Below are 111,407 nucleotides of genomic sequence, written 5' to 3'. Positions count from 1 at the left end.
GCCTGCCGGTGATGGTCTGGCTGTACGGCGGCGCCTACTGGATGGGGTCGTCCGACTGGCCCGAGTACGACGGCACCCTCCTGGCCCGCGACGGCGTGGTGGTGGTGACGCTCAACTACCGGGTCGGCATGGAGGGCTTCGGCCAGGTGCCGGGCGCCCCGGCGAACCGGGGCCTGCTCGACCAGGTGGCGGCGCTGCGGTGGGTGCGTGACAACATCGCGGCGTTCGGCGGCGACCCGGGCAACGTGACGGTCTTCGGCGAGTCGGCGGGGGCCGGGTCGGTGGCGTGCCTGATGGCGATGCCGTCGGCCGCGGGGCTGTTCCGGCGGGCGATCGCGCAGAGCGTCCCGGGGGTGTTCCTCTCCCCCGCGCTGGCCGCCCGGGTGACCGACGCGATCATGGCGCGGGCGGGCGGCGGTTCCCCGCACGACGTGCCGCCGGAGCGGATGGTGGCCGCGGCGGCGGCGTTCACGCAGGAGGAGCTGACCGGCCGCCACGACCGGTGGGGGCTGCTGGCGAGCGCGGCGATCGCGTTCGCGCCGGTGGTCGACGGCGAGGTGCTGCCGGAGCTGCCGTGGCAGGCCCTGCGCGGCGGGGCGTCCCGTGACGTGCAGCTGATCACCGGCTACAACCGCGACGAGTTCCTCACCTTCCACGCGGCGAGCCCGAAGCGGACGGTCAATCTGGCGGGGGCGCTGGAGCGGCTGGCCCCGCCGGGCGCCGAGGCGGTCTACCGGAAGGCGGCGCCGGACGGCGACGAGCAGGCGTACGTCATGCTGATGTCCGACTGGTTGTTCCGGATGCCGACCACGCTGCTGGCCGAGGCGCATCGGGGCCCGGCCTGGCTCTACGAGCTGACCTGGGCGCCGACCTCCTTCCTCGGCGCCTGCCACGGCCTGGACGTGCCGCTGGTGTTCGGCACGACGAACGGCCAGCTGGGCGGCATGATGATCGGCGGCTCGCCGGACGCGGAGCGGATGTCGGAGCAGTTCCGCACCGCGTGGGTGCGCTTCGCCGCGACCGGCGATCCGGGCTGGCCCCGTTACGAGGCGGGCAGGGCGACGACCCACCTGTTCGACGTCGAACCGTCCGACGCGGACGACCCGCAGGCGGTCTCGCGGGCGCTGTGGGCCGGGCAGGGCGTCACGACGCTCGACTGATCAGGGTCCTGGCGCAACGGGTGAAGCACTCTGATCTATCGCGATATATCGTACTAACTGGGAACATCGGGGCCCTCTCGCCGGGTTTCCGGTAGGGAGGACGCTTTCCAGGGGAGTGTGAGCATGACGGGTTTCCGGACAGTACGGCGCGTCCTGGCGGGTGGCGCGGTCCTGGCGGCGGCGGGCTGGGCGCTGCGCCAGGTGCCTGCCGAGCTGGGCGTCCGGCCGCTGACCTCGGGGCCGGCCCGGGCCGACAGGATGCGGCGTTCGCCGCAGTTCCGCGACGGCACCTTCTTCAACCCGATGCCTGAACGGGTCACGCTGATGGCGGGGCCGCCCGTGGGCATGCTGGCCGAGCTGGCCAAGGACAAGGACCTGCGCCGCCCGTCCGGCCCCATCCCGGTGCGGGTGCCGCCGTCGGACCCGCCCCCGGCGGGCGGGCTGCGCGCGGTCTGGTACGGGCACGCGTCCACGCTGGTGGAGATCGAGGGCAGGCGGGTGCTGTTCGACCCGGTGTGGAGCCGGCGGCCGTCACCCTCGCAGCTGGTCGGCCCGGTGCGGCACCACCCGGTGCCGGTGCCGCTGGGCGGGCTGCCGCGGGTCGACGCCGTGGTGATCTCGCACGACCACTACGACCATCTCGACCGGGCCACGGTGCGCGCCCTCACCCGGGGCCAGCACGCGCCGTTCCTGGTCCCGCTGGGCATCGGCGCCCACCTGGAGCGCTGGGGCGTGCCCGCGTACCGGATCATCGAGCTCGACTGGGACGAGGAGGCGGAGGTGGCCGGGCTGCGGTTCACCGCCACGGCCGCCCGCCACTTCTCCGGCCGGTCGTTCACCCGCAACGACACGCTGTGGGGCTCGTGGGTGGTGGCCGGCGCCGCCAACCGGGTCTTCTACGCGGGCGACTCCGGCTACTTCGAGGGCTACAAGGGCATCGGCGCCGCCCACGGGCCGTTCGATCTGACGATCATGCCGATCGGCGCCTACAGCCCGTCCTGGCCCGACATCCACATGAACCCGGAGGAGGCGGTCAACGCCACCATCGACCTGGGCGGGAAGCTGTTGCTGCCGGTCCACTGGGCGACGTTCACGCTGGCGCTGCACCCGTGGGCCGAGCCGGTCGACCGGATGTGGCGCGAGGCCAAGGCGCGTGACGTGCGGTTCGTGGTGCCCAGGCCCGGCGAGCTCGTGGACACCGGGGACGTCCCCGCGTTCGACACCTGGTGGGAGACTCTGGGCTCGGCCCGTACAGTCGGAGGATGAGCAACCTGGAGGCCGATCCCCGCGAGATCCTGTGCGGTCCCGGAGGCGGGGACGGCGACGGCGGCGAGGTGCTGGAAGGACGCGCGGTGCCGCTCGGCGGCCCGCGCGCGATGACCGTCACGCGGACTCTCCCGCACGTGCGCCGGCGCATGATCGGCGCCTGGTGCTTCGTCGACGCCTACGGTCCCGAGCAGGCGGAGATGCGGGTCGCGCCGCATCCGCACACCGGTCTGCAGACCGTGAGCTGGCTGGTGGCCGGCGAGGTGCTGCACCGCGACAGCCTGGGCAGCCTGCGGGCGATCCGGCCCGGCAGCCTCAACCTCATGACGGCCGGGCGCGGCATCTCCCACTCCGAGGAGTCGCGGCTCGGCCTGCTGCACGGGGTGCAGCTGTGGGTGGCGCTGCCGGGGCCGCACCGGCGGGTGGCGCCGGGCTTCGAGCACCACGCCACGCTGCCCGTGCTGTCCGGGGCCGGTTACACGGCCACCGTGTTCATGGGCGCGCTGGGCGGGGTCCGCTCGCCCGCGACCGCCTATAGCCCGCTCGTGGGCGCGGAGATCCTGGTCGCCGGGGACGCCGAGATCCCGCTCGACCCCGCGTACGAGCACGGGCTGCTGCCGCTCGACGGGGACGTCGCGCCGCTGCGGCCAGGCCCGCTGCGCTACGTGCCGCCCGGCCGCGACGGCGTGCGCCTGAGCGGGAACGGGCGGGTGCTGCTCATCGGCGGCGAGCCGTTCGCCGAGGAGATCGTGATGTGGTGGAACTTCGTCGGCCGCGATCATGACGAGATCGCCGCGTTCCGCAAGGAGTGGATGGAGGGTGACGGGTTCGGCGAGGTCCGCGGCTACGACGGCGCGCCGCTGCCCGCCCCGGTGCTGCCGGCCACCCGGCTGAAGGCGCGCGGCCGCGTGCGCTGACCCGGTGATCGAACCGCGCATGCGGAAAGAAGGCGGGCGGAAGGCACCCTTTCAGTAGCATGTCCGCCATGCATCCGCCCCCTCCGCAGCCCCCGTGGAACCAGCCGCCCCCGCCCGCTCCGCCGCCGGGGCAGGCGTTGCTGGTCCTCGACATGAAGCGGCACTGGCTCGGCTTCATGCTGTCGATGATCACGCCCATGATCGTGATCAACGGCCGGCCGTCGGCGGGCCGGTGGGGGCTCAACACGATCCCGCTGCCTCCGGGCCAGCATCACCTCCACGTCCACCTGCCCTACGTCATGCCGGCCCGGATCGGCCCAGCGGACCTGACGATCTGGCTGCAGCCCGGGATGTCGCTGCCGGTCGAGTACCGCGCCCCCATGTGGGCCTACGCCCGGGGCTCACTCGGCCCGGCGCCGCAGCCGTGGAGCGGGATGGGCTGCATGCTCGCGCTGCTCACGATCCCGACCGGCTTCGTGCTCCTGCTGGCGTTCCTGGTCATCGGGTCGGCGTTCTCGCTCTTCTGACAGAACACGGGAAAAGGCCCGCTCGGGTGAGCGGGCCTTTCTCGTCACGGTCGTGACATCAGACGTTGATCTGGTGCCAGGGGCCGCGCTTGACGACGTTGTTGCTGTACTTGCCGATCTGGCTGACGCGGATGCGAACCTTGTCCACGTTGTGCTTCCAGAACGTGAAGTGCTTCACCTGGCCGGCGTTGCACAGCTTGTAGGACTTGGCGTAGTCCCACTTCCAGTACGGCTGGTACAGGTGGTGGACCTTGATCTGCACGTACGCGCACTTACCGCCCTGCTGCAGGGTGCGGAAGTCGAGGTCGTACAGCTTGCCCTTGATCCGGACGTCGTTCTTGCTGTGCGCCGGGTTCCAGTGTGTCTTGAGCGTGCCCTTGGCCTTGGCCTTGAAGTTGCTGGAGTAGTAGGAGCCCCAGTTCTTCACGGGCGGGTCGGCGATCAGCGGCTGCGGGTCGGCCGAGGCGGGGGAACCCATGACCACGGCGGTGGCCGCGGACGCGGCGGCCAGCGTGAGAACGGTGCGAAGCGAGCGGCGCATGTCTTCTCCTTGAGGGATGAGAACTCCCGGGGACCGTCCCCGGGGGCCCCGTGTGCTGTCGGGGTGTGCACCACAGTGATAAGCCCGACCGCCTGCCGCGCACTTGCCGCCGCTATTCTGTCCGCCTTCATACCGCTTTATCCGTGGTTGCAAGCGGAGATCCCCCACGGTTTCCGAGCCGTCCCACCGCCGGAGGCGAGGAAAGCGCGGTCAGTAGACCGAGATGTGAGGGTGGTCGTAGTGGTTGGCGGTGGTGCCGCCGCGATCGGTCATCACGCGCCAGGCGCCCGTCCGGACGTGCCAGATCCGCTGCCGGTAGATGATGTACATGATGCCGAACCGCCTGGCGTTCTTGATGGCCCACGCGGCGATCTCATGGCCCCGCTGCACCTCGGCGGGTGAGGGGAAGGCGCCGCCCCGGCTGAGCATGAAGTCGCAGGCGCGGCCGAGAGGATGCTGGCCGCCGTCCTGGATGGGCCGGTAGCAGCCGATCCCCGGCCCGGTGCCGAAGCGTTTCTCGATCAGATTCCGGACCAGGCGCATCCGCGGGGTGATGTTGTCGGCCCCGTCGGGGAGCTGCGGCACGAACGTGCCGTCGGAGCGGCGGCCGGGCACCTCGTGGAGCTGGTCGATCTTGTCGCGGATCTTCCCGATCGTCCGCTCCGCCTTCTTGCGCCGGCCGTCGAGGTCCTGCACGGAGGCGGCCAGCTCGTCCCGCCGGGCCTCGGCCTCCTGCTGGGCCTGCCGGTGGCGGTCCCGGACCTGGGCGAAGCCGGCGAGCGTGGCCTGCTGCTCATCGATGAGGTGCTGGGTGAGCGCCAGCCGGCGGATCTGCACCCCCCGGTCCTCGATGCCGGTCAGCAGCGCCATGTTCTCGGAGCCGCCGTTCATGTACTGGCTGACGGCCATGGCGCGCAGCTCGGTGGCCTGCCGGTCGAACACCGCCTGGGCCTCGGCCAGCTTCTCACTGGCGGCCTTCTCGGCCTTCTCCGCCTGCTGCTGGTCGCGGCGGCCGTGGTAGTAGTCCTCGATGAGCTTGTCGGACTCCTTCTGGAGATCGGCCAGCTCCTTCTCCAGCTGCTTGACCGTGGGCTTCGGGTCCGCGAGCGCGGACGGCGGGAGCGCCGGGGTCAGGGCGGCACAGAGGACGGTCGTGAGGACTGTCGTGCCGAGAACTCGGAGGGAGGCGCGCCGCCTTCCGGCGGGGGACGCAACCGCCACGCTTCTCCTTCGCCGCATGGTGCAGGACGCGTCTCCGGTCCTGAACCGCACGGCCCGGGCGTGCCCACTTTCGAGGCACGATAGTAGGGGATCTCTCGCTCACCCGTGACCGTTCATGATTTATCCGTATCGGCCCCGGCTTGGTCAGGCGGCGGCCCGGGACGCGGAAAGCAGGTCGTGCACGGCGCGGGCCGCGCCTCGTCCGGCCCGGTTGGCGCCGATCGTGCTCGCCGACGGCCCGTACCCGACCAGGTGCAGCCGCGGCTCGCGGACCGCCCGGGTGCCGTCGACCTTGATGCCGCCGCCGGGCTCCCGCAGCCGCAGCGGCGCCAGGTGGTCCAGGGCCGACCGGAAGCCGGTGGCCCAGATGATCACGTCGGCCGGCTCGTACCGGCCGTCCGGCCAGACGACGCCGTCGGGGGTGATCCGCTCGAACATCGGCAGGCGGCGCAGCGCTCCCGCCTCCATGGCCTGCCGGACGACGGCGGTGGCGCCGAGGCCGGTCACGCTGACGACGCTGCGCGGCGGCAGCCCGGCGCGGACCCGCGCCTCCACCATGGCCACCGCGTCCCGCCTGGCCTGCTCGCCGAAGTCGTCGGTCCGCAGGTCGGGCGGCCTTCTGGTCACCCAGAACGTCTCCTCGGCGACCCCGGCCAGCTCCGCCAGCACGTGCGCGGCCGAATGGCCGCCGCCCACCACGACCACCCGCCGCCCGGCGAACCCGTCGGGACCCCGGTAGGAGGCGTAGTGCAGCTGCCGGCCGCGGAACTCCGCGGCGCCCGGGTAGTAGGGCCAGTACGGGCGCGTCCAGGTGCCGGTGGCGTTGACGACGGCGCGGGCGGCCCACCGGTGGGTGTCCTCCCCTGTGATCAGGAGGCGGTCGCCGGGGCCCGGCTCGACCCTGGTCACCTTGACGGGCCGGCGCACGTCCAGGCCGAGCCGCCGCTCGTAGTCGGCGTAGTAGGCGGGCACGACGGACGCGGCGGGCCGGTCGTCGCCGTCATCGCCGTCATCGCCGCCGTCGCCGCCGTCGCCGTCCGCCTCGCGGCGGATGCCCGGCAGGTCGAAGACGCCGTGCACCTTGTCCATGGTGAGCGTGGGCGAGCGGTGCCGCCACGCGCCGCCGGGGCCGTCGCCGGAGTCCAGGACCAGCGGGTCGTGGCCGAACCGGCGCAGGAAGTAGGCGCTGGACAGCCCTGCCTGCCCGGCGCCGATCACCACCACGTCGATTTCGTCCATATTTGTGCAAACCGCCGGCGTCGCCGGGCTCTTCCCCGCTGGTCACGAGCGCGCCCTCAGAGGGCCGCCTCCAGGACCGGGCGGCCCCGCACTCCCGGCTCGGCGGTGAACACGGCGCCGGCGTGCGGCTCCTCGACGCGGTCGGCGTCGATCGCGGAGGTGGTGATGAACAGCCGGTCCAGGTCGTCGCCGCCGAACGTCACCGCGGTGACCTTGCGTACCGGAAGCTCGACCACGGCGTCGAGGGCGCCGTCGGGGCCGTAGCGGTGGACGGCCCCGCCGTCCCAGAGCGCGACCCACACGCCGCCCTCGGCGTCGACGGTCAGCCCGTCGGGCTGCCCCCGTTCGACGACGGCGAACGGGCGGCGGCCGGTCAGCCCGCGCCCGGGGTCGTAGTCGAGGACGTCCACCCGCCCGGTCGTGGTGTCGGCGTAGTAGGCGCGGTCTCCGGCGGGGCTGAAGTCGAGGCCGTTGGAGATGCTCACCTCGGGCAGCACCACGGTCAGCGTCCCGTCGGGCGCGGCCACGTACAGCGAGCCCTTGCCCGGACTCTGGTCCCAGGCCATCGAGCCGATGTAGAAGCGGCCGTCGGGGTCGCAGCCGCCCTCGTTCATCCGCACCGACGTGTCGTGCCACGCCTCGCCCAGGGAGCGCAGCGGCGCGTCGAGGTCATCGGTGCCGGCCAGCAGCAGCTCCCGCTCGGCGGCGACCAGGAACCCGCCGCCCGCGCGCGGCCTGACGACGGCGGCCAGCGAGCCGACGTGCCTGCGCCGCACGCCGCCCCGGCCGTCGAGCGCGAGCAGGTCGCCGGCCAGCATGTCGACCCAGCGCAGGCCGCCCCAGCGCGGGTGCCACACGGGCCCCTCCCCGTGGTGGGCGACGGGATCGGTCACGGGACTCGCGATGATCGCCATGCGGGCAGGGTAACATGGTGAATGACTGTTCATGAACGTACGTTCATAAGGAGTGACATGGCTATCGTCAACGCTCACCAGGCCGAGGCGTGGAACGGCTACGAGGGCTCTCACTGGGCGTCCCACCACGACCGCTACGACGCCATGAACGGCGGCTTCAACGAGCACCTGCTGCGGCGGGTGCGCGCCGGCGACCGGGTGCTCGACGTCGGGTGCGGCACCGGCCAGGTCACGCGGCTGGCGGCGGGCCTGGGCGCCGCGGCGACCGGGATCGACCTGTCGGCGCCGATGCTCGCCAAGGCCCGCGAGCTGGCCGCCGCCGAAGGGGTGGGCAACGTGACCTTCACCCAGGGCGACGCCCAGGTGCACGATCTCGGCGCGGGCGCGTACGACCTGGCGATCAGCCGGTTCGGCATCATGTTCTTCGCCGATCCGGTGGCCGCCTTCCGCAACATCGGCGAGGCGCTGGCGCCGGGCGGGCGGGTCGCGTTCCTCAGCCTGCGCGACATCCCGGCGCTGGGCGCGGTGTTCGCCGCCATGGCCGCCCACCTGCCGCCGCCGCCCGAGTCGCCCGACGGCACCTCCCCTGCCTCGTTCGCCGACCCGGCCCGCGTCGAGGAGGTGTTCACCGCGGCGGGGTTCGCGGACGTGGCGGTGACGCCGGTGGAGTCCGACCAGCTGTGGGGGCGCGACGCGGCGGACGCCGCCGCGTTCCTCGCCGCATGGGGGCCCGTCCGCTACCGGCTCTCCCTCGCGGAACCGGCCGCCGCCGAGCGTGCCGTGGCCGCGCTGGAGCCCGCCCTGCGCCCGCACGAGCAGGCGGACGGCGTACGGATCCGCGGCCGGGCCAACCTGATCACGGCGGTACGTGCGTGAGCCCGCGCAAGGCGGCGGCCGTCCCCGACAGCGAGTCGTTGCCCGCGCATCTCGTCGCGGCGGCCGAGCGGCTGATCGCCCGGCAGGGGGCGGCGGGGCTGACCGTGCGGGCCATCGCCAAGGAGGCGCGGGTGGCCGACGGGGTCCTCTACAACCACTTCGCCGACAAGGAGGAGCTGATCGCGCGGGCGCTGCGGGCGCACGTCCGCACGGTCCGGGGCGGGCTCCCGCCGCTGCCCCGGCCCGGCGAGGGTGACCTGGAGACGGGTCTGCGGGCGTACGTGGAGCACGGGGTGGCCCTGCACCTGGCGATCCTGCCCGCGTTCGCCGGCCTCGTGGCCCGGCCGGGCGTCCTGGCCCGGCTCGCGGGGCTCGACGAGGACGACCATCAGGATGACGGCGGGCTGCGCGTAAGACTGACGGATTTCCTGCGCGCCGAACAGGCCGCCGGGAGGGTCGCGGCGGACGCCGATCCCGAGGCCGCGGCCACCATGGTGGTGGGCGCCTGTCATGAGCTCGTCCTGCCCCCTCTGTTGTCCGGCGTCCCGGTGGAGGAGATCCGGGTCCCGCCGGGGTTCGCCGGTCGCGTGGTGGCCACGTGCCTGCACGGCCTCGTCCCGCGGTGACCGGGCGTTTGGTTCCTGGCATCCGTGGCAGGTGGTGATTTATCGGTTCAAAGGGGACGAATGTCGTGGATGAGTCCCGGCACCGTCCTGACGCTCCCGTCCGAGAGAGGACGCCATGCCCGTCACCGGCCACGGAAGCCTGCTGTTCATCGGGAACGCCACCACCCTGATCCGCTACAACGGGTTCAACCTGCTCACCGACCCGAACTTCCTGCACCGGGGCCAGCGCGCCTACCTCGGCTACGGGCTGACGTCCAAGCGCCTGACCGAGCCCGCGCTGAGCATCGACGAGCTGCCGCCGCTGGACGCGGTGGTGCTGTCGCACCTGCACGGCGACCACTGGGACCGGGTCGCCCGCAGGCGCCTGGACCGGGACACGGAGATCGTCACCACCCGGCACGCGGCGTCGCGGCTGAGCCGGCAGGGGTTCACCCGGACGGTGGGCATCGGCACGTGGCAGCAGCACGAGCTGCGCGGCCCCGGCGGGTCGGTGACGATCACCGCGCTGCCGGCCCGCCACGCGCCCGGCCCGGTCGAGGCGCTGCTGCCGCCGGTGATGGGCAGCATGCTGGAGTTCTCCGACCCTGACGGACTGCCCGACCTGCGGCTGCTCATCAGCGGCGACACGATCATGGACCGGCGGCTGGAGGCGATCCCGCGCCGCTTCCCCGACATCGACGTCGCCGTGATCCACCTGGGCGGCACCAAGCTGCTCGGCCTGACGGTGACGATGGACGGCGAGCAGGGCGCCCGCTACGCCGACCTGGTCGACGCCCCCGCCGTGGTGCCGGTCCACTTCGACGACTACAAGGCGTTCGCCTCGCCGCTGAGCGACTTCACGGAGCACATCGAGGCCTGCGGCCTCGGCGATCGCGTGATCTACCTGAAGCGCGGCCAGCGCTGCGACCTGACGGGGCGCCGCTCCAGCATCTGACCTGTTGCCGCGCCGCGCGGAATGTGGTTCACTGCACTCATGAGAGAGCAGTGCTCTCGGATTGGAGCGGTGAACATGGAATGGCTCGACGTCCCCGGCGGCAGGATCGCCTACCGGGTCACCGGCGAGGGTCCGCTGGTGGTGCTGGTCCACGGCATGGGCGACACCCACCGGACCTTCCGCCACCTCGTCCCGCGGCTGACCGGCTACCGGGTCGCCGCCATGGACGTGCGCGGCTACGGCGCGTCCGACATCGGCTGGCCGGAGTACGGGGCCGACGCGATCGGCTCCGACGTGCTGGCCCTGGTCCGCCGGCTGGGCGGCCCCGCGACGCTCATCGGCCACTCGATCGGCTGCTCGGCCGCGGTCTGGGCGGCGGCCGAGTCACCGGAGTCGGTCACGGGCCTCGGGCTGATCGGCACCGCCTCGGGGGACGTGCCGATCAAGTCGTGGATGCGGGCGGCGTCGTGGCTCGTGTCCCGCGACGCCGCCCTGTGGGGGCTTTTCGTACGCTCCGGCTATCCGGCCTCACGCCCCGCCGACTTCGCCGCGTACCTGGCCGAGGTCAAGGCGAGCCTGCGCGGGCCCGGCCGGATGGCGGCGCTGCGCGCCCAGATCGCGCTCGCCCTGTCGGGGGTGGAGAACCGGTACGCGGCGGTCACCCAGCCGTCGCTGGTGGTGATGGGCGCCGAGGACGCCGACTTCCCCGACCCTGCGGCGGACGCCGCCCGCACCGCAGCCAAGCTCGGCGGCCCGGCCGAGGTGCGGATGATCTCCGGCGCCGGTCACTATCCGCACGCCCAGCTGCCGGAGGCGACCGCCGAGGCCCTGCTGCCCTTCCTGGCGTCGGTCACCGCCGCCCACCGGGACCTGCCGGTCACTTGACGCCGCCGAAGGCGACGGCGGTCGTGGCGGCGATCACCGTCGACAGCACCACCACCAGCAGGACGGTCCCGAGCGGGTTGGGCCGTTGCGGCAGGGCGGGGCGTTCGGCGCGGATCCTCGCCTGCGGGGTGGGCGTGGCCACGGTGGGGGTCGGCGTGGGTGTCGGGGTGGGGGTCACCACGTGCCGGACTCTCTGCTGGGCAGGGGTCGGGACGGGGCGATCCGGCGCCCGGCCGGCGACGCGGCACCTGCCGATGTGAACGTGGGAGCCGGGGGTGTCGACGCACACCGCGTCCTCGTACAGGCGCACGTCCGGCACCGACACGACGGGGCTGGGCCTGGGCCTGCCCCGCACCCTGCCGGTGCCGACGGACACCCCGGGTGGCCGCACCCGGGACCGCGCGTTCCGTGACAGCCGCCGGGCGAGCCGTTCCGCCCGCTCCCCCACCTCGGTGGCGCCGGGCACCCGCCCGGTACGCGCCGCCCGGGTGCCCGGCACCCCGGCGCCCGGCCGGGTGACGGGCACGCGGGTGCCGCGCCGAGGGCGCGCGGCGAGCTCCGCCGCGTCGGGCAGGCGGGGGCCGAGGGTCGCCGATGAGCTCCCACCACGGCGGGAACTCACCGCCACCACCGACGCCCCGCCGGAGCCGGTCCCGGAAGCCCGCGCGACCCCACGATCGCCCGGCCCGCCCCGCAACCCCGCGGAGCCCGGGTCGGCCGACCCGCGCCGCCACCCCGCGGAGCCCTGCGTGGCCGGCCCACGCCGCCACTCCCCCGATCCCTGCGTGGCGGACCCGCGCCACTCCGCGGAGCCCTGCGCGGCCGACCCGCGCCACTCCGCTGATCCAGGGGTGACCGCGCCGCCCCGCCATCCCTCCGACCCCTGGGCTGCCTGGCCGTGGGCGGGTCGCGTGGCCGGGGGGTGGGGGTTCGTCCCGGGCGAGCCCGCTGTCGGAGACGAAGGTTCCGGGCCGGGGAGGCAGGCGGAGAGGGTGACCAGGGTCAGCGCCAGGAGGAGCGGCGACAGGAGGCGGGGCATGTCAGACGCCTCCGGCGATGCGGGCGAACTCGTGCAGCGCCGCGGTGAAGGCGTCCGGGGTCACCGCCAGCGGGCCGTCGAAGGCGCGGGTGATGTCCCAGGTCAGGTAGGCGCCGAAGCCCAGCAGGGCGGCCATCGCGGCCAGCGGCGCGAGCGTGATCCCGCGCGGCCGGGCGCCCGCGAGGAACGGGAAGAGGATCACCGACAGCCCCGTCAGGACCGTGAGGGCCAGGAGCCCGGCCGGCGGGGTGGCGGCGGCGTCGGCGGCACGCTGGGCGCGGGCCGCGCCGATGGTGCCGAGCTGGTCGAGCAGGGCCGCCCTGGCCTCCCGTTCGTCCTCGTCGTCCGACGTCAGCTCGGTGATCCGGGAACGCAGCTCGTCGAGCCGGACGCCGCCCATCGGGTCGAGCCGCCCGCGCGCCATCAGCGGCCACTCGTCCTCCACCACGAACGTCACGTACTCCCGCAACCCGGTGCGGACAGGCCCCACCATGACGGCCGGCAGGTCGGCGGCGGCCCAGTAGGCGTCGACGACGGCGCGGCTCTCGGCCTGCGTGTTCTGCCTGGCCGCGTCGGCCGTGGTCCACGGGACGATCACGGCGATCGCGAAGACCAGCAGGAACAGCGCCGACAGCATGGCCCCCGCGTGCCCGGCGGAGGGCCCGCCGGCGTCGCGGTCGTCGGTGCCCTTGCCCGCCAACCGGAACGTGAAGGCGGCGGCTCCCACCAGACCCACCGCCGCCAGGACCGCAAGCACGTACGCCACCATGACGATCTCCTCGTTACTGACTGTGAGTTGACCATCACAGTAAGCGATCTGATGCCGATAGCCAAGGAATCGCCGGGTCCGGCTGGACGGATCGCCGTCCAGCCGCGCGGCATCGCGCCATCCGTCCAGCGGGGCAACGGCCGCCGGCCGCCAGGCTTCACGATGGGGCACGTGAACCTACTCAACGGCCGCAAATTCGTGATGGTGAGCTCGACCGCGAGCAAGGTGGACCCCGACGGGCCCACGGAGTTCGAGTACTGGGAGGAGGACGGCGTCGTGTGGGGCAGCTACACCGGTGACACCGTGACGGTCGGCCGCTTCGTCGGCACCCGGGAGGACGACCGCATCTCGATCCAGTACGTGCACGCGTTCGTGACGGGCGGGGTCGCGGCCGGGCGCAGCGACAGCCGGATGGAGAAGGAGCCGGACGGCAGGTTCCGGCTGGTGGAGGAGTTCAAGTACGCGGGCGACGACACGCCGCACGTGAGCGTGTGCACCGAGGTCGTCGCCTGAGCCGTCAGGTGTCTTCCTTGCGCAGCGCCGCCCTGCCCTCGGCGGCCTGCACGAAGCGCATCTTGCCCAGCGGCACGTCGCCCGGCGTCTCGGGGGCGGGCCGCCGGGCGGTGCGGGCCTTCTCGCGGTCGCTCGGCAGCACGTAGGGGCGCTTGAGCACCTCGTCCAGGATGAACACGGTCTCGGTGGCCTTCACCGCCGGGATGTTGGCCAGCCGGTCGGTCACCATGGCGTGCACCTCGGCCACGTCGGCCATCCTGACCAGGATCATCGCGTCGTGCTGCCCGGTGGTGATCGCGCAGTACTCGACCTCCGGCATGCGTGCCAGCTCGGCCCTGAACTGCTTCCACATCTGCTGCCGCACGGTGACGAAGATGAGGGCGGTGATGCCCAGCCCGGTCTTGACCGGGTCCACCTCGGCGGTGAAACGCCTGATGGCGCCCTCGGCGCGAAGGGCCTCGAAGCGCGTGTAGGCGTTCGCGCGGGAGATGCCCACCCGTTCGGCCAGGGCCGCCACCGAGATCCTGCCGTTCTCGCGCAGGATCTCGAGGATCTTCATATGGATGGTGTCCAGTTCCAGACCGATGCCGATCCGTCCAGGGTGAGGGCCACCCATGCCACCATTTCTGGAAATTTCAGTCATTGTTACCTCTCCCCTATTTATATCCGTCTCAAGGACTGCACAGAACCTGGACAGATTGCCGGACAATCCTCGGCATTCCTGTTCCAACCGTCCACTTGGAGGACATCACATGGCGACCCGCTCGCAGACGGCGGCAGTGCTGCTCGCCGGTGCGCTCGCCCTCGCCGCCTGCGGAAGCGGTGGCGAGCAGGCTCCCGCCGCGCAGGGCGGCGGCGCAGGCAAGACCCTGGTCATTGACACGTCCTTCGACCTGAAGACGGCCGACCCGGGACGCACCTACGAGCCGACCGGCCTCATCGTGGGCAAGGCCACGTACGAGACGTTGCTCACGTTCGACGGGTCGGACGTGACCAAGCCCGTCCCCGCGCTCGCCGAGTCGTATGAGCTGTCCGACGACGGCAAGGTGCTGACGCTCAAGCTCAAACAGGGCGCCACGTTCGCCGACGGCTCCCCCATCACGGCCGACGACGTGGTCTTCTCGCTCACCCGCGTGCGTGACATGAAGGGCACCCCGTCGTTCCTGCTGGACGGCGTGGAGATCGAGAAGACCGACGACACGACGATCACGATGACGTCGGAGAAGGCCAACGCGGCGCTGCCGTACATCCTGCCGAACCCCGCGCTGGGCATCCTCAACAGCGACGTGGTCAAGGAGAACGGCGGGACCGCCGACGCCCAGGACAAGGCCGAGCAGTACCTGAACGCCAACTCGGCGGGCTCCGGCCCGTACCAGATCGAGTCGTTCAACGTCAGCAGCCAGGTCGTGCTCAAGGCGAACCCGAAGTACCACGGCGACAAGCCCGCGTACGAGAAGGTCGTCATCCGCAACGTCGAGTCGGCCACGCAGAAGCTGAACGTGCAGCGCGGCGACAGCCAGATGGCGCTGAACCTGTCCGGCGACCAGGTCACGAACATGCCCGACACCCTGCAGGTCAAGAAGACCGCCTCGGCGAACGTCTTCTTCCTGCTGGCCAACCAGGACCCGGGCGTCAGCAAGGTGACGACGAACGCCAAGTTCGTCGAGGCGGTGCGCAAGGGCGTCGACTACTCCGGTCTGCTGGAGCTGGCCGGCGAGGGCTCGACCAGGGCGCCGGGCGTGATCCCGTCGCAGCTCCTCGGCGCGCTCCCCGCCGAGGAGGCGGTCCAGCGGGACGTCGAGGGCGCGAAGGCGGCGCTCGCCGAGAGCGGGCTGTCCAACCCGACGGTCAAGCTGGAGTTCCCGACCGAGCTGACCGTGAACGGCCTGTCCTTCCAGCCGCTGGCCGAGCGCGTCCAGGCCAACCTCAAGGAGGTCGGCATCACGGTGGACCTCCAGCCCGCCCCGGTGACGACGGCGCTGGACAACTACCGCAACGGCAAGGAGGAGATGGGCCTGTGGTACTGGGGCCCTGACTACCCCGACCCGAACGACTACCTGGCGTTCCTGCCCGGCCAGACCGTCGGCGAGCGCGCCGGGTGGAAGGCCGGCGCCGCCAAGGAGCTGGAGGACCTCGGCGCGAAGGCGGCCGCCGCGATCGGCGACGAGGCCCGTACGGAGGCCTACCACGAGGTGCAGCGCAAGCTGAACGAGTCCGGGCCGTTCATCCCGCTCATCCAGCCGAGCCAGAACATCGTCGCGGCCACCTCGGTCACCGGCGTGGAGTACCACCCCGTGTGGCAGGTCGACGTCGCCGACCTGGGCGCGCAGTAGCAGTGCCCGCGAGCGTGGAGAAGGGCGCGGCGGTCTCCCCGCCGCGCCCCCGGCGGCCGGCGCTGCCGCCGCTGGCCCGGTTCCTGATCCGCCGGGTGCTGATGGCCATCCTGCTCGCGTGGGGGGTCACCCTGGTGACGTTCGTGCTGACGAACCTCGTGCCGGGTGACCCCGTGGCGGCGAACCTGGGCCAGCGGGCGCTGGGCGACCCGGCGATCGTGGCGCAGTGGCGGGCCGAGCACGGCCTGGACAAGCCGCTGTGGGAGCAGTACGGCCTGTATCTGCAGGGCCTGGTCCAGGGCGACCTGGGCGACAGCCAGCAGAGTCACCGGCCGGTGAGCCAGGACCTGGCCGAGGCGGTGCCGGCCACGCTGGAGCTGGCCGGCGTGGCGATCCTCATCTCGCTGGTGCTCGGGGTGGCCTTCGGCGTGATCGCCGCGCTGCGCCGGGACCGGCTCTCCGACCACGTGCTGCGGCTGCTGAGCCTGATCGGCATCTCGGTGCCGACGTTCTGGCTGGCGCTGGTGGCGTTCTACGTGTTCTTCTACCGGCTGCAGATCACGCCGGGCAGCGGCCGGGTGGACCCGGCGCTCGGCGCGCCTCCCCCGGTGACCGGGCTGCACACGGTGGACGCGCTGCTGGCCGGCCAGTGGGACGTGTTCGGCTCCGCCGTCGGCCACCTGATCACGCCCGCGCTGGTGCTGGCCCTCTACACGATCGGCCTGCTGACCCGGTTCACCCGGTCGGCGGTGCTGGAGGTGCTCGGCCAGGACTACGTGCGCGCCGCCCGGGCCAAGGGCCTGCCGGGACGGGTGATCCTGTTCCGGTACGTGCTGCGCTCGGCTCTGGTGCCGGTCATCACCGTGGCGGGCCTGGCGTTCGGCAGCCTGCTGTCCGGCACTGTCCTGGTGGAGGCGATCTTCGCCTGGCCGGGCATCGGCCAGTACGCCTACAAGAGCGCCACCACGCTCGACCTGCCCGCGGTGATGGGCGTCGGCCTGGTGGTGGGCGTGGTCTACCTGGTCATCAACCTGATCGTGGACGTCCTGTACGGCGTGATCGACCCCCGAGTGAGGCTGCAATGAGGCGGGATCCCCTGGCCCGCAAGGGACTGACGGCCCGGCTGCCGCAGGCCTGGCCGCAGCCGCTCGCCGTGGCCGGCGTGGTGATCGCGGCGGCCTGGCTGGTGATCGCGGTGGCGGCGCCCTGGCTGGCGCCGCACGACCCGCTCGCCCAGGAGCTGCCGCGGCTGGCCCCGCCGGGGCCCGGTCACTGGTTCGGCACCGACCAGCTCGGGCGCGACATCCTGTCCAGGGTCATGCACGGGGCGCGGGTGTCGATCCCGCTGACCGTGGTGCTGGTGGCGCTGTCGTTGCTGATCGGCGGCCTCCTCGGCGCCTGCGCCGGATATTTCGGCCGATGGGTGGACGAAACGATCATGCGGCTGGCGGACCTGGTGTTCGCGTTCCCGACGGTGATCCTCGCCATGGTGGTGGCCGCGGCGCTGGGCGCCAGCCTCACCAACGCGGTGCTGGCCGTCCTGGTGGTGGCCTGGCCCGCGTACGCGCGCGTCACCCGCGGGCTCGTGCTGGGCGTGCGGGAGCGGGAGTTCGTGCTGAGCGGGCGGCTGCTCGGCTTCTCGGCGTGGCGCTCGCTCCGGGTGGACGTGCTGCCGAACGTGACCGGCCCCATCCTGGTGCTGGCCACGCTCGACATCGGCACCGCGCTGCTGCTGCTGTCCGGCCTGTCGTTCCTCGGGCTGGGCGCCAAGCCGCCGTCGCCCGAGTGGGGCGCCATGGTGTCGTCGGGTGTGGAGGTGTTCGACAGCTGGTGGGTCGCCACCTTCCCGGGCCTGGCGATCCTGACCGTGGTGCTGGCGTTCAACTTCCTCGGCGACACGCTCCGCGACGCCCTGGATCCCCGTACCGCCCGCGCGATCAAGGAGCGTGCCCTGTGACGCTGGCGATCACGGACCTGAAGGTGACGATCGGCGGGAAGGACATCCTGCGCGGCGTGGACCTGACCCTGGAGCGCGGCCGGGTGCACGGGCTGGCCGGCGAGAGCGGCTCCGGCAAGACCATGACCGGGCTGGCCGTGCTCGGCCTCCTGCCGCACGGCTCCCGCGTCACCGGCGGCATCGCGCTGGAAGGACGCGACCTGCTCACGCTGCCGCCCAAGGAGCTGAACAAGGTGCGCGGAGGCGAGGTCGCCATGGTCTTCCAGGACCCGGCCACCAGCCTGCACCCGATGCTGACGGTCGGCAGGCAGCTGACCGAGCACATGCGCCACCACCTCGGCCTGGGCAAGTCTGAAGCCCGGGACCGGGCGGTCGAACTGCTGCGCAAGGTACGCATCCCCGGCGCGGAGGAGGCCTACCGGCGCTACCCGCACCAGTTCTCCGGCGGCATGCGGCAGCGCATCGCCATCGCCGTGGCGCTGGCCTGCTCGCCCAAGGTGCTCATCGCCGACGAGCCGACGACCGCGCTGGACGTGACCGTGCAGGCGGGCGTGCTGCGGCTGCTGCGCGGGCTCTGCGACGAACTGGGCCTGGCGGTGCTGCTGGTCACGCACGACCTGGGCGTGATGTCGGCGGTCGCCGACGAGGTGAGCGTGATGAAGGACGGCCTGGTCGTGGAGACCGGGCCGCGCGGCCGGGTGCTGCGCGAGCCGGAACACCCGTACACGCGCACGCTGCTGGCGTCCCTGCCCGACGCGGAGGTCTCATGAGCCTGCTGAAGATCGACGACCTGGTCGTCGAGCACCGCACCCCCGGACGGCCCGTGGTCAGGGCCGTCGCGGGGGCCAGCCTGGAGGTCAACGCGGGCGAGGTGGTGGGCCTGGTCGGCGAGTCCGGCTGCGGCAAGTCCACGCTGGCGCGCGCCGCGTGCGGGCTCAACCGGCCCGCCTCCGGGTCGATCACCTTCGAGGGGACGCCGGTGACGCCGCTCGGCCTGCGCCGCAGGACGATGACCGGGGTCCAGATGGTGTTCCAGGACCCGTACGCGTCCCTGAACCCGCGCCGGAGGGTCGGCGACCAGATCGCCGACGGGCTGCGGGTGGCGGGCGACACCGGGAACAGCCCTGCCGACCTGCTGGAACGGGTGGGCCTGCCGCGTGAGTTCGCCACCCGGCACCCGCACGAGTTCTCCGGCGGGCAGCGGCAGCGGATCGCCATCGCGCGGGCGCTGGCCGCCCGGCCGCGGCTGCTCATCGGCGACGAGCCGATCTCGGCGCTGGACGCCTCCGCCCAGTCCCAGGTGGCCACGCTCATGCGGGACCTGGCCGTCGGCTCGGGGGCCGGGCTGCTGTTCATCAGCCACGACCTGTCGGTGGTGCGGCTGATCGCCGACCGGATCGCGGTCATGTACCTGGGGCGGATCGTCGAGGTGGGAGACACGGCCGAGGTGTGGGCGGACCCGCGGCACCCGTACACGCGGGCGCTGCTCGGCGCGATCCCCAAGCCCGACGGGATGGGGGTGCTGCCGGCCGAACTGCCTGGCGACGTCCCCGACCCGGCCGAGCCGCCGCAGGGGTGCCGGTTCCACCCTCGGTGCCCGCTCGTGATGGACGTCTGCCGGGTCAAGGAGCCGGAGTTCGGGCCGGTCGCCTGCTGGCTCCACGAGCCGTCATGACCCCGCCACCCCCGCGCCCCCCGCAGGACCCACCACCCGCAGGGGGTTTCCCACCCGAGCGTGAGCCCGCGCCCGCACGGGAGTCCGAGCCCACGCGAGACCTCGCGCTCTCAGCGGATCCCGCTGCCTCAGGAGACTTCGCCCCATCGCCGGACCTCGCGTCCGCGCCGGACCTAGCGTCCGCGCCGGACCTCGACTCCTCGCCGGACCTCGACTCCTCGTCGGATCTCGGCTCCTGGGCGGGCCTTGAACGGTCCGGCCTCGGCTCCTCGCTCGACCTCGTCTCCCCGTGGGAGCCGGGGTCGTTGGACCGGGTGGGGGCCGTGCGGGAGGAGATGTCGGCGGCCGGGATCGACGCGCTGGTGTTGCGGCCTTCGCCGGACTTCCGGTTCCTCGGCGGGCGGGGTGACGGGTTTCTGGTGGTGACGGCCGAGGATGCGGTGGAGACCGCGGACCCGCTTCCGTACCTGCCGCCGGGGGTGCGGCGGGTGGGGGTGGATCCGGAGATGCGGGTGCGGGAGCTGTTCGGGCTGGCCGTCGAGGCGGAGCTGGTCCCGGCGGCTCAGGTGTTCGCGCCGCTGCGGCTGCGCAAGGAGCCGTACGAGGTCACGCTGCTCGAACGGGCGGCGCTGGCCGCGGAGTCGGTGCTCGGCCACGCCCGGGAGCTGTCCTGGTTCGGCGTCACCGAGCGGGCCATGGCGACCCGGCTGCGCGTGCTCGCGCTGGAGGCGGGATGCGAGGAGGTGCTGTCGGCGCGGGTCACGGCCGGGCCGGGCACCGCCGTCCCCGGGAGGCCGCCGTCCGACCGGGTGATCAATCCGGGTGACGCGCTGCTGGTGTCGCTGAGCGGGCGCTGGGAGGGCTACTGCGCCGAGGTGGCGCGGGTGTACGCGGTGGCGGAGCCGCCGGAGGACTTCGACGCCGTGTACTCGGTCCTGATGGCGGCGCACCAGGCCGGAATGGCGGCGGCCCGGCCGTCGGCCCCGGCGTCGGCGGTGGCGGCGGCCGTGGCGCAGGCCGTCGACGACAGCGGCTACGGCCGGTACGCCGCGCCCGCCGCGGGCCGGGGCGTGGGGCTGGACGTCGACGAGGCGCCCTGGCTGCGCGCGGACGACGACACGCCCCTGGAGCCGGGGACGGTGTTCTGCCTGGAGCCCGCGATCTACGTCCCGGACCTGTTCGGGGCCCGCGTGGCGGATCTGGTGACCTGCACGGACGCCGGCCCGTGCGCCCTCACCACCGCCCCCGCCTTCCTCCCCGTACTCGAACGCTGACGTCCCCTCCGTAAGAGGGGCGCCGGGATGTATGGGCCCCGACGGAGGGGTAGGTCCGGTGAGTGGATCAGTTCGTGCTGTTCGCGATAGTCGTCCTGGGCGCTCTGATGATGGTGCCGCTCGGTGATCGGCTGGGGCTGCCGCCGCCGGTGCTGATGACGCTGCTGGGGATCGTCCTCGCGCTGGTGCCGTTCGTCCCGAACGTGAACATCCCGCCAGGGCTGGTGCTGCCGTTGCTGTTGCCTCCGCTGCTGTACGCGGCGGTGCAGCGGACCTCGTGGCGGCAGTTCGCGGCCAACTGGCGGCCGATCTTCCTGCTGGCCGTGGCGCTGGTGTTCGTGACCACGGCCGCGGTGGCCGCGGTGCTGCACGCGCTCGTCCCCGGTCTGCCGCTGGCCGCGGCGGCGGCGCTGGGCGCGCTGGTGGCGCCGCCCGACCCGGTGGCGGCCACGGCGGTGGCGGGCCGGCTGGGCCTGCCGCGCCGGCTGGTGTCGCTGCTGGAGGGCGAGGGCCTGTTCAACGACGTGACCGCGATCGTGCTCTACCACGTGGCCATCGCCGCCGTGGTGACCGGCACGTTCTCGGTGCCGGAGGCGATCGGCGAGTTCGTGCTGTCGGCGGCGGTGGCCGTCGCGGTCGGGTTCGCGCTGGGCTGGCTCGGCGACAAGCTCATGACGTACCTGGGCGAACCGACGCTCCAGGTGGCGCTGTCGCTGCTGATCCCATTCGTCGGCTACGCGCTGGCGGACGAGCTGCGCGGCTCCGGCGTGCTGGCGGTGCTCACCACCGCCTTCTACCTGGGCGAGCGGATGACGGACGCCGACGACGTGTCCGGCCGGTTCATCGCCGGCACGTTCTGGCGGGTGGTGGACACGCTGGTGACCGCGGTGGCGTTCGGGCTGATCGGGCTGGAGCTGCGCAACCTCTTCGGCACGGTCGGCGGGCGGCTGGGCGAGGTGCTCGGGTGGAGCGCCGTCGTGGTGGTGGTCGTGGTCGGGATGCGGCTGGCGTGGCTGCTGCCCGCCGCGTGGCTGGCGGGCAAGGCGCACGCGCTGCGCGGGGACGACACGGAGGTGCCGCTCGGCTGGCGGGAGACCGTGGTGATGTGGTGGTCGGGGATGCGCGGCGTGGCGTCGGTGGCGCTGGCGCTGGCCATCCCGATGGAGACGGCCGACGGGTCGCCGTTCCCGGAGCGTCCTGTGCTGGTGTTCATCGCCTTCTCCGTCATCCTGGTCACGCTGGTGGTGCAGGGCCTGACGCTGCCGTGGCTGGTGAACCGGCTCGGCGTCAAGGCCGACACGGCCGCCGAACGCGCCCTGGAGGCCCGGCTGGCGGTCAGGGCGGCCACCGCGGCCAGGCGGCGGCTGAAGGAGATCGACGCCGAGGAGGGGCTGCCCGGCGAGGTGGTGGACGCGCTCGACTGGCGGGCGACGGATCTGCGCATGCGGCTGAGTCCCGAGGCCGGCGACGAGGCGCGGCGCGAGGCGTACGAGCAGCGCGCGAAGCGGATCGACCTGGTCAGGCGCGTGCAGGCGGAGATGATGTCGGCGGCGCGTCAGGAGGTGCTCGACGCGCGCCGCGACCCGTCCGCCGACCCCGAGGTGCTCAACCGGTTGCTGCGCCGGCTCGACGTGCGCAGCCTGCGCTGACCCCGTCACTCGGGGGCCCGGCCAAGACGCGGGCGTCGTCTTGGTGTGCCCCGACGAATCCACGCGGGGGCGCGGTGGCATAGCGTCGCGGTGACGTCCGACGCGCAGGGAGGGCCGACAGTCTTGGTCGCCATCAGGGAGCTCCACGCCATCGAGGAGTTCGAGCAGGTCATCACGCTGTTCGATGACATCTGGCACTTCGAGCCGGCCCGCCGGCCGGTCTCCGCCGAGCTGATGCTGGCCCTGGCGCACGCGGGCAACTACGTGTGCGGCGCCTTCGACGGCGATCGGCTGGTGGGCGCGTCGGTGGGGTTCTTCGGCGCGGGCGCCGCGCTGCACTCGCACATCACGGGCGTGCTGCGCTCCCCCGGCACCGGGCTCGCGCTCAAGCTGCACCAGCGGCGGTGGGCGCTGGAGCGCGGGCTGGATCGGATCACCTGGACGTTCGACCCGCTGGTGCGCCGCAACGCGCACTTCAACCTGGCCAAGCTGGGCGCCCGGCCCGAGGAGTACCTGCCGGCCTTCTACGGGGTCATGGACGACGGGCTCAACCAGGGCGACGAGGGAGACCGGGTGCTCGCGGTCTGGCGGATCGGCGACCCGCGCGTGGCGGAGCTCGCCGAAGGGAGGCCCGTGACCGTCCGGGTGCCGCCGGACGCGGTGGTGGCGCTCGCCGACGAGGGCGGGCGCCCGGTGCCCGGCCGCGCCGACGCCGCGACCGTCCTGGTCGCCGTCCCCGCGGACATCGAGCGCCTGCGCGCTACCGACCCGGGCGCGGCGAAGGCCTGGCGGCATGCCGTACGGGAGACGCTCGGCGACATGCTGGCCGAAGGGCGCAAGATCACAGGATTTCACGACAAGTCGTACTACGTAGTGGAGAGCATGTGAAGATCACTGGAGTCGAGCTGCGCCGGGTCGCGATGCCGCTGGTGTCCCCGTTCCGCACCTCGTTCGGCACCGAGACGGCCCGCGACGTGCTCCTGGTGCGGGTCGTCACCCCCGACGCCGAGGGCTGGGGCGAGTGCGTGGCCATGTCGGAGCCGCTCTACTCCTCCGAGCACGTCGACGGCGCGGCCGAGGTGATCCGCCGCTTCCTGCTGCCGAGGCTGCCCGCGAACGTGGACGCGCAGTCGGCCGGCCGGGCCATGGAGCCGGTCAAGGGGCACCGGATGGCCAAGGCCGCGCTGGAGACGGCCGTGCTGGACGCGCAGCTCCGGGCGTCGGGCGAGTCGTTCGGCCGGTTCCTCGGGGCGTCGCGCGACCGGGTGCCGTGCGGGGTGTCGGTGGGCATCATGGACTCGATCCCGCGGCTGCTCGACGCGGTCGAGGGCTACCTCGCCGAGGGGTACGTGCGCATCAAGCTGAAGATCGAGCCCGGCTGGGACGTCGAGCCGGTGCGCGCGGTCCGCGAGCGCTTCGGCGACGACGTGCTGCTCCAGGTCGACGCGAACGCCGCCTACACCCTGGTGGACGCCCGTCACCTGGCCCGGCTGGACGCCTTCGACCTGCTGCTCATCGAGCAGCCGCTGGCCAACGACGACTTCGTCCAGCACGCCAGGCTGGCCCGTCAGCTGCGCACCCCGGTGTGCCTGGACGAGTCCATCGAGTCGGCCGAGCACGCGGCCGCGGCGATCGCCCTCGGCTCCTGCTCCATCGTCAACATCAAGCCCGGCCGCCTGGGCGGCTATCTGGAGGCCCGGCGGGTGCACGACCTGTGCCGGGCCAACGGGATCGCGGTGTGGTGCGGCGGCATGCTGGAGACCGGCATCGGCCGGGCGGCGAACGTGGCGCTGGCGGCCCTGCCCGGCTTCACCCTCCCGGGCGACACCTCGGCCTCCCGCCGCTACTTCGCCACCGACGTCACCGAGCCGTTCGAGCTGTCGGACGGCCATCTCGCGGTGCCCGCGGGACCGGGCCTGGGCGTCGACCCGATCCCGGACGTCCTGGAGGAGATCACCACGTCGAAGGAGTGGATCCCCCTCTGACGCGGCTCCCGGCGGTCAGGCCGTCCTGGGGGTGGCGCGGGCGCCGAGGTGCACGTACGGGGAGCCGTCGGGCAGCTCGTAGAAGACGGCCGAGGACCAGTCGGGGTCGCCCTTCTTGCGCCCGACGAACGTGACCTCGTCGACGGCCACCAGGTCCATCTCGACGGGCTCGTCCAGCGCGGCCAGTTCGCCGGTGGTCTCCAGGAGCAGCCGAAGCCCGCCCTCGCGCTCGCTGATCGTGATGCGGGCGCCGGCGCGCTCGTAGCGACCGGCGAAGCGGGCGACGTCGGTTTCGACGGGCTCGGCCGGCGGGCCCAGCTTGGCGGGCACGGCGACGCCGTCGAGCTCGGCGAACAGCTCGGTGGCGACCCGGTGGGTGAAGGCGCTGCTGTGGCCGCCGTTGGCGGTGACGCAGGCGATGGTGCCGGTGCCGGGCAGCATCCAGAGCATGGCGTGCTGGCCGATGGTGTTGCCGCCGTGGGAGACGACCTGGTGGCCGTCCCACTCGTCGAGGATCCAGCCGATGCCCCACCGCCGGCCGAGCGTGTGCGGGTTGGGGATGTCGACCTGCGGCTCCCGCATGGCGGCCGGGTCGTCCAGCAGGCCGCCTTCGAGGTGCGCGCGGGCGAACGCGACCACGTCGGCGGGGCGGGCGCAGATGAGCCCGGCGGGCCCGATGGAGCGCATGAGCCCCCACTTCGGGGCGGGATCGCCGCTGTCCAGGTGGCCCATGGCGCCGCGGAAGCGGAGCACGTCCTCGGGCAGGGTCCAGGTGTGGGTGAGGCCGAGCGGCTCGACGATCCGTTCGCGCAGCACGTCGTCCCAGCGCCGGCCGGCCAGCTTCTCCAGGACGCGGCCGGCGATGACGAACCCCGAGTTGCAGTAGGACTGGGTGACGCCTAGCGGGTGGTTCTGGGCCAGGTCCGCGCAGGCTGCCACGTACTTCTCGACGCAGTCGTCGCCGCGGCCGGTGTCCAGGAACAGGTCGCCGTCGATGCCGCTGGTGTGCGAGAGCAGGTGGCGGATCGTCACGCCCGCGGTCGCGGCGGCGTCGGCGACCTTGAACTCGGGCAGCACCTCGATCACGGGCGTGTCCAGGGTCAGCCCGCCCCGCTCGATCTCCTGCATGAGCAGGGTGGCGGTCCACACCTTGGTGATCGAGCCGACCTGGTAGAGCGAGTCGGCGGTGGCCTCCACCCCCGTGGCCCGGTTGAGCACCCCGGCGGCGAACTCGTGGAGCTCTCCCCGATGCAGGTAGGCGAGGGCCGCGCCGGGCACCTCGTATGCGGCGATCAACTCGGCGAGCCGGGAGCCCAGTGCTGGAGCCACGCGACCTTCCTCTCGTGTGTACCGATTTGTCGGGGTTGAGGCGGACATCACTGCACACTAGATCACCTGTCAGGCGGTCCGCTTCGGGGCCCCGGACGAACCCGGCGGCCCCTCTCGTCCTCCCGTACGAAGGGGAATAATCCGTTGCCCCCCGATGCTGAGACCAGCACTATGGTCATCATGATCCGGCACGTGCCCCTGACGACGCCCGCCATCGCGGGCGCGTTCGAGCGTGCCTTCGACGGCCTGGAGCGCTGACCTCTTCCCGTTCGTCCCGGAGTGTGACCCGGCGGGGAGAGGTCGACGACCCGCACGGGTCACCACGCATCCAGGTTCGTCAAGGAAGGGATCATGGCCAAGCAGGCCTACGTGCGGAACAAGCCGCACCTCAACATCGGCACGATGGGCCACGTCGACCACGGCAAGACCACGCTGACCGCCGCCATCACCAAGGTGCTGGCGGAGCGGGGCCAGGCCACGTACACGCCGTTCGAGCGGATCGACCGGACCCCGGAGGAGCACTCCAGGGGCATCACGATCAACATCTCGCACGTCGAGTACGAGACCGCGACCCGGCACTACGCGCACGTGGACATGCCGGGCCACGCCGACTACGTGAAGAACATGATCACTGGGGCGGCGCAGCTCGACGGCGCCATCCTGGTGGTGTCGGCGCGCGACGGCATCATGCCGCAGACCAAGGAGCACGTGCTGCTCGCCCGGCGGGTGGGCGTCGAGCACCTGGTCGTCGCGGTCAACAAGGCCGACGGGGCCGACCCGGAGCTCACCGACCTGGTGGAGCTGGAGCTGCAGGACCTGCTCGACGAGCACGGCTTCCCCGGCTCGCCGATGGTGCGGGTGTCCGGGCTGCGGGCGCTGGAGGGCGACCCGGCCTGGAGGGCGTCCATCGACACGCTGCTCCAGGCCGTCGACGACCACATCCCGGTCCCGGTCCGGTACGTGGACGCGCCGTTCCTCATGCCCGTGGAGAACGTCATGTCCATCACCGGCAGGGGCACGGTCGTCACCGGCGCCATCGAGCGCGGCGCGGTGCGCGTCGGCGACACGGTCACGGCCGTCGGACTCGGCGGCGACCTGTCCGCCGTCGTCACCGGCGTCGAGACGTTCGGCCGCACGATGGAGCGCGGCGAGGCGGGCGACAACGCCGCCCTCCTGCTCCGCGGCGTCCAGCGGCACCAGATCCGGCGCGGCATGGTGCTCGCGGCCCCGGGCAGCCAGCGGGCGCACCAGGCGTTCACCGCCCGGGTGTACCTGCTGACAGCCGAGGAGGGCGGCCGGCGGCGGTCGATCGCCTCGGGCTACCGGCCGCAGTTCTACCTGCGCACGACGGACGTGCCGGGCGAACTGCTGCTGACCGAGCCGGCCCGGCCGGGGGACACGATCGAGGTCTCGGTCGCCCTCGGCAAGCCGGTCGCCCTGGAGCCGGGCCTCGGTTTCGCCATCCGTGAGGGTGGCCTGACCGTGGGCGCCGGCACGGTCCTCGCCGTGGAGGACTGAACGCGCTGCCGGGATCCCCGCCGGGGTCCCGGCAGCCGCGTGTCAGCCGGTGGACGGGGCGGCCGACAGGACATCACGCTCGGAGAAGAGCGCGTACCCGGGCACGATCAGGTCGGGCGGATCGATGCCCAGGTCGGCGACCTTGTCCGCGCCCGTCCGGGCGTCCAGGGCGACCAGGGCCTCGCGGTCCTGCCCCTGCCGGGGCCCCACGACGGCGTAGAGGACCCCGGACCTGCCGCCGGTGATCAGCGGCGCCACCCGTCCCGCGGCCTGCTCCGGGAGTGTCCACAGCTGTCTTCCCGTCGCCGTGTCGAAGGCCGTTGCGAAAGGACGGCGGGTCCCGGGAGTACATCGGCCCGGAGCAGGCCACCGTCTCCCGCCCGTCGTGGTGGCAGCCTGCGTTGCCCTTGACGCGGAAGCGGGTGGCGCCGGTCCTCGCGAACAGGGCTTGCGTCCACACTCCTCCGCCCGGGCCCAGGAGCTTGACGATGACCAGCGTGTCGCCCGCCGCGTAGAGGTCGCGCTCGGGGTCCCCGCTGGTGTCGATCCAGAGCTCGTCCACGGTCCACTTGCGCGTGGCGTCCGCCGCCGACAGCCCCGTCACCACCCAGCGCTGGTCGAGGGGCGAGCCGGCGGGCTCGTCCGAGGCCGTGCCCGCGACGACGGTCTCGCCGTCGCTCATGCCGGCCCGGGTGCCGGACCGCAGCCAGCGGACGGCTCCGGTGGCCGGGTCCAGGACCGCGGTCAGCGCCCCCGAGGGGGATTTGGCCATCGTGGTCACGACCAGGTGGTTCTCGTCGGCGGCCACGACGGTGGCGGCTCCCCAGGTCTTGGTCCTGTCGGGATCCTCCGGCACGGCGTCGGCGGTCCATTTCACGCTGCCGTCGCGGGCGTCGGCGACGACGGTGCGGACGACGCGGCGGTCGGGCACCGTGCCCGATCCCCGCGCGACGGCCCAGAAGGCGGCGGCGACCACGGGCTGCCCGCCCATGGTGAAGACGACCGGCGCGGCCAGGTGCTCGGCGCCCTGGTCGGCGCCCTCCAGCGGGATCGACCACTGTCCGGCGCGGCCGGGGATCCGGAGCGCGGAGAACATGATCCCGCCGTCCGCCTCGGAGAAGAAGTAGAGGACTCCCTGGTGCACGGCGTAGGCCCGGTAGGCCAGGTCCATGGCCGTGACCAGCTCCACGGGGCCGGCGAAGGCGAGCGGCGGGTCATGCGCCGGCGGGGCCGGGGAGCCGGTGGGCGCGCCTCCCCCGCCGGTGGGCGTGGACGCGCACGCGACGGTGACCGCGAGCGCCGCCGCTGCGACCGCCGATCGCCGCATCCCGCACCTCCGAGACAAAGGATCTCCCCGAACATACGCCTCCGGAACGGTGAAACCAAGGAAAGTCCAAACAACGGCCTTGACAGAACAGGCGAGGGTATTCACTGTATCCAGGTCAAGAGCAGCGGATTCATGGCCGGGCAGACGGTGGTGGCGAACGGCCAGGCGCTGCGCCAATACAGCATGGGCCTGGCCGACGGCACGGGGACGTACCTGCTGGAAAGCGTCTCGTGAAAAGCTCGGGGCCGTCGGCGCCGACGGCCCCGGATTTCTTGACACGCCATTCGACAGGAGCCGGTCACGCGTTTTCGAAACGAAGGCGGAAAGTGACCGGGTGGACGCGCAGTTCGTAGCGCGGCAGGGTGCCCGGCCCGCAGGCCGCCGTGCCGATGCCGTGCTGGGCGGCGTCCAGGGTGAGGTGGAGGCGGCCGTCCGGGACGAGGTCGGGGCGGTGGGCGGCCGCGTCCAGGGCGGCGGTCGACCAGGGACGGGCCGTCAGGCCGAACACCGGGTCGCCGGTGATCCGGATCCCGGCGAGCTCCGCCCAGCGGACGGCGGCGCGGTGGCCGTTCTCCTGGGGGTAGACGTACGGGGTCTGCAGGTCGTCCACCGTGCTGGTCCACCGGCCGATCCTGGCGGCCAGGCCGGTGTCCGGGTACGCCTCCCCCGGGCCGAGTCCGTACCAGGTGACCGAGTCCGGGACGTCGGGGAGGGTCATGGCGAGGCCGAGGCGCGGGACCGGCTCGGTCCAGTCGCCTTCCGGGACGACGTCGACCCGCAGGTCGAGGGCGTCACCGGCGGCGCTCCAGGTGTAGGTGGCGCGCATGCCGAGGTCGGTGGCGGCGGGCGCCACCCTGGTGCGGACGGTGAGCGCGTCGCGCGGCTCGACCGCGTCGACCCGGTGGGTGAGACGGTGCAGGCCGAGCAGCCGCCAGCGGAACTCGGCGCCGCCGTACCGGTCGTTGTCGATCGGGGCCCGCCACAGCTCCAGCCGGGGGCCTTCGACGTCGAGGCCGAACAGGCGGGTGAGAAGGCCGGTCACCGGGTCGAACGCCGCCCCGCCGACCTCGATCCGGTCGCCGTGGGTGACCAGGGCCGGACCGCTCCCGGCGGCCGGGGTGCGACGGCGGGGCAGGGTGCGGAGGTCGTCGTCCCCCGTGTACGGGGTGCCGTCGGCGTTCAGCGCGACCTGGGCCCACGCCACCTCGTGGCCCGCGCCGGCCCACGGCTCGTCGCGGGCCAGGACGGCGCGGACGGTGAGCCAGCGTTCGGCCTCCCTGGCCGGGAAGGCGGGCAGCTTCACCTCACCGCCCTCGGCGGGCACCTCCAGCGAGAAGACCGCCCTCGGCTCGCCCTCCGCCTCCACCTCTCCGGTGAAGGCCAGGTGGGACAGGTCGCGGAAGCCGTACGTGCCGCGGACCGTCACCGAGGTCTCCGAGAAGGCGAACGTGACCGGCTCGAACACCTTCTTCAGGTCCAGCAGCCCGGGTGACGGCGTCCGGTCGGGGAAGACCAGGCCGTCGACGACGAAGTTGCCGTCGTGCACCGGCTCGCCGTAGTCGCCGCCGTACGCGAAGCCGAGCGACGGATGCGCGAGGCCGTGGTCGATCCACTCCCAGATGAAGCCGCCGGCCAGCCTCGGGTACCGCTCGAACAGCTCCTGGTACTCGGCCAGCCCGCCGGGCCCGTTGCCCATGGCGTGCCCGTACTCGCACTGCAGGAACGGCATCGCGCGCCGCCTGGCGTCCAGCTCAGGGTCGTCCAGCGGCTCCTCGGCGCCCCTGCCGATCGCCTCGACCTCGGCGTGCGAGGCGTACATGCGGGAGTAGACGTCGGTGTGCTCGCACGACCGGTCGCCCTCGTAGTGGATCGGCCGGGACGGGTCGCGCTCGCGGGCCCAGTCGGCCATCGCGCCGAGGTTGCGGCCGACGCCGGCCTCGTTGCCGAGCGACCACATGATGACGCTCGGGTGGTTCTTGTCGCGCTCCACCATGCGGCGCATCCGGTCGAGGTACGCCTCCTCCCAGCGCGGGTCGTCGCTGGGGTTGCGCCGCCAGCCGACCTGGCCGAAGCCGTGGGTCTCCAGGTCGCACTCGTCGATCACCCACAGCCCCAGCTCGTCGCAGAGGTCGAGGAAGGCCGGGTGCGGCGGGTAGTGGCTGGTGCGGACGGCGTTGACGTTGTGCCGCTTCATCAGCAGCACGTCCTCGCGCATGGTCGCGTGCGTCACCGCCCGGCCGGACGACGGGTGGAACTCGTGCCGGTTGACCCCTTTGAGCAGCAGCGGCCGCCCGTTGGCGAGCAGCACCCCGGCCACGATGGCGACGGTGCGGAAGCCGACGCGCAGCCGGATCGTCTCCTCAGGGGCGCGCAGCACCGCGTCGTACAGCCGCGGCGTCTCGGCGCTCCACGGCTCGGCGTCCACGGTGACGCGGTCGCCGGGCCGCAGCCCGGTGACGCCCAGCTCGGGCACGTCGAGGACGCCCTCACCGTCGAAGCCGAGCGTGCCGCGCCCGTCCTCGTACGAGGCGCGCACGAACACGTCGGCGGCCGAGCGGGTGAGGGTGACGTCGCGGAAGATGCCCGGCAGCCACCACATGTCCTGGTCTTCCAGGTAGCTGGCGGCCGACCACTGGTGGACGCGCACGGCCAGCACGTTGCGCCCCGGCCGGAGGTACGGCCCGGCGTCGAACTCGGCGGGCAGCCGGCTGCCGGTGGTGAAGCCCAGCTCGTGCCCGTTCAGCCAGACCTTGGCGTACGACTCGACCCCGTCGAGGCGGAGCCTGCCGCCGCTCCAGCCCTCCGGCAGGTCGAAGGCGCGGCGGTAGTCGCCGGTCGGATTCTCCGTCGGCACGTGCGGCGGGTCGATCGGGAAGGGATAGGACACGTTGGTGTACGCGGGAGCGCCGTGCCCGTGCAGCGGCCAGTGCGACGGCACCGGCAGCTCGTCCCAGCCCGCGTCGTCGTGGCCGGGGTCGGCGAAGTCCTCGGAGACGGCCGCCACCGGCGAGAGGCGGAACCGCCACAGGCCGTTCAGGTCGAGCGAGGGGGCATCGGAGCGCAGGGCCGCGCGGGGAGTGAGGCGGCCGGAACCAGGGGAGAAACGTTCGCATTCCATCGACTGCCGAGCCTAGATGGTCGGCAGGTTTTCGTCAGCGATGAGTTCTCCGCCCTGGCGAGGTCTGCATGGGCATGAGCGATGTGGTGCTGAACATGACGGTGTCGGTCGACGGGTTCGCCACCGGTCCGGACGAGGACCTGGAGCGGCTGCACCAGTGGATCTTCAGTGACGCCGAGGCGGACGCGGAGATCCTCGCGGAGTTCGCCGCCGAGCCGGGCGCGTACGTGATGGGCATGGGCATGTTCCGGCCCGGCCTGGAGCCGTGGGGGGACGAGCCGCCGTTCCCGCACCCGGTGTTCGTGCTCTCCCACACCGCGCGGGAGCCGCTGGTCAAGCCGCCGGCCACGTTCACGTTCGTCACCGGCGGCATCGAGGAGGCGATCATGCGGGCGAAGGACGCGGCCGGGGACCGCGACGTGTGGGTGGTCGGCGGCGCGGACGTGTGCCGGCAGGCGCTGGCCGCGGGCCTGGTCGACGAACTGCGGCTGCACGTCGCGCACGTGCTGCTCGGCGACGGGCTGCCGCTGTTCGGGAAGCTGACGGAGACGGTGGAGCTCCGGGAGGCCGGCACGGTGACGACGCCGGGCGTGACGCACGTCAGGTTCCGGGTGGTGCGCTGAGCCGGGCCCCGTCCCCGGCCGAGGCGGCGAGATAGCCGGCCAGCAGGCTCTCGGCCACCTCGTCCACGACGGCGTCGTCCGGCAGGAAGTCGGGGCTGTGCAGCCCGGCCGGCGTGTCGACGCCGACGAACATCATCAGCGACGGCATCAGCTCGCCGTACTGGGCGAAGTCGTCGCCGCCGCACGAGCGCAGCTCGTCGCTGACCGTCCGTCCGTTGGCACGCAGCAGCTCGCCGGTCCGCACGGCCAGCGCCGCGTCGTTGACCAGCACCGGCTCGCCCGGGAAGACCTGGACCTCGGCCGCGCAGCCGTGGGCCCGCGCCACGTCCTCGACGAGGGCGGCGAACTGGGCGTGCAGCGTCTCGCGCCACGACGGCGACAGGGTGCGGAGCGTGCCGCGGGCGACGGCCTCGCCGGGGATGGCGTTGGGCGCGGTGCCGGCGTGCACGCTGCCGAACGTCACCACGGTCGGCACCATCGGGTCGGCGACCCGGCTGACGAGCTGCTGGGCGGCCACGATCACCTGCGCCATGGCGACGACCGGGTCGCGGGCCAGATGCGGGTAGGCGGCGTGCCCGTCGACGCCCTTGAGCGTCACCTGGAACTCGTCGGCGGAGGCGTTGACCGCTCCCGGCGTGCAGGCGATCACCCCGGCGTCGAGCACGGGCTGCACGTGCGCGCCGATCATGGCTCGGACGTCGTTGCGGGTCAGGGCTCCCGACCCGACCACGTCCGCGGCGCCCGAAGGGTGGCTCTCCTCGCGCGGTTGCAGCACGACCATGAGCGGGGCGGGCCGTTCGTGGCCGGTCACGGACTCGTACCCGGCCTCGGGCGGGGTGTCGCGGGTGTCGAGGATGGCCGTGACCCGGGCGACCGCGCGGGCCAGCGCCACGACGGCGGCCAGGTGGACGTCGTGGCCGCAGGCGTGCATGGCGCCGTTGGCGGACGCCCAGGGCACGCCGGTCCGCTCGGTCAGCGGCAGCGCGTCCAGTTCGCCGCGCACGCCCACGGCGGGGCCGGGGCCGCCGATCCTGACCAGCGCGCCCGTGCCGGCCACCCGCTCGACCCGGCTGTCGGGCAGCGCCGCCAGCACCCGTTCGAGCGTGGGCCCCTCCTCGCCGGACAGCCTGGGGTCTGCGTGCAGCTCGCGACGCAGGCGGCGCGCGACGGGCAGCTCGGCGCGGAGCGCCTCACGCAGCAGCACGTCGCGGTGGGCCGGACGCTGGTCGGCGCGCTGGTCCGGACGCAGATCGGGACGGTGATCGGGACGGTGGTCGCTGAGCTGGTCGGGGTGCTTGTCCAGGTGCGGGAGAGCGCGGTTCGCGGTGCTGTGGTTCTTGGGGGTCACGCCTCGCCTCCGAGCCGGTAGACGCGGCGCGCGTTGGTCTCGCCGATCATGGTGAAGACCCGGATGGCCTGCGCGGTCGTCCACTCTCCGTCGGCGACGAACTCGCCGAGCACCCGCGAGACGGCCCGCCGCCACAACTCGGCGCCGAGGAAGTGCAGCTCGGCGGGGCCCCATCCGTCGGACGAGAACATGATCTTGGCGAACGGGGCGATCTCCAGGCTCTCCGCCACGACCGCGACGCTCCTGGCGCCGGTGTGGTGGACGGCCAGGCCCACGTCGAAGAACACGTGCTGGTACGCGTGCGCCAGATAGGCGGCGTTGCGGTGGAACGGGTAGCAGTGCAGCAGCACCAGCGGCGTCCCCGCCTGGGCGGTCCGCTCGATCAGCCCGCGCAGCAGCAGCGGGTCGGCGCGGCGCAGGTTAAGGTCCGGGTCGCCGAACCCGGTGTGGAACTGCAGGGGCAGCCCGGTCTCCAGCGCGGTCCAGATGAGGTGCCGGAGCAGCACGGGGTCCGTCAGACGGCCGCCGGCGGCGAACCAGCCTCCCGCGGCCTCGGCCACCTCGGCGGGCGAGGGCGGCTCCGGGTCGAGGTCGAGCCCGTGCCGGTAGGCGGCGATGCTCTTCAGCGCCCTGGCGGTGCGGGCCCGCTCCCCCAGCACCTCGGCGAACCGGCCGGCGAAGCCGTCCGCCGACACGCCCGAGCCGGCCACCTCCTCGGCCACGGTCTCCAGGCGCACCACCTCGTCGACCGGGACGCCGGCGATCTGCGCCATCCCGGACGCGCCGACGACGTCGCCGGACCGGAAGCCGGTGTCGACCAGGTAGTGGCCGGCGCCCGCGGCGCCGAGCAGCAGCCGGTTCACCTCGGCGGCCCCCAGCCTGGCCCGGCGGGCGAGGTAGGCGGCGGGCGAGGCGAACGGTTCCAGACCGAGCACGGGCGCGCAGTGGCGCAGGATGGCGTGCCCGAGCTGGGAGTCGAACGGCGTCATCCAGTCGGGCGCCGGCCCCCGGGCCTCGGTGATCAGCTCCTCGAACGCGGCGCGCGACAGGTCGTCAACCGTCACCCCGTGGGCGTGCTGGTCGACCAACGGCAATTCTTCTACGGCCCGGTTGAGCCCGGACAGCATGGCGAGCTCAGCGGACATCGGCGCCCCAGCTTGGCGTCACTCCGACACGCATCACGTACGTCTATCCCCTTCGCGAACAACGGCCCCGTCTGGGACCTGTGCCCGCGAGCGGGCCCGGCGAACGTGGGGACGGGCACGACCCGCGCGCCCGTCCCCGTGATCAGGCGGAATCCGGCTGCCTAGGCCGCTGTCTTGGCTGCGGACTTGGCGGTGATGGCCACGGCGGCCTGCCGGGTGACGCCGTTGACGGTGACCGCGACCGTCACCTCGCCGGCGCGCAGTGCGGTGAGCGTGCCGGTACCGGGGTCGAGCACGGCGACGTGCCGCGGCTTGGCCCCGGCGCGCGAGCCGATGTGCAGGTTCGGCGAGCCGGACCAGCGCGCCGACACCGGGTAGGCGACGGGCACGTCACGCGTGCCCTGCCGGACCGTGGCGGCGACCGTGCCCGGGCTGCCGACCGCGACCGTGGCCGGCGCGGTCAGCGTCAGCTCGTCGACGTGCGGGCGCAGCTGGGCGCCGATCCACTCCGGCGCGTCGGCGAACCAGTTGCGCTTGACGTGCTCGGCCTCCTTCTCGGTGACGGGGTCGACGCCCCACAGGGACCAGCCGGTGAAGCCGCCGTCGCCGGGCGGGGTGGCCGGGTTCTTGGCGGAGTTGCCGTTGATGACGTACGGGACCGCGTCCACGCGGGAGGCGTGGAAGGTGCCGACGTGCCCGCCGATGAACGCCGCCCCCTTGCCGGTCTCCCGCTGGAAGTCGGCCAGCCAGCCTTCCACCAGCGCGGCCTCCTTGCGGTCACCGAGCTGGCTGCCCTTGCCCGGGGTGGGGTCGCGGGGCGGCACGTGGAACAGCACCGCGACCGAGCCGATCGAGCGGTCGCGGGCGGCCTCGTCCAGCTTCGCGCGGAGCAGCTCGATCTGCGCGAAACCGCCGCCGCGCAGGTTGAGGCGGGAGGTGTCCAGCGTGATGAAGCGGGTGCCCTTGTGGTCGAAGGTCCGGTACGTGTCGCCGAAGACGGCCTTGAAGTTGTCGATCTGGCCGCCCATCACCTCGTGATTACCCGGGATGTAGTGATATTTCAGGTCATCGCCGAGTTCTTCGTCGAGGATCCGCTTGGCCAGCGCGAAGTCCTCCGGCGAGGCCTCGTCCACCAGGTCACCGTTGATGAGCAGGAAGTCCGGGTTCGCGGCCTTGATCTCGCGGAGCGTGCGGCGCGCGCCCCGCACCAGGTCGCTGTCGGGATCCCGGGCGACGAACTGCGCGTCCGACATGACCGCGAACCGCCACGGCTGGTCGGCCACGTCCGGCTTGACCACCGGGTCGGCGACCTTCTCCGCCTCCGGCGACTCGATCGACGGCGGCACCTTGGCCACCAGCCCGTCGATCAGGATCTCGTTGGTGTAGGAGGCGTCGGCCTTGGTCTCGGCCACGTAGAAGCGCCGCAGCTTGAGCGGGTAGCTGACACCCGGCGGCACCGCGAACTCGACGAACTGCCAGCCGGTCCACGTCAGGTACGGGCCGCGCAGGATCTGCGACTGGCCGAGCGCGTCGTAGAACTCCAGGCTGGGCCACTCCCCCTTGCCGGTGGAGTGGATCCACAGCCCGAACGCCTGCGGCTGCCCGTCGATCACGAGCTGCTGCGGCGGGCTGGCGTAGGCGGCCCGGGTCGCCGTCGACTGGGTGAAGTCGTACGAGAGCTTGAGCCCGCCGCCGGTCTGGCCGGGCGCGGCCGAGAGCGAGCCGGTGGCCCGCGCGGCGGCGAACGCCCACGAGGCGGCGTTCTCGAAGTCGGCGACCGGCTGGTCCTCGAAGCCGACGGTCACCGGCAGGGCCGTGGTGATCTTGCCGACCTTGGCGGTGACGAGGCCGGAGCCGGTGTCCTTCTTGGCCTTGACGGTGAAGGAGCCGTACTCGTTCGCGGTCACCTCCAGCAGGGCGCGGTCGTAGTCGAGGGTCAGGTCGGACGGCTCGATCGGGGCGGTGTTGCCGTTGCGGTCGTAGCCGACGACGCCGAACGTCGCGGTGCCGCCGGCCCCCGCCAGGCCCACCCGGTCGCTGGTGACGCCGAGCCGCTTGAGCGGCTGCAGCACGGTCAGCTCCAGGGAGCCGTCGGCCCGGCCCCGGGAGGCGGTGACGGTGGTGGTGCCGGGCACCAGGGCGTGGAACGTGCCGTTCCTGACGATGCCGTGCACGGCCGGCGAGCTCCGCCAGATCGGCGCCCCGGACGCGGGACCGTACGTCTCGTCGTACCCCGCCGCGGTCAGTTTGCGGGTGAGCCCGGGGAAGACGCGCTCGGGGCGCCCGCCGCCGACGGGGGCCGCGCCGGGAGCCCTGGCGGGGTCGACGGCGGTCTCCACCCAGAAGCCCTTGAGCGTGCCGCTGCCCTCGGGGGCGTAGAGCGCCAGGCCGTTGGGGACCTCCCGCTCGCCGCCGTCGGACGGGCTGTTCTCGACCTGCACGTCCGCCTGGCCGGGCTCGCGGGCGAGCATGGTGGAGGAGCCGCCGCCGTCGAGGTTGAGCGCGTCGGCCGCGCCCAGCTCGACCATCATCGCGGCCAGCTCGTCCAGGGTGACGCCGCGGCTGTCGGCCTGGCGGCCGTCCACGGTGAGCAGGATCATCTTCTTGCCGTCAGCGGTGAAGCCGACCGCGGTGCGCGGGTGGGCGGACTGGTCGGTGGAGTGCTGCGCCTGGCCGTCCTTGACCAGCACCCAGTTCCCGCCGACCGCGGCCTTGACGTCCTTGCCGTCGGAGGCCTTGGGCCGGTACGCGACCTCGACCTCGTCGCCTGCCTTGAGCCCGGCCAGGGCGGCGGCGCCCGCGTCGCGGCCGAGCAGGATCGTGGTCCCGGCCGGGATGGGGCCGTCGCCCGCCGCCTGGCGGACCGCGGTGACCACGCCGTCCTTCAGCTCGACCTCGGTGACGGCGGCGGCGCCCTCGACGGCGCGGGCCCGGGTGTAGGAGCCCCAGAGCGGGGTGAAGAGCCCGACGCCGTCCTTCTGGATGCGCTGGTTGAACTGGGTGAGGGTGACCGGGGAACCGCCTTCGGGGGTGGCGGTGCCCTCGAAGTACATCTTGAGCACCCGGCCGACGCCGTCGCCGCTGATCGCGACCGCGTTGTCGTGGCCGGCCATCGGCGACTGGACGAGCTCGCCCGTCTGCACGCCGACGCCCTGGGCGGCGCCGGAGTTGTTGATGTCGAAGAAGTCGCCGTTGACGGCGGCGACGGCCCGCGACCGCCTGGCGGGGCCCGACAACGGCTCGGTCTTGGACACCTCGCCGGAGAACACGTAGTCGGCCTTGTTCTTGCCGCCGAGCTCGGCGGTGAGCGCGTCGGCGCGCAGCCAGCCCAGCGGGTCCAGCCGGTCGAACGAGGTGAGGGTGATGCCCGGCGCGACCGGCCTGGTCTTCTTGGCGGTGTCGAGCCGGTCGCCGGTCGCCTCTGCGGCGACCAGCGTCGAGGGGGGCGGGTAGGACGACGCCTTGGGCGCGTCCTCTACAGGGGGTGCGGGATCGGCCTGTGCGGGCGCGGCCGCGGTGAGCACGAGCGCCGCGGCGGCCAGTAAACGGAGGGTCTGCACGACCGAATGCAATCGCTCGTGCACATAAGTTTCAAGACTTTGGGGTGAACTAAAAGAAAATTTCAGATCTTCGCGGGGATCGGACTCTCGTCGGGCAGCGGCTCCTCCAGCGGCGCGCTGTTGATGCCCGCGTACAGGACCAGCGGCACGGCCACCGCCACGACCATGGACAGCACGGCCGTACCCGAGTCGTTGACCAGCATGCCGACCACGCCGCTGACCAGCGTGCCGATCAGCCCGGCCTTCAGCATGGGCGCGCGCTCGAACGCCAGCGGCACCACCCCGGCGCTGATCTTGTCAGGCCGCAGGATCGCGAAGATCAGGAACGCCAGGCCGGTGATCACGATCGGCATGAGGTTGGGCGAGAGCATGGTGTTGAGCATGGCCCCCAGCTTGCGGAGGATCATCGGCATGAACGTCCCGTCGAGCACCATGCCGACGAACCGGCCCAGATGGGTCTGCGACGGCGCCGGCCGCATGTAGTCGAGCACCGCCAGCGCCGACACCGTCACCCCGCCGAGCACGCAGAACCCGACGAACTTCAGCACCGACACCCGCTTGCCCGCCACCAGCAGCGCGGTGACCGCGATGCCGGGCACGAACGCGATCACGCCGCCGAAGTCGCTGCCGATGCCCGGCCAGCCCGCGAGCAGCATCGCGGTCACGCCCAGCGCCGACACCAGCGCCACCGCCGCCCGCCGGCGCCCGGCACGCACGAGATGGTCGGCGACCACCGCCGTCGTCATCAGCACGGAGGTGGCCAGCAGCGCGAACGGGATGTTGGCCAGCCCGTAGTAGCGCCCGCCCACCACGGCCGTGTAGCCCATGAGGCTGTTGAACTGCAGGTTGGTGCCGGTCAGCAGGTCGGTCACCATGACCAGGCCGATGATCGCCGCCACCGCCGCGGGCGGGCCCACCGGGCTGCGGCGCCACGGCCCCAGCACGGCGACCGCGGTGATGGCCGAGGCGATGGCCACCACACCGGCGATCACCAGCGCGATCGGGTACGGGCCGTGGCCCCACGGGAACACGTTCACCAGATAGGTGGAGACGGGCACGGCGGCCAGGCCGAGGGCGACCACGCCGACCGCGCCGGCCTTCTTGCGGCGTGACAGCACGTAGTAGGCGATCGCGTAGAACACCACCGTGACGATCGCGAAGCCGGTGAAGAACAGGCCCGTGGTGTTGCGGATGCCGGTGCCCATCAGGTCGGCCCTGCGCAGCTCGGCGACGGCGTCCTCCAGCGACAGCCGCTCCCCCGCCGCCCAGGGCAGGCCGATCACGGTCTGCGGGACCGGGATGCCGACCGCGCCCAGCACGGTCGGGGTCGTGTCGGTGACGATGACGATGTCGTCGCGCCGGGTGGAGGCGGTGCCGAGCAGCGCGCCGGACGCCTCGGCCCGCTTCCACATCGCCACCCGCAGGTGGGGCACCGACCCGTGGTCGCCGATGCCGCTCAGCACCACCTGGGCGCCGGCGGGCAGCTTCGCCAGGGCGGCGCCGACCTCCGCGTCGGCGGCCCGCACCGCCGCACGCCGCTGCTCGGGCGTCAGCGCCTCCGGCACGGTGGGCAGCTTGCCGGTTTCCGCGAGGTAGGGGCGGATCAGCTCGTCCACGTCCACGGCCAGCACCCGGCAGCGCGACCAGTCGGCCAGCGCGGCCGGCTCCGGCGCGTACACGTCCACCTTGCCGTCGACGTCGGCCAGCGCGAGCGCGGCGCCCGCGCCGACGGCGGTCGTGCAGTGCCCGGCCGCGTGCACCGCGGCGCCGAGCGTGCCCGCGTACGTGCCGTCACGCGTCGCGCGCAGCCCCTCGAAGCCGGGCACCCGCGCACCCGCACCCGTCTGCTCGGGCTCGGGCGGCAGCCCGCACCGCTGCCCGACGGCGGAGCGGACGCCGGCCGACACCGAGAGCCATCCGTCGTACGGACAGGCGAGGGTGCCCACCGTCTTCACCGAGACCGAACCCAGGTCGCTCTCCCCCGCCAGCCGCCACAGGTTGGGCGTCACCTGCGGGTCGACGTCCTCCCAGAGCAGGCCGGGGACGCCGATGAGGGCCACCGAGGCCTCCTCCTCGGCGGCGTGCGCGGGCGGCGCCGCCCACCACAGCGCCGAGGCGACCAGCAGGAAATACGCCCACCTCACCGTTGCCCCCTCTACGGAGAAGGAGTCCGGGACGGCGGCCCCGGACCGGGCCGCCGGCGGCACTCGAGCCGGAGATCAGCAGGCAACGTAGCACGGCGCATCCCCGTTCTGCGCGCTTGTGTCCCAGCCGCCCAGGTCACGCTCGATCCGGACCGCGAGGCGACATGGTCCTCCCCCGGCCGGCCGACCACCTGCCCGGCCAAGCCCCCGCACGGCCCCCCACGTCCGGCCGCCGGTGCCGCTCGGCGATCCCGCCGCCGTACCCCTCCGCGCCGCCGGTGCCGCTCGGCGATCCCGCCGCCGTACGCCTCACCGAGCTGCGGGTAGAGACCAAGGCGGGGACGAGGACCACGGGGCCGCGGCGTGGGCGATGGCGGCGCTGACGGAGGCCGGGGCGCGGGCGCCCGACCGGCCGACGTGCGGGAGGAGGTGCTGGAGCTGAGCCGGCGCTCCTGGGGCGGGGCTGCCGTGGAGCCTCACCGGGGCCCCACGCCCGCGCCCATCCCGTCCGGGCCGGTGATCGACCGCAGCACGGCGTCGAGGTCGGCGACGCTCCCGGCGATGGGGCCGATGGCCCCCACCAGCGCCGCCGCCCCCGGCGATGACCCGCCGGGCACCGGACTCGGATCCCGCGGATTCCTGGTCATGCCGACGACGGGCCATCCGGGACGTCACGCTCCCAGCCGCAGGTCCAGCACGCGACGACCGCGGACGGGCTGTCCAGGAGGGGCGCCTTCCGGCACGAGATCAGCAGCCCGGTGCCGTCTCCCGGCACACCCTCCTGGTCACCAGGTGGTGGCGACCAGGATGCCCACCATGACGACGGCCACCACCGCATACCGGAACGCTCGGCCGCGCAGGGCTCGGGAGATCCGCATCGTCAGTCGCCGGAGCCCAGGCCGAGGTGCTCCTCCAGCCTGGAGATCCGCTGGACGACGGGCGCGAGCTGCTCCTTGAGTACGGCGGTCAGCATGGCCGCCGGGTCGGCCACCGACCCCGTGCCCTGCCCGATGGGTTGGCCGGGAACCTGGCCCGCGCCGGTGCCGGTGGGTGCGGGGGTTCGCCGGCCGGACTCGGCGCGCAGGTGCACGTACCCGGCCAGGGCCGCCACGACAGCACGGCGGGTCGGCCGGAGCTCGGCGCCCAGCCCGCGCAGCACCTGCCCGGCGATCCCGTCGGGCTCGGCGACCAGCCCGAGCAGCAGATGCTCGCAGCCGACGTAGTTGTGCCCGAGCGAGATCGCCTCGTTGACCGCGAACTCCAACGCGTTCGCCGCCCCCACCCCGAACCGCCGCCCCTCCGCCCCCGGAGAACCGCTCCCCGGCGGGCCGCCCACACTCCCGCCGCCTTCGGACGGTCCCGGCTTCCCACCGAACCCACCGTGCTCCGGCCGCCCCGACACCCCAGCAGACCCGCCACCCTCCGGCAGTCCCGGTCCCTCACCAGAGCCACTGTCACTGCCTTCGGGGCGGCCCGAGTCCTCAGGGGACCCGCCCTCGGGGGATCGTCCCGGCGTCTCCCCGGGCCCGGTGCCTGCGGGCCGTCCCAGTTCCCCGCCCACCCCGTCCTCAGGCATGCGCATGGTCAGGTCGCGGCTCACCCGGCCGGGGTCGATGTCCATGGCGCGCAGGACGTGCAGGGCGAGGTTGGTGCCCTCCGCCAGCATGCCCGCCAGAAGGTGCTCGGTTTCCACGCCCCCGGACCCGGCCCGCGCCGAAGCGAGCTTGAGGACCGTACGGGTGCGTGGGGTGAGCAGGGTCAGGGCGCCGGTCGGCCGGTCGAGGTCGAGGTCCGCCGGCGCGGTCTCGCGGATCGCGGTCACCCGGCGGACCGCCTGTTCCAGGGCCCGCTGGCAGATGGCTGAGACCGGCACCCCCGCCTGTTTGACCGCCTCCGCCAGGTCGTCCGGCAGGTACACGTTGATCTTCGGCATCGTCCGCCTCCTTTGGCTAACCCCACCATAACCCCTCTATAACCCCATCGCCTACTCAGGAGGGGGACGGTCTTATTCACTGGCGTTAGGGCAGTTGTCGGCGCAGACTGGAAAGACGGCGAAACACCACAAAGTGGAGCACCCGTGGACAATCACCTTGATCACATGCCGGTTCTGTCCCGCGGCAGGCATCGCAACCCGAAGCGTGGTGCTTGCTTCATGGAATTCGCGTCCTATCTGGCCGGAGAACGGTGGAGCGACCACCCAGCCTGCACCCACCCGCTGCTGGCGGCGCTCGCCCGGCTCGTCAACGACAACACCGCCGACGAGACCCGCAACCGCCTCGTCCACCTGGTCCCGTCCATCATCGGGCTGACCAGCACGGACCTGCGCGTGGACGCCCACATCGCGCTCCGGTGCGCGACCACCGCGCTGCCCGTGGCCGCCGCCGAGCGCCAGCTCGCCCTCGCGGTCTCGATCCTCGCGGCGGAGGAGGTGCTCGCCAGGCTGGACGGCGTCCCGCCGGGACGGCTGAGCCCGCGCAGCCAGGAGGCGATGGACCAGGTCCCGCAGGCGGCCGCGCAGGCACGCAAGTTCAGCAGGGCAGCCAAGATCACCGAAAAGGGCTTCCGGAGGTACGCCGCCCCGAACGCCGTGCAGCTGGCCGTCGTCGGGATCGTCCAGGCGTGCATCGAGGACCCGGACACCATGCTGCACGACCTGCTCGCGGGGGCGATCGACGACTGCACCCGCCTGATCGGCGTCGCCGAGGCCGCTCTGGAGGCCTCGCTGCCCGTCGCCGAGCCCGCGTCCCGAGTGTGACTTTCGTCACTGCCGGACGCCCGGTTAGGAGATCCTAAAAGACTCGTCCACCTGTTCGTATTCATCACAGAACCGCAGGTCAGGCAAGCCTCTCCTTCTTTGCGGATCTTTCCGACACATGCCTAATGTCGGATTGAAACGCACCATACGGGAGGGACTTCATGACCATCGAGCTGGAGCGGACGTACTCGCCCGAGATCCACCACAGCCACCGTGACGTCACCGGAGGGTGGCTGCGGCCTGCGGTGTTCGGGGCGATGGACGGGCTCGTCTCCAACTTCGCGTTGATCGCCGGTGTGGTGGGGGCCACGGGTGCCGGACGCGGCGCCGTACTGGCCGGGTTCGCCGGGCTGGTGGCCGGTGCGTGCTCGATGGCGGCCGGCGAGTACACGTCGGTCAAGTCGCAGACGGAGCTGATGCGGGCCGAGATCGCCGTGGAGCGGCGCGAGCTGGCCCGTAACCCCGAGGGCGAGCGCGCCGAACTGGCCGCACTCTACGAGGCGCGCGGGCTGGAGCCTGAACTGGCGGAACGGGTCGCGGCCGGGCTGTCGGCCGACCCCGAGCGGGCGCTCCGGGTGCACGTGCGCGAAGAACTCGGGGTGGACCCGGACGACCTGCCGTCGCCCAGGCTGGCGGCCCTCTCGTCGTTCTGCGCGTTCTCGGCGGGTGCGCTGGTGCCGCTGGTGCCGTTCCTGTTCGGCGCGTCGGGGCTGACGCTGGCGGTGGTGCTGAGCGTGCTCGGCCTGTTCGGGTTCGGGTCGATCGTGGCACGGCTGACGGCCCGCCCGTGGTGGCTCGGCGGCCTGCGCCAGCTCGTGCTGGGCGTCGGCGCCGCCGCGGTGACCTTCGGCATCGGCCACCTCCTCGGCGTCGCCGTCTCCTGACCCCCTCCGCTGGGCCGCCTGCGTCAGGCCTCGATGCGGACGTTCCCGTACGAGAACCACCCCGGCGGAGATCAGGGGCGGGTGGATGCGGCGAGGTTGATGCCCAGGGCGATGAGGGCGGTGCCGGTGAGGGCGTCGAGGGTGCGCCGGACGGCGGGGCGGGCGAAGAACGCGCGCAGGGCGCTCACCACGTTGGCGACCACCAGGAACCAGAGGGTGGTCCCGCCGAGGGCGATGAGGGACAGCGAGAGCGCGTCGGCGCCGCCGCCACGACCCAGGCGAACACGCCGACCGCGATGCCCAGGGCGGCGGCCATGCCCGGCCCGCGCCCCGACCCGGCGGAGCGGCGCACCACCACGGCGAAGTCGGGGCCGGGCGACATGGCGCCGAGCAGCACCACACCGCCGAAGGCGAGGGACACGGTCAGCGAGGACACAGGTGGTGCTCCTTGGGGATCAGTGGCGCCGGCGACGGCGGCGCTTGATGAGGGCGCGCAGGGTGAGCAGGAGCACCACGGCGACGAACTGGCCGCCGACCACGATGCGGTTGACGTCGACGGCCGGATGCCAGCGGACATCGCCGTCCTTGACCACGAACACCCCGGCGGGAGTGGCGGCCACGCCGTAGCCGAGGCCGCTGCCGCTGCCCGAGTCGCCCTTCTCCGCCTCGCCCTGCCCCATGCCGCCACCGCCGCCGTAGGCGATCTTGGCGACGGGGATGACGACCACGTCGCCGTGCTGGACCGGGTCGCCGAAGACGCGCTTGACGTTCGCGGAATCGCGTGATTTCTCCGCTATCTCCATGATGTCCATGCCCTCATGGTGGCTCATGAGGACCGGCCCCGCAGCTCGCGGTAGACGCGGACGAGCCGCTCGGTCGAGGGATCGGGGAAGTCGGCCTGCGGTTCGTCGGAGGTCAGCGCGGGCGCCAGGTCGAGCGCCATCTTCTTGCCCAGCTCGACGCCCCACTGGTCGAAGGAGTCGATGCCCCAGATGGTGCCCTCGACGAACACGACGTGCTCGTACAGGGCGACGAGCTGGCCGAGGGTCGACGGGGTGAGCTTGGGGGCCAGGATGGTGGAGGTGGGCCGGTTGCCCGGCATGACCTTGTGCGGCGTGACGCCGGCGGCGGTGCCCTCGGCGGCGATCTCCTCGGCGGTCTTGCCGAACGCGAGGGCCGAGGTCTGCGCGAAGAGGTTGGCGGAGAGCAGGTCGTGCATGCCCGCGCGGTCGTCGTGCGGCTCGGCGAAGCCGATGAAGTCGGCCGGCACCAGATGGGTGCCCTGGTGGAGCAGCTGGTAGAAGGCGTGCTGGCCGTTGGTGCCCGGCTCGCCCCAGAAGATGGCGCCGGTGTCGCAGGTGACGGGGGTGCCGTCGGCGCGCACCGACTTGCCGTTGGACTCCATGGTGAGCTGCTGGAGGTAGGCGGGGAAGCGGTGGAGGCGCTGGCTGTAGGGCAGCACGGCCCGGGTCTGGGCGCCGAAGAAGTCGACGTACCACACCCCGAGCAGGCCCATCAGCACGGGCATGTTGGCCTCGAACGGCGCGGTGCGGAAATGGTGGTCGATGGTGTGGAAGCCGGCCAGCATCTGGCGGAACCGCTCGGGCCCCACCGCGATCATGAGGGACAGGCCGATCGCGCCGTCGAAGGAGTAGCGGCCGCCCACCCAGTCCCAGAAGCCGAACATGTTGGCGGTGTCGATGCCGAACTCGGCGACCTTCTCGGCGTTGGTGGAGACGGCCACGAAGTGCTGCGCGACGGCGTCCTCGCCGAGCGCGCCGACCAGCCAGTCACGGGCGACCTTGGCGTTGGTGAGGGTCTCGAGCGTGGTGAAGGTCTTGGAGCTGACCACGAAGAGCGTGGTGGCGGGGTCGAGGCCGCGGAGGTTGCCGGTGATGTCGGCCGGGTCGATGTTGGAGACGAACCTGGCCTCGACGCCGGCGTCGGCGTAGTCGCGCAGCGCCTCGTAGGCCATGGCGGGGCCGAGGTCGGAGCCGCCGATGCCGATGTTGACCACGGTGGCGATGGGCTGCCCGGTGGCGCCCCGCCACTCCTGCGCGCGCACCCGGTCGGCGAACGCGGACATCCGGTCGAGCACGGCGTGCACGTCGCCCGTGACGTCCTGGCCGTCGACCACCAGGGCGGCGTCGGCGGGGGCGCGCAGCGCGGTGTGGAGGACGGCGCGGTCCTCGCTTACGTTGATGCGCGCGCCGGTGAACATGGCCTCGACGCGCTCGCGCAGCCCGGCCCGCTCGGCCAGCCGCACCAGCAGCTCGATGGTCTCGCCGGTCACGCGGTGCTTGGCGTAGTCGAGGTAGAGGTCGCCGGCGGTCAGCGTCATGCGCCCGGCACGGGCGGGGTCGTCGGCGAACAGCTCGCGCAAGTGCTTGCCCGCCAGCTCGCCGTGGTGCTTCTCCAGCGCCGCCCACTCCTGGCTCTGGGTGATGTCGCCGTTCACGTAGCCTCCTCGCAGCCGTCACCAACGATCAACGCCTGATCCCATCGTCCCGTACCCGCCTACCCGAACTCGCCGATTCCGCGCATGGCGGAGCGGACTCTTTGCCGGTGACGGGATCCGGACCCGGGGCCCGCGCGGCTCAGTGGGACTCGCGGCCCACCGCGTCCCCGCTCGACCCGGTGAGGAAGTCGAGGTCGACCCCGCGGTCGGCCTGTAGCACGTGCTCCACGTACAGGCGCTCCCACCCGCGCACGGGCCGGGCGTGGCCTGTCATGACCGGCTCCCTGGCGGCCAGCTCGGCCTCGGGCAGGTCCACGTCGAGCCGCCGGGCGGCGACGTCGAGCACGATCGGGTCGCCGGTGCGCACCCGGGAGAGCGGCCCGCCGGCCGCGGCCTCGGGGGCGGCGTGCAGCACGACGGTGCCGTACGCGGTGCCGCTCATCCGGGCGTCGCTGATGCGGACCATGTCGCGCACGCCCTTGGCCAGCAGCTTGGCGGGCAGCGGCAGGTTGCCGACCTCGGGCATGCCGGGGTAGCCCCGGGGCCCGCAGCCGCGCAGCACCAGCACGGAGGTCTCGTCCACGTCCAGGTCGGGCGAGTCGAGCCGGGCGTAGACGTCCTCGATGCTGTCGAAGACGACGGCCCTGCCGCGGTGGCGCAGCAGTTCGGGCGAGGCGGCGGCGGGCTTGATGACGGCGCCGTCGGGGGCGAGGTTGCCGCGCAGCACGGCGATGCCGGCGTCGGGCTGGAGCGGGTCGGCACGCCGCCTGATCACGGTCTCGTCCCAGATCTCGGCCCCGTCGAGATAGTCGCCGAGCGGCCGGCCGGTGACGGTGATCGCGGACGGGTCGAGCAGGTCGGCGACCTCCTTGAACACCGCGCGCAGGCCGCCCGCCCTGAACAGGTCTTCCATCAGGTGCCGTCCGGCGGGCTGCAGGTCGACGAGGAGCGGGACGCCGGACCCTGTGCGGTCGAAGTCGTCCAGCTCCAGCTCGACGCCGAGCCGGCCGGCGATGGCGAGCAGGTGGACGACGGCGTTGGTGGAGCCGCCGATGGCGGCCAGGGTGACGATCGCGTTGAGGAAGGAGGCGCGGGTCATCACGTGGCTGGGGCGGCGGCCCTCGCGGACCAGCTCGACGGACAGGCGGCCGGTGTCGTGCGCGCGTTCCAGCAGTCTGCTGTCGGGGGCGGGGGTGCCTGAGGTGCCGGGGATGGTCATGCCGAGCGCCTCGGCCATGCAGGCCATGGTGGAGGCGGTGCCCATGGTGTTGCAGTGTCCCCGGCTGCGGATCATCGACGACTCGGACTCCAGGAATGCCTCGCGGGAGAGCGTGCCGGCGCGCACCTCCTCGCTGAGCCGCCACACGTCGGTGCCGCAGCCGAGCGGTACGCCGCGGAAGCGGCCGGTGAGCATGGGGCCGCCGGGCATCACCACGGCGGGCAGGTCCACGGAGGCGGCGGCCATCAGCAGCGACGGGATGGTCTTGTCGCAGCCGCCGAGCAGCACCACGCCGTCGATCGGGTTGGCGCGCAGCATCTCCTCGGTGGCCATGGCGGCGAGGTTGCGCCAGAGCATGGCGGTGGGCCGGACGTTGGTCTCCCCGATGGAGAGCGCGGGCAGGTTGAGCGGCACGCCGCCGGCCGCCCACACGCCCTGTTCGACGCTCTTGGCGACCTCGTCGAGATGGGAGTTGCAGGGGGTCAGATCAGAGGCGGTGTTCGCGATCGCGATGTGCGGCCGCTCACCGGTGAAGGCGTCCCGCGGCAGGCCGCGGCGCATCCAGGCACGGTGAATGTAGGAGTTCCTGTCGTCGCCCGCGTACCACTGGGAGCTGCGCAATGCCATAACCGGCACCCTAACCACCGACTCATGGCGAACGGTAGGCAGCGCTGACCCAACGTGTTCTGTTCACCGATGCCGCAAAGGGGGCAGTTCTGGTGACATGGACACCATCGACGCTTACTGGCGGGCGGCCAACTATCTGTCAGTGGGCCAGATCTACCTGCTGGACAACCCCCTCCTCCGTGAGCCGCTGCGCCCCGAGCACGTCAAACCGAGGCTGCTCGGCCACTGGGGCACCACCCCCGGGCTGAACTTCTGCTTCGCGCACCTGAACCGTGTCATCCGCGAGCGCGACCAGGACATGATCTACATCGCCGGCCCCGGGCACGGCGGCCCCGCGGCGGTGGCGCATTCCTGGCTGGAGGGCTCCTACACCGAGCGCTACCCGGACATCACGCAGGACGAGGCGGGCATGCGGGCCCTGTTCCGTCAGTTCTCCTTCCCCGGCGGTGTCCCCAGCCACGTCGCGCCGGAGACCCCCGGCTCCATCCACGAGGGCGGCGAGCTGGGGTACGCGCTCGCGCACGCGTACGGGGCCGCGTTCGACAATCCGGACCTGGTGGTGGCCTGCGTCATCGGCGACGGCGAGGCCGAGACGGGCCCGCTGGCGGCGAGCTGGCACTCCAACAAGTTCCTCAACCGCGAGCGCGACGGCGTGGTGCTGCCGATCCTCGCGCTGAACGGCTACAAGATCGCCAACCCGACGGTGCTGGCCCGCATCCCCGAGGACGAGCTGCTCAAGCTCATGGAGGGGTACGGGTACCGCCCGTACATCGTCGGCCCGGACCACGAGGAGATGGCGCGCACCCTGGACGAGGCGTTCGAGCAGATCGCCGCGTACCGGGAGGGCTCCGAACGCCGCCTGCCCATGATCATCCTTCGCACGCCGAAGGGCTGGACGGGTCCGAAGGAGGTCGACGGGCTGCCCGTGGAGGGCACCTGGCGGTCCCACCAGGTGCCGCTGTCGGCGGTGCACGACAACCCCGAGCACCTGGTGCTGCTGGAAGAGTGGATGCGCTCGTACAAGCCGGAGGAGCTGTTCGACGACGGCGGCCGGCCGGTGCGGGGCATCCTCGACACCGTCCCGCGCGGCGAGCTGCGGATGAGCGCCAACCCGCACGCCAACGGCGGCGAGCTGCTGAAGCCGCTGCGGCTGCCGGACTTCCGCGACCTCGCCGTGGAGGTGAAGCTGCCGGCCACGCAGTCGACGGAGCCGACCCGGGTGATGGGCGGGCTGCTGCGCGACGTGATCGAGCGCAACCCGGACACGTTCCGGCTGATGGGGCCGGACGAGACCGCCTCCAACCGGCTCAGCTCGGTCTTCGAGGTCACCGATCGCACCTGGGAGGCCGAACGGCTGCCCACCGACGAGCACCTGGGTCAGGCCGGGCGGGTCATGGAGGTGCTCAGCGAGCACCTGTGCCAGGGCTGGCTGGAGGGCTACCTGCTGACCGGGCGGCACGGCCTGTTCAACTGCTACGAGGCGTTCATCCACATCGTGGACTCGATGTTCAACCAGCACGCCAAGTGGCTGGAGACCGCCCAGAAGATCCCCTGGCGGCGGCCGGTGGCCTCGCTGACGTACCTGCTGTCGTCGCACGTGTGGCGGCAGGACCACAACGGCTTCAGCCACCAGGACCCGGGCTTCCTGGACGTGGTGGTGAACAAGAAGGCGTCGGTGGTGCGGGTGTACCTGCCGCCGGACGCGAACACGCTGCTGTCGGTCACGGACCACTGCCTGCGCTCGCGCGACTACGTGAACGTGATCGTGGCGGGCAAGCAGCCGGTGCTCGACCTGTTCAGCATGCAGGACGCGATCGCGCACTGCACGCGCGGCCTGGGCATCCTGCCGTGGGCGTCCACGGACGGCAACACCGAGCCGGACGTGGTGCTGGCCTGCGCGGGCGACGTGCCGACGCTGGAGACGCTGGCCGCCGCCTCGATCCTGCGCGACGAGCTGCCGGAGCTGAAGGTCCGGCTGATCAACGTGGTGGACCTGATGCGGCTGCAGCCGCCGTCGGAGCACCCGCACGGCATGCCGGACTCCGAGTTCGACACGCTGTTCACCACCGACCGGCCGATCATCTTCAACTTCCACGGCTACCCGACGCTGATCCACCAGCTCACCTACCGGCGCACCGGGCACGCCAACCTGCACGTGCGCGGCTACAAGGAGGAGGGCACCACGACCACGCCCTTCGACATGTGCATGCTCAACGACATCGACCGCTACCACCTGGTCATGGACGTGATCGACCGGGTGCCCGGCCTCGGCTCGAAGGCCGCCCACCTGCGCCAGCGCATGTCCGACGCGCGCCTGGAGGCCCGCGCCTACACCCGCATGTACGGCGAGGACGCCCCCGAGATCAGGTCGTGGACATGGCCGCACGCATCCTCGTCCTGAACACGGGCTCCTCGTCCATCAAGTACGAGCTGATCGACGCCGAGTCGGGCGCCCGGCCGGCGCGCGGCGTGATCGAGCGGATCCACGGGGGCGAGGGCCTGCTGACCCACCATTCCGGCGACGCTCCCCCGTACGAGAGGAAGGGCGTCTACGCGGACCACGCGCAGGGGCTGGAGGCGGTGCTGGAGGCGTTCCGGGTCGCGGGGCCCGAGCTGGACCCGGTGGCGGTCGGCCACCGGGTGGTGCACGGCGGCGACCGGTTCGGCGCGGCGGCGCTGGTGGACGAGGAGGTGATCGCCGCCGTCGAGGCGCTGGCGCCGCTCGCCCCGCTGCACAACCATGTGAACGTGGCGGGCATCCGGGTGGCGCAGGCGGCCTTCCCCGGCGTGCCGCAGGTGGCGGTGTTCGACACGGCCTTCCACCGGTCGCTGCCGCCCGAGGCGTACACGTACGCGGTGCCGCGCGAGTGGCGCGAGCGGCTGGGCGTGCGCCGGTTCGGCTTCCACGGCACCTCGTGCGCGTACGTGTCGCGCCGGGCCGCCGCGTTCCTGGAGCGCGACCCGGCCGGGCTGAACCTGGTCGTGCTGCACCTGGGCAACGGCGCCAGCGCCACCGCGATCGAGGGCGGGCGCAGCGTCGACACCTCCATGGGGCTGACCCCGCTGGAGGGCCTGGTGATGGGCACCCGGTCGGGCGACGTCGACCCGGCGCTCTGCGCGTACCTGGGCCGGGTGGCCGGGTTCGACACGCAGGACGTGGAGGAGGCGCTGGGCCGCCACGGCGGCCTGCTCGCCCTCGCCGGCACGGGCGACATGCGCGAGGTACGGCAGCGCGCCGCGGACGGCGACCCCGAGGCGCTGCTGGCGCTGGACGTCTACTGCCGGCGCGTCCGCAAGTACGTGGGCGCGTACTACGCGGTGCTGGGCAGGGTGGACGCGATCGTGTTCACCGGCGGCGTCGGCGAGCACGACGCCGCGACCAGGGCCGCGTCGCTGGCCGGGCTGGGGCGGCTAGGCGTCACGGTGGACCCGGAGCGCAACGGCGCCGACGACGGCGGGGAGCGGGCGATCTCGCCGCCGGGGGCGGAGGTGGCGGTCCTCGTCATCCCCACCGACGAGGAGTGGGAGATCGCCAGGCAGGCGCTGGAGCTGATCTGACGGAGGTCAGGAGGTGGCGGCCGTGCGGCGCACGGCCGCCACGATGTCGCTGTTGGGCAGGCCCTTGAGCACGTATTCGCGCACGCCGACGCGGCGCATCTCGTCGACGGAGTGGGAGTCGCCGTAGGCGGAGAACGCCATCACCCGGGTGGCGGGCGACAGCCGGCGGATCTCCCCAGCCGCCCACGCCCCGCCGCCCGGCATCCGCACGTCGAGGATGGCGACCGCGGGCTCGTGACAGACCGCCAGCCGCACCGCCTCCCGGGCGTCGGCGGCCACCGCGACCACGTCCAGGTCGGGCTCGGCCGCCAGCACCTCGCTGAGCGCCTCGCGGATCAGCGGCTGGTCGTCGCCGATGAGGACCGTCAGGCGGCCCGGTGTGCCGCTCATGGCTGTCCCGGACGCACGGCGGGAATCCAGAACTCCACGGTGGACCCCTCGCCCGGCCGGCTGTGGAACTGCCACCAGCCGCCGGAGATCTCGGCCCGCTCCCGCATCTCGATCAGGCCGAAGTGCCCGCGCCGGGCGGAGGTGTCGTCCGGGTCGGCGAAGCCCACGCCGTCGTCGCCGACCTTGACGTGCACGCCGTGGTCGGCCGAGGCGAGCGAGACCCGCACGGAGGTGGCACGGGCGTGCTTGCGGACGTTGGTGAGTGCCTCCTGGCAGATCCGGAACACGGTGATGGCGGTCTCGGGCGGCGGCTCCTCGTCCAGGTCGGGGACGAGGTCGTAGGCCAGGCCGGCGCCGGAGACGACCTGGTCGAGGTAGCCGGACAGGGTGTCGACCAGGCCGCCGCTGTCGAGCCCCGGCGGGTGCAGGTCGAAGGTGAGATTGCGCAGGCGGCCGACGGCGGCGTTGACGGTGTCGTTGAGCCGCAGCGCGGCTTCGGCGTGCTCGGCGGACAGCGTCGAGGCCAGCAGTTGCAGACGCATGCCGACCGCCACCATCGACTGGATGGTGTCGTCGTGCACGTCCCAGGCGATGCGCCGGCGCTCCTTCTCCTGGGCCCGGACCAGGTGGGCGAGGAGCCGGCCGCGCTCGTCCAGCGCGCGCTCGACGTTGCGCCGCTCGCTCACGTCGCGGGTCACCTTGCCGAAGCCGCGCAGCCGGCCCTCGGGGTCGCGCAACGCGGTGATCACCACGTTGGCCCAGAACCGGGTGCCGTCGGAGCGCACCCGCCAGCCCTCGTCCTCGAACCTGCCCTCGGCCTCGGCGATCTCCAGCCCGCGCGCGGGCTTGCCCTCGGCGTTGTCGTCGGGCGGGTAGAAGACGGAGAAGTGACGCCCGACGATCTCGTCGGCGGTGTAACCCTTGATGCGCTGGGCGCCGGAGTTCCAGCTCAGGACGTTGCCGCCGGGATCCAGCATGAAGATCGCGTAGTCGACGAGGCTCCGCAGGAGGAGTTCGAGGTCGATGTCGTCGTGCTCGGGCATAGTGCAGCTTCGCACGGTGACGGCCCGAACCGGGAACGTGATCTTCTCAGCCGGTGGGGGCGGCGAGGGCGAGCGGCGCCGCGAGCTCACACCACACCACCTTTCCGCCCTCGTGCCGGGAGGTGCCCCAGGAAGTGCAGAGCTTGGCGATGACGTGCAGGCCCCAGCCGTCGGCCGGGCCCGGGGCGCGCGGCTCGGGCTCGCCCTCGCCGCAGTCGCCCACCTCGACGCGGATGTGGCCGGAACCGCCGGTCAGACGCAGCGTCGGCCCGCCCGAGGCGTGCACGAGCGCGTTGGTGACCAGCTCGGACACCACGAGCAGGACGTCCTCGCCCCGGCCGCGGTAGCCCCACTCGGCCAGGGCGTCACGGGTGGCCTGCCGCGCGAGGGAGATGCTGCCCATCTCCTCGGCGAGGTGGCATTCCACCGTGCGTGAGTCCAGTTCCGTGGCCATGGTCCTACTTTCGGACAACCGAGCCTTGACCGCGAGACGCAACCGCGCTTGCCCTTTCAGTGCGGATGCAGGACATCACGTAGTGCATACGCATCAGTCGAGGCATCGGTCGAGGCATCGGTGGAGGCATCGGTGGAGCGTCAGTCGAGCAGTCCTTCGCGCCGGGCGATGGCCACGGCCTCCAGCTTGGACCTCGCGCCGAGCTTTTCCAGCACCCGCTGGATGTGGTTGCGCGCGGTGTTGCGTGCGATGCCGAGCCGCTCGCTCAGCTGGTCGGTGCTCACCCCCTCGGCGAGCAGCTGGAGGGTCTCCCGCTCCCGGCCGGTCAGCGTCCCGCCCCCGGCGCGGCCGCGGCCGGCGAGCTGGTCGAGCACCGCCGGCAGCAGGTCGGGCGCGAAGGCCACGCCGCCCGCCGCCACCTCGCGCACCGCCGACTCCAGCTCGCGCAGCCCCGACGACTTCACCACCAGGCCCGCGCCGCCGGCCTCCACCACCCGCACCGCGGTGGGCGGCGACGCCTCGCCCGTCAGCACGAGCACGCGGACGCCGGGCGCCTCCTGGGTGATGCGGCCGATGGCCGCGATGCCGTCGCCGTCGGGCAGCCGCCGGTCCAGCACCACCACGTCGGGACGGTGGGCGCGGACCCCGGCCACGGCGTCGGCCGCCGACCTGAACCTGGCCACCACCCGCAAGCCGGGGGCGTTGCCCAGCGCCATCGCGATCGCCTCGGCCACCATGTCGTGGTCCTCCACGAGGATCAGCCGGACCGGGTCGGGCGCGTGCGGCTCCTGCGAGGGTGACACCACGACTCTCCCTAGAACTGGCGCCCTTTCGGTGATCCCGCCCCGCACCCTACCTCTCACCTGGAATCTCAGGGGTGCTCGGTGCCAATACGGTGCACAAGGATTGGTAAGGTGGCCCGCGTTATTTTTCGGAATCGGATAGGTGGGATACGGCTGTGGAGGTCGAGCAGACGGCGCTGCCGGGCATTGGGCTGCGCCATGAGTTCACGACACAGGCTGGGCGCAGAGTAGGGGTGATCTCCCACCGCACGGGGCGGCGGGATCTCGTCATCTACAGCAAGGACGACCCCGATCGTGCCTGCGAAGTCGTCAAGCTCAACGACGAGGAGGCCGACGCCCTGGTGGAGCTGCTCGGCGCGCCCCGCATCGTGGCGCGTCTGAACCAGGCGCACGAGGAGGTCGAAGGGCTGGTCAGTCTCCAGCTGCCGATCCCGGCCAACTCTCCGTACGTGAACCGGCCGATGGGTGACGCGCGAGTGCGGACCCGCACCAACGCGTCGATCGTCGCCATCGTCCGCAACGGGCAGGTGTACGCCAGCCCGGGTCCCGACTTCGTGCTCACCTCCGGTGACATCGTCGTGGTGGTGGGCAGCGCCGACAGCACGTCCGAGGTCGGCGTCATCCTGGCAGAGGGCTAGGCCGGGTGCATCACACCGCGATAATCTTCCTGGAATTCGGGGCCGTCCTCCTCGGCCTTGGCGTGCTCGGAGCACTGGCGCTGCGCGCCGGCATCTCCGCCATCCCCCTCTATCTGATCGCCGGCCTCGCCTTCGGCACCGGCGGCGTGCTGCCCCTGGCCACCAGCGAGGAGTTCATCTCCATCGGCGCGGAGATCGGTGTCGTCCTCCTGCTGCTGACGCTCGGTCTGGAATACAACGCCGACGAGCTGGTCTCCAGCCTCAAGGGCAACGCCCGGGCCGGCATCGTCGACCTGGTGCTCAACGCCGCGCCCGGCGCGATCCTGGCGCTGCTGCTCGGCTGGGGGCCGGTGGCCGCCCTGGCCATGGCCGGCGTCACGTACGCGACCTCGTCCGGCATCACGGCCAAGGTGCTGAGCGATCTCGGCTGGATCGGTAACCGCGAGACGCCGACCGTGCTGTCGCTGCTCGTGTTCGAAGATCTCACGATGGCGCTCTACCTGCCGATCCTGACCGCCACCCTGGCCGGCCTCAGCCTGCTCAACGGGGCGATCGCGGTGGGCATCGCGCTGGCCACGGTGACCGTGGTGCTGCTGGTCGCGCTGCGGTTCGGCAAGTGGATCGAGGCGTTCGTCGCCAGCCCCAACAACGAGGTGCTGCTGCTCAAGATCGTCGGCCTGGCGCTGCTGGTGGCCGGCATCGCGCAGGAGCTGCAGGTGTCGGCGGCGGTCGGCGCCTTCCTCGTCGGCATCGCGCTGTCGGGGCAGCTCGCGCACGACGCGCAGGCGCTGCTGGCGCCGTTGCGTGACCTGTTCGCGGCCGTGTTCTTCGTCTTCTTCGGCCTCCAGACCGATCCGACGAAGATCCTTCCGGTGGCGGGGATCGCCGCCGCGCTGGCCCTGGTCAGCATGCTGACGAAGCTCGCGACGGGCATGTACGCGGCCAGGCGGGCCGGCATCTCCAAGGCCGGTCAGGCCCGGGCCGGCATCGCGCTGGTGCCGCGCGGCGAGTTCAACATCGTCATCGCGGGCCTGGCGGTGGCGGCCGGCGCCCACCCCGACCTGGGTCCTCTCGCGGCGGCCTACGTGCTCATCCTCGCCGCCTTCGGCCCCCTGGCGGCCAAGCTCGTCCAGCCGCTCTTCGAAGCCATCGCCAAGCGCGCCTGACCCCTCCCCTCCTGCGAGACGCGCCTCTCGCGGGAGGGGCGCGGCCGCCTCCCGAACTGTCGGTGGGACGTGCGAGGCTGGGCTCCGTTCAGCGAAGGAGGCGAGCGCGTCATGACCACCCGCGTGACCGCGGACACCACGATCGGTCCCGGCGACTGGGACGACCGCGACCTCGACGGCGAGACCTTCCAGCGGGTCCACTTCGTCGACCTCGACATGATGGAGACGGCCGACGACCGCGCCGTCTTCGAGGAGTGCACGTTCAGCAACGTCCGGCTCAACGTGTCGGCGCACGAGAGCGCCGCGTTCGTCGCCTGTACGTTCCGGAGCTGCTCGTTCTTCGACGCCACGTTCCGGGGCTGCAAGATGACCGGCAGCACGTTCGCCGGGTGCACGTTCGGGCTGCTCAAGGTCGACGGCGGCGACTGGTCCTTCACCTCGCTGGCCGGGGCCGACCTGCGGGGCAGCACGTTCGACGGGGTCCGCCTGCGCGAGGCCGACCTGTCGGGGGCCAAGCTGGAGGGCTCCACGCTGCGCGGCTGCGACCTCACCGCCGCGTCGCTCCGCCAGACCGATCTCACCTCCTGCGACCTGCGCGGCAGCGACCTGAGCACCCTCGACCCCCAGACCGTCACCCTCCACAAGGCCACCATCGACCCCCACCAGGCCACGATCATCGCCACCGCCCTGGGCCTCCAGGTCCGCGCCTGACGGGTCGGAGGGGTGACCATCCACCCCCGCGCCTGACCGTTCACCCCTGGCGAGCCATCACCTCCGTGGGGGCGGGTCAGGGGCGGCCGTCCAGGCGGTGGTAGGCCTTGCCGAAGACCGGGGCCCACTCGTCGATGAAGTCGGCCGGGAAGCCGCGGGTGAAGGGGGCCGCCTCCGCCAGGCGGTTCATGGCCTCCTCCGGGAGGGTGACGTCCACGGCGGCGAGGGTGTCGGCGAGCTGGCCGGGGCTGCTCGCGCCGACGATGGGGTGGACGACGCGGGAGCGGGCCATGGTCCAGGCGGTCGCCACCTGTGACGGCGTGACGCCCAGGTCGGCCGCCGCCTTGAGGACGGCCCTGGCCGCCGTGTGATCGCGTTCGGTGACCGAGGCGGGCGCGAGCCTGGTGGGCGTCTCGGGAGCGGGGCCGGCGGTGTACTTGCCCGACAGCACCCCGTGCGCGAGCGTCCCCCAGGCGGCCACGGTCAGCCCCGTCTCCTCCGCCATCGGCAGCAGTTCGCGCTCGATGTCGCGCCAGAGCAGGTTGTAGGGCACCTGGAGGCCCGCGAACGGGGTCCAGCCGCGCCACTCCGCCAGCGTGTTGGCCCTGCTCACCACCCACGCCGGCGCATCCGATATCCCGACATAAAGCACTTTGCCCGCCCGCACCAGATCGTCCAGGGCCCGCATCGTCTCCTCGATCGGCGTGTGCCGGTCCCAGACGTGCACCCACAGCAGGTCGACGTAGTCGGTGCGCAACCGCCGCAGGCTCTCCTCCAGGGACAGCACCAGGTTCTTGCGGTGGTTCCCCGCGGCGTTGAGGTCGGTGTCGTCGCGGGTCAGGGTGTACTTGGTGGCGAGCACGAACCGGTCCCGCCGCCCTTCCAGCACCTCGCCGACCACGCTCTCCGACTCGCCGTAGGCGGAGGCCGTGTCGACGACGTTGCCACCCGCCTCCTCGTACAGACCGAGCATCTCCCGCACCTCGGGCGTCACCGCCCGCCACGTCATCGCGCCGAGGAACAGCTCCGACACCCTCAATCCCGTACGCCCGAGCAACCGATATCGCATGACCGTCTCCCTTTCGATGAGTGCGTTCCGTACGACGTCCAGGCTCGCGGAACGGCGGCCGGGGAGGGAGACCGGGCGGAGACTGGCTCCGGCAGGGCCACCCTACGGGCGATCGGCGCGCCTAGACTGCTCGGCGTGAGCGGGAACGAACTGGCCGCCTACCTCCGAGGTCTCCGGGAAGCGGTCAAGCCGGCCGACGTCGGGCTGCCGGAGGGGTCACGGCGACGCACTCCAGGGCTGCGCCGGGCGGAGCTGGCCACGCTGGCGGGCATCAGCGTCGAGTACCTCACCCGGCTGGAGCAGGGCCGCGACCGCAACCCGTCCGCCCAGGTGCTGGGCGCGCTCGCCGACGTGCTCGGGCTGGGTTTCGAGCAGCGGCTCCACCTGCGCCACCTGGCCAAGCTGGTGAGCGGCGACGCGTTGCTCTGCCCCTCAGTACTCCCCTCGCCCGCGAGCACGGTGCGGCCCACGCTCCGCGCCCTGCTCGACCGGCTGGAGCCGGCCCCGGCCGTCCTGCTCAACCGGCTGTCCGACGTGCTGGCGTACACCGTCGGATATGCCCGGACGGTGGAGGCGCTGGGCGTGCTCGACGGTGACCGGCCCAACCTGGCGCGCTACGTGTTCACCGATCCGCGCGCGCGGGCGGCGTTCCCCGAGTGGCGCGCGGTTGCCGCCGGGCAGGCCACCACGCTGCGGCTGGCCGCCGCCATCGGCGACCCGTACGCCGACGACCTGATCGAGGAGCTGACGATCACGGCCGGGGCGGCGTTCACCGAGCTGCTCGGCACGCCGTCGGCACCGCCCGCCGCGCCGCGCCGGGAGCGGCTGGCCCATCCGGGTGCGGGCGAGCTCCGGCTGGTGGCGGAGTCGCTCGACCTGTCCGACGCCGAGCAGCGGCTGGTGGTCTGCCTTCCCGCCGACGAGGCCACGGCCGCGGCACTCGACCACCTGACCGGCCGCCACCCCGGCGCGCTGCACGCCGTCACCGCCTGACGAAGCGTCCCGCTCCAGTGAGCGGTCATCCGGGTGGGGCCAGGTGTTCGGCCGTGCGCCGCAGGGAGGGAAGCGCCGCCAGGACGGCGGCGGCCCGGGAGCCGCGGGCGGCGGGGGTGTCCGCCCCGAGGTCGGCGAGCAGGTCGAGGAGGCCGTCCGCGGGCGCGGGCCGACCGGCTGCGGAGAGCTTGAGCAGGCAGCGCGCGTACGTGGCCGCCAGCCAGAAGACCGCCTCCCGATGGAGACCGGCGTCGATGAGGGCCCGGGAGCCGTCGATGGCGACCGGCCGCGCGGTGTCGGTGATGTCGGAGTTAAACGGGTAGGCGGGGGCGTCCACGTTCTTGGCCGTGTCGAAGAGCCGCTCCAGGCCGTGCAGGTGGCGCGAGGCCCGCCGCGGGGTCATGGCGGCGCAGCCGAGCAGGTCCAGCAGGAACTCGTGGTGATCGGCCAGTCCGCGGCCGGCGAGCAGTTCGCGGGTGGCGGCGTACCTGCGGCGGACGGTCGGGTTGCGCAGCCCCGCGACCAGCAGGACGTGCGCCGTCCCGCCGGTGCCGAAGAGCCACGCGTTCACCTGCTGGGGCAGCGGCCCGGCCGATCCGGTCGAGGTCAGCCGGGTGCGGGCCGTCTCCAGTGCGTGCTCGCAGCGGGCCAGCACCCAGCGCCGCTCGGCGAACCGGTGGGAAACCTCGCGCTGGAGCGCCGACAGCCGCCCGGTGGGGTCGGCCAGCACGCCCGGCCGGTGGAAGGCGCCGGCCAGGTGGTAGTGACCCAGCACGTCGTCGGCCGACGCCACCTGCGCGGCGGGCACGTACGACACCTCCAGGAGCGCTCCCCCGTACCGGAGCTTGCGTCCGTGACCGGCGGGCTCGTCGAGCACCACCAGCACGTCCACGTCGGAGTGCGGCGGCAGCGCGGACCCGGGCGGCGCCCAGAGCGCCGACCCGGTCAGGAAGGCGCCGCCGAAGCCGGGCAGGCGGGCGCCTTCGTCACGCGCCCAGCGGCGGGCGACGGCCACCGCCTCCTCGATGATCACGTCAGCCATCGTACGGACGGGAAGGGCTGTCGCACCCGGCGGTAGGTTCGCGCGGGGCGGTCGCGGGCAGCGGGATGCCATGAACGTGGCGGAGCTGGAGACCCTGGTGTGCCGGGAGCTCAGGGATGCCGGGTTCGCCGTGGAGCCGTCACGCAAGCCGGCCGACGGCGGGCTCAGCGTGTGGCGCGACCCCGAGCGCGGCGTGGTGGTGCGCTGGAGCGTTCCGTCCGGGGACCCCGCCCGTCATGACACGATCCGCACCGCGGTGCGGCTGGCGTTACGCACGATCCTCGGCGCGGCCGGGTTCGAGGTGACCGAGGTGGCCGGGCCGGCCGGGCTGGCCGAGCTGGTGGTCACGGCGACGGCCCGCCACCGGCGTGGGGACGTCCCCGAGCCGGGGTCCGCGACGCGCTGACCTGCCCCGGACAGCGTCTGCGATGAGTTCCGCCCGGCAGGGAGGTCCAACCCGGTGCCGAGACTCACGGGGGGCCCGATGCAAGAGATCATGCAGGGAATCGCCGACGAGCTGGTGGCCTCGGGGGTGGAGCGCGGGCTGCAGGTCGCCGTCTACCGGCGGGGCGAGCTGCTGGCGGACGTGGTGGCCGGGGTGGCGGACGCGGAGACCGGCCGGCCGTTCACGTCCGGCACTCCCGTGTACGCGACCTCGACCGGCAAGGGCGTCACCGCGGCCGTGGTGCACGTGCTGGCCGAGCGGGGGGTGCTGGACTACGACACGCCGATCGCCGAGCTGTGGCCGGAGTTCGGCGCGCGGGGCAAGGAACGGGCGACGATCCGCCACGCGCTCTCCCATCAGGCAGGTGTGCCCGGCGTGCCCGTGGCGACCACGCCGGAGGACTTGTGCGACTGGGACCGGATGTGCGCGGCCCTCGCCGACGCCGAGCCGTGGTGGGAGCCGGGCATCCGGTGCGGCTACCACCCGCAGACGTTCGGCTATCTCCTGGGCGAGGTGGTGCGCCGGGTCACCGGCGAGCGGATCTCGCGGGTGCTGGAGGAGGAGGTGGCCGGGCCGCTCGGGGTCTCGGGCGAGCTGTTCTGCGCCGTGCCGGAGGCGGAGCTGGGGCGGCTGGCGCGGATCGAGGAGGCCGCCCCGCCGACGCCGCCGGGCGGTGGGAACCCGTTCTTCCGGGTGGTCGGCGGCTACACCGCGATGCCGGTGGCGGCCCTGCCGGGCGCCGCGTTCAGCAATCGGCGCGACGTGCTCACCGCCGAGATCCCGGCCGGCGGCACGATGACCGCCCGCGCGGTGGCGCGCGTGTACGACGCGCTGCTGACGGGCGAGTTGGTGCCGCCGGCGCGGCTGCGCGAGCTGTCCGCGCCCGCGGTGAGCGGCCTGGACGAGGTCACCGGCGTGCGGGCGACGTGGGGGCTGGGCTACGGGATCGGGCTCACCCCCGGGCTGGCGGCGCCGACCGTGTTCGGCATGCCGGGCAGCGGCGGCACCGCGGCCTTCGCCGACACCGCGACCGGGCTGGCCGTCGGCGTCATGAAGAACCGCATCGTCGCCGGTGACTTCACCACCGTGGACCGCATCGGCTCGGCGGCGCTCAGCGCCGTGCGCTGACGTTCAGCGGAGTGCGGTGACGAACCCGCCGCCGATCGGCTCGGGGGCGCCTCAGCGGAGTGCGGTGACGAACCCCCCGCCGGTCGGCTCGGTGTCGCCGAACACGTGCAGGTCCTCCCGGAACACCTCCAGGTAGGTCTCCCTGTCGTGGAAGGTGCCGGCCAGCGCGTCGCCGTAGTCGATCAGCTCGGCGTGCGCGTGCCTGCGCGGCTCGTACGCGGTCTCCAGGCCCTTCTCCAGCAGCGCCGGGTCACCCTCGGCCGCGCAGATGACCCCGGCGAGGATCTCGGCGTCGTGCATGGTGTAGCTCATGCCCATGCCGGTCATCGGGTGACAGGCGAACGCGGCCGAGCCGAGCAGGGCGGCGTTGCCCTTGTGGTAGGCGGGCACGCGCATGGCCGCCACCGGGATCTGCTGCCAGTGCGCCGGGCCGAGCACGTCGTAGGCGTCGTCGTTCTCGGTGATGAAGTCCCGGAACACGTCGGCCTCGAGGCCGCCGCCGAACACCTCGCGGTCGTCCTCCAGCGGCAGGCCGACGAACACCCGGGCCTGCTCCTCGTTGACCGGGTACAGGTAGCTGAACCAGCCCCGGGAGTTGAAGTACAGCCGGTTGAGCCGGGCGACGCTGGCGGTCAGCGGCACGGTGGCCACCCGCATCATGTGCGGGTAGGCGGTGGTCTCCTTGGTGATGCCGAGCGCCTGGCGCACCATCGAGCGGGTGCCGTCGGCGGCGATGACCACGTCGGGCCGCAGCTCCCTGCCGTCGGTCAGGGCCAGCCGGGTCACCCGGTCGCCGTCGCGCTCCAGGCGCTCGATCCGCGAGTCGAACCAGAACTCCACGCCCTCCATCGAGCAGCACGAGTAGATGACCTCGACCAGTTCGCGGTAGGGGCGGATGAGGAAGCCGTCGGGGTAACGGCATTCCTGGATCGCCTCGCCGTCGTGGTAGTAGCGGACGATGTCGCGTTTGAGCGCGTGCCGTTCCACCAGGCTGCCCAGCCCGTGCCGGGCCAGGACGCCCATGCCGGGACGCTTCACGAAGTCGGCGCCGGCGGCCGGGATGGCCGCCCCCTGTTCCACGACGACGACGTTGCGACCGTTGCGACCCAGCAGCAGTGCCAGGAAGCAGCCGCCGAGACCGGCGCCGACGATCGCTACGTCACAGGTTGTCGTCCTTGCCATGATCAGAGCCCTTCTGATGTTCTTGCGAGACGCGTGCCCCCGTGCACGCGGGGTTGCGAGCCGGGCCTCATGGCGTGGGCCTGGCCCCGTCCCACCTGCGGCGGGACGGCTTGCTGCGGGACGGCCTGGGTCGCGACGGCGTGCGGCGGACCTGCCGGGTACCCGGCTGGATAAGCGGCCGGGTAGCCGTCTGGGTAACCGGGAGCCTGCTGGGCGGGCAGCAGCGCGTCGGCCTCGGCGGCGACGGTGGCCAGCTGCATGCGCAGTTCCAGCAGCATCCGGCGCGGCACCAGCACCATGACCTCGCCGGTGGCGTGCGGCATCCGGAGCATCTTGATCAGTGCGATCGTGCCGACCAGCACGGAGACGCCCACGCACACGGCCAGCGCGCTGGCCAGCCCGCCCATGGGCCCCACCATGAAGGGGTGGCCGATGACGACCGACACGGTCGCCACGCCCACGGCGCCGCCGACCATGCGGGACATGACGGCCGCACCCACCGCGGAGGCGTACTGGTGCGGCTGGGCGGCCAGGGTGGTGGCCATGGAGGTGCCGGGCGCGAGCGCCCCCACCCCGACGCCCACGCCGACGCTCGCCGCGAGCCCCCACAGCGTGGGGCCGCTCTGCGCCAGCGCCACGACGCAGGAACCGCCGCACGCGGTGGCGCCGACGTAGATGAGCCCGTACGGGCCCAGTTTGCGTACGACCTTGCCGCCCAGCCACGCGGTGACCGCCACGGCGACGGAGGTGGGCGTCAGCCACAGCGCGACCTCGATCATGGGGAAGCCGAGGTGCAGGAGGTAGAGCGGCTGCAGCGCGAGCAGGCCGTACGACAGGACCCCGAAGCCCCAGGTCGCCAGCCAGCCCCAGGCGAAGCCGGGGCGGCGCCACAGCGTCAGGTCGACGGCCGGCACCCGGTGCCTGCGGGACCGCAGGAGCGCCAGGGCCAGCAGGACGAGCGCGCCACCGGCCAGGTAGCCGCAGGTCGCGCCCCAGGTGGTCGCCTTGGAGATGGCGAGCACGAGGGCGCCGATGGAGGCGGCCAGCAGGATCGCGCCCAGCATGTCGGGCCGGGTCCTCGGCGCCCCGTCGCGGCGGGCGGGCAGGCCCGGCGGCAGCCAGGTGGAGGCGAGCAGCAGGAGCATGCCGGTGACGACGACCGGGGCGAACAGCGCCCGCCAGCCGAACCCGGTGGCCAGCCAGCCGCCGCCCGCCTGCATGAGCAGGCAGCCGAGGCCGGAGGCGGAGCTCCACAGCGCGATGGCGCCGCGCCGCTGGTGCTCGGGCAGCTCGCCGAGGAGCACGGCGAGGCTCGCCGGGATCATCGCGGCGGCGCCGACTCCCTGCGCGGCCCTGGCGGCGAGCACCATCGACCACTCGGGGACGGTGAGCGTGGCGAGCCCGCCCAGGACGAAGATCACGAGCCCGATGACCAGCACGCGGCGGCGGCCGAACAGGTCCGCCCAGCGTCCGGCCGTGGCGAGCAGGGCGGCGATCGGCACGAACGCGGCGCTGGTCAGCCAGAGCAGGTCGCTCAGCGGCAGCGTGTTGTCGGCGCCGCCGTGCTGCATCAGGCCCACGGCGAGGGTGGTGGCGGTGGTGTCGGCCATGACGGTGAACATGACACCGGCGCCCACCAGCCGCAGCAGTGTGCCGCGCCCTCGTGCGGGCTTCCGTGCCACCGGGTGTGCCCCCACTTCGACGACTGGCGACTGACGCAACGTGGCCACCTCCATGAGAGCCCGGATGTCGGTCCCGCCGCCCGGCGCACCGGGCGGCGGTCGTGCCTTCCTGTCCAGCCGCCGGTGCCGTCAGGCGCTGTAGCGTCCCGGCGACAACATCCCGTACGGGTCCAGCGCGCCCTTGAGCCGGTAGAGCATGGCCAGGGTCGCGGTGGAGGACTGCGCGTAGACGTCGGCGGCGGCGTTGTCGATGTCGGAGCGGTAGATCGGGCACCCGTAGCCGCGCAGCAGGCCGTTGGCGTCCTGGCGGAGGCGGTGGGCGCGGGCCGGCGCGTCGGGCACGCTCCGGTCGAAGAAGATCTGGATGACGCCGTTGGCCAGGTTTCTGCTGACCATGTTCCACTCCATCATGGCCGCGGTGCCGTTGCACTCGACGGCCGCGCGGAGCACGGTCAGGAGGTTCTCGGTGGAGATCTCGTCCATCGGGAGCTTGGGCAGCAGCGCGAGGAAGCCGATCGGCCCGGTGTCGACCTCGTCGCAGGAGCTGACGCCGAGCGCGTTGTGCACGCTCATGCAGGTGGGGATGCCCTGGGCCATGAGGGCCCGCGGGTAGAGGGGGTCGTCGGGGCTCACCGCGGTGGCGTCCAGGACGCGCAGCCCCTCGGCGCCCTCGACCTCCAGCAGGTGCTTGCGGAGCAGTTCCTCGGCCAGGCGCACGGTCTCGCCGCTGCCGAGCAGCGGGCCGATGATGGTGAGCAGTTCCGGGTCCACCCCGTCGGGGAGCATCCAGCCGCCGCGGCTGGGCGTCAGCGACAGCTCGCGCACCCGCAGCAGGCCTTCGGCCGGGTTGCCGCGGCGCAGGAACGATCCCACGGCGCCCACGGCCCGGCCGGCCTGGTCGCGCGGGATGCGGGCGTGCACCAGCCCGATCGCCTGCGGGCGGGGCACCAGCGCGATGACGCCGGCGGTGACGATGCCGAGGTTGTGCTGGACGAACGCGCCGGTCAGGTCGGGTCCGGCGACGTGGCCGCGATAGCGGCCCCAGTGGTCCAGCCCGCCGGTGCTGACGAGGCTGCCGTCGGCGAGCACGGCCTCGACCCCGACGAGGTCGTGGACGCGGGAGCGGATCGAGCCGTCGCCGCGCTCCAGCGCGTTGCCGACCACGGAGGTGTCGGCGCACGACGAGGTGACGTTGAGCAGCCAATCGGTGTCGCGCAGTTCCTCGGCGAGCTGGCGCTGGGTCACGCCGGGCTCGATGACGGCGAAGCCGTTCTCCAGGTCGAGACTGCGGATGCGGTTCATGGCGCTGAGGTCGACGACCACGTTCTCGTCCTTGGCCGGGACGCCGGAGCCCATGCCCCAGTTGCGCCCGGTGCTCAGCGGATATAACCGGCGCCCCTCGACGGCTGCCCGCCGTACCACGGCACGCACCTCGTCGACGTTCTGGGGCCGCGCGACGCCCGCGATCATTCGCGCGCGGTGTGCTCCGACATCGCGTACTGCTGACGCCAGTCGCGTGTGACCTTGCATGACACTCCTTGGTGAGCCGAGACATTCCCCGCGGGTCACCGGCCGCTTCGCCGGGTCTCCCCCCTCGTGGTTCGCGATCAGGCGGTGCGCTTGAGCAGGTCGTCGATCGACCCGATGGCCCTGTTGGATATCTCCCGGATCTGCCACAGCCGCTCGGTGACCTGCGTGTCGGCCTCGGTCTGCTCCGGTACGGCGGTCTCGTCCAGGTGGTCGTAGACGGCAAGACGCGGCCTGGGCGGCTGCCGGTCGCCGTCATAGGGATGGCGGTAGTCGGGGTGGACGTGCATGGCGGGGCTCCTACCGAACGGGTCCTGGGTCGCGGTCGGCCGTGACGTCGGTGCGGTGCCGTCGGGGGTAACGCTCATCTGGCCGGCCACCTCCCACTTCACGACATCGCAGAAGTGCTCTGTAAACCCTGAACTAATTGTTCCGCCCTGATCCTGCCATTTACCGCCTAGCTGTCAACTGCTACTTAACGAATGCGTTGGGATCCGCCCGTTGACCACCCGGCGACCCGCAGGACCCTCCAGGCGCGTCCGTCCACCGCCGCGCACGGGCGTCCGAAACCGTTCCGCTGGTGCTCGGAAAGGGGATTCCGCCTTCAGAAGGGCGCACGGCAGGGCCCTGCGGCACCTAACCCGAAGGTCAGGCGCGGCTACCCTGCGGGAGGGTAAGAGAGAGACCACCGAGTAACGGGCCGTCACGCCCCGCGAACTCGATCAGTCCCGGCCGTTTTCGGGGATTAGCGACCGGATCTTTCTCTATGGGAGTTCTTTCACCATGTGAAGGCGAGGGCGCGATCACGCACCCTCGCCTGACATCCGGGCGGAGCCGGAGAGCGTCAGCGCTCGTGCCGCCCGTTGTGCCCGCGCCCGTCGTGGCCGCGGCCCTCGCGGCCCTCCGGTCCCTTGCGCCCCTCGCGTTCGTCGCCCGCGAGCTCGTCGATGGTCGTGCCGTCCTGGTCGACCTCGAAGCGCTCCCGGCGGACCGTCCCGTGCACCGTCTCGTCCCTGCGGACCTTCTCCTTGTGCAGGCGCACGCGCTCGACGGGCGTGGTCTCCTTGCCGATGACCGGGCGTTCCTCGTACAGGGTGATGGACTCCTCGTCCTCCTCCAGGTCGCGCCCCTCCAGGGGCGTGCCGCCGGTGATCGGCTCGCGCTCGATGACGACCTCGTCGCGCTCCAGCGGGATGCTCTCCTGGACGTCCTCGGTGTCCACGTACTTGCGCAGCCGCACGTGGCCCGCCTCTCTCCTCTCCTTGCCGACGTGCATCCGCTCCTCGGACCGGGTCATGTCGACGTCGCGCTCGCCCTGGCCGCGCATGCCGCGCGGCTCGTGACCGGTCGCCGCGCCCGTCCTGCCGGCAGTGCCCGTCGTGCCGGTGGCGCCGGTGGCGCCGGTGGCGCCGGTCCCGGTCTCTCCCTCGGGCCTGCGCTGCGAGGGGATGGTGGACGGCTGCATGCCGTAGTAGCGGTAGAGCCCCGCCTCCTCCTCCAGGGTCAGGCGGTCGTCCACGTCGATGTTGGGCGCGCCCTTGATGGTCTCCTTGTCGAACGGGACCCGGAGCTCCTCCCCGGTCCGGCGCGCACCGGTCAGCGGCACGAAGGTCTGCTTCATACCGAACAGCCCGGTACGCACCGTGACCCATTCCGGGTCCCCCGTGCGGTCGCTGAGGTAGACCTGGCCGACCTTGCCGACATGCTGACCGTCCGAACCGATGACGTCACAGTCGAACAGGCTCCGGATCTCTGTTTGCATGGCCACGACGATTCCCCCGAATTGGTCGTACCGCCGGCCGCTTCGCCGGGCCGGCAGGTGGCTCAAGACGGACAAATACCCCCGTACCTGCACAAACGCACGCGGTCGGGGGATGTTTTGCCGTAATTCGGGGTCGGCGCCTTACGAGTTCCCGGGCGCGGGGGTGCCGCTGTCGGGAGCCGGGGTGCCCGCGCCGGGGATCTTCTCGAGCTCGTCGAGGTGCCGCTCCAGCGCCGGGAGCGCCTGCTCCGCCAGCTGCTTGACCTGGGGTGAGGTGCCCTGCTCGATCTCGGTCTTGGTCGCGGCCACGGCCTTCTCGTGCGCCTTGCGCATGGCGGTGACGAACTCCTCGTCGAAGTCGGCGCGCGAGGCCTCACGGAGCTCGGCCAGGACCTCCTTCTGCGCGCTCGAGGCGGCCTTGGGCAGCTTCACGTCGAGCTGCTCGGCGGTCCGCACCACCTCCTGGTCGAGCTTGGTGTGGTCCTTGACGAGCATCGCGCCGAACTGCTTGACCTCGGGGGCGGTGCCCTTGCCCTCGGCCAGGTCTCCGGCCTGGATCTCCGCCAGGTTGCCCTGGTGGATCTCGCGCAGCCAGATCCGGTCCTGGTCGGAGGGCGCGGGGGTGGCCTCCCCCGTGCCCGGGGACGTGGCGGTGGGCGAGGCCGGCGAGGCCAGGCCTGCGGAGGTGCTGGTGCCGCCGTTGCAGCCGGTGACGGCGGTCGCGGCGGCGAGGAGCAGGGCGAGGTACGGGCGTGAAACAGGCATGACGATACCCCCGGCGGTATGTGGCGAGATGATGACGGACAGTCATCAAAGCGCGTCCGACCGTCACGGCCAGCCACGCCACGCCGGTTCACCGGTAAAAGAACCGGCCGCGAAGGTTAGGGCGGAGCGACAGCGGGCATGGCAGGCCACTCCTGTACGTCGAACCGAGGAGGAGCCATAGTGCTCACCCTGACAGCCAACGCAGCCCAGGCGATCCGCAGTCTCACCGAGGGCGCGCCGGAGCCGGCGCAGAGCGGCATCCGCATCGCGTCCAGCGGTGACGACGCCAGTTCGCTCACCCTCTCGCTGGCCACGGCGCCCGAGCCGGCGGACGCGGTCGTGGAATCGGAGGGCGCCCGCGTCTATCTCGACCCGGTGGCCGCGACGGTGCTGGACGACAAGTCACTCGACGCCGGATCCGACGACCAGGGGGCTGTGTCCTTCCTGGTCACCGAGCGCGCGGGCTGACGCATCGCGCGACTCGACACGCCGCCGGGCCCGGTGCGCGCCATGCGCCGGGCCGGCGGCGTGCCTCGCGCCTGGGATTTGACTCAGGCGAACAGCTTGGCCAGGTAGCGGAGCTGCTCCTCGCGCTGATAGCCGCTCCCGCCCTCGTGGCCGTTCCACGGCCAGACCGTGATCTCCTTCGGCCCCTGCCAGTGGTTGTAGGCGGCGAAGACCGTCGACGGCGGGCAGACGAAGTCCATCAGCGCCACCGAGTACAGCGCCGGCACCCTGCCGCGGGCCGCGAAGTTGACCCCGTCGAAGTACGACAGCGTGCGGAACACCTGCTCCGCGGCGTCGCGCCGGGTGGCGAGGAACCGGACCAGCTCCTGGTACGGGTCTCGGTCGGTGATCTCGACGGCCCGGCGGAAGTGCGACAGGAACGGCACGTCCACGAGCGCGCCGGCCACCGACGGGTGCAGCGCGGCGGTGGCCTGCGCGATGCCGCCGCCCTGGCTGCCACCCGAGACCACGATCCGGCCGGCGTCCACGGCCGGGTGGGCCACGGCCGCGTCGACGGCCCGGACGGCGTCGGTGAACACGCGGCGGTAGTAGTAGTCGTCCGGGTCCATGATCCCGCGCGTCATCATGCCGGGGGCCTGCGGGCCGTCCGCGCCGTGCGGGTCGCCCGTCGCGCCGGGCGACTGCACGTTGGCGCCGCCGTGGCCGCGCGTCTCCATCACGAACACCGCGTACCCGGCCGCCGGCCACATCAGGTGGTCGTGCGGGAAGCCGCGCCCGCCGCTGTAGCCGATGTAGTGCATGACGCACGGCAGCGGTCCCGCCGCGTCGCGCGGGAGCAGGAACCAGCCGTTGATCCGGTGGCCGCCCCAGCCGGCGAACGACACGTCGTACACGTCCACGTGCGCGAACGGCAGCTCGTACGGGGTGAACTCGGCGTCCAGCGCGAACTCCCGGGCCTCGGCGAGCGTGCGGGACCAGAACGCGTCGAAGTCGGCCGGCTCGTCACGGTCGGGCCGGTAGTCGCGGAGTTGATCGAGCGGCAGATCAAACAGGGGCACAGATACTCCAACCTTTCGGGATGGAGACATTTCATCGCATTTCCCCATCTCACCGCCACAGAGCGCACGATCGCCCGGAATCCGGGTAGTGAGCGGCCGTGAACGTGCACCTGTTCCAGACCTCGAGCCCCCGCTTGGCGTCCGGCATGATCCTGGACGCCCCCCTGGACTACGACGACTTCATCCTGCAGTTCGGCGACGAGACCGAGGCCCGGGCCGAGCTGGTCCTGTTCGGCGGCCGCCCGCTGCTGGTCGTCGGCGGTTACATGACCATGGACGGCACCGTCGTCGACGAGTGCAGGTGGACCGTGAGCGAGGTGACCGTGCGCGGCGACCGGCGCATGCTGCGCCTCGGGCAGCCGCTGGAGTGAGCGTCGTCAGGGGTGGTACGGCCTGACCCGGGGCCACCATCCGGGCACCGCGCGGCGGTAGCGCTCGTAGTCGTCGCCGAACTGCGCGAGCAGGCGCGGCTCCTCGTACCAGTGGGCGAAGCCGCCCATCGCCGCGCCGGCCACCGTCGCGTAGACGACCAGCCCGCCGTCGCCGAACAGCAGCGCCTGCCCCACGATCGCCGCCAGGACGCCCACGTACATGGGGTTGCGCACGTAGCGGTAGAGACCGCCGACGACCAGCCGGCCGGGCGCGGCGATCGGGGCGGGCGTCCCGGAGCCCTCGGCGACGAACCGGACGAACGCGTCCACCACAACGGCGGCGCCGGCCAGGATCAGCGCCGCGCCCGCCACCCTGAGGGGGATCATCCAGGCGCCGGGCAGCGGCGAGCGCGCCTCCCAGCCGGAGACCCACCAGGGGCCGAGACCCGCGACGACGCACGGGGCGGCGAGGAAGAAGATCGCGCTGCCGATCGCGGCCGATGTCCTGCGCATGGGCTCCCCCTTTAATTCATCACAGGATGACTTCCCTTCGGCCGCGCGTCAAGCCCTCCTGGGAACGCGAAATGCCGCACCCGTCGCGACGGGTGCGGCATTTCGCGCGCTATTTACAAACGGCGGGTTCTAGTCGTTGTCGTGCTCGCCCCACCACTGGTCGCCCATGCCGAAGTCCGGCCACAGCCACCAGGGCTTGTGGTGGTTGTGGTGCTTGGCGTAGCCGAAGCCGTGGTCATGGCCGCGGTAATCCCACTTCTTCTTGCCGTGGTCGCGGTTCTCCCACTTCTTCTTGTCGTAGTCGCGGGGCTCCCACTTCGGCTTGTCGTGGTCGTAATCGTGGTCGTCGTGGTCGTGCTTGTACTTGTGCTTGTCCCAGTGGTGGTGCCGGTGTCCCCAGTGGCCATGGTGGTGGTGGTGACCGCACCGGTGGCAGCGGTGATGACCGCACCCGTGGTGGCAGCGGCGGTGCTTGCACTTGTGGCGATGCTTGCACAGGACCGGCTTCTCGTGCACGACGGCGGCGGTGCCGGCCACCTGGCCGGTGGCCGCGCCGGCCTGGGCCGCCGGGAGGAGCAGGGCACCCGCGGCGGCGGCCGCAAGCGCCAGACCGGCGACCCTCTTGGCAGCGCGGACAGGGCTTTCAATGTTCATGGGCGATCGTTTCCGTTCATGGTTCATCGATCTGGAAGCGGGCTCTCTCGAAAGCCTCGCGACAGCGGCGAACATACCCGTGCCGCCGTTCCCGACTATCTCGCCACTCAGCAATTCCGGTTAAAGAAATTCCATTCAGGGGAACCAAAGAAGCGGTAACCCTTATTGTCCGAATTCGCCCTGCTTTGCTCTTTACAGAATGCGACCATTCGACGGGCCCGCCATTTCCCTTCACGGGATACGGTTGCCTCTATGATCAACGCCTGCCGCATTCTCGTGCTCGTGCTGTGCCTCGCGATTCCCCAGGCCCTTCCCCGCACCGCGACGGCGGCGCCGGACGACGACAGGGCCGTGCTGCGCCCCGGCGACCGGGGCGAGGACGTCAAGCGGCTCCAGCAGGGGCTGCGCCGGCAGGGCTACCTGTGGAGCAAGGCGGCGGGCGTCTACGACAAGGACACCCGCTTCGCGGTCTGGGCGTTCAGGAAGAGCCAGGGCATGCGTCTCTCGAACGTCGTCGACGCGGCCGTCTGGAAGCGGCTGGAGCGTCCCAGGAAGCTGCGCCCGCTGGTCGGGAGCGGCGCGGCCGACCGGGTCGAGATCGACCTGCGCCGCCAGCTCCTGGTGGTGTACCGGGCCAGGCGGCCGGTGCTGATCTCGCACGCCTCGACGGGCGCGGGCGTGCGGTTCTGCGAGGGCGGCCGCTGCCGCGTCGCCCAAACCCCGATCGGCGACTTCAAGGTGTTCAAGCGCGCGGCGGGCTGGACGAAGGGCCCGCTGGGCTCGATGTACAACTCGCTGTACTTCGTGGGCGGGGTGGCGATGCACGGCTCCCGGCGGGTGCCGTCGTGGCCGGGCTCGCACGGCTGCGTGCGCGTCCCCATGTCCGTCTCCGAACGCCTCTACCGGATGGTGGCGGTCGGCGAGCCGGTGCACGTCAGGCGCAGCCCCAAGACGCGTTCCTGAGCCCGGGGCGGCCCGCGGAAAACCCGTCGAAGGGGCCCGCGGCCCGCGATTACCGTGTGCCGGATGCACACCGAACGACTGATCCTGCGCCCCCTCACCCCCGGCGACGCCGACGAGCTGTTCCGCCTGAACAACGACCCCGAGGTCATGCGCTTCCTCAACGGCGGCCGGCCGACGCCGCGCGAGACGATCGAGCGCGAGACGCTCCCCCGGCTCATCGCGTCGGGGTTCCTGGCCGCCGAGGAGCGGCGCACCGGCGCCTTCGCCGGCTGGTTCCACCTGCGTCCGGGTGCCGAGGGCGAGCTGGAGCTGGGCTACCGGCTGCACCGGGCGTGCTGGGGCCGCGGATACGCGACCGAGGGGGCGCTGCGGCTGATCGAGCGGGCGTTCGCCGAGCTGGGGGCGCGCCGGGTCTACGCCCAGACGATGGCGGTGAACCTGGGCTCGCGCCGGGTCATGGAGAAGTGCGGCCTCCGGCACGTACGGACTTTCTGGGAGGACTGGGACGACCCGATCGACGGGGCGGAGCACGGCGAGGTCGAGTACGAGCTGCTCCGGGAGGAGTGGGAGGCGTCCCGCCATGCGGGACCACCTGGTGCACTGGTCTGACCAGTGACTAAGGTGCTGCCATGACGGCATACGAGCGGTTGTTCCGCCTCGACGGGCGGCGTGCGGTGGTCATCGGATCCGGGAGCGGCATCGGCAGGGAGGCGGCCCTGGCGCTGGCCGCGCACGGCGCGTCGGTGGTGTGCGCCGACCGCGACCTGCCCGCGGCCGAGGAGACGGCGGCCCGCTGCGGCGGCACGGCCCGGCCGCTCGACGTGCTCGACGGCGCCGCCGTGCACGCCGCGGGCGCCGAGCTCGAACCCGACGTGCTGGTGTTCACCGCGGCGACCAACGTGCGCAAGCGGCTGCTGGACTACACGGCCGAGGAGTTCCAGCGGGTCGTGGACCTCAACCTGAAAGCCTCGTTCGAGGTGGTGCGCGCGTTCGGGGCGGGCATGGTGGCGCGCGGCCGGGGGTCCATCATCGGCTTCGCCTCCATCCGCGCCTCCGTCACCGAGCCGGGCCAGGGCGTCTACTCGGCCACCAAGGCCGGGCTGGTGCAGCTGCTGCGCACCGCGGCGGCCGAGTTCGGGCCGCACGGGGTGCGGGTGAACGCGATCGCCCCCGGCGTGGTGGAGACGCCGCTCACCCGGCAGATCAAGGACAACCCGGGCTGGTACGACGCGTACGCGGCCAAGAGCGCGCTGGGCCGCTGGGCCACCGCCGAGGAGATGACGGGCGCGGTCGTCTATCTGGCGAGCGACGCCGCCAGCTTCGTCACGGGCTCCGTGCTGCACGTCGACGGCGGCTGGACGGCGGTGGACGGCCGCTTCGACCCGCCCAACTGACGGCGGACCAGGACCGGGCGGTTCGCGGCGCGTCAGGCCCGGTCCGCCCGCTCCCGCCTGCCGACGTAGGCGTCCCGGCAGCCGGCGCAGCAGAACGCGTGCAGCGTGCCGTCGGCCTCCAGCGTGATGGCGTCGTCGCCGAGGGGCACGATCACCCCGCAGAGGGGATCCCGAGCGGCCCGGCCCGCGCCGAGCTCCGCCTGGTGCGGCTCGCTGAGCAGATCCACGATCTCGGCGGACGTCCTCGCCCGCCCGTCGAGGCCGATCCCGCCCTCCGGTACGCCCAGCACGTGGACCTGCACGGCCGGGTTCCCGCCGTCCACCTCGTTGATCACCCTGGTGACGTACTCGATCACCGTGTGGCTCATGTCCTTGCGCCAAGGACCCGGCACGTACACCCGCACCAGGTAATGCGGCCGGTCGGCAGGGCCGAGCGGCCGGTCGCCGGCCACCCACACCTCCGGCTCGTGCACCACCACCTGGAACATCGACCGGAAGACCTCGGCCGTGCCGTCTCCCACCGGGGCGCCTCCCCCGGTCAGCTCGCACAGGCTCCCCAGACGCCCGGCGACGAGACGGCGTCCCGTGGCATCCAGGTTTCCCCACGGCGTGAACAGTTCGACGAACATCATCGGCGAACACCTCCTGGACCACGAGGGTGCCGCCCCGCCCTGTCAGAGCGCTGCCGGACGCCTGTCACGCCCGGCGGGCTCAGGGCCGGATGATGGCCATCCGGGTCACGGTGAGCTCCTCGATCGCGAACCGGGGGCCCTCCCGGCCGACGCCGGAGTCCTTGACGCCCCCGTACGGCATGTTGTCGGCCCTAAACCCCGGCACCTCGTTGACCACCACTCCCCCGGCCTCGATCCGCTCGATGGCGGCGAACGCGGTGGCCAGGGAGCGGGTGAACACCGAGGCGTGCAGCCCGTACCGGGAGGCGTTGACCGCGGCGAACGCGGCCTCCAGGTCGGGCACCTCGCGCACGCACACGACGGGCCCGAAGATCTCCTCGTCCCACGCGGCGGCCCCGTCGGGCACCCCGGCGAGCAGCGTGGGCGCGATGGCGCGGCCGTCGCGCACGCCGCCCGTCACCACCTCGGCCCCGGAGGAGGCGACCCAGTCGAGCACCCGGTCGGAGGAGGCCGGGTCGATGAGGGGGGCCACCCGGGTCTCGGGCTGCCGCGGGTCGCCCACCACCACGTCCTTCATCCGGGCCGCCAGCAGCTCCCCGAACTCGGCCGCCACCGGCTCCTCGACCAGCACCCGCTGCACCGAGATGCACGCCTGGCCGGAGGCGTAGTAGCCGCCGCGCACCACCGCGTCGGCCGCGGCCTCCAGGTCGGCGTCGGCGGCCACCACCAGGGCGGCGTTCGAGCCGAGCTCCAGCAGCACCTTCGTGGGGGCGGCGTTGCGGGCGATGGCGTGCCCGGCGGCGGCCGAGCCGGTGAACGAGACGGCCCCGATCCGCCGGTCCTCCACCAGGGTCCGGCCCACCTCGACGTCACCGGTGACGAGCTGCACCGCGGCCGGGGGCAGCGCGCCGGACTCGCGCAGCAGGTGCACCAGCCAGAGCGTGGCGAGCGGCGTCGCCGGGGCGGGCTTGACGATCACCGGGCAGCCGGCGGCCACCGCGGGGGCGATCTTGTGGGCGGCCAGCAGCAGGGGGTAGTTGAAGCCGGTGATGCCGACGACCACCCCGATCGGCCGCCGGGTCCAGAACCCGACCAGCCCCTCGCCCGCGGGCAGCAGGTCCAGCGGGACGGTCTCGCCGTGCAGCCTGGCCACCTCCTCGGCGGCCGTGACCAGCGTGACCAGTGTGCGCGCCACCTCGACCCGGCAGTCGACGAGCGGCTTGCCGGTCTCCAGCACGAGCAGGTGCTCGACCTCCTCGCGCCGGGCGGCCAGCGCGTCGTGGGCGGCCATGAGCGCGCGGCGGCGGGCGTGCGAGGGCAGCGCCGCCATCGCGGGCGCGACCGCCAGCGCCTCCTCGACCGCCCGCGCGGCCAGACCGGCGTCCCCGACGGGCGCGGGCATCACCGCCGAGCCGTCGTACGGGAAGATCACGTCGGTCTCGGTGGCCGTCTCGACCCACCCGTCGCCGATCGGCAGCCCCGACGGCCACGCATCCTGATATTTCACGCTTTTCGATCCCCCTTGCTGATTCTTCGCGCTTCTACGGCGTACGCGTCGCGCTCGGGAACACGTCGAGATAGGCCGGCGCGCCCTCCCTGCCGGTGGCGCCCAGCACGGCGTGCGCCACGGCCCGGCTGAACACGTCGGCCCCGGCGGCGAGCAGGTCGTGCAGGTCGTGCGGGTTCGGCGACTCGCCGGGCTCGGTCCCGGCCGGTCCGTCGGTCCGCTGCCCGTACTCCCGCCGTTCGCCGCGCGGCTCGGGCAGCACGCAGGTGGCGACCCCGAAGACGGTGTCGCCGTCGACCATGGTGTGCGCCGGGCGGATGGCGCGGGCCAGGCCGTCGTGCGCGACGGCGGCCAGCTTGCCGCACTGGGCCTTGGTGAGGGTGAGGTCGGTGGCGACGACGCCGATCGTGGTGTTGAGCGAGGTCACCTCGCCGGGCCGCCAGGCCGCGGTCTCCTCCTCGCTCGGCTCGCGCAGGTGGTCGAACTCTCCGGGCAGCCCGTATCTCGCCCCGGCCAGCCGGCCGCCGACGGGGTCCAGCACGGAGCCCGCGGCGTTCACCACGGCCAGGGCGGCGACGGTGGCCCCGGAGGGCAGCACCACGCTCGCGGTGCCCACCCCGCCGGCCAGCCCGCCGGCCATCGCGCCGGCGCCCGCCCCGACGGACCCGCTGGCGTGGCCGGGCGCGGTCGACGCCGAAGAGCCGTCGCCGGTCGTCCCCGCGCGCACGGCCGCGTCGTAGGCGGCCGCGCCGAAGGCGGCGTCCGGGGTGGCGCGGAAGGAGCCGCCGCGGCCGAGGTCGAAGATGACCGCCGCGGGGACGATGGGCACCACCCCGCCCTCGACGGGGAACCCGGTCCCGGCGTCGGCGAGCCGGGACATGACGCCGCAGGCCGCGCTCAGCCCGAAGGCGCTGCCGCCGGTCAGCACGATGGCGTGCACCCGTTCCACCAGGTTGCGCGGGTCGAGGAGCTCGGTCTCGCGCGTGCCGGGTGCGGCCCCGCGGACGTCCACCCCGGCGGCCATGCCGCCCTCGGGGGCCAGCACGACGGTGGTGCCGGTGCGGTAGCCGCCGCCGGTCCGGTGGTGGTGGCCGACGCGCAGGCCGGCCACGTCCAGCAGGGAGTTGGTGGGCCCGGGGGTCACGCCGGGTCCCGGGTGAGGAAGCGCCGTGCGGCCTCGGCGAACACCCGGGTGCAGGTGACGATCTCGGCCACCTCGACGTACTCGTCGGCCTGGTGGGCGATCCACTTGCCGCCCGGCCCGTACACGACGGACGGGATGCCGCCCCAGTGGGTCAGGACGGTGCCGTCCGTGGAGCCGGGCACGCCGCCGTAGACGGGCTCCTCGCCGGTGACGTCCCGGTGCGCGGCGGCCAGCGCGGCCACCACCGGGTCGCCGACCGGCACGTCCACCGGTGGCCGGTCGACCAGGATGGACACCTCGGCCGTGATCCCGTCCCAGGCGGCCAGGGCGGCCACCCGGTCGGCGACGTCCTTGTGCTCGACGCCGGGGATCGTCCGCACGTCGACGAAGACGGAGGCGGTGGCCGGGATGACGTTGACCTGCTCCTCGGTGCCGGCCCGGACCACGGTCGGGGTCACGTACACCTCGCCGAGGTGCTCGTGGGCGGGGAAGCGTGCCTGCAGCTCGGCCTGGAGCTCACGGAGCCCGGTGAGCAGCGCGCCGACGGCCTGGACGGGGTTGCGGCCGTGCTGCGGCATCGCGCCGTGCGCCATCTTGCCGGTGAAGTCGACGCGCAGCCGCAGCGCGCCCTTGGCGACGGCGCAGATCTCGCCGGCCTCCGGCTCGGCCACGATGGCGCCGTCCACGTCGGCGGCCAGTCCCTGGTCGACGAAGTGGTGGGCGCCGATCATGAGCCCTTCCTCGTCGGCCAGCGCGCACACCTTGATCCGTCCCGGGAACGGTCCAGCGAGCTGCAGCGCGCGGGTCGCGTACAGCGTCGCGGCCAGGCCGGACTTCATGTCGGCGCTGCCGCGGCCCCACAGCCTGCCGTCGCGGATCTCGCCGCCGAACGGGTCGACGGTCCACTCCGACAGGTCGCCCTCGGTGACGACGTCGGTGTGGCCCTCGAACATCAGGGTGGGCCCGTCACCGCCGCCGCCCTCGACCACGGCGACCACGTTGGGCCTGCCGGGCGCGGCCTCGTACACGACCGGCTCCCAGCCCCACTCGCGCATCCTGGCGGCGACCAGGTCGGCGGCGGGCTGCTCGTTGCGGCCGCGCGCCGGGTCGTTGGTGCTGGGGATGCGGACCAGCGCCTGGGTGAACTCGACGACGCCCTGCGCGTCCACTTCGATCACAGCAATCCTTCCAGAGTCGGTACGGCCTGCAGCAGCGCCCGCGTGTAGGGGTGGCTCGGCTCGATCCAGATGTCGTCGACGGCGCCCGTCTCCACGACCTCGCCGGCGTTCATGACGGCGACCGTCTCGCACACGTGGCGGACGACGGACAGGTCGTGCGAGACGAAGACGAGGGTGAGGCCGAGCTCGTCGACGAGGTCGGCCATCAGGTTGAGGATCTGCCCGCGTACGGACACGTCCAGCGCGCTGACCGGCTCGTCGGCGACGAGCACCTTGGGGCGGGGGGCGAGCGCGCGGGCGATGGCGATGCGCTGGCGCTGGCCGCCGGAGAACTGGTGCGGGTAGCGCTCGGCGGCGGCGGCCGGCAGCCCGACCGCGTCCAGCAGCTCGGCGACCCGGCCGCCGACGGGCTCGCCGAGGGCGACGAGCGGCTCGGCGACCAGGTCGCGGACCCGCATGCGCGGGTCGAGCGAGCTCATCGGGTCCTGGAAGACGATCTGCAGGCTGTGGCGCAGGAAGCGCAGCCGCCGCTCCGGCAGCCCGGTGATCTCCCGGCCGTCGAACCGGATGGAACCGGCGGTGGGCTTGTCGAGCCCGCACAGCAGCCGCAGCAGCGTGGACTTGCCGGAGCCGGACTCGCCGACGATGCCGAACCGCTCGCCCTTGTGCACGGTCAGCGACACGTCGCGCAGCGCGCGCACGATCCCGGCCGGCTTGCGGAGGGAGGTGCGGGGCCGGTGGTAGACGCGGGTGAGGTGGCTAACCTCGATCAGCGGGGTGCCAGCATGCGTGGGCATGGCCCTCTCCTGTCAGCGCAGGGACCTTCTCGCACGCGGGGTCGGCGTGCGGGCAGCGGTTGCGGAAGACGCACCCGTCGGGGAACTGCCCGGCGGGCGGGACGCTGCCCTTGATCGTGGGCAGGCGGGTGCCGCGCGGCGTCAGCTTGGAAGCGGCCAGCAGGCCCTCGGTGTAGCGGTGGCGGGGCCGGCTGAACACCTCGCGGATCGGGCCGCTCTCCACGACGCGTCCCCCGTACATGACCAGGACGCGCTCGCAGACGGAGGCGACCACGGCCAGGTCGTGGGTGATGAACAGGAGCGCGGGCGCCACCTCGGCGATGAGGTCGAGCATCTGCTTCTGCACGGTCACGTCGAGCGCGGTGGTGGGCTCGTCGCAGATGAGCAGCTCGGGCTCGTTGGCCAGGGCGATGGCGAGCATGACCCGCTGGCGCTGACCGCCGGAGAGCTGGTGCGGGTACGCGCGCGCGACCTGTTCGGGGTCGGGCAGGCGGACCCGGCCGAGCAGCTCGACGGCGCGGACGCGGGCCTGGTCGCGCGGCTTGCCGTGCAGGGTCATGACCTCGGCGACCTGCGCGCCGACCCGCATGAGCGGGTTGAGCGCGGTCATCGGCTCCTGGAACACCATGGACATGGCGTTGCCGCGCAGGTCCTTGACCCGCGACTCGGGCACGCCGACCAGGTCGCGGTCGCGCAGGCGGGCCTTCCCCGCGGCGGCGACGCCCTCGGGCAGCAGGCCCATGAGCGACAGCGCGGTCAGCGACTTGCCGGAGCCGGACTCGCCGATGAGGCCGACCCGCTCGCCGGGCCCGATCCGGAACGACACGTCGTGCACGAGCTCGACCGTGTGCGCGCGCACGGTCAGCCCCTCAACGCTCAGCACGGATCCTCCTGAGCTTGGGGTCGAGGTAGTCGCGCAGGCCGTCGCCCAGCAGGTTGAAGCCGAGCACGGCCAGCGCGATCGCCAGGCCGGGCCACAGGGCCAGGCGCGGCGTGGAGAACAGCAGTTCCTGCGACTCCTGCAGCATGCGCCCCCAGGACGGGGTCGGCGGGCGGGTGCCGAAGCCGAGGAACGACAGCGCGGCCTCGGCCAGGATGGCGATGGCGAACGACACCGACGCCTGCACGATCAGCATGGAGCCGATGTTCGGCAGCACGTGCCGGAACGCCACGGGGAGGCGGCGGCGGCCGGCCGCGCGGGCGGCGAGGATGTAGTCCGTCACCATGACCTGCAGGGTGGCGGCCCGGGCGACCCGGGCGAAGGCGGGCACCGTCGCCACCCCGATGGCGATCATCGCGGTGAGCGTGCCTGCCCCGTACACGGCGCCGAGCATGACGGCCAGCAGCAGCGCGGGGAACGCGAACACCAGGTCGTTGACCCGCATGATGAGCTCGGACAGCCAGCGCCAGCCGGTCATCCCGGCGATCATGCCGAGCGGGGTGCCGATCAGCGCGGCGATGCCGACGGCCACGATGCCCACGTAGAGGGTGGTGCGCGCGCCCACCATGAGCTGGCTGAAGGTGTCGCGGCCGAACTTGTCGGCGCCCAGGAGGTAGCCGCCGCCGGGGTCGCGCAGCTTGTTGGCGGCGTCGACGTGCACCGGGTCGTGCGGCGTCCACACGAACGACAGCAGCGCCAGCAGCACGACCAGGCCGACCAGGACGCCGCCGGCGATCAGGCTCGCGTTCAGCCGGCCCTTCATCGTGCCCCCCGCAGCCGCGGGTCGAGCGCCGCGTAGGCCACGTCGACCAGGAAGTTGATCAGTAGCACGGCCACCACCAGCACCATGACGACGCCCTGCACGAGCAGCAGGTCACGGCCCGCGACCCCGTTCAGCAGCAGGTCGCCGAGGCCGGGGATGACGAACACCCGCTCCACCACGACCGCGCCGATGAGCAGCGTGGCCAGTTGCAGGCCGAGCACGGTCACCACCGGGACGGAGGCGTTGCGCAGCCCGTGCCGCCAGAGCGCGCCCATCCGGCCGCGGCCCTTCGCGCGGGCGGTGCGCAGGAAGTCCTCGCGCATCACGTCCAGCACGGCCGAGCGGACGTAGCGGGTGAGCACCGCGCCCTGGACGAGGCCGAGCGACAGCCACGGCAGCAGCAGGCTGCGGAACCACTCCACCGGGTCCTCGGCCAGCGGCACGTAGCCGCCGGACGGCAGCGCCTGGGCCTGCACCGCGAACACGAACACCAGCAGGATGCCCGCCAGGAACGCCGGGATCGCGATGCCCACCTGGCTGACGGCGCTGATGGCGACGCCCAGCGGGTTGCGGTGGTGGACGGCGGCGAACGTGCCGGCCGGGACCGCGATCAGCAGGGCCACGAGCATGCCGCCGCCCACCAGCACGACGGTGACGAGGAGCCGGTCGCTGATCTGCGGCCCGATCGGCGCGCTGGTCACGTACGAGGTGCCGAAGTCTCCGGTGGCCAGCCCGCCGAACCAGTCGAGGAACTGGGTCACCGGCGGCCGGTCGGTGCCGAACTGCGCGCGCAGCTGGGCCACCGCCTCGGGGGTCGCGTTCACGCCCAGCGCCACCTCGGCCGGGTCGCCGGGCAGCACGGCCATGAACGCGAACACCAGCACGCCCGCGGCCGCGGTGCTCACCAGGAACACCGCGGCCCTTTTCAGCAGGTACAGGATCACTGCTTGGCGAGCCCGGTGAAGTCGAAGGACTCCGAGATGGCGTTCTTCGGCAGACCGGTCACGCCCTTCTTCGCCACGATCAGGTTGGGGAACAGGAACAGGAAGTCGGCAGCCGCGTCGTCGGACAGCAGCTTGGCCGCCGCCTTGTAGTTGTCGGTCTGCTCCTGCTCGGTGCCCTCGTCGGCGGCGGCGAGCAGCTTGCCGAACTCGGGGTTGTCGTAGCGGAAGTAGTAGTCCTTGTTGGCGAAGATGCTGATGTCGCGGGGCTCGACGTGGTTGATGATCGACAGGTCGTAGTCGGCCTTGGTGAACACCGCGTCCAGCCAGCGGGCGGGGAACTCCAGCGGCTCGATCTCGGCGTTGATGCCGACCTGGGCGAGCTGCGACTTCACGACCTGCGCGCTGGCGACCGCGTACGGCAGGTTGGGGATGCGCATCTTCACGTCGTACGTCTTGCCGCCCAGCAGCTCCTTGGCCTTGGCGACGTCGTGCGGGTAGTCGCCGGTGCGGTCCTCGTACCACGGGTCGGTGGGCGGCACCATCGAGCCGATCAGCTGGCCGCGCCCGGCCCAGGCGGTGTCGAGCAGCGCCTGGTGGTCGATGGCGTGGCGGACGGCCTGGCGCACCTTCTTGTCGTTGAACGGCGGCCGGCTGTTGTTCAGCGACAGCACCACCTCGCCGTTCGTGGTGCCCTCGATGGTCTCGAACCGGTTGGGGTCGGCGAACTGCTGCAGCGACTCGGGCGCCTGGACCGCGGAGATGACGTCGATGCCGCCGGTCAGCAGCGCGTTGTTGAGCGCCGTGGCGTCCTTGAAGTACTTGAGCGTCACGGACGAGATCTGCGGCTTGGTGCCCCAGTAGCCGGCGTTGGCGTCGAGGCGGATGTGGTCGCCGCGGCGCCACTCGCCCAGCTTGTACGGGCCGGTGCCGACGGGGGTGTTGGCCAGGTCGGAGACGCCGGTGCGGCTGAACATCGCGCCGAGCCGGGTGGCGATCGTGTAGAGGAAGCTGTTGCTGGGCTTGGAGAGCGTCACGACCGCGGTGGTGTCGTCCTTCTTCTCCACCTTCTCGACCACGTCGAGCTGCGAGGTGATCTTCAGCTTCCAGTCGGTCTTCAGCCGGTCGAAGGAGAACACCACGTCGTCGGCGGTGAAGGCGGCGCCGTCGCTGAACTTGACGCCCGGCCGCAGGGTGAAGGTGTAGGTCTTCCGGTCGTCGGAGACCTCCCACTTCTCGGCCAGCAGCGGGACGATCTTGCCGTCCTGGTCGAGCTTGACCAGGCCCTCGTAGACGTTCACCAGCAACGCCTGCGGGATGGCGGCGCCCTCTGTCGAGGTGAAGTCGAGGTTGGCCGGCTCGGCCACGAACCCGACTGACAGTTTCTGCTCCTGAGGGGCCTGCTGCTCGCCGCCCGCGGTCCCGGAGCCGCCGCCCCCGCCGCCGCAGGCGGCGATGCTCAGCAGGAGACCGCCCGCGGCGATCCAGGTCCCGATTCGCCTCATGTCCTTCAGCCTCCTGGCTAGTGCACTGGTCTGACCAGTAGGCTGCACATTGCCAGTCCGCTACGGCTCAGGTCAAGGGGGCTTCAATGGGTGGTCCACGGTTCGAGCCGGTGCGGACCGTACGCGCTTACGAGCGGATCGTGGAGCAGATCGAGAACGCCGTCGAGACGGGGGCGCTCACGCCCGGTCAGCGTCTGCCGAGCGAGCGTGAGCTCATGGCGCAGTTCTCGGTGAGCCGCTCCACGGTGCGCGAGGCGCTGCGCGTCCTGCAGGCGCGCGGGCTCGTCCAGTCGCGCCCCGGAGACCCCAACGGGGCCGAGGTGCAGCCGTTCTCCCCCGCCGCATTACACAAGTCGATGACCACGCTGGCCCGGGTGGACGAGCTGTCGCTGGGCGAGCTGGTGCAGTTCAGGATGGTGCTGGACGCCTCGGCCAACCTGCTGGCGGCGCGGCTGCGCACCGACGAGCAGCTCGCCGAGATGGACACGGCCATCGAGCGGATGCGCAAGGCGGCCGAGGTCAGCTACGACGAGTTCAGCGCGGCCGACGTGGCCTTCCACGACGCGGTGGCGCGGGCCTCGCGCAACAAGCTCATCCAGATCAGCACCGACGTGGTCCGGTCGATCGTGGTCGGCCTCATCGCGGGCAAGATCGCCTCGTCGGACGACCGGGTGGCGCTCATGCGGCGCAGCATCCGGCACCACGAGGAGGTGCTGGCCGCGGTCCGCGCCGGCGACGGCCCGCTGGCGGCCAGGCTCTCGCGGGAGACGATGTACGACTACTACGCCGACTACGTCGCGCCCGCCGAGCGCGCGGCACTGCGGGCACTGCTGGAGGAGTGAGGGGTAGCGCCTGCGGTGCAATCCAGGTAAAGAGTGTTATGTTGCACCCGTGGCTGGGGAGGAGTCGGTGGCCGAAGCGTTCCTGCGCGAGCCCCGCCGCTACACCAGCCACCAGGTGGCCGAGATGGCGGGGGTGCCGGTCTACCGCGCCCGGCGGTTCTGGCGGGCGCTCGGCTTCGCCAACGTGGCCGACGACGCGGTGGAGTTCACCGACTCCGACGTCGAGGCGCTCAAGACGCTGCTCGGCATGGTCAGCGACGGCGTCTACGACGAGGAGCACGTGCTGCTCATCGCCCGCTCGCTCGGGCGGGCCACCGCCAGGCTCGCCGAGTCGCAGGCGGAGCTCGGCGCCGAGGCGCTGGACCAGGCGGGAGTGCCGCTGGCCGAACGGCCCAGGGCGTGGCGCCGGCGGGCCGAGCGGGTGGTGCCCGACCTGGCCAAGCTGCTGGTCTACTCCTGGCAGCGCCAGCTCGCCGCGGCGGCGGGCCGGCTGGCGGTGCAGGACCTGCACGCGGCCCGGGTCACGGTCGGGTTCGCCGACCTGGTCGGGTTCACCCGGCTGAGCAGGCAGATCACCGAGACCGAGCTGGCGGCACTGGTCGACAGGTTCGAGGGCCGCTCGGCCGACGTCGTCACCTCGCACGGCGGCCGGGTGGTCAAGACGCTGGGCGACTCGGTGCTGTTCGTGGCGGACAAGTCGCACGTGGCCGCCGACATCGGGCTGCGGCTGGTCGAGACGCACGCCAAGACCCGTGGCATGCCTGAGCTGCGGGTGGGCCTGGCGGCCGGGCCGGTGGTGTGGCGGATGGGCGACGTCTTCGGCACCACGGTCAACCTGGCCAGCCGCCTGACCGCGCTGGCCCTGCCGGGCACGATCCTGGCCGACCCGCAGACGGCCGAGGACCTGGAGCACGACCCGGCGTTCCGGCTGCGGGCGGTGGACCGGCTGTCGGTCCGCGGCCTCGGCGAACTGGCCCCCTTCACCGTGTCCCGCGCCTGACGGAACATTTCTCGTCCGCCCTTGTTGCACCGTTACATGACACCGCTCTCGATCCTGGACCGTTCGCTGATCCGGCAGGGGCAGACCCCGGCGGAGGCGCTGCGCGACACCGTGCGCTTCGCCCGCCAGGCCGAGGAGCTGGGCTACCACCGGTTCTGGGTGTCGGAGCACCACAGCGTCCCCGGCGTGGCGGGGTCGGCGCCGACCGTGCTGGCGGCGGCCGTCGCCGCGGCCACCTCCCGCATCCGGGTCGGCACCGGCGGCGTGATGCTGCCCAACCACCGGCCGCTGCTGGTGGCCGAGCAGTTCGGCGTGCTGGAGTCGCTCCACCCGGGCCGCGTCGACATGGGGCTCGGCCGGTCGGTGGGGTTCACCGGCGGCATCCGCAAGGCGCTCGGCCACGGCAAGGAGGCCGCCGACGACTTCCCGTCGCAGCTGGCGGAGCTGCTCGGATTCTTCACGGGCGAGCAGGACGCCTACCCGGGCGTGCACGCGCTGCCCGCCGAGGGCCTGCGCCCGCAGGTGTTCGTGCTCGCCATGAAGTCGGGCGCGGACGTCGCCGCCGCGCACGGCCTGCCCCTGGTGATCGGCGGCTCCTCACCGGCGGAGGCCGCCGCCCGCTACCGCGCCGCGTTCCGGCCGTCCGCCTGGAGCGCGGCCCCGTACGTGATGGTGGCGGCGAACGTCGCCGTCGGCGAGACCGCCGAACGGGCGGAGCTGCTGCACCTGTCCGAGGCGTGGGCCACCGCGCACTCGCGGGTCCGCGGCGTCTTCCCGCCGCTGCGCCCGCCCGGGGACATCCTGCGGATGGACCTGCCGGAGCGCGAGCGCGCGCTGCTGGAGGACGCGCGCAAGGGCCGGATCGGCGGGACGGAGGACGAGGTCGCGGAACGGCTGCACGACCTGGTGACGGTGACGGGCGCCGACGAGATCCTGGTGACGATGAACACCTACGACCAGGACGACCGGCTGGACTCCTACCGGCGGCTGGCCCGCCTGGCGTGAGCGCCCAGCTCACCGGCCGGCCGTCAGCCGAGCTCCAGGATGAGCGCCACCTGCGCGATGAGCACGACGGCGAGCGCGACGACCATGAGGGACGCGCGAAACAGCGCGGTGACGACTCTGCCGAGCGGCCGAGATCACGGCCCAGCCGGCGAGGACGGCCAGGAGGTAGAGGAGGCCACGTGCCATCGCGACGCCCTCGGGGCTGGCGATGGTGGCCACGAACGGGGGCGGGGCCGAGGTGACGAACATGGTGGGTCCTTGTGGGTCGGCATCGAAGGGCCTTGGTCTGTACGCTGAACTTCGGTTGAATTTCAGCGCTTCCCTCGCTTTGACGCATTGAGGTGTTGCACCTCGGATGGGGGGTCCTCATGGCGGATTCCGGCCAGGCCCTAGCGCACCGGCTCCGGCAACTGCGCGTCCAGCAGTGGCCCGACAAGAGAATCAAGCAGCCGCAGCTGGCCCAGGCGCTCAATGTCAGCGTCCCCCTCATCTCGTCGTGGGAGAACGAGGCCAACCCCAAGGTGCCGCCGGTCTCCCGCCTGGAGGCCTACGCGCTGCTCTTCTGCAGCCACCGCTCGCTCAGGGCCGACGACCTGGTCCCCCTAGCCGAGGCCGAGCTGACCATGGAGGAGTCACAGCTGCGCGACAAGCTGCTGCAGGAACTGCTCGACCTGCGCGCCGCCGCTCTCAACCACGGGCCGTCGCCGTCGAGCGCCCCCGCGGTCGCCAACCCGTGGCAGTTCGACGACGGCAGGCAGGTCGTCATCGTCTGCACGCGACTGCCCGACTCGTGGCTGGCGCGCATGCCGTACGTCGACCCCGACGACCCGCACCACATCGAGCTCTACACCTACGCCGACCTCGACTCGCTGTTCGAGCTGCACGGGCACATCCGGGCCTTCAACCCCGCGAGCGAGATCCGCCGCCACACCGCCAAGGAGCTGGAGCCGGACGACCTGACCTCCCATCTCGTGCTCCTCGGCGGCGTCGACTGGAACGACCTGACCACCGACGTCTTCCAGGTGCTCGATCTACCGGTGCGGCAGATCAACGACTGGGAGAGCGAGAACGGCCCCTACTTCTCCCACGGCGACCGGCACTTCTCCCCCACGCTGACCGACGGCATGCTCCGCGAGGACGTGGCGCTGTTCTACCGCGGGCCGAACCCCTACAACTCCCGGCGCACCCTGACGATCTGCAACGGCATGTACGGCCGCGGCACGCTGGGCGTGGTGAGGGCGCTCACCGACACCAAGTTCCGCGACCGCAACACCGAGTGGATCCACGAGCGCTTCGGCGACGGCGAGGCCTACGCCCTGCTGAGCAAGGTCCGCGTGGTCCGTGGCCAGGTCATCACCCCCGACTGGACGCTCGACGAATTGAGGCTGGTCGAATGGCCTGATTAGCTGCGGAACATGCCCCACGCCTACCGTGCCGTCGGCGGAGCGCTGGTCGTGGAGACGGTGCGCAACTCGTCTGCCGCCGGTTCTGGATGACGAAGCATCACAGAGTTCCGGGTGTGGCGGGGTCTGCGCGGACCATGGTGGCGGCACCCACCTCCCGCATGGTGGGCACCGACCCCTGGTGGCCGGGCAGTTCGGCGTGCTGGAGTCTCTGTATACACCGCGCCCGCGTCGATATCCTGCGGCTGGACCTGTTTGAGCGCGAGCGCGCGCTGCTGGATGACGCCCGCAAAGGCCGGATCGGCGGGACGGCGGACGAGCTCTCGACGCGGCGGCGCGACCTGGCGACTGTTATGGGCCCGGTCCTCGTGACGATGAGCACCTACGACCCGGATGACCGCCTGGAGTCGTGCGGGCGGCTGCCCTGCCTGGCGTGGCGAGACGGGCACCTCGTCGCGCCCATCCCGACGGGCGGGCCGTCAGCCGAGCCGCAGTATGAGCGCCAGTTGCGCGATGACCACGACGACGACCGCGCCGACGGCGGCGAGGGCGACGACCACGAGGGTCGCGCGGAGCAGCGCGGTGACGGCTTTGCCGAATTGACGGATCGCGGCGATGGCGATCCAGACCGCGACGATGGCCACGAGGTAGAGGAGGCCACGCGCCATCGCGACGCCGTCGGGGCTGGCGATGAGGGCTACGGTGACGGACATATGAGGTCCCGTGGGTCGGCGTGAAGGGCTCAGTGGATGCCGGCGCTCCTGGTGGGTCGGACCTGGAAGTGCCTGCCTGTTCACGAGGGTGCGCTCGCCTGGCCTGGAGTAGCGGCGGATCTCTCATCAGGACCCCATCACTGAACTTCAGTTAATCTTCAGCACTTGACTGAATATTCCCTACTTTCCGAGCGTCAATCCTCCTCGCGGTAGGTCTATCTGGACTACAGTGATCCTTCCACTGCATGTGGCGGGCACAGCCTGTGCTTATGTCATCGCCATCACTGCAGGAAGAGGTTTACTGAAGGTGTTGAACCTCGGATGGAGGTGTCCTCATGGCAGATTCCGGCCAGGCCCTGGCACGTCGGCTTCGGCAGTTGCGCCAGCAGCAGTGGCCCGACCAGAAGATCACACAGCCACAACTGGCCCGCGCGCTCGAGGTGAGCGTCCCCCTCATTTCTTCATGGGAGAGTGACGCCGCCCCCAAAGTGCCGCCTGTCTCGCGGCTAGAGTCATATGCCGCCCTGTTCAGCACATCCCGATCCCGCGGCGGGGAAGCGCTGCGCATCCTGAACGACTCAGAGTTGACGCCCGAAGAATTGCGACACCGCGAAGAACTGCGCTCAGAATTGCTGAGATTGCGCGCCGAAGCGTTGGGCCGGACCTCGGAAGAACTGTCAGAGAAGGATCTGTGGGTGTTCAACGACGGCAAACCCATCACCATCGTCTGCGGGCAGTTGCCGGACGACAAACTAGACAGCATGCCGTACACAAAACCCGAAGACCCCGACTACGTCGAAGCGTACAACTTCGCCGATCTTGACGCGCTGTTCGAGCTTTACCGTCATGTCAGCGTGCTCAATCCCCATGCCGAGATTCACCGGCACACCACGGCGACTCTCAAAGCGGAGCACCTCAACGGGCATCTCGTGCTCCTCGGCGGCGTGGACTGGAATCCCAGAACCCGCCGCCTCCTAGAGGATCCGGACCTTCCGGTGAACCAGGTGAGCGACTGGGAGCACGCCCCAGAAGGCACGTATTTCGAAGTGCGCGAGGGCGAGTATCAACTGAAATTCCATCCCGTGCTCAACGCCGAAGGCATTCTCCAGGAGGATGTGGGTCACTTCTATCGCGGCCCGAACCCGTATCGAGGCGACTCCACGGTCACCATGTGCAACGGCATGTACGCGAGAGGAACCCTGGGCGTGGTCAAGGCACTCACGGATCGGAGCGTGAGAGAGGCCAACACGGCGTACCTCCAACGTCGTTTCCCCGGTCAGGCAGCGTTCAGCCTGCTCACTCGGGTGATCGTCATCGACAACCGTGTGCTGGCCCCCGACTGGAACACACCCGTCAACAGATTGCACGAATGGCCTCCGAGCGCGTGATCGACGAAACCGGCCATCGAGTCGCCCAAAGGGCTTCAGTTACACTTTGCTTGGTTCAGGTGCGGGTCGAAATCACCAAAGAGAGAACAGAAGGTCCGAGACTCGTCGGATGGCCTGACCGAACGGCGCCCATGACTCGTGACCGAAATCACGTGGTCCCCCTATCAACTCCGGAGTCCTCGCATTGTCGCCTCCGCGCTCCGCCAGTTCGGCCCAACAATTTCACCACTCCTCACATCTGCAACTACTGCCAACGCCGCACACCCCTCCGGGTGGGGGCAACGTCGATGCGATCGTGGTGCCTACCGCGCGCCCCAGCCGCTACCTGGAGCACGCCGCCGCGATAGCCCGCGAACTGGGGTGCCCTCTGATCGCCTTGTGCAGCGGCAGGTGGACGAGTGCGGAACGGGTGATGATGTGGGCCGACGCGGGCTCCGAGATCATCGCCATCGATTTCCCTGGAGAGCAGGCAGTAGGTTTACCCGCTTTCGAGACATCGAGAGTCCTGCCGCCGAGGCTGCGCCGCAGCACCGACACCGCCGCCAAGCGCAACCTGGCTCTCGCGCTGGCCGTCATGGTCAAGTGGCCACGCATCGTCTTCCTCGACGACGACATCGAAGTAAGCTCACCCGACGATCTACGTGGCGCGGCGGGACTGCTCGACCGCTACGACGCCGCGGGGCTGTCGATCGGCGGGTTCCCCGACAACTCCGTGGTGTGCCACGCCTATCGGCTGGTCGGCGGAGCGCAGGAGTCGTTCGTGGGCGGCGGCGCTCTTGCGGTGCGAACCTCGCGCGGCCCGGCATTCTTCCCGGACATCTACAACGAGGACTGGTTCTACCTGCTTGAGGAGGACGGCCTCCGCCGGCTCGCCATCACCGGCGAGGTCAAGCAGGCACGCTACGACCCCTTCCGCACGCCCGAGCGAGCGAGGTCAGAGGAACTGGGGGACACACTGGCTGAAGGCGTTTTCTGGCTCTTGGACGAGGGCAGGTCCGTGCGCGACGCCGACCTCCGGCACTGGCGAATGTTCTTGGGGCGACGCCGCACATTCCTCGAGCACGTCCTGGAACACCTGCCCGAAGCGCAGGTAGAAACCGCAGAACGACATCGCATCAAGGAGGCGATGAAGGCCGCGCGGGGCCGGCTAGCCCTCATCCCGCCCGAGCTATGCCTGGCCTACCTGGACGCCTGGCGTAATGATCGCAAGTTGTGGTGCGACTTCGTGGGAAGACTCCCCCACGTCTCCACCGTCGAGGAGGCGCTTCCCCTCCTCGCGAGGCCCGGTCAGCCGTTGAAGGCGCTGACAAATCATCATCGGTTGGCTCGGCACCGTGCAAGATTCGGGCATCTAGCGGTATGAAACTCAATACCATGCTTCATGTCCGGATTCGAGCGGCCGTGGACGGGGATCTCGCTGCCCTGGTGAACGCCCTGGGGCAGGAGCCGTACTTCCGGGCGCAGCTGGACCGCCAGCGCGAACGGCACGGGGTGCTGCTGGTGGCCTGGCACGGGTTCGACCCGATCGGGGACGTGTACCTCTGGCTCGACCAGGCCGAGGAGCCGGAGCTGCGGGAGCGGCTGCCCGGGGTGCCGCTGCTGACCCATCTGGAGGTGGCTCCCGCGTACCGCAACCGGCGGATCGGCACCCGGCTGATGGACGCCGCCGAGGAGCGGTTACGCGGTCTCGGCCACGACCGGGTCGCCCTGGGCGTGGACCCGCGGAACGACCGGGTGTGGCCGCTCTACCGGCGGCTCGGGTACGAGGAATGGCCGCATCCTCCCGTACCGACCACGCGCCGGATCTACCTGCCCGGCGGGCGGGTCGAGCAGGTGCCCGACGTGTGCCGGATCCTGGTGAAGGACCTGCGTGAACCACGGGCGGGCGAGGGTTAGTATTCCCGAACGATATTCGGCCAAGTGAGGGATGTCCGGTATGACGACTCGCCAGCATGCCATCGGAGACCTGCTGCGCCGCTCCGCGGCCCGCCATCCCGCCAAGACCGCCATCGTGTACGGGGAACTGCGGCAGAGCTACGCCGACCTGGACCGCACGGTGAACCGGACCGCCAACGCGCTGGCCGCGCGGGGCGTGCGCAAGGGCGACAGGTTCGCGATCCTCTCGCACAACAACCACGCCTTCGTGGTCGCCTACTTCGCGCTGGCCCGGCTGGGCGCGATCTCGGTGCCGATCAACTTCATGCTGGGCCCGCAGGAGGTCGCGTACATCCTGGAGCACGCGGGCGCGACCGGGATGCTGGTGGAGGAGGCGCTGCTGCCGGTGGCGCGGAGCGCGGCGGGCGAGCGGGTGACGGTGCGCGGCGTCATCGGCGCGGGCCAGGACGGCTGGGAGCCGGTCGCCGACTGGATGGCGCACGGCGACGACGCCGAGCCGCAGGTGGAGATCGGCGACGACGACCCGATCCAGCTCATGTACACCAGCGGCACCGAGTCCCGGCCCAAGGGGGCGACGCTGTCGAGCCGGAGCCTGATCTCCCAGTACGTCACGTGCCTGGTGGACGGTGAGATGAGCGGCGACGACGTGGAGGTGCACGCGCTGCCGCTGTACCACTGCGCGCAGCTGCACTGCTTCCTCACGCCCGGGATCTACCTGGGGGCGACCAACATCGTGCTGGCCGGCGCCGACCCGGCGGGGATCCTGGCGGCGATCGAGGCGGAGCGGGCCACCAAGCTGTTCTGCCCGCCGACGGTCTGGATCGGCCTGCTGCGTCATCCCGACTTCGACCGCCGTGACCTGTCGTCGCTGCGCAAGGGCTACTACGGCGCCTCGATCATGCCGGTCGAGGTGCTGAAGGAGATCGCGGGGCGGCTGCCGGAGGTGCGGCTGTTCAACTTCTACGGGCAGACGGAGATGGCGCCGGTGGCCACGATCCTGCGGCCGGAGGAGCAGCTGACCCGGCTGGGCTCGGCCGGGAGGCCCGCGCTGAACGTGGAGACGCGGATCGTCGGCGACGACGACCGGCCGCTGCCGCCCGGCGAGGTGGGCGAGATCGTGCACCGCAGCCCGCACGCCATGCTCGGCTACTGGAACGACCCGGAGAAGACCGCGGAGGCGTTCCGGGGCGGCTGGTTCCACAGCGGCGACCTCGGCGTGATGGACGTCGACGGCTACCTGTCGGTGGTCGACAGGAAGAAGGACATGATCAAGTCGGGTGGCGAGAACGTGGCCGGCCGCGAGGTCGAGGAGGCGATCTACCAGCACCCGTCGGTGGCCGAGGCCGCCGTGTTCGGGGTGCCGGACGAGCGGTGGATCGAGGCCGTGACGGCCGCGGTCGTGCTGCGCGAGGGCGCGAGCCTCACCGCCGAGGAGCTGATCGCGTTCCTGCGCGGGCGGCTGGCCCCGTTCAAGACGCCCAAGCAGGTCCGGTTCGTCGCCGCGCTGCCCAAGAACGCCAGCGGCAAGGTGCTCAAGCGGGAGCTGCGCGAGGCGTTCTGACCGCCGCGCCGGGTAGACCCGGAGGTATGCCGGAGGGACACCTGGTGCACCGCTACGCGGACGAGCAGCACGAGGCGCTGGCGGGCCGCACGGTGCGGGCCGCCTCGCCGCAGGGCAGGTTCGACGCGGCGCCGTACGACGGGCGGGCGGTGGCGCGGGTGGAGGCGCTCGGCAAGCACCTGCTGTACGTGTTCGACGGCGCTCCGGCCGTGCACGTGCACCTGGGCATGCGGGGGCTGTTCCTGCGCAGGGACGATCCTGAGGCGCCGCCGCGGAGCGGGACGCGGCTGCGGCTGGCCACGGACGCGGTGGCGTTCGAGCTGATCGCCCCGTCCCGGTGCGAGCCCCTGACGGACGGCGAGGTGGCCGCGCTGGCCGGGTCGCTCGGCCCGGACCCGCTCCGGCCCGGCGCCGACCGGCGGGAGGCGGTGCGCCGGATGACCGCGTTCGCCGGCCCGGTCGGGGCGGCGGTGCTGGACCAGGGCGTGTGGGCCGGGATCGGCAACGCGTGGCGGGCGGAGCTGCTGTTCCTGGCCGGCCTCGACCCGGACGCGCGGGGCGTGGGCGAGGAGACGGCCGGGCGGCTGTGGGACGACGCGGCCCGCTATCTCGCGCTCGGCCGGGACGCCGGGCAGGTGGTCAGCGACCCGCGGGCGCCGGACGAGCGGTGGGTGTACAAGCGGGAGACCTGCCGCCGCTGCGGCGCCCCCGTCCGCACCTGGACGCTCGCCTCCCGAACCGCCTACGCGTGCCCCGTTGACCAGGGAAGATAACGCTCCGTCAGGATGTTGCACTGGAAATGCGCGACAACCTGCTCGACATCCGCCGCATCTATGTCGAACCCGCCGCCGCCGAGCTGCCGCGCGGCCGGGAGGTGCTCGGCAGCTTCCCGGAAGCCGAGCTGGTCGAGGTGGAGCGGCACGATCGCATCCCCGAGCTGTACGGCGACGAGACCAACGTGGCGCGCTGGGTGCGGATCAAGACCGAGGCGCTGGTGCTGGGCACCAAGAAGTCGCTGACCGCCCGGCCCAACGGCCGCTCCAGCGACTTCATCGCGCCGTCGACGGCCAACGGCTGCGCGATGGCGTGCGCGTACTGCTACGTGCCGCGCCGCAAGGGCTACAGCAACCCGATCACGGTGTTCGCCAACATCGACAAGATCGTCGGCTATCTGGCCAGGCACGCCGCCCGCCAGGGCGTCAAGCCGGAGCCCGACCAGGTGGATCCGCACGCCTGGGTGTACGACATCGGCGAGAACTCCGACTGCTCGGTGGACGCGACGATCTCCCGCAACGTGCGCGACCTGGTGGAGTTGTTCCGCGGCCTGCCGAACGCCAAGGCGAGCTTCGCCACCAAGTACGTCAACCGCGACCTGCTCGACTGGGATCCGCGGGGGCGCACCCGGATCAGGTTCAGCCTGATGCCGGAGGCAGACTCCAAGCTGCTCGACATCCGCACCACCCCGGTGGCCGAGCGCATCGCCGCCATCGACGACTTCGTGGCGGCCGGCTACGAGGTGCACGTCAACTTCAGCCCGGTGGTGGTCAGGGACGGCTGGCTGGAGGACTGGGCCGAGCTGCTGGACCAGCTCGGCGACGGGATCGGCGCGGCGGCCCGGGAGCGGCTCGCCGCCGAGGTGATCTTCCTTACCCACAACGACCGGCTGCACGAGGTCAACCTGGGCTGGCATCCCAAGGCCGAGGAGCTGTTGTGGCGGCCGGACCTGCAGCAGCCCAAGCGCTCGCAGACCGGCGGCTGGAACGTCCGCTACCGCACCGGGCACAAGGGCCGGTACGTGGCCGCGCTCACCGACCTGATCGGCGAGCGCCTGCCCTTCTGCCGGGTCCGGTACGCCTTCTGACCACGCATCCGGGCATGAGAACGGGCCGGAGGCGCCTTCGCCTCCGGCCCTGATTGACACCGCTGGTTAGAACGGCGCGTTGTTCACCGAGTTGACCTTGATCCCCGTGATCTTGATCTGCTTCATCCGGACCGTCGAGGTGCCCGAGGGCTTGGTGCACGCGAACGTGAACAGCCCGTTGCCGGTGAAGTTGTGCACCACGTTGAGCGCCACGGTCTGCTGCGAGTGCGGCGGCAGCGTGACGAACGCGTGGTCGGTGTCGGCGCCCGCCTCGGCGCTGACAAGGCAGGTGTACTGGATCGCCGTGTTGCCCGTGTTCTCGGCCGTCAGCTTGACGCTGACGGTGTACGGCCCGCTGAAGATGGCCTGGTTGAACGACGGGCTGATCGAGTTGACGTGGACCAGCTCGTTGTTCCAGCGACTGATCACCTCGGGCGGCGCGGCCTCGGCGGCCACGGTGTTCCCTGCCAGCAGCGCGCCCGCCGCCGCTGCCACCACCAGGGTGGAGGCGATGCGCAGACGGCGCGACGCGGTCGAAGGCATGGACATGAAGGGTCTCCTTCTGGAAAGGGTGGCCCCGCGGACGGTCGCCGCGGGGATCGGCACCCCTCCGGCGGCCGAGGCGGTTGCCTGCCGGGGCGTGCACCAGGGGAACGTAGCCCGGCGCCCGCACCCGCGACCGCGCCAAAGTGCGCGGACTCAGCGCGTCGTTGGCCGTGGTTCCACGGCGCGTTCCGTGCCGCGCATGCCGAGGATGATCACCGCTCCGGCGGCCAGGTGCATCAGGGCGAGGGTGATCTGCGAGGCCGGGTTCACCCCGCCGAGCGGGCCGGCCAGCGAGAGCACGAGGACGACGGCGGCGATCCAGGTCCACAGGGTGCGGGCGCGCCGGGTGAGGCGTTCGAGCAGGGCCAGCAGCCCCCAGCCGGCCAGCCCCGCCACGACGGTGGCGACCACCACCGCAACCGGCCCGACCTCGGTGAGTGCGGCTCCGGTGCGGGCGGCCAGCTCGACGCCGGCGATCGGGACGGCCACGACCCAGATGGCGAGGGTGGCCGCGACGGCGATGCCGATGGGCGCGATGCGGGTGCTCATGCGAGCCTCTCTTTCCTGAGCGGCTCGTACAGGCTGCTCCAGCTGTTGAAGAGCCCGCTCATGATGTAGTGGACATTCGTGATGATCATGGTGATGAGGGTGGCGGCCACGTACAGCAGAGTCCCCGCCACCCGCACCGTGTCGGCGGGCAGCATGTAGGCCATGGCCACCCGCGCGGCCGCGTCGAGCAGCAGCGCGACACCCCAGATGACGGACGACACCCGCCAGATCCGGCGGAAGCGGGGCAGCCGCTCCCAATAGACCTCCCACCGCTCGCGCACCGGCCCGACCGGGTAGCGGCGCTCCAGCAGGGGCCGGGTGAACGCGTAGGCGAGCGGCCTGGACATCCTGATCGAGGCCAGGAACCAGAGGCCGGCGGCGCCGGTGACCCAGCCCTCCTTGGCCAGCAGCATGCGCTCGTCGCCGCTGAACAGCGAGATCACCACCGCGACGGCGAGCATGGCGGTGAAGAACGCGCTCAGCCCGTCGAGCCGGCGCTCGCGCAGCAGGGTGCGGGCGGTGACGGCGGCCGACAGCAGCGTGTCGGCCAGCAGCGCCACCTGGACGCTCACCCCGGCGGCGCGCAGCCCGTAGTACAGCACGACGGGGGCGCCGAGTGCGGCCACGATCGTCGGCCATCGCCTCGTCATGGGCCCGCCCGGGTGGCCAGGTCGAACGTCGTCTCCAGCTCACGCGCCGTCAGCTCCAGGTCCAGATCGGGCTTGGCGCGCAGCAGGAACGGCAGGCCGTCGAGCGAGCGCTGGATCGTGGCGGCCATGACGAACGGGTCGAACGGGCGGAACTCCCCCCGCTCCTGGCCGTCGCGCAGGATCGCCTCCAGGTGGCCGAGGGTCTGTTTCTCCTCCTGCGGACCGTAGGAGCCGGCCTCTCCCGGGTGGCTGAGGAAGATCGTCATGAGGGCCTCCATCTGGTCGCGGTGCGCGGCGTTGTACGCGACGATGCCGCCGATGTAGGCGCGCAGCCGGCCGCGGGCGTCGGGCTGCGCGCTCACCCGCTCGTGCATGAACCGCCCGAGCTCGCCGAGCACGTGCCCGACCACGGCGGCCATCAGCTCGTCCTTGCCGGCGAAGTGGTAGGAGATCAGCCGCGTGCTGCTCAGCTCCGCCCGCTCGGCGATCTTCGCGAACGAGGTCTGCCCGTAGCCGAGCCGCCCGAGGGTCTCGATGGTCGCGGCGATGATCTGCGCGCGCCTCGCGTCCCCGGTGAACGTCCGCTTTCTTACTTGCATAAGTAAACAGTAACTCATTCAAGTAAAAACCGGAAGTCCCCCTCCCGTCCGCCTCGCCGCCATGACGGGGCCACCCGGCGGGTCTACCGTTCGCGCATGAGCATCCGCAGCCTGATCGCGAGTGTGCTGGCCGTGCTCTCGGCCGGTACCGTCGCCCTCGTGGCGACCTCATCGACCTCCGCCGCGACGGCCGCCGACCGCGGCCGCCGCGCCCAGCCGCCCCTGGTCATCGGCCATCGCGGCGCCAGTGCCCACCGCCCCGAGCACACGCTGCTCTCGTACGAGGCCGCGATCGCGATGGGCGCCGACTACATCGAGCCCGACCTCGTCTCCACCGGCGACGGCGTGCTCGTCGCCCGGCACGAGAACGAGATCTCGCAGACCACCGACGTGGCCGGGCGGCCGGAGTTCGCCGCCAGGCACACCACCAAGACGATCGACGGCCGCCAGGTGACCGGCTGGTTCACCGAGGACTTCACGCTCGCCGAGCTGAAGACCCTGCGGGCCAAGGAGCGGGTGCCCGACCTGCGCCCGGACAACACCGCCTTCGACGGGCTGGCCGAGATCCCCACGTTCCAGGAGGTCGTCGAGCTCGCGCTGCGGCACGGCGTGGGCGTCTACCCGGAGACCAAGCACCCGACGTACTTCGACTCCATCGGCCTGTCACTGGAGGAGCCGCTGCTGGAGACGCTGGAGCGCAACCGCGTGCGCGAGGCGTACATCCAGTCGTTCGAGACCGCCAACCTGCGCGAGCTGTCCCGCCGGACGCGGCTGCCGCTCATCCAGCTCATCGGCGCGAGCGGCGCCCCCTACGACTGGGCCGCCGCCGGAGACGGCCGCACCTACGACGACATGGTCACCCCGGCCGGCCTGCGCGAGGTCGCCAAGTACGCCGACGGCATCGGCGTCGACACCCGGCGGGTGCTGCCCGTCGACGCCGGCGGACGCACCGGGGAGCCGACGACCCTGGTCCGTGACGCCCACCGGGCGCGGCTGGACGTGCACGTGTGGACCGTCCGCAACGAGAACTCCCAGCTCCCCGCTGATTACCGGCTGGGCGACCCGGCGAGCCCCGCCCACCCGCGCGCCACCGGCGACGTGATGGGCTTCCTGGCCCGGATGCTGGAGCTGGGCGTCGACGGCGCCTTCTGCGACGACCCGGCGATGGGCCGCGCGGTCATCGCCCGGCACACCCGCTGACACCCGAGGCGGGTTGCCTATAGTGCCTGCATGACGACTGACGCCCGGATGATCGCCGACCGGCAGGGGCTCGCCCTGAGCGGGGCAGGGCGGGCCGCCGCCCGTCACTACGACCGCGCGGTCGACGCGCTGCTGCACTTCCGCGCCGAGGTCGACACCGAGACGTCCGCCGCGCTGGCCGAGGCGCCCGACTTCCCCATGGCCCAGGTGCTGAGCGCCTACCTCGGGCTGCTCACCACCGAGCCGGCGCACGCCCGCACGGCCAGGGAACGCTTCGCCGCCTTCCTCGGCCGTACGGACCCCACGGCGTGGTCGCCGCGCGAGCGGGCGCACGCCGAGGCCGTCGGCGCGCTGCTCGGCGGCGACTTCACCCGCTGCGGCACGCTGCTGGCGCGCATCTCCGAGCAGTACCCGCGCGACCTGCTCGCCCTGGCCGCCGGGCACCAGATCGACTTCTTCACCGGCGACGCCCGCTCCCTGCGCGACCGGATCGGCGGCGCGCTCAGCGCCTGGCACCACGACGACCCGCACTACGGTCACCTGCTCGGGATGTACGCGTTCGGGCTGGAGGAGGCCGGTCACTACGACCGGTCCGAGGAGGTCGGGCTGCGGGCCGTCGAGCTGAACCGGTACGACGTGTGGGGCGTCCACGCGGTCGCGCACACGTACGAGATGCAGGGACGCTTCGGCGACGGGAGCCGCTTCCTCGACGCGCGGGTCGGCGACTGGTCCACCGGGACGTTCCTCAACGTGCACACCTGGTGGCACTACGCGCTGTTCGCGCTGGAGCGCGGCGACACCGGCCGGGCGCTCGACATCCACGACGCGGTGATGTCCGACGGCGAGACCGCGATGCAGCTGCTCGACGCCTCCGCCCTGCTGTGGCGGCTCTACCTCGAGGGCGACACGCGGCACGACCGGTGGCGGGCGCTGGCGGACGCGTGGCCGGCCAAGATGGACGAGGCGTGTTACGCGTTCAACGACATGCACGCGGTCATGGCGTACGTGGGAGCCGGCCGCATCGGCGAGGCGGAGCGGCTCATCGCGGCGCGGGAGGCCTATGTGCGCGAGCCGCGGCCCGGAGTCAGCAACCAGGCGATGACCGAGCGGGTGGGGCTGCCGGTGTGCCGGGCGCTGGTGGCCTACGGGCGGGGCGACCACGACCGGGTCGTCGACCTCCTCCATCCGATCAGGCACCGGGTGAACGAGTTCGGCGGCAGCCATGCGCAGCGTGACGCGGTGCAGAAGACGCTGCTGGAGTCCGCGCTGCGGGGCGGGCGGCACGACCTCGCGCGGGTGCTGGTGAGCGAGCGGGTGCACGTGCGGCCGTGCAGCCCGTTCAACTGGCTGAAGCAGGCGGCCCTGGCCGAGGCGATCGGCGACCGCGCCGCCGCGGCGGCCGCGCACGAGGAGGCGGCGCGCCTGACCCGGGCGGAGTGACCTTCACGGCGCGGCGAGGGACAGGCTCGCCGGGATGGCGTCGAACGCGTCCGGCAGGCGCTCGACGAGGGCCTGCCGGACGCGTGCCGGCCGCCATCACCGCCCGCGCCGACGCCGAACTCGCCACCGCCTGACTCGCCTCTCGGGGGAATGTCGGCGGCGCCGAGTAGGGTTTCGGCCATGGATCGCAGACTGACCTTGATGGCCGTGCACGCCCACCCCGACGACGAGTGCCTGAGCACGGGCGGGGTGCTCGCCCGATACGCCGCCGAGGGCGTCCGCACCGTCCTGGTCACCTGCACCAACGGCGAGCAGGGCGACGGCCCCGGCGGGGTGAAGCCCGGCGAGCCCGGCCACGACGCCGACGACGTCGCCCGGCGGCGCCTGGCCGAGCTGCGCGCCTCGGCCGACCATCTCGGCATCGAGCATGTCGAGCTGCTCGGCTACCGCGACTCCGGCATGGCGGGCTGGTCGACCAACGACCACCCCGACGCCTTCGCCAACGTCCCGGTGGAGACGGCGGCCGCCCGGCTGTCGGAGCTGATGGCCCACTACCAGCCGCAGGTCGTGGTGACCTACGACGAGACGGGCGGCAGCGGCTACGGCCATCCTGACCACGTCCAGGCCCACCGCATCGCCGTCGCCGCCACCGACGACAGCGGCGTCCCCGCCAAGCTCTACTACACGGCCATCCCCCGCTCCGCGATCAAGAACATGGCGGCCACCCTGCGCGAGTCGGGCGTCGAGGTGGACTTCGAGCCGGGCGACGACTTCGGCACCCCCGACGAGCTGGTCACCGCCGTCGTCGACGTCTCCGCCTACGTCGACCGCAAGCTCAAGGCCCTGGAGGCGCACGCCAGCCAGGGCGAGAACATCTTCCCCTTGCGCATGCCCCCCGAGGCCCAGCAGCAGGTGTTCTCCCACGAGGCGTTCACCCGCGCGATGAGCCGGGTCAACACCCCGGCACACGAGGACGACCTCTTCACCGGCCTCCGCTGACGGGGCTCGCGCGTCTCCGGCCGCTTCTTACGGCCCCTGCTCGCGTTCAGCCCGGCCCGGCCCGGCGCTGACCTGGCATGCGTCGGCCTGGTCTGCGCGTAGCTGGCCTGCGTAGCTGGTCTGCGCGTAGCTGGTCTGCGTTGATCCGGCAGACGCCGATCCGGCCTCCGTTTGCCCGCCTGAGTTGAGCCGCCTGCGCTTTCGCGGTAGTACAGCGGGTAGCTCTCGTACAACCCCGATATCCGTATCCGGCACAGCCGGCTCTCGCACGACCCCGCCGACGTCCGAGGCCGGTGCAACGAACTCTCCTACCACCCGCCGACGTCCGCAGCCGGTACAGCCAGCTCTCGTACGACCCACCGATATCCGTGGCCAGGACAGCCAGCTCTCGCACGACGTCGCCGACCTCCGAGGCGGTCCGCCGACCTCTCGTACGACCCCGCCGACGTCCGCAGCCAGGACAGCTAGCTCTCTCGTACGACGCCGCCGATGATCGTGGTGACGGCCTTGCGGACTGCTTCGGGGTCCGGGGGGCCGGCGGTGCGGTCGGCGTGGATCAGGTGCGCGGAGCCGATCAAGGTGGGAGCGAGGACGTCCACGTCGGCGTCGGCGGCGAGGCGGCCCAGTTCGCGTTCGCGGGCGAGATAGGCGGCGATCATGGCTGCGGCCTCGGTCAGGATGGGGATGCCGGTGGGTGTGGTCTGGCGGAGCCGGGTGCGCAGGTCGTCGCGGAAGATGAGCAGGCTGACGATCGCCACCGCGACCGACCCGAACAGCTCCGTCAGCACGCCGGTCAGGTTGCCGACCACCGTGCCGGTCCCGGCGGCGCGGAGGAGGGCGTCGCCCTGGGCCTCGGTCCGGACGACGCGGTCGCGTACCAGTTCGGCGAGGAAGGCGTCGAAGTCGGCGAAGTGGCGGTGCAGCACGCCCTTGGCGCAGCCGGCCTCCGTGGTGACCGCCCGGCTGGTCAGCGCGTGCGGTCCGTCTCTGAGCAGGACGCGCTCGGCGGCCTCGAACAGTTGCTCGCGCGGATCGCGCAGGGCCACCCCGGTCGGCATGTGCTTCCTTTCGTCGGACTCGGTGGACGAGTGGGCGCTTGCCCACTATGGTGGGCGCATGCCCACTATAGCTGCGCGTGACCCGTCCGAACCTCATCAGCACCGCCATATGGCGGAGTCGTTCGGCGCCGACCCCGAGCGTTACGACCGGGCGCGCCCGCGCTACCCCGATGCCCTCGTGGACCGGATCGTGGCGGGCAGCCCCGGCCCCCGCGTCCTGGACGTCGGCCTCGGCACCGGCATCGCCGCCCGCCAGTTCCGGGCGGCGGGGTGCCGGGTCGTCGGGGTCGAGGTCGACGCCCGGATGGCCGAGTTCGCCCGGCGCGACGGTTTCGACATTGAAGTGTCGGCCTTCGAGACCTGGGATCCCGCCGGTCGCGCCTTCGACGCGGTCATCGCCGCGCAGACCTGGCACTGGATCGATCCGGTCGCGGGCGCGGCCAAGGCGGCCGAGGTGCTGCCGCCCGGCGGCCGGCTGGCGGTGTTCTGGAACGTGGTCCAGCCGCCGCCCGACCTGGCCGACGCCTTCGCCGCGGTCCACCGGCGGGTGGTGCCCGAACTGCCGATGCTGGCCAAGCCGGTCAAGGACGGATACTCGGTGCTGCTCGGCAAGGCCTCCCACGGGATCCGCGCCGCGGGCGCCTTCGGCGAGCCGGAGGAGTGGCGCTTCGAGTGGGAGCGGCGCTACACCCGCGACGAGTGGCTGGACTCGGTGCCCACCTCCGGCGGATACAGCCGGTTCCCGCAGGACACGAAGGACGAACTGCTGGCGGGCCTCGGGGCCGCCATCGACGAGGCCGGGGGCGCGTTCACCGCCGGCTACACCACCGTGGCCCTCACCACTGTCCGGACCTGAGGCCGTTTCGGCGGCGGAGTGCGGGGCAGGCGGCGAGGGTCCCCGGATCGATGGAGGTAGGCCATGCCGACCGCACGAGAAATCATGACGGCCGACGCCGAGTGCGTGAACGCCGACGAAACCGTGAAGATCGCGGCTGAGAAGATGGCGCGGCTGGACGTCGGTTCGCTCCCCATTTGCGGCACCGACGACCGGCTCAAGGGGATGCTGACGGACCGCGACATCGTCGTCAAGGTGCTGGCCGCGGGCAAGAACCCGGACAGTTGCCTGGCCGGCGAGCTCGCCCAGGGCGAGGCCGTCACCATCGGCGCCGACGACGACGCGCGGGAGATCCTGCGCACCATGGCCGCGCACAAGGTGCGCCGGCTGCCGGTGATCGACGGTCACAAGCTCGTCGGGATCGTCGCCCTCGCCGAGGTCGCCAGGGCCCTGCCCGACGCGACCGTCGGCGACCTGCTCGACGCCCTCACGACAGACTGACCCGGCATCCCCCAAAGGGCCGGTGACCTCGACGGTCACCGGCCTTTACTTACTTCCGGGGCTCTGGTCGGTCACCCGCCTTCTCCGTACGTCCGGGGACTGGATGTCACCGGTCTTCTCCGTACGTCTGAGGGTTTGGGTGGTCATCGGCGCAACCCTAGGGCAGGCCGGCGAGTGGGTGGCACGGGTCGGCGGCGCGGGTGGGTGGCGCGGGGTTCGGGATTGGGGGGCGGGTGCCTTGTGCTCGTGCGCGTGCGATGAGGTGGCGTGAGAGGGTGGTGGGGTGATCGCGGTGCTGGGTGAGTGTGTGGCGGACGCGTTCGCGGATCGGCGGGCGGATGGGTTGACGTTGCGGGTGCTGCCGGGGGGTGGGCCGGCCAATACGGCGGCGGCGCTGGCCAGGCTCGGTACGCCGGTGCGGTTTCTGGGGCGCTTGTCGGGTGACGTGTTCGGGGAGCTGTTCCGGGAGCGGCTGGCCGGGGTGGATCTTTCGTACGCGGTCGAGGCGAGTGAGCCGAGCACGCTCGCGGTGGCGGGGCTGGACGAGGACGGCCGGGCGCGGTACGGCTTCCACGCGGAGGGCACCGCCGACTGGCAGTGGACGGAGCGGGAGCTGGCCGGGCCGGTGCTGGACGGCGCGCGGTGTCTGCACACCGGGTCGCTCGCGCTGGTCAGGCCGCCGGGGCGGGACGTGGTGGAGGCGTTCGCGGCGGCGGCAGCGGGGCGGGTCACGGTGTCGGTGGATCCCAACGTGCGGCCGAGCCTGGCGACGCGGGAGGCGTACGCGGTCGAGCGGTGGTGCGGCTTCGCCGACGTGCTCAGGCTCAGCGACGAGGACCTCGAGTTCCTGCGTCCCGGCGAGCCGGTGGAGCGGGTGTGCGACGAGTGGCACGCGGCCGGCGCCCGGCTGGTGGTGGTCACGAAGGGGCCCGCCGGGGCGCTGGTGTCGCTCGCCGGGGCGCGTGCCGAGGTGCCGGCCCCAGCGGTGGACGTGGTGGACACGGTGGGCGCGGGCGACGCGTTCACGGCCGGGCTGCTGCACTGGCTGGACGGGCGCGGGCTGCTCGGCGGCCGGCTGGGCGGGCTGGACCTGGCGGCGGCGCGGAAGGCGGCGACGTTCGCGGCGGGAGTGGCGGCGCTGGCGTGCACGGTGCCGGGCGCCGACCTCCCCGCCGATCTCTGAATCGGCCTCTCCGCCGATCTCTGGGTCGGCCCCCCGCCGATCCAGAAGTCGATCTGCCTGCTGAACTGCCGGGTAACCGGCTGGTCAGCGGGAGCGGGACAGGGCGTCGCGGACGTCCATGAGGGCGAAGCCGAGGAGGTTGAGCCCGCGCCAGGTGGCGGGTGAGGCGGCGCCCGGATCGTCGGCGGCCAGGCCGATGCCCCACACCCGGTCCAGCGGGCTGGCCTCGACCAGCACCTGGCCGCCGGTTCCCAGCAGGAAGTCCCTCAGGTCGGCGTGCCGGCCGAACTTGGCGAGGTTGCCCCTGACCACGATCTCGTAGCGGTGGGCGGCCCAGGTCTCCTCCTCGAAGCCGCCGACGGAGCGCCCGAGCTTCTTCGCCTCGCCGGGGTGGGCCGCGGCGAGGATCTTCTCGGCCGCCGCCTCGTCGCCGAAGAGGAGCGCCTTGTGCGCCATCATGTAGTGCTCGGCCGACCGGTAGTGCCGGCCGTCCTCGGTGAACTCGGCGGGCCACCACTGGCTGAGGCATCCTCGGCCGGGGCCGCCGTCGCGGGCGGGCCGGTGGCCCCAGAAGTAGAGGTAGCGCAGCGGTCGCCCGGCCAGCTCGGCGGCCACGGCTTCGGGGACGGACCGGGGAAGCGTCTCGGACATGGCCTCACTTTGTCACACCGTCACTTGTGCACGCCTGAACGGCGAGGGGCCGGTTTGCCGTGGGGTGGCCGGGGCATGCGGGGTGCAGGAGAACGAGCGGGGGTTCCGATGGCCGAGTACGAGGCGACACGTGGCATGCCGGCTGAGAGCGGGGTGGTGTTCGGGGTCGCGTCGGATCTCACGCTGATGAACCGGTGGCTGCCGCACGGCCTGTGGGTGCGTGACAGCGGGCCGAACACGGTGGAGGCGGGCGGGGACGCGGTGCCCGGTGAGGGCGGGCACGAGGGTTTGTTCCGTGTTCAAGAAGAGCAGCTGAGAGTAGAGTGGGGCGGTCGCGATCATCCGGAGTACGCGGGCTGGTTGCAGGTCTCGGACGCCGGCAGTGGCACGAGCGAGGTGACGGTGCACATCTCCCTGATGGACGAGCCTGCCGAGGAGACGCCGCGCGAGCGTTCCGACGAGGTGCGCGGCATGCTCGACGAGTCGCTCGCGCGGCTGAGTGACGAGGTCGGCGGCCGTCTGACCAACTCGGGCTGATGGATGGAGCCGCTGCTCGTCCTCCATGCGGCGGCCGCGCTCTGCGCTCCCTGGCTGGTCCGGCGGTTCGGGCGGAGTGCGATGCTGCTGCTCGCGGCGGCTCCGGCGGCGGGGTTCTGCTATGCCCTGGTGGGCCCTGAGCCGTCGGCCCGGCCGTGGGCTCCCGCGCTCGGCCTGACGTTGTCGTTCCGCGCCGACGAGCTCGGCCTGCTCATGATGGCGCTGGTGACGGGCGTCGGCGCCCTGGTCATGGTCTACAGCGCGCGTTACTTCGGCTCGGGTGACGCCGGGCTGGGGCGCTACGGCGCGGTCATGACGGGGTTCGCGGGGGCCATGCTGGGCCTGGTCACGGCCGACGACCTGCTGCTGCTGTACGTGTTCTGGGAGCTGACGACGGTCTTCTCGTACCTGCTCATCGGGCACCACCCGGAAGACCGGGCGAGCAGGCGGGCCGGCATGCAGGCGCTGGTCGTCACCACGCTGGGCGGGCTGGCGATGCTGGCCGGGTTCGTGATCGTCGGCCAGGCCGCGGGAACGTACCGGATCTCGGCGATCCTCGCCGACCCGCCGCAGGTCACGCCGGTGGCGCTGGTGCTGGTGCTGACCGGCGCGCTGGCCAAGTCGGCGATCTTCCCGTTCAGCGCGTGGCTGCCCGCGGCGATGGCCGCCCCGACGCCGGTGTCGGCCTACCTGCACGCGGCGGCGATGGTCAAGGCGGGCGTCTACCTGCTGGCCCGGCTGGGCCCGGCGTTCGGCGACGTGACGGTGTGGCGGGCGGTCGCGGTGCCGCTGGGCGCGGTGACGATGCTGCTGGGCGGCTGGCGGGCGCTGCGGGAGACCGATCTGAAGAAGCTGCTCGCGTACGGCACGGTCAGCCAGCTCGGCTTCCTGATCGTGCTGTTCGGGGCGGGCACCGGCGCGACCGCGCTGGCGGGGGTGGCGATGCTGCTCGCGCACGCGCTGTTCAAGGCGGCGCTGTTCCTGGTGGTGGGGGTGGTGGACCGGGCCGCGGGGCGGCGTGACCTGCGCGGGCTGAGCGGGCTGGGCCGGACGATGCCGTGGACGTGCGGGGCGGCGGTGCTGGCCGGGGCGTCGATGGCGGGGCTGCCGCCGCTGGCCGGGTTCGTCGGCAAGGAGGCGGCGCTCGACTCGCTGCTGGACGACCCGCTGGTGCTGACGGCGGTGGTGGCCGGGTCGGCGCTGACCGCCGCGTACACCCTGCGGTTCCTGTGGGGGGCGTTCGCCGCGAAGCGGGGCAGGCGGCCGTCGCGGGTGAAGCGGCCGCCGGTGCTCATGGTGGCGCCGGCCGCGCTGCTGGCCGGGCTGGGGCTGGTCCTGGCGCCGCTGGCGGGCTGGTACGAGACGGCGATGAAGGGCTACTGGGGCGCCTTCCCCGACCCGGGGCACGGCGCCCATCTGGCGATCTGGAGCGGGGTGGGGCCGCCGCTGCTGCTGTCGCTGCTGGCGCTGACGGTCGGCGTGCTGCTGTTCCTGGTGCGCGAGCCGGTCGCACGGCTGGGGACGGCGCTGCACATCACCGACTCCGGCGTGGCGTTCTGGCACGCGCTGCGCCGGACGGACCGGGGAGCGCTGCAGGTGACCGGTGTGATCCAGCGCGGCTCGGTGCCCGATTACGTGCTGCTCACGCTCGCCACCCTGGCCGGTGTCGGGATGCTCGCGCTGTCGTACGGGCCGCCGCTCTCGCTGGACACCTCGGTAGTCTGGTGGCAGCGGGCCGAGCAGCCGCTGCTCGCCCTCCTCATCGCGGCCGCGGCGGTGCTCGCCCTGCGCGCCCACAGCTACCTGCTGCTCGCCCTGTCGTGCGGTCTGACCGGGTACGGGGTCGCGCTGCTGTTCCTCACCCACGGCTCCCCCGACCTGGCGTTGACCCAGTTCCTGGCCGAGACGCTCAGCCTGGTCATGTTCGTGCTGGTGCTGCGGCGGGTGTCGAACCCGCCGGTCCCGGCCAGGCTGCCGTTCCCGCTCCGGCTCGGCATCGGCCTCGCGGCCGGGGCGGTGGTGGTCGTGGCGGGCATGCTGGCGATGGACGCCCGCCAGGCCCGGCCGGTCGGTGAGCTCATGGCCGGGGCCGCGGAGCGGGCCGGAGCGGGCAACATCGTCAGCGCCCTGCTGCTCGACATCCGGGCCTGGGACACGATGGGCGAGAGCACCGTGCTGGTGGTGCTCACGCTGGGCGTCACCAGCCTGGTCTATCTGCGGCGCACCTCGTACGCGATCGACAGGAGGCCCGCAGGGCCGCGGCCCGGCCGGCCGTGGCTGGCGTCGTCGCTGCCGGAGCACGACCGGGCGCTCGCCTTCGAGGTGGCCGCCCGGCTGACCTTCCACACGATCCTGGTGCTCTCGGTGTTCCTGCTGTTCGTCGGGCACGGCCGGGTCGGCGGCGGGTTCTCGGGCGGGATCGTGGCGGGGCTCGCCATCACGGTCCGCTATCTGGCGGGCGGGCGCGACGAGCTGGCCAGGGCGGTGCCGATGCACCCGGGCGTGCTGCTCGGGGCCGGGCTCACGCTGTCGGTCGGGACGGCGCTGGCCGGGCTGGTGTTCGGCGGGGACGCGCTGCGCATGCTGGCCGCCGACGTGACGGTGCCGCTGGTCGGGACCCTGCACCTGTCCACGGTGCTCCTGTTCGATCTGGGGATCTATCTGACGGTGGTGGGAATGGTGCAGGACGTGCTGCGGGCGCTGGGGGCCGAGGTCGACGAGCAGGTCGAGGCGTCATGACGATCTCGCTGGTGCCGCTGATCGTGTGCGGGCTGCTCGTGGCCGCCGGGGTGACGCTGCTGCTGGAGCGGAGCCTGGTCCGGGTGCTGGCGGGCGTGATCCTGCTCGGCAACGGGGTCAACCTGCTGATCGTCACCACCGGTGGCGACGCCGGCGCCCCGCCGCTGCTCGGCCGGACCGAGCCGGACCGGATGGCCGACCCGCTCCCCCAGGCCATGGTGCTGACCGCGATCGTGATCACGCTGGCCGTCACCGCGTTCCTGCTGGCGATGGTGCACCGGGCCTGGCAGCTGCGCGGCTCCGACGAGGTGAGCGACGACACCGAGGACCGCTGGGTGCGGCTGCGCGCCCGGCGCGGCCAGCTGGGTGAGCGGGTGCGGACCCGGCAGGCGGAGTACGACCGGCTGGTCGCCGAGCAGCGCGCCGAGCTGCGGAGCGAGCCGACCAGGGGTGAGCGGCTGGCGCACCGGCGGATCGACCGCCGCCGGCTCAAGGCCCGCCAGCGTGAGGCGCGCAAGCAGATGCGGCGGGCCATCAGGGCCGAGCGGGAGCGCCAGGCGCTCGCGCTCGACCCCGAGCTGGAGGGCGACGAGTAGTGGAGGCGCTGATCCCGATCCCGGTGCTGCTCCCGCTTCTCGCGGCCGGGATCAAGCTGGCCATCGGCGCCCGGCTGCGGCACCTGCAGGGCGTGATCAGCATCAGCGCGCTGGCGGTGAACCTGGCGGTGTCGACGATCCTGCTCGTCCAGGTCGACACGCACGGCCCGATGGTGGCGCGGATCGGCGGCTGGGAGTCGCCGATCGGGATCACGCTGGTGGCCGACCGGCTGTCCGGGCTCATGCTGGTCACCTCGTCGGCGGTGACGCTGTGCGTCATGATCTACTCGGTGGTCAGCGCCTATGACCGTCAGGAGGACGTCGCCCCGATGGCGATCTTCCACCCGGCGTTCCTGGTGATGCTGGCCGGGGTGGCGAACGCGTTCCTGACGGGTGACCTGTTCAACCTGTTCGTGGCGTTCGAGATGCTGCTGAGCGGCTCGTACGTGCTGCTCACGTTCGGCGGCACCGAGTCCAGGATCCGGGCCGGGGCCACGTACACGGTCATGGCGCTGATGTCGTCGATGCTGTTCCTGGTCGCGCTGGCGATCGTGTACGCGGCCACCGGGACGCTTTCGATCGCGCAGGTCGCCGAGCGGTTCGCGGACCTCACGCCGCAGGTGAAACTGCTGGTGGAGCTGTTGCTGCTGCTGGCGTTCGCGATCAAGGCGGCGATCTTCCCGGTGTCCGGCTGGCTGCCCGACTCCTATCCGACCGCGCCCGCCCCGGCGACGGCGGTGTTCGCCGGGCTGCTCACGAAGGTGGGCGTGTACGCGATCTTCCGGCTGGAGTCGCTGCTGTTCCCCGGCGGGCCGGTGGCGACGCTGCTGCTCTGGGCGGCGCTGGCCACGCTGGTGCTGGGCGTGCTGGGCGCCGTGGCGCAGGCCGACATCAAACGGATGCTGTCGTTCACCCTGGTCAGCCATGTCGGCTACATGGTGATGGGGGTGGGGCTGGCGACCGTGGCGGGGCTGGCGGGGGCCGTCTTCTACGCGGTCCACCACATGACCGTGCAGACGAGCCTGTTCCTGGTGGCCGGGCTGATCGAGCGGCGCTCGGGCACCACGTCGGTGAACCGGCTGGGCGGGCTGATGCGCAACGCGCCGCTGCTGTCGGTGCTGTTCTTCATCCCGGCGATGAACCTGTCGGGCATCCCGCCGATGTCCGGCTTCCTGGGCAAGCTGGCGTTGATCCAGGCGGGCCTGGAGGTGGGCGGCCCGCTGCCGATCGCGCTGGTCACGGCCGCGCTGGTGACGAGTCTGCTCACGCTGTACGCGGTGGCGAAGGTGTGGGGGAAGGCGTTCTGGCGCGGGGCGCAGGTGGAGGGCGAGAGCCGGCCGGACGCCGGCGAGGAGGCGGTGGAGCGGAGCCCGGCGGCGACCCCCGGCCTGTACGGGCCGGCCGCGGCGCTGGTGGTGCTGGGCCTGGCCTACACGGTGCTGGCCGGGCCGCTGTCGTCGCTGGCCGAGCGGGTGGCCGGGGAGCTGATGGAGCGGCAGCCGTACATCACGGCCGTGCTGGGGGCGGCGGGATGACGCGGCAGGAGGCGGAGGGGCGGAGCGGGCGCGACTGGTCGGCGCCGCGGCCGTTCGGGCGGCCGGTGCCGCTGGCGCTGGTCGGCTGGCTGGCGCTGATCTGGGTGATGCTCTGGGGCGAGCTGACGTTCGGCACCGTACTGGGCGGGCTGGTCGCGGGGGCCGTGGTGACGTGGCTGCTGCCGCTGCCGGTGCTCGATCCTGGCATCCGGTTGCGGCCGCTGCCGTTCCTGCGGTTCCTCGCCTGGTTCCTGCTCGACCTGGTGCTGTCGACGGCGCGGGTGGTGTTCTGGGTGCTGCGGTCGGCCTCGCCGCCGACCGCGGTCGTGCAGGTGCCGGTGCGCACCTCGTCGGAGGCCATGACCGTGATGATCATGGTGGCGGTGACGACGGTGCCGGGCAGTCTCGTGCTGGCGGCCGACCGGGAGCGGCGGGAGCTGACCATCCACGTGCTCGGCCGGCCCGAGGCCGAGGAGGAGGTGGCCGAGCTGACCCGGCTCGAGGTGGCCGCGCTGGAGAGACGGATCGTGACGGCGTTCGGCACGCGCGCCGATCGGAAGGAGCTGGATTGACTTCCTC

Annotated in this window: 108 protein-coding genes (1 of these 108 cut by a window edge); 56 read left to right on the top strand and 52 right to left on the bottom strand. The window is 72.4% G+C overall.

Going from position 1 to position 111,407, the window contains the following annotated elements; all coding sequences use genetic code 11:
• From ACGFI7_RS28395 to ACGFI7_RS28380, 4 genes are all read left to right on the top strand, one after another.
• On the top strand, positions 1–1,160 hold the 3' portion of the coding sequence (locus ACGFI7_RS28395) for a carboxylesterase/lipase family protein (protein WP_393409791.1). Its footprint begins 271 nt before the window's first position; 1,160 of the gene's 1,431 nt are visible here — the last part of the coding sequence; its start codon lies beyond the left edge, outside the window; it ends in the stop codon at positions 1,158–1,160.
• Positions 1,161–1,283: 123 nt separating this feature from the next.
• Positions 1,284–2,426, top strand: coding sequence for an MBL fold metallo-hydrolase (locus ACGFI7_RS28390; protein WP_393409789.1), 1,143 nt, complete (start codon positions 1,284–1,286; stop codon positions 2,424–2,426).
• A complete protein-coding gene (locus ACGFI7_RS28385; RefSeq protein ID WP_393409788.1) occupies positions 2,423–3,343 on the top strand; it encodes a pirin family protein in 921 nt (306 codons plus the stop codon). Before ACGFI7_RS28390 ends, ACGFI7_RS28385 begins: the two co-directional genes overlap by 4 nt.
• A 68-nt stretch (positions 3,344–3,411) precedes the next feature.
• The gene (locus ACGFI7_RS28380; RefSeq protein ID WP_393409787.1) at positions 3,412–3,870 is read left to right on the top strand and encodes a hypothetical protein; all 459 of its coding nucleotides are present in this window, start codon (positions 3,412–3,414) and stop codon (positions 3,868–3,870) included.
• A gap of 58 nt (positions 3,871–3,928) precedes the next feature.
• Here ACGFI7_RS28380 and ACGFI7_RS28375 read toward each other — a convergent pair whose 3' ends face one another.
• The 4 genes from ACGFI7_RS28375 to ACGFI7_RS28360 all read right to left on the bottom strand — a co-directional run bounded on the left by ACGFI7_RS28375 (position 3,929) and on the right by ACGFI7_RS28360 (position 7,785).
• Positions 3,929–4,411, bottom strand: coding sequence for a hypothetical protein (locus ACGFI7_RS28375; protein WP_393409786.1), 483 nt, complete (start codon positions 4,409–4,411; stop codon positions 3,929–3,931).
• Between the two features lie 210 nt (positions 4,412–4,621).
• Positions 4,622–5,632, bottom strand: a complete 1,011-nt coding sequence (locus ACGFI7_RS28370) for a coiled-coil domain-containing protein (protein ID WP_393409785.1) — start codon at positions 5,630–5,632, stop codon at positions 4,622–4,624.
• A 144-nt stretch (positions 5,633–5,776) separates the two neighbouring features.
• The gene (locus ACGFI7_RS28365; RefSeq protein ID WP_393409784.1) at positions 5,777–6,871 is read right to left on the bottom strand and encodes an FAD-dependent oxidoreductase; all 1,095 of its coding nucleotides are present in this window, start codon (positions 6,869–6,871) and stop codon (positions 5,777–5,779) included.
• Positions 6,872–6,927: 56 nt separating this feature from the next.
• Entirely contained in the window at positions 6,928–7,785 is an 858-nt protein-coding gene (locus ACGFI7_RS28360) for an SMP-30/gluconolactonase/LRE family protein (RefSeq protein WP_393409783.1), read from the bottom strand.
• A gap of 57 nt (positions 7,786–7,842) precedes the next feature.
• Here ACGFI7_RS28360 and ACGFI7_RS28355 point away from each other — a divergent pair, with 57 nt between their 5' ends.
• From ACGFI7_RS28355 to ACGFI7_RS28340, 4 genes are all read left to right on the top strand, one after another.
• Positions 7,843–8,661, top strand: a complete 819-nt coding sequence (locus ACGFI7_RS28355) for a class I SAM-dependent methyltransferase (RefSeq protein ID WP_393409782.1) — start codon at positions 7,843–7,845, stop codon at positions 8,659–8,661.
• Positions 8,658–9,287 (top strand): TetR/AcrR family transcriptional regulator, encoded by a 630-nt coding sequence (locus ACGFI7_RS28350; RefSeq protein WP_393409780.1) that lies wholly within the window; start codon positions 8,658–8,660, stop codon positions 9,285–9,287. Before ACGFI7_RS28355 ends, ACGFI7_RS28350 begins: the two co-directional genes overlap by 4 nt.
• A 115-nt stretch (positions 9,288–9,402) precedes the next feature.
• Positions 9,403–10,221, top strand: coding sequence for an MBL fold metallo-hydrolase (locus ACGFI7_RS28345; protein ID WP_393409779.1), 819 nt, complete (start codon positions 9,403–9,405; stop codon positions 10,219–10,221).
• A gap of 75 nt (positions 10,222–10,296) precedes the next feature.
• Positions 10,297–11,106, top strand: coding sequence for an alpha/beta fold hydrolase (locus ACGFI7_RS28340; protein ID WP_393409777.1), 810 nt, complete (start codon positions 10,297–10,299; stop codon positions 11,104–11,106).
• Here the strand turns inward: ACGFI7_RS28340 and ACGFI7_RS28335 are convergent.
• Together ACGFI7_RS28335 and ACGFI7_RS28330 are read right to left on the bottom strand one after the other, a co-directional pair.
• Positions 11,099–11,728 carry a hypothetical protein gene (locus ACGFI7_RS28335; RefSeq protein WP_393409776.1) on the bottom strand — a complete coding sequence of 210 codons (630 nt, stop codon included), beginning with the start codon at positions 11,726–11,728 and terminating at the stop codon, positions 11,099–11,101. The two genes, ACGFI7_RS28340 and ACGFI7_RS28335, sit on opposite strands and share 8 nt — an antisense overlap.
• 418 nt (positions 11,729–12,146) lie before the next feature.
• Positions 12,147–12,914, bottom strand: a complete 768-nt coding sequence (locus ACGFI7_RS28330; RefSeq protein ID WP_393409775.1) for a hypothetical protein — start codon at positions 12,912–12,914, stop codon at positions 12,147–12,149.
• 171 nt (positions 12,915–13,085) lie between these two features.
• Between ACGFI7_RS28330 and ACGFI7_RS28325 the strand changes: the two genes are divergently transcribed.
• A complete protein-coding gene (locus ACGFI7_RS28325; protein WP_393409773.1) occupies positions 13,086–13,427 on the top strand; it encodes a hypothetical protein in 342 nt (113 codons plus the stop codon).
• Between the two features lie 4 nt (positions 13,428–13,431).
• Here ACGFI7_RS28325 and ACGFI7_RS28320 read toward each other — a convergent pair whose 3' ends face one another.
• Complete coding sequence (locus ACGFI7_RS28320) at positions 13,432–14,043, bottom strand: Lrp/AsnC family transcriptional regulator (RefSeq protein ID WP_393409772.1); 612 nt, start codon at positions 14,041–14,043, stop codon at positions 13,432–13,434.
• Positions 14,044–14,179: 136 nt separating this feature from the next.
• Between ACGFI7_RS28320 and ACGFI7_RS28315 the strand changes: the two genes are divergently transcribed.
• From ACGFI7_RS28315 to menC, 9 genes are all read left to right on the top strand, one after another.
• Entirely contained in the window at positions 14,180–15,760 is a 1,581-nt protein-coding gene (locus ACGFI7_RS28315) for an ABC transporter substrate-binding protein (RefSeq protein ID WP_393409771.1), read from the top strand.
• Between the two features lie 2 nt (positions 15,761–15,762).
• Positions 15,763–16,845 carry an ABC transporter permease gene (locus tag ACGFI7_RS28310; protein ID WP_393409770.1) on the top strand — a complete coding sequence of 361 codons (1,083 nt, stop codon included), beginning with the start codon at positions 15,763–15,765 and terminating at the stop codon, positions 16,843–16,845.
• Positions 16,842–17,717 (top strand): ABC transporter permease, encoded by an 876-nt coding sequence (locus ACGFI7_RS28305; RefSeq protein ID WP_393409768.1) that lies wholly within the window; start codon positions 16,842–16,844, stop codon positions 17,715–17,717. Before ACGFI7_RS28310 ends, ACGFI7_RS28305 begins: the two co-directional genes overlap by 4 nt.
• Positions 17,714–18,487 (top strand): ABC transporter ATP-binding protein, encoded by a 774-nt coding sequence (locus ACGFI7_RS28300; RefSeq protein WP_393409766.1) that lies wholly within the window; start codon positions 17,714–17,716, stop codon positions 18,485–18,487. The genes ACGFI7_RS28305 and ACGFI7_RS28300 overlap by 4 nt, the downstream gene beginning before the upstream one ends.
• Positions 18,484–19,392, top strand: coding sequence for an ABC transporter ATP-binding protein (locus ACGFI7_RS28295; RefSeq protein WP_393409765.1), 909 nt, complete (start codon positions 18,484–18,486; stop codon positions 19,390–19,392). Before ACGFI7_RS28300 ends, ACGFI7_RS28295 begins: the two co-directional genes overlap by 4 nt.
• 323 nt (positions 19,393–19,715) lie before the next feature.
• Positions 19,716–20,666 carry a M24 family metallopeptidase gene (locus ACGFI7_RS28290; protein WP_393409763.1) on the top strand — a complete coding sequence of 317 codons (951 nt, stop codon included), beginning with the start codon at positions 19,716–19,718 and terminating at the stop codon, positions 20,664–20,666.
• A 62-nt stretch (positions 20,667–20,728) separates the two neighbouring features.
• The gene (locus ACGFI7_RS28285) at positions 20,729–22,315 is read left to right on the top strand and encodes a Na+/H+ antiporter (protein WP_393409762.1); all 1,587 of its coding nucleotides are present in this window, start codon (positions 20,729–20,731) and stop codon (positions 22,313–22,315) included.
• Between the two features lie 123 nt (positions 22,316–22,438).
• Complete coding sequence (locus ACGFI7_RS28280) at positions 22,439–23,203, top strand: GNAT family N-acetyltransferase (RefSeq protein WP_393409761.1); 765 nt, start codon at positions 22,439–22,441, stop codon at positions 23,201–23,203.
• Positions 23,200–24,300, top strand: coding sequence for an o-succinylbenzoate synthase (gene menC / locus ACGFI7_RS28275; protein WP_393409759.1), 1,101 nt, complete (start codon positions 23,200–23,202; stop codon positions 24,298–24,300). The genes ACGFI7_RS28280 and menC overlap by 4 nt, the downstream gene beginning before the upstream one ends.
• 15 nt (positions 24,301–24,315) lie before the next feature.
• Here menC and ACGFI7_RS28270 read toward each other — a convergent pair whose 3' ends face one another.
• Positions 24,316–25,629, bottom strand: coding sequence for a serine hydrolase domain-containing protein (locus tag ACGFI7_RS28270; RefSeq protein WP_393409757.1), 1,314 nt, complete (start codon positions 25,627–25,629; stop codon positions 24,316–24,318).
• Between the two features lie 351 nt (positions 25,630–25,980).
• On the opposite strand from ACGFI7_RS28270, the gene tuf reads away from it, so the two are divergent.
• Entirely contained in the window at positions 25,981–27,147 is a 1,167-nt protein-coding gene (tuf, locus tag ACGFI7_RS28265; protein WP_393409756.1) for an elongation factor Tu, read from the top strand.
• 73 nt (positions 27,148–27,220) lie between these two features.
• On the opposite strand, the gene ACGFI7_RS28260 is transcribed toward tuf, so the two are convergent.
• Positions 27,221–28,474: a hypothetical protein gene (locus tag ACGFI7_RS28260; protein ID WP_393409755.1), complete on the bottom strand. Its 1,254-nt coding sequence runs from the start codon at positions 28,472–28,474 to the stop codon at positions 27,221–27,223.
• Between the two features lie 298 nt (positions 28,475–28,772).
• Positions 28,773–31,592, bottom strand: coding sequence for a glycoside hydrolase family 2 TIM barrel-domain containing protein (locus tag ACGFI7_RS28255; RefSeq protein WP_393409754.1), 2,820 nt, complete (start codon positions 31,590–31,592; stop codon positions 28,773–28,775).
• 74 nt (positions 31,593–31,666) lie between these two features.
• Between ACGFI7_RS28255 and ACGFI7_RS28250 the strand changes: the two genes are divergently transcribed.
• Positions 31,667–32,215 carry a dihydrofolate reductase family protein gene (locus tag ACGFI7_RS28250; protein WP_393409753.1) on the top strand — a complete coding sequence of 183 codons (549 nt, stop codon included), beginning with the start codon at positions 31,667–31,669 and terminating at the stop codon, positions 32,213–32,215.
• Here the strand turns inward: ACGFI7_RS28250 and ACGFI7_RS28245 are convergent.
• The 6 genes from ACGFI7_RS28245 to ACGFI7_RS28220 form a co-directional block, all read right to left on the bottom strand.
• Positions 32,193–33,563 (bottom strand): M20 family metallopeptidase, encoded by a 1,371-nt coding sequence (locus tag ACGFI7_RS28245; RefSeq protein ID WP_393409752.1) that lies wholly within the window; start codon positions 33,561–33,563, stop codon positions 32,193–32,195. The two genes, ACGFI7_RS28250 and ACGFI7_RS28245, sit on opposite strands and share 23 nt — an antisense overlap.
• Complete coding sequence (locus tag ACGFI7_RS28240; RefSeq protein WP_393409751.1) at positions 33,560–34,708, bottom strand: amidohydrolase family protein; 1,149 nt, start codon at positions 34,706–34,708, stop codon at positions 33,560–33,562. Before ACGFI7_RS28240 ends, ACGFI7_RS28245 begins: the two co-directional genes overlap by 4 nt.
• Before the next feature lie 161 nt (positions 34,709–34,869).
• Positions 34,870–38,268: a phosphodiester glycosidase family protein gene (locus tag ACGFI7_RS28235; protein ID WP_393409750.1), complete on the bottom strand. Its 3,399-nt coding sequence runs from the start codon at positions 38,266–38,268 to the stop codon at positions 34,870–34,872.
• Between the two features lie 62 nt (positions 38,269–38,330).
• The gene (locus tag ACGFI7_RS28230) at positions 38,331–40,412 is read right to left on the bottom strand and encodes a hypothetical protein (RefSeq protein WP_393409749.1); all 2,082 of its coding nucleotides are present in this window, start codon (positions 40,410–40,412) and stop codon (positions 38,331–38,333) included.
• 476 nt (positions 40,413–40,888) lie between these two features.
• Positions 40,889–41,059, bottom strand: coding sequence for a hypothetical protein (locus ACGFI7_RS28225; protein ID WP_393409748.1), 171 nt, complete (start codon positions 41,057–41,059; stop codon positions 40,889–40,891).
• Between the two features lie 233 nt (positions 41,060–41,292).
• Positions 41,293–42,345 carry a Clp protease N-terminal domain-containing protein gene (locus ACGFI7_RS28220; RefSeq protein WP_393409747.1) on the bottom strand — a complete coding sequence of 351 codons (1,053 nt, stop codon included), beginning with the start codon at positions 42,343–42,345 and terminating at the stop codon, positions 41,293–41,295.
• Between the two features lie 219 nt (positions 42,346–42,564).
• On the opposite strand from ACGFI7_RS28220, the gene ACGFI7_RS28215 reads away from it, so the two are divergent.
• Both ACGFI7_RS28215 and ACGFI7_RS28210 read left to right on the top strand, forming a co-directional pair.
• The gene (locus ACGFI7_RS28215; RefSeq protein ID WP_393409746.1) at positions 42,565–43,167 is read left to right on the top strand and encodes a hypothetical protein; all 603 of its coding nucleotides are present in this window, start codon (positions 42,565–42,567) and stop codon (positions 43,165–43,167) included.
• Between the two features lie 161 nt (positions 43,168–43,328).
• Positions 43,329–44,051, top strand: a complete 723-nt coding sequence (locus tag ACGFI7_RS28210; protein ID WP_393409745.1) for a VIT1/CCC1 transporter family protein — start codon at positions 43,329–43,331, stop codon at positions 44,049–44,051.
• A gap of 71 nt (positions 44,052–44,122) precedes the next feature.
• Here the strand turns inward: ACGFI7_RS28210 and ACGFI7_RS28205 are convergent, their stop codons facing one another.
• From ACGFI7_RS28205 to ACGFI7_RS28185, 5 genes are all read right to left on the bottom strand, one after another.
• Complete coding sequence (locus ACGFI7_RS28205) at positions 44,123–44,254, bottom strand: hypothetical protein (RefSeq protein ID WP_393409743.1); 132 nt, start codon at positions 44,252–44,254, stop codon at positions 44,123–44,125.
• Positions 44,236–44,487 carry a LysE family transporter gene (locus ACGFI7_RS28200; protein ID WP_393409742.1) on the bottom strand — a complete coding sequence of 84 codons (252 nt, stop codon included), beginning with the start codon at positions 44,485–44,487 and terminating at the stop codon, positions 44,236–44,238. The genes ACGFI7_RS28205 and ACGFI7_RS28200 overlap by 19 nt, the downstream gene beginning before the upstream one ends.
• Before the next feature lie 19 nt (positions 44,488–44,506).
• The gene (locus tag ACGFI7_RS28195; protein ID WP_393409741.1) at positions 44,507–44,863 is read right to left on the bottom strand and encodes a spore germination protein GerW family protein; all 357 of its coding nucleotides are present in this window, start codon (positions 44,861–44,863) and stop codon (positions 44,507–44,509) included.
• Between the two features lie 14 nt (positions 44,864–44,877).
• Positions 44,878–46,509 carry a glucose-6-phosphate isomerase gene (pgi, locus tag ACGFI7_RS28190; protein WP_393409740.1) on the bottom strand — a complete coding sequence of 544 codons (1,632 nt, stop codon included), beginning with the start codon at positions 46,507–46,509 and terminating at the stop codon, positions 44,878–44,880.
• 139 nt (positions 46,510–46,648) lie between these two features.
• Positions 46,649–48,355 (bottom strand): IlvD/Edd family dehydratase, encoded by a 1,707-nt coding sequence (locus ACGFI7_RS28185; protein ID WP_393409739.1) that lies wholly within the window; start codon positions 48,353–48,355, stop codon positions 46,649–46,651.
• 97 nt (positions 48,356–48,452) lie between these two features.
• Here ACGFI7_RS28185 and ACGFI7_RS28180 point away from each other — a divergent pair, with 97 nt between their 5' ends.
• Together ACGFI7_RS28180 and ACGFI7_RS28175 are read left to right on the top strand one after the other, a co-directional pair.
• Positions 48,453–50,756, top strand: coding sequence for a phosphoketolase (locus ACGFI7_RS28180; protein WP_393409738.1), 2,304 nt, complete (start codon positions 48,453–48,455; stop codon positions 50,754–50,756).
• Positions 50,732–51,913 carry an acetate/propionate family kinase gene (locus ACGFI7_RS28175; RefSeq protein WP_393409737.1) on the top strand — a complete coding sequence of 394 codons (1,182 nt, stop codon included), beginning with the start codon at positions 50,732–50,734 and terminating at the stop codon, positions 51,911–51,913. Before ACGFI7_RS28180 ends, ACGFI7_RS28175 begins: the two co-directional genes overlap by 25 nt.
• A gap of 6 nt (positions 51,914–51,919) precedes the next feature.
• Here ACGFI7_RS28175 and ACGFI7_RS28170 read toward each other — a convergent pair whose 3' ends face one another.
• The 4 genes from ACGFI7_RS28170 to ACGFI7_RS28155 all read right to left on the bottom strand — a co-directional run bounded on the left by ACGFI7_RS28170 (position 51,920) and on the right by ACGFI7_RS28155 (position 54,603).
• Complete coding sequence (locus tag ACGFI7_RS28170; protein WP_393409736.1) at positions 51,920–52,303, bottom strand: response regulator transcription factor; 384 nt, start codon at positions 52,301–52,303, stop codon at positions 51,920–51,922.
• The gene (locus tag ACGFI7_RS28165) at positions 52,300–53,346 is read right to left on the bottom strand and encodes a PAS domain S-box protein (protein WP_393409735.1); all 1,047 of its coding nucleotides are present in this window, start codon (positions 53,344–53,346) and stop codon (positions 52,300–52,302) included. The genes ACGFI7_RS28170 and ACGFI7_RS28165 overlap by 4 nt, the downstream gene beginning before the upstream one ends.
• A gap of 46 nt (positions 53,347–53,392) precedes the next feature.
• Complete coding sequence (locus tag ACGFI7_RS28160; protein WP_393409734.1) at positions 53,393–53,800, bottom strand: ATP-binding protein; 408 nt, start codon at positions 53,798–53,800, stop codon at positions 53,393–53,395.
• A gap of 140 nt (positions 53,801–53,940) precedes the next feature.
• Positions 53,941–54,603 carry a response regulator gene (locus ACGFI7_RS28155; RefSeq protein ID WP_393409733.1) on the bottom strand — a complete coding sequence of 221 codons (663 nt, stop codon included), beginning with the start codon at positions 54,601–54,603 and terminating at the stop codon, positions 53,941–53,943.
• 155 nt (positions 54,604–54,758) lie between these two features.
• On the opposite strand from ACGFI7_RS28155, the gene ACGFI7_RS28150 reads away from it, so the two are divergent.
• From ACGFI7_RS28150 to ACGFI7_RS28140, 3 genes are all read left to right on the top strand, one after another.
• Entirely contained in the window at positions 54,759–55,241 is a 483-nt protein-coding gene (locus ACGFI7_RS28150) for a cation:proton antiporter regulatory subunit (RefSeq protein WP_393409732.1), read from the top strand.
• Between the two features lie 5 nt (positions 55,242–55,246).
• Complete coding sequence (locus ACGFI7_RS28145) at positions 55,247–56,407, top strand: cation:proton antiporter (RefSeq protein WP_393409730.1); 1,161 nt, start codon at positions 55,247–55,249, stop codon at positions 56,405–56,407.
• 111 nt (positions 56,408–56,518) lie between these two features.
• Complete coding sequence (locus tag ACGFI7_RS28140) at positions 56,519–57,118, top strand: pentapeptide repeat-containing protein (RefSeq protein ID WP_393409729.1); 600 nt, start codon at positions 56,519–56,521, stop codon at positions 57,116–57,118.
• Positions 57,119–57,194: 76 nt separating this feature from the next.
• On the opposite strand, the gene ACGFI7_RS28135 is transcribed toward ACGFI7_RS28140, so the two are convergent.
• Positions 57,195–58,187 (bottom strand): aldo/keto reductase, encoded by a 993-nt coding sequence (locus ACGFI7_RS28135; protein WP_393409728.1) that lies wholly within the window; start codon positions 58,185–58,187, stop codon positions 57,195–57,197.
• A gap of 135 nt (positions 58,188–58,322) precedes the next feature.
• On the opposite strand from ACGFI7_RS28135, the gene ACGFI7_RS28130 reads away from it, so the two are divergent.
• Positions 58,323–59,180, top strand: a complete 858-nt coding sequence (locus tag ACGFI7_RS28130; RefSeq protein WP_393409726.1) for a helix-turn-helix domain-containing protein — start codon at positions 58,323–58,325, stop codon at positions 59,178–59,180.
• 25 nt (positions 59,181–59,205) lie between these two features.
• Here the strand turns inward: ACGFI7_RS28130 and ACGFI7_RS28125 are convergent, their stop codons facing one another.
• Positions 59,206–60,222, bottom strand: a complete 1,017-nt coding sequence (locus ACGFI7_RS28125) for a hypothetical protein (RefSeq protein ID WP_393409725.1) — start codon at positions 60,220–60,222, stop codon at positions 59,206–59,208.
• A gap of 70 nt (positions 60,223–60,292) precedes the next feature.
• Here ACGFI7_RS28125 and ACGFI7_RS28120 point away from each other — a divergent pair, with 70 nt between their 5' ends.
• On the top strand, positions 60,293–60,628 hold the full coding sequence (locus ACGFI7_RS28120) for a hypothetical protein (protein ID WP_393409724.1): 336 nt from the start codon (positions 60,293–60,295) through the stop codon (positions 60,626–60,628).
• A 78-nt stretch (positions 60,629–60,706) separates the two neighbouring features.
• Positions 60,707–61,795 carry a serine hydrolase domain-containing protein gene (locus ACGFI7_RS28115; protein ID WP_393409723.1) on the top strand — a complete coding sequence of 363 codons (1,089 nt, stop codon included), beginning with the start codon at positions 60,707–60,709 and terminating at the stop codon, positions 61,793–61,795.
• A 51-nt stretch (positions 61,796–61,846) separates the two neighbouring features.
• Here ACGFI7_RS28115 and ACGFI7_RS28110 read toward each other — a convergent pair whose 3' ends face one another.
• The 6 genes from ACGFI7_RS28110 to ACGFI7_RS28085 form a co-directional block, all read right to left on the bottom strand.
• Positions 61,847–62,977 carry an FAD-dependent monooxygenase gene (locus ACGFI7_RS28110; RefSeq protein ID WP_393409721.1) on the bottom strand — a complete coding sequence of 377 codons (1,131 nt, stop codon included), beginning with the start codon at positions 62,975–62,977 and terminating at the stop codon, positions 61,847–61,849.
• A gap of 2 nt (positions 62,978–62,979) precedes the next feature.
• Positions 62,980–64,659, bottom strand: a complete 1,680-nt coding sequence (locus ACGFI7_RS28105; RefSeq protein WP_393409720.1) for an MFS transporter — start codon at positions 64,657–64,659, stop codon at positions 62,980–62,982.
• A 129-nt stretch (positions 64,660–64,788) separates the two neighbouring features.
• Positions 64,789–66,129, bottom strand: coding sequence for an FAD-binding oxidoreductase (locus ACGFI7_RS28100; protein ID WP_393409718.1), 1,341 nt, complete (start codon positions 66,127–66,129; stop codon positions 64,789–64,791).
• Between the two features lie 137 nt (positions 66,130–66,266).
• Positions 66,267–66,554, bottom strand: a complete 288-nt coding sequence (locus tag ACGFI7_RS28095; protein ID WP_393409717.1) for a hypothetical protein — start codon at positions 66,552–66,554, stop codon at positions 66,267–66,269.
• A 476-nt stretch (positions 66,555–67,030) separates the two neighbouring features.
• Positions 67,031–67,948 (bottom strand): DUF2382 domain-containing protein, encoded by a 918-nt coding sequence (locus ACGFI7_RS28090; RefSeq protein WP_393409716.1) that lies wholly within the window; start codon positions 67,946–67,948, stop codon positions 67,031–67,033.
• A 141-nt stretch (positions 67,949–68,089) separates the two neighbouring features.
• Entirely contained in the window at positions 68,090–68,713 is a 624-nt protein-coding gene (locus ACGFI7_RS28085) for a DUF4142 domain-containing protein (protein WP_393409714.1), read from the bottom strand.
• Between the two features lie 180 nt (positions 68,714–68,893).
• Here ACGFI7_RS28085 and ACGFI7_RS28080 point away from each other — a divergent pair, with 180 nt between their 5' ends.
• Positions 68,894–69,181, top strand: coding sequence for a Fe-S cluster assembly protein HesB (locus tag ACGFI7_RS28080; protein WP_393409713.1), 288 nt, complete (start codon positions 68,894–68,896; stop codon positions 69,179–69,181).
• Positions 69,182–69,264: 83 nt separating this feature from the next.
• Here the strand turns inward: ACGFI7_RS28080 and ACGFI7_RS28075 are convergent, their stop codons facing one another.
• Complete coding sequence (locus tag ACGFI7_RS28075; protein ID WP_393409711.1) at positions 69,265–70,239, bottom strand: acetylxylan esterase; 975 nt, start codon at positions 70,237–70,239, stop codon at positions 69,265–69,267.
• A 98-nt stretch (positions 70,240–70,337) separates the two neighbouring features.
• Here ACGFI7_RS28075 and ACGFI7_RS28070 point away from each other — a divergent pair, with 98 nt between their 5' ends.
• Complete coding sequence (locus tag ACGFI7_RS28070; protein ID WP_393409710.1) at positions 70,338–70,610, top strand: hypothetical protein; 273 nt, start codon at positions 70,338–70,340, stop codon at positions 70,608–70,610.
• Positions 70,611–70,616: 6 nt separating this feature from the next.
• Here the strand turns inward: ACGFI7_RS28070 and ACGFI7_RS28065 are convergent, their stop codons facing one another.
• Together ACGFI7_RS28065 and ACGFI7_RS28060 are read right to left on the bottom strand one after the other, a co-directional pair.
• The gene (locus ACGFI7_RS28065) at positions 70,617–71,123 is read right to left on the bottom strand and encodes a methyltransferase family protein (RefSeq protein ID WP_393409708.1); all 507 of its coding nucleotides are present in this window, start codon (positions 71,121–71,123) and stop codon (positions 70,617–70,619) included.
• A 129-nt stretch (positions 71,124–71,252) separates the two neighbouring features.
• Positions 71,253–71,777 (bottom strand): hypothetical protein, encoded by a 525-nt coding sequence (locus ACGFI7_RS28060; RefSeq protein WP_393409706.1) that lies wholly within the window; start codon positions 71,775–71,777, stop codon positions 71,253–71,255.
• Between the two features lie 252 nt (positions 71,778–72,029).
• On the opposite strand from ACGFI7_RS28060, the gene ACGFI7_RS28055 reads away from it, so the two are divergent.
• From ACGFI7_RS28055 to ACGFI7_RS28045, 3 genes are all read left to right on the top strand, one after another.
• The gene (locus ACGFI7_RS28055; RefSeq protein ID WP_393409704.1) at positions 72,030–72,740 is read left to right on the top strand and encodes a L,D-transpeptidase family protein; all 711 of its coding nucleotides are present in this window, start codon (positions 72,030–72,032) and stop codon (positions 72,738–72,740) included.
• Positions 72,741–72,803: 63 nt separating this feature from the next.
• Positions 72,804–73,349: a GNAT family N-acetyltransferase gene (locus ACGFI7_RS28050; protein WP_393409702.1), complete on the top strand. Its 546-nt coding sequence runs from the start codon at positions 72,804–72,806 to the stop codon at positions 73,347–73,349.
• Positions 73,350–73,369: 20 nt separating this feature from the next.
• Positions 73,370–74,134 carry an SDR family NAD(P)-dependent oxidoreductase gene (locus tag ACGFI7_RS28045; RefSeq protein WP_393409700.1) on the top strand — a complete coding sequence of 255 codons (765 nt, stop codon included), beginning with the start codon at positions 73,370–73,372 and terminating at the stop codon, positions 74,132–74,134.
• Positions 74,135–74,166: 32 nt separating this feature from the next.
• On the opposite strand, the gene ACGFI7_RS28040 is transcribed toward ACGFI7_RS28045, so the two are convergent.
• The 9 genes from ACGFI7_RS28040 to ACGFI7_RS28000 all read right to left on the bottom strand — a co-directional run bounded on the left by ACGFI7_RS28040 (position 74,167) and on the right by ACGFI7_RS28000 (position 83,541).
• Positions 74,167–74,766 (bottom strand): YHS domain protein, encoded by a 600-nt coding sequence (locus ACGFI7_RS28040; protein ID WP_393409699.1) that lies wholly within the window; start codon positions 74,764–74,766, stop codon positions 74,167–74,169.
• Positions 74,767–74,845: 79 nt separating this feature from the next.
• Positions 74,846–76,273 carry an aldehyde dehydrogenase family protein gene (locus ACGFI7_RS28035; protein WP_393409697.1) on the bottom strand — a complete coding sequence of 476 codons (1,428 nt, stop codon included), beginning with the start codon at positions 76,271–76,273 and terminating at the stop codon, positions 74,846–74,848.
• Positions 76,274–76,307: 34 nt separating this feature from the next.
• Entirely contained in the window at positions 76,308–77,417 is a 1,110-nt protein-coding gene (locus ACGFI7_RS28030) for a P1 family peptidase (protein ID WP_393409696.1), read from the bottom strand.
• Complete coding sequence (locus tag ACGFI7_RS28025; RefSeq protein ID WP_393409695.1) at positions 77,414–78,595, bottom strand: M20 family metallopeptidase; 1,182 nt, start codon at positions 78,593–78,595, stop codon at positions 77,414–77,416. Before ACGFI7_RS28025 ends, ACGFI7_RS28030 begins: the two co-directional genes overlap by 4 nt.
• Positions 78,592–79,392, bottom strand: coding sequence for an ATP-binding cassette domain-containing protein (locus tag ACGFI7_RS28020; protein ID WP_393409693.1), 801 nt, complete (start codon positions 79,390–79,392; stop codon positions 78,592–78,594). Before ACGFI7_RS28020 ends, ACGFI7_RS28025 begins: the two co-directional genes overlap by 4 nt.
• The gene (locus ACGFI7_RS28015; RefSeq protein WP_393409691.1) at positions 79,355–80,275 is read right to left on the bottom strand and encodes an ABC transporter ATP-binding protein; all 921 of its coding nucleotides are present in this window, start codon (positions 80,273–80,275) and stop codon (positions 79,355–79,357) included. Before ACGFI7_RS28015 ends, ACGFI7_RS28020 begins: the two co-directional genes overlap by 38 nt.
• Positions 80,262–81,095, bottom strand: a complete 834-nt coding sequence (locus ACGFI7_RS28010; protein ID WP_393409689.1) for an ABC transporter permease — start codon at positions 81,093–81,095, stop codon at positions 80,262–80,264. The genes ACGFI7_RS28015 and ACGFI7_RS28010 overlap by 14 nt, the downstream gene beginning before the upstream one ends.
• Positions 81,092–82,039: an ABC transporter permease gene (locus tag ACGFI7_RS28005; RefSeq protein ID WP_393409687.1), complete on the bottom strand. Its 948-nt coding sequence runs from the start codon at positions 82,037–82,039 to the stop codon at positions 81,092–81,094. Before ACGFI7_RS28005 ends, ACGFI7_RS28010 begins: the two co-directional genes overlap by 4 nt.
• Positions 82,036–83,541 carry an ABC transporter substrate-binding protein gene (locus ACGFI7_RS28000; protein WP_393409685.1) on the bottom strand — a complete coding sequence of 502 codons (1,506 nt, stop codon included), beginning with the start codon at positions 83,539–83,541 and terminating at the stop codon, positions 82,036–82,038. The genes ACGFI7_RS28005 and ACGFI7_RS28000 overlap by 4 nt, the downstream gene beginning before the upstream one ends.
• 86 nt (positions 83,542–83,627) lie before the next feature.
• On the opposite strand from ACGFI7_RS28000, the gene ACGFI7_RS27995 reads away from it, so the two are divergent.
• The 4 genes from ACGFI7_RS27995 to ACGFI7_RS27980 all read left to right on the top strand — a co-directional run bounded on the left by ACGFI7_RS27995 (position 83,628) and on the right by ACGFI7_RS27980 (position 87,794).
• Positions 83,628–84,383, top strand: a complete 756-nt coding sequence (locus ACGFI7_RS27995; RefSeq protein ID WP_393409683.1) for a FadR/GntR family transcriptional regulator — start codon at positions 83,628–83,630, stop codon at positions 84,381–84,383.
• Positions 84,384–84,432: 49 nt separating this feature from the next.
• Positions 84,433–85,383, top strand: a complete 951-nt coding sequence (locus tag ACGFI7_RS27990) for an adenylate/guanylate cyclase domain-containing protein (RefSeq protein WP_393409681.1) — start codon at positions 84,433–84,435, stop codon at positions 85,381–85,383.
• Between the two features lie 36 nt (positions 85,384–85,419).
• Positions 85,420–86,388, top strand: coding sequence for an LLM class flavin-dependent oxidoreductase (locus tag ACGFI7_RS27985; RefSeq protein ID WP_393409680.1), 969 nt, complete (start codon positions 85,420–85,422; stop codon positions 86,386–86,388).
• A gap of 368 nt (positions 86,389–86,756) precedes the next feature.
• Positions 86,757–87,794 carry a helix-turn-helix domain-containing protein gene (locus tag ACGFI7_RS27980; RefSeq protein WP_393409679.1) on the top strand — a complete coding sequence of 346 codons (1,038 nt, stop codon included), beginning with the start codon at positions 86,757–86,759 and terminating at the stop codon, positions 87,792–87,794.
• Positions 87,795–88,270: 476 nt separating this feature from the next.
• On the opposite strand, the gene ACGFI7_RS27975 is transcribed toward ACGFI7_RS27980, so the two are convergent.
• Positions 88,271–88,504: a hypothetical protein gene (locus ACGFI7_RS27975; RefSeq protein WP_393409677.1), complete on the bottom strand. Its 234-nt coding sequence runs from the start codon at positions 88,502–88,504 to the stop codon at positions 88,271–88,273.
• Positions 88,505–88,839: 335 nt separating this feature from the next.
• On the opposite strand from ACGFI7_RS27975, the gene ACGFI7_RS27970 reads away from it, so the two are divergent.
• The 6 genes from ACGFI7_RS27970 (at position 88,840) to ACGFI7_RS27945 (ending at position 95,210) form a co-directional block, all read left to right on the top strand.
• Positions 88,840–89,892 (top strand): helix-turn-helix domain-containing protein, encoded by a 1,053-nt coding sequence (locus ACGFI7_RS27970; RefSeq protein WP_393409676.1) that lies wholly within the window; start codon positions 88,840–88,842, stop codon positions 89,890–89,892.
• A gap of 412 nt (positions 89,893–90,304) precedes the next feature.
• Positions 90,305–91,255 carry a hypothetical protein gene (locus ACGFI7_RS27965; RefSeq protein ID WP_393409674.1) on the top strand — a complete coding sequence of 317 codons (951 nt, stop codon included), beginning with the start codon at positions 90,305–90,307 and terminating at the stop codon, positions 91,253–91,255.
• A 38-nt stretch (positions 91,256–91,293) separates the two neighbouring features.
• A complete protein-coding gene (locus ACGFI7_RS27960; protein WP_393409673.1) occupies positions 91,294–91,788 on the top strand; it encodes a GNAT family N-acetyltransferase in 495 nt (164 codons plus the stop codon).
• 40 nt (positions 91,789–91,828) lie between these two features.
• Positions 91,829–93,349, top strand: a complete 1,521-nt coding sequence (locus ACGFI7_RS27955; RefSeq protein WP_393409671.1) for an acyl-CoA synthetase — start codon at positions 91,829–91,831, stop codon at positions 93,347–93,349.
• Positions 93,350–93,375: 26 nt separating this feature from the next.
• Complete coding sequence (locus tag ACGFI7_RS27950) at positions 93,376–94,122, top strand: DNA-formamidopyrimidine glycosylase family protein (RefSeq protein ID WP_393409670.1); 747 nt, start codon at positions 93,376–93,378, stop codon at positions 94,120–94,122.
• 26 nt (positions 94,123–94,148) lie between these two features.
• Positions 94,149–95,210 (top strand): spore photoproduct lyase family protein, encoded by a 1,062-nt coding sequence (locus ACGFI7_RS27945; RefSeq protein WP_393409668.1) that lies wholly within the window; start codon positions 94,149–94,151, stop codon positions 95,208–95,210.
• Positions 95,211–95,276: 66 nt separating this feature from the next.
• Here the strand turns inward: ACGFI7_RS27945 and ACGFI7_RS27940 are convergent, their stop codons facing one another.
• The 4 genes from ACGFI7_RS27940 to ACGFI7_RS27925 all read right to left on the bottom strand — a co-directional run bounded on the left by ACGFI7_RS27940 (position 95,277) and on the right by ACGFI7_RS27925 (position 97,554).
• Positions 95,277–95,759, bottom strand: a complete 483-nt coding sequence (locus tag ACGFI7_RS27940) for a hypothetical protein (protein ID WP_393409666.1) — start codon at positions 95,757–95,759, stop codon at positions 95,277–95,279.
• Positions 95,760–95,909: 150 nt separating this feature from the next.
• The gene (locus tag ACGFI7_RS27935; protein WP_393409664.1) at positions 95,910–96,305 is read right to left on the bottom strand and encodes a DUF6069 family protein; all 396 of its coding nucleotides are present in this window, start codon (positions 96,303–96,305) and stop codon (positions 95,910–95,912) included.
• Complete coding sequence (locus ACGFI7_RS27930; protein WP_393409663.1) at positions 96,302–96,955, bottom strand: VC0807 family protein; 654 nt, start codon at positions 96,953–96,955, stop codon at positions 96,302–96,304. Before ACGFI7_RS27930 ends, ACGFI7_RS27935 begins: the two co-directional genes overlap by 4 nt.
• Positions 96,952–97,554: a TetR/AcrR family transcriptional regulator gene (locus ACGFI7_RS27925; RefSeq protein WP_393409661.1), complete on the bottom strand. Its 603-nt coding sequence runs from the start codon at positions 97,552–97,554 to the stop codon at positions 96,952–96,954. Before ACGFI7_RS27925 ends, ACGFI7_RS27930 begins: the two co-directional genes overlap by 4 nt.
• A gap of 96 nt (positions 97,555–97,650) precedes the next feature.
• Between ACGFI7_RS27925 and ACGFI7_RS27920 the strand changes: the two genes are divergently transcribed.
• The 3 genes from ACGFI7_RS27920 to ACGFI7_RS27910 all read left to right on the top strand — a co-directional run bounded on the left by ACGFI7_RS27920 (position 97,651) and on the right by ACGFI7_RS27910 (position 101,193).
• The gene (locus ACGFI7_RS27920) at positions 97,651–98,754 is read left to right on the top strand and encodes a glycerophosphodiester phosphodiesterase family protein (RefSeq protein WP_393409659.1); all 1,104 of its coding nucleotides are present in this window, start codon (positions 97,651–97,653) and stop codon (positions 98,752–98,754) included.
• 30 nt (positions 98,755–98,784) lie between these two features.
• The gene (locus ACGFI7_RS27915; protein WP_393409658.1) at positions 98,785–100,194 is read left to right on the top strand and encodes a tetratricopeptide repeat protein; all 1,410 of its coding nucleotides are present in this window, start codon (positions 98,785–98,787) and stop codon (positions 100,192–100,194) included.
• A 180-nt stretch (positions 100,195–100,374) separates the two neighbouring features.
• Complete coding sequence (locus ACGFI7_RS27910) at positions 100,375–101,193, top strand: PIG-L family deacetylase (RefSeq protein ID WP_393409657.1); 819 nt, start codon at positions 100,375–100,377, stop codon at positions 101,191–101,193.
• 464 nt (positions 101,194–101,657) lie between these two features.
• On the opposite strand, the gene ACGFI7_RS27905 is transcribed toward ACGFI7_RS27910, so the two are convergent.
• Positions 101,658–102,251: a TetR/AcrR family transcriptional regulator gene (locus tag ACGFI7_RS27905; protein WP_393409656.1), complete on the bottom strand. Its 594-nt coding sequence runs from the start codon at positions 102,249–102,251 to the stop codon at positions 101,658–101,660.
• A gap of 58 nt (positions 102,252–102,309) precedes the next feature.
• On the opposite strand from ACGFI7_RS27905, the gene ACGFI7_RS27900 reads away from it, so the two are divergent.
• The 3 genes from ACGFI7_RS27900 to ACGFI7_RS27890 all read left to right on the top strand — a co-directional run bounded on the left by ACGFI7_RS27900 (position 102,310) and on the right by ACGFI7_RS27890 (position 104,770).
• Complete coding sequence (locus tag ACGFI7_RS27900) at positions 102,310–103,107, top strand: class I SAM-dependent methyltransferase (protein ID WP_393409655.1); 798 nt, start codon at positions 102,310–102,312, stop codon at positions 103,105–103,107.
• 63 nt (positions 103,108–103,170) lie between these two features.
• Entirely contained in the window at positions 103,171–103,587 is a 417-nt protein-coding gene (locus tag ACGFI7_RS27895) for a CBS domain-containing protein (protein ID WP_393409653.1), read from the top strand.
• Between the two features lie 283 nt (positions 103,588–103,870).
• Positions 103,871–104,770, top strand: a complete 900-nt coding sequence (locus ACGFI7_RS27890; RefSeq protein ID WP_393409651.1) for a carbohydrate kinase — start codon at positions 103,871–103,873, stop codon at positions 104,768–104,770.
• An 84-nt stretch (positions 104,771–104,854) separates the two neighbouring features.
• On the opposite strand, the gene ACGFI7_RS27885 is transcribed toward ACGFI7_RS27890, so the two are convergent.
• On the bottom strand, positions 104,855–105,421 hold the full coding sequence (locus ACGFI7_RS27885) for an NADAR family protein (RefSeq protein WP_393409649.1): 567 nt from the start codon (positions 105,419–105,421) through the stop codon (positions 104,855–104,857).
• Between the two features lie 108 nt (positions 105,422–105,529).
• On the opposite strand from ACGFI7_RS27885, the gene ACGFI7_RS27880 reads away from it, so the two are divergent.
• From ACGFI7_RS27880 to ACGFI7_RS27860, 5 genes are read left to right on the top strand one after another with little or no spacing between them, the layout of a single operon-like run.
• Positions 105,530–105,958 (top strand): SRPBCC family protein, encoded by a 429-nt coding sequence (locus ACGFI7_RS27880; protein ID WP_393409648.1) that lies wholly within the window; start codon positions 105,530–105,532, stop codon positions 105,956–105,958.
• Positions 105,959–105,961: 3 nt separating this feature from the next.
• Positions 105,962–108,697, top strand: a complete 2,736-nt coding sequence (locus tag ACGFI7_RS27875) for a Na+/H+ antiporter subunit A (RefSeq protein WP_393409646.1) — start codon at positions 105,962–105,964, stop codon at positions 108,695–108,697.
• Positions 108,694–109,293: a Na(+)/H(+) antiporter subunit C gene (locus ACGFI7_RS27870; RefSeq protein ID WP_393409644.1), complete on the top strand. Its 600-nt coding sequence runs from the start codon at positions 108,694–108,696 to the stop codon at positions 109,291–109,293. The genes ACGFI7_RS27875 and ACGFI7_RS27870 overlap by 4 nt, the downstream gene beginning before the upstream one ends.
• On the top strand, positions 109,293–110,828 hold the full coding sequence (locus ACGFI7_RS27865) for a Na+/H+ antiporter subunit D (protein ID WP_393409642.1): 1,536 nt from the start codon (positions 109,293–109,295) through the stop codon (positions 110,826–110,828). The genes ACGFI7_RS27870 and ACGFI7_RS27865 overlap by 1 nt, the downstream gene beginning before the upstream one ends.
• Positions 110,825–111,400 (top strand): Na+/H+ antiporter subunit E, encoded by a 576-nt coding sequence (locus ACGFI7_RS27860; RefSeq protein WP_393409641.1) that lies wholly within the window; start codon positions 110,825–110,827, stop codon positions 111,398–111,400. Before ACGFI7_RS27865 ends, ACGFI7_RS27860 begins: the two co-directional genes overlap by 4 nt.
• Positions 111,401–111,407 lie beyond the last annotated feature (7 nt).

This window comes from Nonomuraea sp. NPDC048826, from assembly GCF_043198225.1.
Taxonomy (GTDB): domain Bacteria; phylum Actinomycetota; class Actinomycetes; order Streptosporangiales; family Streptosporangiaceae; genus Nonomuraea.
This window is presented reverse-complemented; position numbering and strand designations above follow the sequence as displayed.

Excerpts from the sequence above, each read along its gene's own strand:
- ACGFI7_RS27910 (WP_393409657.1), top strand. The coding sequence starts at position 100,375 with ATGGATCGCAGACTGACCTTGATGGCCGTGCACGCCCACCCCGACGAC.
- ACGFI7_RS28140 (WP_393409729.1), top strand. The coding sequence starts at position 56,519 with ATGACCACCCGCGTGACCGCGGACACCACGATCGGTCCCGGCGACTGG.
- ACGFI7_RS28125 (WP_393409725.1), bottom strand. The coding sequence starts at position 60,222 with ATGGCTGACGTGATCATCGAGGAGGCGGTGGCCGTCGCCCGCCGCTGG.
- ACGFI7_RS28050 (WP_393409702.1), top strand. The coding sequence starts at position 72,804 with ATGCACACCGAACGACTGATCCTGCGCCCCCTCACCCCCGGCGACGCC.
- ACGFI7_RS28100 (WP_393409718.1), bottom strand. The coding sequence starts at position 66,129 with ATGATCGCGGGCGTCGCGCGGCCCCAGAACGTCGACGAGGTGCGTGCC.
- ACGFI7_RS28385 (WP_393409788.1), top strand. The coding sequence starts at position 2,423 with ATGAGCAACCTGGAGGCCGATCCCCGCGAGATCCTGTGCGGTCCCGGA.
- ACGFI7_RS28255 (WP_393409754.1), bottom strand. The coding sequence starts at position 31,592 with ATGGAATGCGAACGTTTCTCCCCTGGTTCCGGCCGCCTCACTCCCCGC.
- ACGFI7_RS28000 (WP_393409685.1), bottom strand. The coding sequence starts at position 83,541 with ATGAGGCGAATCGGGACCTGGATCGCCGCGGGCGGTCTCCTGCTGAGC.
- ACGFI7_RS28240 (WP_393409751.1), bottom strand. The coding sequence starts at position 34,708 with ATGTCCGCTGAGCTCGCCATGCTGTCCGGGCTCAACCGGGCCGTAGAA.
- ACGFI7_RS28170 (WP_393409736.1), bottom strand. The coding sequence starts at position 52,303 with ATGAGCGGCACACCGGGCCGCCTGACGGTCCTCATCGGCGACGACCAG.
- ACGFI7_RS28390 (WP_393409789.1), top strand. The coding sequence starts at position 1,284 with ATGACGGGTTTCCGGACAGTACGGCGCGTCCTGGCGGGTGGCGCGGTC.
- ACGFI7_RS27965 (WP_393409674.1), top strand. The coding sequence starts at position 90,305 with ATGATGTGGGCCGACGCGGGCTCCGAGATCATCGCCATCGATTTCCCT.
- ACGFI7_RS27995 (WP_393409683.1), top strand. The coding sequence starts at position 83,628 with ATGGGTGGTCCACGGTTCGAGCCGGTGCGGACCGTACGCGCTTACGAG.
- ACGFI7_RS27885 (WP_393409649.1), bottom strand. The coding sequence starts at position 105,421 with ATGTCCGAGACGCTTCCCCGGTCCGTCCCCGAAGCCGTGGCCGCCGAG.
- ACGFI7_RS28185 (WP_393409739.1), bottom strand. The coding sequence starts at position 48,355 with ATGGCATTGCGCAGCTCCCAGTGGTACGCGGGCGACGACAGGAACTCC.
- ACGFI7_RS28175 (WP_393409737.1), top strand. The coding sequence starts at position 50,732 with ATGGCCGCACGCATCCTCGTCCTGAACACGGGCTCCTCGTCCATCAAG.
- ACGFI7_RS28195 (WP_393409741.1), bottom strand. The coding sequence starts at position 44,863 with ATGGACATCATGGAGATAGCGGAGAAATCACGCGATTCCGCGAACGTC.
- ACGFI7_RS27905 (WP_393409656.1), bottom strand. The coding sequence starts at position 102,251 with ATGCCGACCGGGGTGGCCCTGCGCGATCCGCGCGAGCAACTGTTCGAG.
- ACGFI7_RS28360 (WP_393409783.1), bottom strand. The coding sequence starts at position 7,785 with ATGGCGATCATCGCGAGTCCCGTGACCGATCCCGTCGCCCACCACGGG.
- ACGFI7_RS28135 (WP_393409728.1), bottom strand. The coding sequence starts at position 58,187 with ATGCGATATCGGTTGCTCGGGCGTACGGGATTGAGGGTGTCGGAGCTG.
- ACGFI7_RS28085 (WP_393409714.1), bottom strand. The coding sequence starts at position 68,713 with ATGCCTGTTTCACGCCCGTACCTCGCCCTGCTCCTCGCCGCCGCGACC.
- ACGFI7_RS27925 (WP_393409661.1), bottom strand. The coding sequence starts at position 97,554 with ATGCAAGTAAGAAAGCGGACGTTCACCGGGGACGCGAGGCGCGCGCAG.
- ACGFI7_RS28210 (WP_393409745.1), top strand. The coding sequence starts at position 43,329 with ATGACCATCGAGCTGGAGCGGACGTACTCGCCCGAGATCCACCACAGC.
- ACGFI7_RS28320 (WP_393409772.1), bottom strand. The coding sequence starts at position 14,043 with ATGGGTGGCCCTCACCCTGGACGGATCGGCATCGGTCTGGAACTGGAC.
- ACGFI7_RS28330 (WP_393409775.1), bottom strand. The coding sequence starts at position 12,914 with ATGGTGGCGTACGTGCTTGCGGTCCTGGCGGCGGTGGGTCTGGTGGGA.
- ACGFI7_RS27970 (WP_393409676.1), top strand. The coding sequence starts at position 88,840 with ATGGCAGATTCCGGCCAGGCCCTGGCACGTCGGCTTCGGCAGTTGCGC.
- ACGFI7_RS27940 (WP_393409666.1), bottom strand. The coding sequence starts at position 95,759 with ATGTCCATGCCTTCGACCGCGTCGCGCCGTCTGCGCATCGCCTCCACC.
- ACGFI7_RS28220 (WP_393409747.1), bottom strand. The coding sequence starts at position 42,345 with ATGCCGAAGATCAACGTGTACCTGCCGGACGACCTGGCGGAGGCGGTC.
- ACGFI7_RS28355 (WP_393409782.1), top strand. The coding sequence starts at position 7,843 with ATGGCTATCGTCAACGCTCACCAGGCCGAGGCGTGGAACGGCTACGAG.
- ACGFI7_RS28020 (WP_393409693.1), bottom strand. The coding sequence starts at position 79,392 with ATGCCCACGCATGCTGGCACCCCGCTGATCGAGGTTAGCCACCTCACC.
- ACGFI7_RS28260 (WP_393409755.1), bottom strand. The coding sequence starts at position 28,474 with ATGCGGCGATCGGCGGTCGCAGCGGCGGCGCTCGCGGTCACCGTCGCG.
- ACGFI7_RS28055 (WP_393409704.1), top strand. The coding sequence starts at position 72,030 with ATGATCAACGCCTGCCGCATTCTCGTGCTCGTGCTGTGCCTCGCGATT.
- ACGFI7_RS27985 (WP_393409680.1), top strand. The coding sequence starts at position 85,420 with ATGACACCGCTCTCGATCCTGGACCGTTCGCTGATCCGGCAGGGGCAG.
- ACGFI7_RS27895 (WP_393409653.1), top strand. The coding sequence starts at position 103,171 with ATGCCGACCGCACGAGAAATCATGACGGCCGACGCCGAGTGCGTGAAC.
- ACGFI7_RS27950 (WP_393409670.1), top strand. The coding sequence starts at position 93,376 with ATGCCGGAGGGACACCTGGTGCACCGCTACGCGGACGAGCAGCACGAG.
- ACGFI7_RS28305 (WP_393409768.1), top strand. The coding sequence starts at position 16,842 with ATGAGGCGGGATCCCCTGGCCCGCAAGGGACTGACGGCCCGGCTGCCG.
- ACGFI7_RS28365 (WP_393409784.1), bottom strand. The coding sequence starts at position 6,871 with ATGGACGAAATCGACGTGGTGGTGATCGGCGCCGGGCAGGCAGGGCTG.
- ACGFI7_RS28180 (WP_393409738.1), top strand. The coding sequence starts at position 48,453 with ATGGACACCATCGACGCTTACTGGCGGGCGGCCAACTATCTGTCAGTG.
- ACGFI7_RS27860 (WP_393409641.1), top strand. The coding sequence starts at position 110,825 with ATGACGCGGCAGGAGGCGGAGGGGCGGAGCGGGCGCGACTGGTCGGCG.
- ACGFI7_RS27955 (WP_393409671.1), top strand. The coding sequence starts at position 91,829 with ATGACGACTCGCCAGCATGCCATCGGAGACCTGCTGCGCCGCTCCGCG.
- ACGFI7_RS28160 (WP_393409734.1), bottom strand. The coding sequence starts at position 53,800 with ATGGCCACGGAACTGGACTCACGCACGGTGGAATGCCACCTCGCCGAG.
- ACGFI7_RS28165 (WP_393409735.1), bottom strand. The coding sequence starts at position 53,346 with ATGCCCGAGCACGACGACATCGACCTCGAACTCCTCCTGCGGAGCCTC.
- ACGFI7_RS27880 (WP_393409648.1), top strand. The coding sequence starts at position 105,530 with ATGGCCGAGTACGAGGCGACACGTGGCATGCCGGCTGAGAGCGGGGTG.
- ACGFI7_RS28060 (WP_393409706.1), bottom strand. The coding sequence starts at position 71,777 with ATGAACATTGAAAGCCCTGTCCGCGCTGCCAAGAGGGTCGCCGGTCTG.
- ACGFI7_RS28345 (WP_393409779.1), top strand. The coding sequence starts at position 9,403 with ATGCCCGTCACCGGCCACGGAAGCCTGCTGTTCATCGGGAACGCCACC.
- ACGFI7_RS28040 (WP_393409699.1), bottom strand. The coding sequence starts at position 74,766 with ATGATGTTCGTCGAACTGTTCACGCCGTGGGGAAACCTGGATGCCACG.
- ACGFI7_RS27900 (WP_393409655.1), top strand. The coding sequence starts at position 102,310 with ATGCCCACTATAGCTGCGCGTGACCCGTCCGAACCTCATCAGCACCGC.
- ACGFI7_RS27870 (WP_393409644.1), top strand. The coding sequence starts at position 108,694 with ATGACGATCTCGCTGGTGCCGCTGATCGTGTGCGGGCTGCTCGTGGCC.
- ACGFI7_RS28375 (WP_393409786.1), bottom strand. The coding sequence starts at position 4,411 with ATGCGCCGCTCGCTTCGCACCGTTCTCACGCTGGCCGCCGCGTCCGCG.
- ACGFI7_RS28380 (WP_393409787.1), top strand. The coding sequence starts at position 3,412 with ATGCATCCGCCCCCTCCGCAGCCCCCGTGGAACCAGCCGCCCCCGCCC.
- ACGFI7_RS27875 (WP_393409646.1), top strand. The coding sequence starts at position 105,962 with ATGGAGCCGCTGCTCGTCCTCCATGCGGCGGCCGCGCTCTGCGCTCCC.
- ACGFI7_RS28295 (WP_393409765.1), top strand. The coding sequence starts at position 18,484 with ATGAGCCTGCTGAAGATCGACGACCTGGTCGTCGAGCACCGCACCCCC.
- ACGFI7_RS27915 (WP_393409658.1), top strand. The coding sequence starts at position 98,785 with ATGACGACTGACGCCCGGATGATCGCCGACCGGCAGGGGCTCGCCCTG.
- tuf (WP_393409756.1), top strand. The coding sequence starts at position 25,981 with ATGGCCAAGCAGGCCTACGTGCGGAACAAGCCGCACCTCAACATCGGC.
- ACGFI7_RS28045 (WP_393409700.1), top strand. The coding sequence starts at position 73,370 with ATGACGGCATACGAGCGGTTGTTCCGCCTCGACGGGCGGCGTGCGGTG.
- ACGFI7_RS28340 (WP_393409777.1), top strand. The coding sequence starts at position 10,297 with ATGGAATGGCTCGACGTCCCCGGCGGCAGGATCGCCTACCGGGTCACC.
- ACGFI7_RS28315 (WP_393409771.1), top strand. The coding sequence starts at position 14,180 with ATGGCGACCCGCTCGCAGACGGCGGCAGTGCTGCTCGCCGGTGCGCTC.
- ACGFI7_RS27945 (WP_393409668.1), top strand. The coding sequence starts at position 94,149 with ATGCGCGACAACCTGCTCGACATCCGCCGCATCTATGTCGAACCCGCC.
- ACGFI7_RS28120 (WP_393409724.1), top strand. The coding sequence starts at position 60,293 with ATGAACGTGGCGGAGCTGGAGACCCTGGTGTGCCGGGAGCTCAGGGAT.
- ACGFI7_RS28110 (WP_393409721.1), bottom strand. The coding sequence starts at position 62,977 with ATGGCAAGGACGACAACCTGTGACGTAGCGATCGTCGGCGCCGGTCTC.
- ACGFI7_RS28090 (WP_393409716.1), bottom strand. The coding sequence starts at position 67,948 with ATGCAAACAGAGATCCGGAGCCTGTTCGACTGTGACGTCATCGGTTCG.
- ACGFI7_RS27975 (WP_393409677.1), bottom strand. The coding sequence starts at position 88,504 with ATGTCCGTCACCGTAGCCCTCATCGCCAGCCCCGACGGCGTCGCGATG.
- ACGFI7_RS28095 (WP_393409717.1), bottom strand. The coding sequence starts at position 66,554 with ATGAGCGTTACCCCCGACGGCACCGCACCGACGTCACGGCCGACCGCG.
- ACGFI7_RS27930 (WP_393409663.1), bottom strand. The coding sequence starts at position 96,955 with ATGACGAGGCGATGGCCGACGATCGTGGCCGCACTCGGCGCCCCCGTC.
- ACGFI7_RS27920 (WP_393409659.1), top strand. The coding sequence starts at position 97,651 with ATGAGCATCCGCAGCCTGATCGCGAGTGTGCTGGCCGTGCTCTCGGCC.
- ACGFI7_RS27980 (WP_393409679.1), top strand. The coding sequence starts at position 86,757 with ATGGCGGATTCCGGCCAGGCCCTAGCGCACCGGCTCCGGCAACTGCGC.
- ACGFI7_RS28250 (WP_393409753.1), top strand. The coding sequence starts at position 31,667 with ATGAGCGATGTGGTGCTGAACATGACGGTGTCGGTCGACGGGTTCGCC.
- ACGFI7_RS27935 (WP_393409664.1), bottom strand. The coding sequence starts at position 96,305 with ATGAGCACCCGCATCGCGCCCATCGGCATCGCCGTCGCGGCCACCCTC.
- ACGFI7_RS28065 (WP_393409708.1), bottom strand. The coding sequence starts at position 71,123 with ATGCGCAGGACATCGGCCGCGATCGGCAGCGCGATCTTCTTCCTCGCC.
- ACGFI7_RS28115 (WP_393409723.1), top strand. The coding sequence starts at position 60,707 with ATGCAAGAGATCATGCAGGGAATCGCCGACGAGCTGGTGGCCTCGGGG.
- ACGFI7_RS28010 (WP_393409689.1), bottom strand. The coding sequence starts at position 81,095 with ATGAAGGGCCGGCTGAACGCGAGCCTGATCGCCGGCGGCGTCCTGGTC.
- ACGFI7_RS28225 (WP_393409748.1), bottom strand. The coding sequence starts at position 41,059 with ATGACCAGGAATCCGCGGGATCCGAGTCCGGTGCCCGGCGGGTCATCG.
- ACGFI7_RS28215 (WP_393409746.1), top strand. The coding sequence starts at position 42,565 with ATGGAATTCGCGTCCTATCTGGCCGGAGAACGGTGGAGCGACCACCCA.